Here is a 112412-nt window from a genome sequence, read left to right on the forward strand (position 1 = left end):
ACGACCCCGACCTCATCCACGGATGGCGGCAACTGCTCGACGTCCTCGTCCGCACGGGCCGTCACGAGGACGTCCGCGAGCTGCTGCTCCGGCATCGTGGCCTCCTGCTGCAGCCCCGCCTTGAGGCATGCTGCGCACTCGTCCGCCACGGCCCCGAGGACGACGGCGAGAAGCGGCTGCTGCTCCTTCGGGGCGCGGGGGAGGCGAGGCGCTCGGAGTACGGCCCGCACCTGCTGGCCCGGCTCGCGGCGGCCGCCTCGGTGACGGCCGACCGGGCACTCGCCGTCGAGCTGGCGACGGAGGCGGAACAGGCGGCACGGGAACATCCGTCGTACGACACCTGGCAGGTCACGAGGACCGACCTCGCCCGAGCGCTCATGCGGCTCGGCCGCCTCGACGAGGCCGAAGAGGTGTACCGGGCCGGCGGGGTGCCCGCGTCGCTGCGGGCCGATCTGGCCCTGGCCCACTCCCGGACCTCACCGGGGGCCACGCTGCGCCTGCTCGACGGCATCGACGACCGCGCCAGATGGCAGGACACGGACGGCCGGTCCCTGGAGAAGATCACCAACGCGGACCTGGCCAAGGCGTCGGCGGCCCTGGAGGACCTGCACCCCGACCGGGCCGCCGCTCTCCTTGAGCGGGCGGTCACTCGTGCCCAGGGCCGGGCCAACGCCGACAAACGATGGCAGGGGCTGATCGATGTGGTGGCGTTCGCCGCGCCCAAGCGCGCCGAGCGCGTCCTCGCCGACCTGGCGGAGGAACTGCGTACCGCGGAGGACTGGCCGCCCATGAGGCGCTATGGCCTGGCGCGGGCCCTGCTCCCGCTGGACCCGGGCCGCGCAGCGCGGCTCCTGGGCCGGGTTTCGCACGCGCACCGGGAGGAGTTCCGGTCGGTGGACCGGGTCGCCGTACTGGCCGTGACCGAGCCCGCCCTCGCCGCCGAAGCGGCGGAGCGCATGCTCGAAGACGACTCCATATCCTGGCTCATGGACGAACTGGCCGAGGCGCTCCTCGGTGATCCGAGGTGCCCCGGCGATCCGGCTCTGCGCCCGCTCGCCCGCCGCTGCGCCCGCGCGGCCCTCGCCGGAACCCACTGGGCCGAGGCCTTGCCGCCACTGGCCGAGCTGGAGCCGGAAGCGGTTCTGGCCGTCCACGAGCGCCTGCGCGAACTGGGCGCCTTGGAGCCGCGGTGACGCGGGCCCCCGCCCCTCAGGGCCGGTCGAGCCGCAGCCGCTCGGCCCTCGGCAGACCGGCCACGACCAGGTCGTACGAGTCCTCGACGAGCTCCCGGACGAACCGGTCCGGAAGGTCACCGTCCACGGTGACGGTGTTCCAGTGCCGCTTGTTCATGTGATAGCCGGGAACGATCAGGCCGGGATACTCCCCGCGCAGCCGCACCGCGTCGTCCGGGTCGCATTTCAGATTGACCGTCAGGGGCCGCGCACCCAGGTCGGTGAGGGCGAAGAGCTTGCCCAGGACCTTGAAGACCGAGGTCTCCGGGTTGAAGGGGAAGTCCTCGACGGTCGCGTTGAAGGACAGGCAGAAGGTGCGCAGTTCCTGCGGTGTCACTCGGACTCCTTGTCCCCCACCGAGGGCATGACGGGGCTCATCGGTTCCACCAGCACGGTCACGATCTTGTTCCGGCGGCCGGCCGCCGCCTCCGCCGTCAGACGCAGTTCACGGCCGTCGGGCAGCCCGACCCGCGACGACGCCCCGGCGATCGGGACCCGGCCCAGCGCCTTCGCCAGCAGTCCGCCGACGGTCTCCACGTCCTCGTCGTCGTACTCGTCGAGGCCGTACAGCTCACCCAGGTCGGTGATGTCCAGGCGGGCGGTGACGCGGTAGCGGTCCTCGCCCAGGTCCTCCACCGGCGGCAGCTCACGGTCGTACTCGTCGGTGATCTCACCGACGATCTCCTCCAGGATGTCCTCGATGGTGACGATGCCGGCGGTGCCGCCGTACTCGTCGATCACCACGGCGACGTGATTGCGCTCCTTCTGCATCTCGCGCAGCAGATCACCGGCGTTCTTGGTGTCGGGCACGAACACCGCGGGCCGCATCGCGGTCGACACCAGCTCGCTCTCCGCGTCCCGGGAGATGTGCGTCTTGCGGGCCAGGTCCTTCAGATACACCATTCCCACCACGTCGTCCTCGCTCTCCCCGACCACCGGGATACGCGAGAAACCGGAGCGCAGGGCCAGGGTGAGGGCCTGGCGGATGGTCTTGTACCGCTCGATGACGACGAGGTCGGTCCTCGGGACCATCACCTCCCGCACGAGCGTGTCGCCCAGCTCGAAGACCGAGTGCACCATACGGCGCTCCTCGTCCTCGATCAGCGACTCCTTCTCGGCGAGGTCGACCAGCGCGCGCAGCTCCGCCTCGGAGGCGAAGGGGCCGCGGCGGAAGCCCTTGCCGGGGGTGAGGGCGTTGCCGATGAGGATCAGCAGATACGGGACCGGGCCCATGATCCGCGCGAGCGGCAGCAGGACGTACGCCGCCGCGGTGGCCGTGTTCAGCGGATGCTGGCGGCCGATGGTGCGCGGGGAGACCCCGACGGCGACGTACGACACCAGCACCATGACCGCTATGGCGACCAGCAGGGCCTCGGTGGTGCTGTCGAACTCCCGCAGACAGGCGTAGGTGACCAGCGCGGCCGCCGCCATCTCGCAGGCCACGCGCACCAGCAGCGCCACGTTCAGATAGCGCGTCGGATCGGCGGCGACCAGCGCGAGCTTCTCGCTGCCGCGCCGCCCGCCGCGTACCGCCTCCTCGGCGCGGAAGCTGGAGACGCGCGCCAGGCCCGCCTCCGCGCAGGCGGCGAGCCAGGCCACGACCACGAGGGCGATCGCGCCGGCGACGAGGGGGAGGCTCATGACACGGTCGGGGCCGGCGACGGGCCCGTCAGGCCCTTCTCCGCACGCCAGCCGTCCACGATGGCGGCCTGCAGACCGAACATCTCGGCCTTCTCGTCGGGCTCCTCGTGGTCGTACCCGAGGAGATGCAGCACACCGTGGACGGTGAGCAGCTGGAGCTCCTCGTCCATGGTGTGCTGCGTGGGCGCCTCGGCCCCCTGCTTGGCGGCGACCTCCGGGCAGAGCACGATGTCGCCGAGCAGCCCCTGCGGCGGCTCGTCGTCGTCCTTCGACGGCGGGCGCAGCTCGTCCATCGGGAAGGACATGACATCGGTCGGCCCCGGCAGGTCCATCCACTGGACATGGAGCTGCTCCATGGCGTCGGCGTCCACGACGATCACCGAGAGCTCGGAGAGCGGGTGGATGCGCATCCGCGCGAGCGCGTAGCGGGCGATGTCGAGGATCGCCTGCTCATCGACCTCGGTGCCGGACTCGTTGTTGACGTCGATCGACATGGTGGTGCCGGTTCTCTACTTCCCCTTGTGCCCGGCCTTGCCGCGGCCCTTGTGTGTGCCGTTCTGGGTGCCGTGCTTGCTGTCGTACTTCTCGTACGCGTCGACGATACGGCCGACGAGCTTGTGCCGTACGACGTCGTGGGAGGACAGCATGGAGAAGTGGACGTCGTCCACGCCCTCCAGGATCTCCCGCACCTGCCGCAGACCGGACTTGGTGCCGTCCGGGAGGTCGACCTGGGTCACGTCACCGGTGATGACTATCTTCGAGTCGAATCCGAGACGGGTCAGGAACATCTTCATCTGCTCGGGGCTGGTGTTCTGGGCCTCGTCCAGGATGATGAAGGCGTCATTGAGCGTCCTACCGCGCATGTATGCCAGCGGCGCGACCTCGATCGTCCCGGCCGCCATGAGCCTGGGAATCGAGTCCGGGTCCAGCATGTCGTGCAGCGCGTCATACAACGGCCGCAGATACGGGTCGATCTTCTCGTACAGCGTCCCCGGCAGGAATCCCAGGCGCTCGCCGGCCTCGACCGCCGGGCGGGTCAGGATGATGCGGTTGACCTGCTTGGACTGCAGGGCCTGCACCGCCTTGGCCATGGCCAGGTAGGTCTTGCCGGTGCCGGCGGGGCCGATGCCGAAGACGATCGTGTGCTTGTCGATGGCGTCGACGTAGCGCTTCTGGTTGAGGGTCTTGGGGCGGATCGTGCGACCGCGGGAGGAGAGGATGTTCTGGGTGAGCACCTCGGCCGGGGTCTCCTCCGGTCCCTCCCCGTTCTCACTCGCTCTGAGCATGGCGATCGAGCGTTCCACCGCGTCCTCCGTCATCGGTTGCCCGGTGCGGAGCACCAGCATCATCTCGTCGAACAGGCGCTGTATGAGGGCGACTTCCGCGGAGTCGCCGACTGCGCTGATCTCATTGCCCCGGACGTGGATGTCGGTCGCCGGGAAGGCCGTCTCGATCACGCGCAGAAGGGAGTCGCCGGACCCCAGCACGGTCACCATGGGGTGCTGGGCGGGGACGGTGAACTGTGCTCTCGCCTGCCCCTGCGCGGGTGTGTGAGCTGTGGGTGTCTGAGTCATGGGCCGGCTCGTAGGCCTTGCTCGTCCTCCTCGATACGACTCGCCCGCCACGAGGGCGGCCTGGCGATTTCAAGGGTACGCCGGGGGACTGACATGCCCGTAGGCCTTTTCGACGGCGAGACATTACTGGAGCCGGGAGGCCCTGCCCGCCGGGGGTGACCGACTTCTCTCGCCCCCGCCGCCCCTACCCATTCCCGTCCCCTGGGGACCTGCGGCCCCCAGACCCCCGCTCCGGCCCTGAAGGGGCCTCGTCCTCAAACGCCGGACGGGCTGGAGGGCGCGGGGCGGCGTTGGGAGGTGGCGCCCCCTGCGGGTGGGGGTGGGCTCGTTCTCAATGCCGGATGGGCTGGTGGTGTGGGACGGCGCTGAGAGGTGGGCCCCTGCGGCGGGGGCGGGAAGTGGCCGGGGGAGCCAGCCCCAGGGCTTGCGGCTCCAGTGCCGGAGCTAGAGCCTCAGTCCCGGAGCTAGAGCCCCCGTCCCGGAGCTAGAGCCCCCGTCCCGGAGCCCAGAGCCCCCGCCCCGGAGCCCCGCTCCCGGAGCCAGAGCCCCGCTCCCGGAGCCAGAGCCCCGCTCCCGGAGCCAGAGCCCCACTCCCGGACCCAGAGGGGCGGGCTCCCTCGCGGGCCCCTCAGAAGCCCAGTCGGCGGAGTTGCTTCGGGTCGCGTTGCCAGTCCTTGGCGACCTTTACGTGCAGGTCCAGGAACACCGGCGTCCCCAGGAGCGCCTCGATGTGCTTGCGGCTCTTGATGCCGACCTCTTTCAGGCGCTTGCCCTTCGGGCCGATGATGATGCCCTTCTGGCTGGGGCGCTCGATGTAGACGAAGGCGTGGATGTCGAGGAGAGGCTTGTCGGCGGGCCGGTCCTCACGGGGAAGCATCTCCTCGACGACGACGGCGATGGAGTGCGGCAGCTCGTCGCGGACGCCCTCCAGCGCGGCCTCGCGGATCAGTTCCGCGATCATCACCTGCTCCGGCTCGTCGGTGAGATCACCCTCGGGGTAGAGCGCCGGACCCTCCGGCAGGAGCGGGACGATCAGGTCGGCCAGCAGGTCCACCTGCTTGTCGCCGACCGCCGAGACGGGGACGATCTCGGCCCACTCGAATCCGAGCTCCTTGCCGAGCTGGTCGATCGCGATGAGCTGCTCGGCGAGCGTCTTGCCGTCCACGAGGTCGGTCTTCGTGACGATCGCGATCTTTGGCGTCTTCTTGATGGACGCCAGTTCCTTCGCGATGAAGCGGTCACCCGGGCCCAGCTTCTCGTTCGCCGGAAGGCAGAAACCGATCACGTCGACCTCGGCCCAAGTCGTCCGTACGACGTCGTTGAGCCGCTGGCCGAGCAGCGTGCGCGGCTTGTGCAGCCCGGGGGTGTCGACCAGGATCAGCTGCGCGTCGGGCCGGTGCACGATGCCCCGCACCGTGTGCCGGGTCGTCTGCGGCTGGTTGGCGGTGATCGCCACCTTCTGCCCGACCAGTGCGTTCGTCAGGGTGGACTTGCCCGCGTTGGGACGGCCCACGAAGCAGGCGAAGCCGGCGCGGTGGGCGGCCTCGGCCGACTCCTCGGATGACTGGGTACGAACGCTCATGGCGCCCATTCTCCCTGATCCACAGAGCCCCGCCGCACACACGCCCGACCGCGCCCCGGTCATGGGCTTCCGGGCGAGCGAGGAGCAGGAGCACAAGGGCCTGGACCTTACGGTGCACGCCGAGAGCGCCTACGATCACGGGGTCCTGGGGCACGGTGCCCCGGTCGGCTCGTCCCTCTCCTCCTCCCTCTCCTCCCCCGTCCCCGCCGCCCAGAAGGTCAAGAAGCAGGCATGAAGCTCATCACCGCGATCGTCAAGCCCTACCGGCTCGACGAGGTCAAGACCGCTCTCCAGGAGATCGGCGTGCACGGTCTGACCGTGACCGAGGCCAGCGGCTACGGCCGTCAGCGCGGCCACACCGAGGTGTACCGGGGCGCGGAGTACCAGGTCGACCTGGTGCCCAAGGTCCGCATCGAGGTCGTCGTCGAGGACGAGGCGGCCGATGACGTCATGGACGCCGTGGTCAAGGCCGCCCGCACCGGCAAGATCGGTGACGGCAAGGTCTGGGCCCTGCCGGTCGAGACGGTCGTACGGGTGCGGACGGGCGAGCGCGGCCCCGACGCGCTGTAACAACGCCGGGTGCCGGGACCGCGCCTGCGTCAGCGCGTCACGCGCCTCAGTCGAACACGAACGGGCCCGGCGACTGCGGCTCTGTCGCCGTGCAGGTGATGGTGATGCCGAAGACGGTCATCTGCAGTGAGCCGCCGAAGGCCTCCAGGCTGTCACCGGAGGCGACGGTGCCGGGGAGCGGGCCGACCTGGACGGGGTCGCCGGCGGCCATCGCCGGGTTCTCCGTGGCGGTGAAGGTGGTGGTGCCGCCGCTCGCCTTCACCAGGGTGAGCGTCGAGGAGATCGAGTCCTCCCCGAGCGCGATCGGCGCGGTGATCGCGGAGGAGTTGACGGTGATGGTGGCGGACGTCCCGTCCTGTGTGGCGGTGAGCGTGGCCTCGCCGCCGCCGAAGCTGCCGCAGTCGGCGGTGATCGTCGCGGTGGCGGGGGTGACGGCGAGTGCGGCCGGCGCGAGCGCCAGACCGGTGACCGCGAGGGCCCCGGCCACCAGGGCCGCACCTGCTCCGATGCGCGTACGTCTCATGGGGAATCGTTCCCTTTCGGGGTGGGGGAATTCGGTGTGTGGGGGGTTGTCCGGCAGGTGGGTGCGAACACACTGCGCGGAGACCGAATCTGACGGTCCGTCGGAAACCGTCGGTTCCATTGATACGCGTGGGGCGAGGGTCGGCAAGGGTGATTTCCGGCCTCAACTACCGACGAGTCAACTACTGGCCGGTTCGGTACGGCGGTCAGGCCCCGCTGGGTGCCATGTCCTGGAGGCCCACCACACGCAGGAGCTGCAGCCGTTCGTAGGCCTGAGTGCCGGGGCGGGCGGAGTGGACGACCAGGAGGTGGTGGTGCTCGTGGCTGACCATGACCTCGCAGTCCAGCTCCAGCAGACCGACCAGGGGATGCAGGAAACGCTTGGTCGCCCGGTTGCGCTGGGACACCTCGTGCTCGTCCCAGAGGCGCGCGAACTCCTCGCTGGAGGCGCGCAGTTCGGCCACCAGCGCGGCCGGTTCCGGGTCGTCGGGGCGGGCCGCGGCCACCGCGCGCAGGGTGGAGACATGGGCGCGGGCGTGGGCCGCCAGATCCTCCTGGGGGAAGAGCGTGCGCGCGGCCGGGTCCAGGAAGAAGACCCGGACCAGATTGCGCTCGTGGCGCGGACGGGACATCACGTCTCCGACCAGCGCCCTGGCCATCGCGTTCTGCGCCAGCACCTCGCCGCAGTCGTTCACCACCTGCGCCGGTGTGTCGTGCAGCCGGTCCAGGATCAGCAGCAGCCCGGGGCGCACGTGCGCCGACGACGACTCGCGCCGCGGCGGCTGCTCGCCCGCCAGGTGGAACAGATGGTCCTGCTCGACGTCGGTCAGCCGCAGCGCGCGGCCCAGCGCGGTCAGCATCTGGCGGGACGGGCGCGGGCCGCGGGACTGTTCGAGGCGGGTGTAGTAGTCCACCGACATGCCCGCGAGCTGCGCCACCTCCTCGCGGCGCAGGCCCGGTGTGCGGCGCCGGGAGCCGGGCGTCAGGCCCACGTCCGACGGGGTCAGCCGGGCACGGCCGCGGCGCAGGAAGTCGGCGAGTTCGGCTCGGTTCACCCCTCCAGACTGCGGCAGCCCGCCCGGCTTATCCAGGGACTGCCGATCCCCTGATCAACGGGTCTCTCCCGCCCGCACCGGCCCCGTCCGAGGGTGGTCGGTGACGAGAGGAGCAGAACATGCTGACATTGGTGACGGGTACGACGGGACAGGTCGGCCGGCGCTTCGTGCCGAGGCTGCTGGCGCAGGCCCGGTCGGACATGGGGGTCCCCCCGCTCGAGCGAAGCCGAGAGCGGGGGAGGGTGCGGGTGCTGGTACGGGACCCGGCGCGGGGCGAGCCGTTCGCGGAACTGGGCGCCGAGGTCGTGGTCGGCGATCTGCGGGACGCCGACGTGCTCGGCAAGGCGGTCTCCGGGGTGGACGCGGTCGTGAACGTGGCGGCGTCCTTCCGAGGAGTGCCCGACGAGGAGGCGTGGGCGGTCAACCGGGACGCGGCCGTGGAGCTGGGCCGAGCCGCGCGGACGGCCGGTGTGCGGAGGTTCGTGCAGGTCAGCACCGGGCTGGTGTACGGCACCGGACGCGGCCGCCCGCTGACCGAGGACGACGAGACCCGGCCCGGCGGGGCGATGTGGGGCGCCTACCCCGAGTCCAAGGCGCAGGCCGAGCGGGAGCTGCTCGCGCTGGACGGCCTGGACGTACGCGTGGGCCGGCTGCCCTTCGTCTACGGCGAGGGCGACCCGCATCTCGCCCAGTCCCTGATGTGGGCCCGCGACTGGGCGGCGACCCAGCGCCTCCACATGGGCCACCACGTGGACGTCGCCCAGGGCCTGCTGCGCATCCTGCACGCGCCGGGCATCGCGGGCCGGATCTACAACATCGCCGACGACGCCCCCGTCACGGCGGTGGAGCTGCACCAGCTCAACGGGGTCGAGGTCCCGCAGGAGCTGTACACCCGCACCGACCCCGACCCGTGGGTCCAGATCACCTCCACCGAGCGGATCCGCCGGGAGCTGGGATACCGGCCGGTGTACCCGTCGGTCTACACGGCCCGGGACGCCGGGGCGCTCTAGCTGTACTCGGCCGGGAGGTTGGTGACACGCCCGCTACCGGTTGTTGATCATGGAGGGACCTCCGGGCGTAGTGGAGATTGCCGTCTTCACTCACCTCGGAGGTCCTGGTGGCCCACGCTAATGCCCGGCTGACCTTTCACGGCAGATGCCTGCTGGTGCGTCGCGTTGTCTTCGACCGGCGCCCGGTCGCGCACGTCGCCAAGGAACTGGGAGTCTCCCGGCAGTGTGCTCACCGCTGGGTCAATCGCTATCGGGTCGAGGGCTGGCCGGGGCTGCACGATCGCTCCAGCCGCCCCCGCACCTGCCCCACACGCACGCCGGCCGAGGTCGAGGAGCGTGTTCTTCAGGCCCGCCGACGCCTGCGCCGGGGACCCGAGCAGATCAGCGAGGCCACCGGGGTTCCGGCCCGGACCGTGACCCGGATCCTGCGCCGCCACCACATGCCGCCCCTGGCAGCCTGCGACCCGCTCACCGGGCAGGTCATCCGGGCGGTGCGCAAAAGCGCCGCACGCTACGAGTACAACCAGCCAGGCGGCCTGGTCCACGTGGACGTGAAGAAGCTCGGCAAAATCCCCGACGGCGGCGGCTGGCGCGCCCACGGCCGCAGCGAGGACGTCCGCGGCCGCGGCATCGGCTACGACTACGTGCACGCCGCCGTGGACGACCACTCCCGCCTGGCCTACGCCGAAATCCTGGCCGACGAGAAAGGCGTCACCTGCGCCGCGTTCCTCACCCGCGCGGCCGCGTTCTTCGCCGGCCACGGCATCGCCCGCATCGAGCGCGTGATGACCGACAACGCCCGCAACTACCGCACCTCCGGCTCCTTCCGCGACGCCTGCCAAACCCTGGGCGCACAGCAGAAGTTCACCCGGCCCCACTGCCCATGGACCAACGGCAAGGTCGAACGCTTCAACCGCACCCTGCAGGCCGAATGGGCCTACCACCAGGTCTTTGCCAGCAACACCGAACGCGCCGACGCACTCGCACCCTGGCTGCAGTTCTACAACACTGGCCGCCGACACACCGCGCTCGGCGGCCAGCCACCAATCAGCCGACTGTCACCAAAGTCATGACCGGGTACATCTAGCCCACCTCTCGGACTAGTCCACCCCCCGGATACGCCCGACCAGCACCGCCCCCGCCAGCCCGATCAAGGCGGCCACGGCGTACAGCATCCGGTAGCCGCCCAGGTGCGTCACGATCGGCGCGGCGAGGGCGGGTGCCGCGACCTGGGGCAGGGCGTTGGCCACGTTGATGACCCCGAGGTCCTTGCCCCGGTCCATCGCCTTCGGCAGGACGTCGGTCATCAGGGCGAAGTCGACCGACATGAACACCCCCAGGGCCACGCCCAGCAGCGCCGCCACGACGATCGCGCCGGTCCAGGTCTGCCAGGCGGCCAGCAGGGCGGTGGCCGCCGCCATCAGCACCCCGGACCACTTCACGAAGGGCTTGCGGCGGCCCACCCGGTCCGACCAGACGCCGCCCACCACGACCGTGGCCAGCAGCGCCGCGCTGTCCACCGCGGTGAGGATCAGCACGCCCTGCTCGGGGTCGTCGTGGTGCAGGCGGTCCCGCAGGTAGTACAGCAGGTACAGCAGCACCAGCGCGTTGCTGAGGTTGATCAGGAAGCGGGTCAGCCAGGCCCAGCCGAAGTCCGGGTAGCGGCGCGGGCTCAGCCAGAAGCCGCGTGCGAAGGACCGCCAGGACCACACCGGGCGGTCGGCGGCGCCCAGCCGCAGATCCCGGTACCGCAGGACGTACGGCAGCACCCCGGCCACGACGAACACCGCGCACGCCGCGTACCCCGCCGCGATCCCGCCCGCCGCCGTTGCCAGCCCCGTGCCGACGACCGCCCCGAGGATCTGCGCCGCCCCCAACCAGCCGCCCACGGCGCCCCGTTGGAGCCGCGGCACCCGGTCCGGCACCGCCGCCGTCACCGCCGCGAACGCCGCGTTCAGGGTCAGCTGGACCAGGCACCAGCCGACCGCCATCGCCCACAGCCCGCCCGCACCGGCGAGCAGCAGCAGCGACAGCGCGCCGCCCGCCGCCCCGGCCACGATCCACGGCGCACGGCGGCCCCAGCGGGCCGTGGTGCGGTCCGACAGCGCGCCGAAGAACGGGTTCGCCGCCAGCGACACGGCCGCGCCCACGCCGGTCACCCACGCCAGCAGCGTCTCCTTCGACATCCCGGTGCCGGGCGCGAAGTCCTCCGCCTGCTGGGCCAGCAGGATCTGCAGCGGGCCGTACCAGCCCACCCAGATCGCCACGTTGGCCAGCGACAGCGTGGCGGTCCAGCCCTCGCCGACCCGGGCCGTGGGCTCGGCGAGGGCCTCGGCCGTCATCCCTGTGCCCGGAGCACGTCCCGCAGCCAGCCGTAGGACGCCTTGGGGGTCCTGGCGAGCGTGTCGTAGTCCACGTGGACCAGGCCGAACCGGCGGGCATAGCCCTCGGCCCACTCGAAGTTGTCCAGCAGCGACCAGACGAAGTACCCGCGCACGTCCACGCCCGCCTCCACCGCCCGGTGCAGCGCGCGCAGGTGGCCGTCCAGGTAGGCGATCCGCTGCTGGTCGTCGACGCCCTCGTACGAGCAGCCGTTCTCGGTGATGACGATCGGCGGCAGCCGGTCGCCGTACCGCTCCCGGAAGCCGGTGAGGAGTTCCGTCAGGCCCTCGGGGACCACCGGCCAGCCGAAGTCGGTCGTCGGCACGTCCTCGATCTCCCTGACCGAGAAGGGCAGTTCGGCCGGCATGCGCACCCCGCCGAACTCGATCTCGGTGCCCTGCGGGGCGCCCACGCGGGTCGGGGCGTAGTAGTTGACGCCGTAGAAGTCGAGGGGTTCGGAGATGGCCTTCAGGTCCGTCTCGACGTCCTCGGGGGCTCCCGGCATCAACTCGCCGATGCCCTCCGGGTACCGGCCGAGCAGCACCGGGTCGGCGAACAGGCGGTTGAGGAGGACGTCGTAGAAGTCCGCCGCCTCCATGTCCGCCTGCTCCCGCGACGCCGGCCAGGTCGGGCCGTGCGAGTTGGCGATCCCGATGTCCGTCGCGCCGGCCGCGCGCAGTGCCCGTACGGCCAGGCCGTGGGCCAGCAGCTGGTGGTGGGCGACGGGCAGGGCGTCGAACAGCAGCCGCTTGCCCGGGGCGTGGGTGCCGAGGGCGTGGCCCAGCAGGGTGTGCTCGGCGGGCTCGTTGATGGTGATCCACTTCTGGACGCGGTCGCCCAGGCGCTCGGCGACCACGGACACGTGCTCGGCGAAACGGGCCGCCGTGTCCCGGTCCAGCCAGTCCAGCGCGACCGGCAGATCCCAGTGGAAGAGGGTCGGCACCGGCCGTACGCCCGCCGCGCACAGCTCGTCCACCAGACGGTCGTAGAAGTCCAGGCCCTTCGGCGCGTTCACGCGGGGCCACGAGATCGAGAAGCGGTACGCCCCCACGCCCAGGCCGGCCAGGAGCGCCACGTCCTCGCGGTAGCGGTGGTAGTGGTCGCAGGCCACCGCCGCCGTGGAGCCGTCCTTCACCGTTCCCGGCTCGGCGGTGAAGGTGTCCCACACGGACGGCTCACGCTCGTCCGCCGCTCCCTCGATCTGGTGGGCCGAGGTCGAGACGCCCCACAGGAAGCCGGCCGGGAACTGGGGTATCGGGTTCGTCGCCATGCGCCGGATCATCCGTACCGGCGGTAACGGAAGTCAACGGCCAGGCGTGAAGAACCGGTTACGCTCCTTCCTTGAGCACCCTGGAGATCAGCTTGCGCTGTTCGTCGGTGAGCCGGGGATCCGAGCAGTACACCGTCTTCTCGTCCACGGTGATCTGGTAGCTGAAGCCGTCCGGAACCCCGATCGGGGGCGTGCCCCGGCCGGACGCGACCGCGCGCTCGGCCAGGGTGTGCCAGTCCTGGGCGTCGGGCCGCCCCGAGGTGTCCACCTCGGCGTGCCGCTCGATGCCCGCGAATCCTCCCGTGCGCCGTACCAAAATACGCATGGGTCCCTGTCTAGTACGGACTTAGGAGATCCGCACCCCGACCTGCTCCCACGCCTTCGACACGGCCTGGAGTTCCTCGCCGCCGTCGCCGAAGCGCTCGCGCGCCGCCTTCGCGGTCAGCCCCGCGAAGTCCGTGAACATGGCCCGGTCCGACAGCTCGCCGCCGGTGAGCACGTCGTACCAGATCTGGCCCGCCTTCTCCCAGGCGTGGCCGCCGAGGGCGGTGGCGGCGAGGTAGAAGGCGTGGTTGGGGATGCCGGAGTTGATGTGCACGCCGCCGTTGTCGCGGCCGGTGCGGACGTACTCGTCCATCGTCGCGGGCTGCGGGTCCTTGCCGAGGACGTCGTCGTCGTACGCGCTGCCCGGCTCCTTCATGGAGCGCAGGGCCTTGCCGGAGACGCCGGGCGCGAGCAGTCCGGCGCCGATCAGCCAGTCGGCCTCGGCGGCGGTCTGGCCGAGCGTGTACTGCTTGATGAGGGCGCCGAAGACATCCGACATGGACTCGTTCAGCGCGCCGGGCTGGCCGTAGTAGGTGAGGTTGGCCGTGTACTGGGTGACGCCGTGGGTGAGCTCGTGGCCGATGACGTCGATCGGGATGGTGAAGTCGAGGAAGATCTCGCCGTCACCGTCGCCGAACACCATCTGCTCGCCGTTCCAGAAGGCGTTGTTGTAGTTCTCGTCGTAGTGGACGGTGGCGTCCAGCGGCAGGCCGTCGCCGTCGATGGAGTGGCGGGCGTAGGCCTTGAGGAACAGCTCGAAGGTGGCGCCGAGGCCGGCGTAGGCGCGGTTGACCGTGGCGTCCGGGCCGGGCTCGTCGCCCTCGCCGCGGACCTTCCTGCCGGGCAGGGCGGTGCCGTGCTCGGCGTCGTGGATGGTGCGCAGCGGCTGGTCCGACGGTGCCTTCGCCGTCGGGGCGGCCGCGAGGGCGAACTCGGCCGTGACACGGCGCCTGCCGCGCAGCTCGCTGTCGCGCATCAGGGTCCGGCGAGCCGGGCCGGAGAGTGCGGGGTCGTCGCTGCGGGCCAGCTTGTCGAGGACGTGTGGCGGTACGACGGTGCAGAAGACGGGCTCGAAGCCCCCGTTGGTCGTCATGTGCGGCACCATTGCACTGCGTGAGATGGCTGTCACTAGTCGCAACCATGATTGGTGAAATATGCGGACAGGGATCCGCACGCTCCGTGACGAAGTGGTATGGCGAAGTGGTATGGCGCACGTTTTGCCCCCTTCGTCCTCCGGGTCCCGCATACTGATACAGCGCCCCGCATCCGAAGAGCCTCGGCTAGCATGCTTCGCATCATGCGTTTCGGGCTGCTTCTTCTTAGCTGCCGCGGCGAGGGCCTGTAGTCCAGGTCGACTCCCTCCCCGCGGAGCTTCGCGTTGCGTCGTCGGCCGTCCTTTCGGACACCTTGAGGAGCCCCGCAATCATGGCGAACCGCCAGCAGCCCAGCACCATGCCGATCCATAAGTACGGCCGCTACGAGCAGGTCGACATCCCCGACCGGACCTGGCCGGACCAGCGCGTCACCACCGCCCCCCGCTGGCTCTCCACCGACCTGCGCGACGGCAACCAGGCCCTGATCGACCCCATGTCGCCCGAGCGCAAGCGCCGGATGTTCGACCAGCTGGTCAAGATGGGCTACAAGGAGATCGAGGTCGGCTTCCCGGCGTCGGGCCAGACCGACTTCGACTTCGTACGCTCCATCATCGAGGAGCCCGGGGCCATCCCCGACGACGTCACCATCTCCGTACTGACCCAGGCCCGCGAGGACCTGATCGAGCGCACGGTGGAGTCCCTGAAGGGCGCCAAGCGGGCGACCGTCCACCTGTACAACGCCACCGCGCCCGTCTTCCGCCGTGTCGTCTTCCGGGGCTCCAGGGACGACATCAAGCAGATCGCCGTGGACGGCACGCGTCTGGTGGTGGAGTACGCGGAGAAGCTGCTGGGCCCGGAGACCGAGTTCGGCTACCAGTACAGCCCCGAGATCTTCACCGACACCGAGCTGGACTTCGCGCTGGAGGTCTGCGAGGCGGTCATGGACGTCTGGCAGCCGGGTCCCGGCCGCGAGATCATCCTCAACCTGCCCGCCACGGTGGAGCGTTCGACGCCGTCGACCCACGCCGACCGCTTCGAGTGGATGGGCCGCAACCTCTCCCGCCGCGAGCACGTCTGCCTGTCGGTCCACCCGCACAACGACCGCGGTACGGCCGTCGCGGCGGCCGAGCTGGCGCTGATGGCCGGCGCCGACCGCATCGAGGGCTGTCTGTTCGGACAGGGCGAGCGCACCGGCAACGTCGACCTGGTCACCCTGGGCATGAACCTGTTCTCGCAGGGCGTCGACCCGCAGATCGACTTCTCCGACATCGACGAGATCCGCCGCGTGTGGGAGTACTGCAACCAGATGGAGGTCCACCCGCGCCACCCGTACGTGGGCGACCTGGTCTACACGTCCTTCTCCGGCTCCCACCAGGACGCCATCAAGAAGGGCTTCGACGCGATGGAGGCCGACGCGGCGGCGAAGGGCGTCACGGTCGACGACATCGAGTGGGCCGTGCCGTATCTGCCGATCGACCCGAAGGACGTCGGGCGGTCCTACGAGGCGGTCATCCGGGTCAACTCGCAGTCCGGCAAGGGCGGTATCGCGTACGTCCTGAAGAACGACCACAAGCTGGACCTGCCGCGCCGGATGCAGATCGAGTTCTCGAAGATCATCCAGGCGAAGACGGACGCCGAGGGCGGCGAGGTCACCGGCGGCGACATCTGGGCGGTCTTCCAGGACGAGTACCTGCCGAACCCCGAGAACCCCTGGGGGCGGATCCAGGTCAAGAACGGCCAGTCGACGACCGACACGGACGGCGTGGACACGCTGAAGGTGGAGGCCACCGTCGACGGCGTCGACACCGTGCTGGCCGGTACCGGCAACGGTCCGATCTCGGCCTTCTTCGACGCGCTGGCGAAGATCGACATCGATGCGCGGCTGCTGGACTACCAGGAGCACACGATGAGCGAGGGCGCGTCCGCGCAGGCCGCGTCGTACATCGAGTGCGCGATCGACGGCAAGGTGCTGTGGGGGATCGGCATCGACGCCAACACGACGCGGGCATCGCTGAAGGCGGTCGTGTCGGCGGTCAACCGGGCTGCTCGTTGATGGTGCGCTCTCGGCCGTAGGTCCACTGGGGAGTGGGTGGGTGCGGCGCCGTCGTGGTTGCTCGCGCAGTTCCCCGCGCCCCTTTAGGGCGATCGCGCGCCCGGCGTTCAGAGGCTCCGTCTGCCGTATCAGCGGCGGGCGGAGCCGTCCATTTCCGGCCATTGGTCTGTGCAGGTCACGGAAAGGTCTCGTCCGGGGTGCTGACTGCGCGTCCGGGATGTGGCTAACATCACGCAAGCGCGGCGATGTTGCCGCGGCGTTACGGAGGTGCGACGTGCTGCCAGGACGGGGACGAAACGGCCGTGCCGCCAGGCTTGCGCGCATTCTGGGCACCCGCACCGCTTGGTCGGCCGTGGGCGACGGGGAGTTCTTCTGCCCCGGCTGCGGAGGCGACCGCAACTACCAGCGGCTCACCGGGCATCGCCGCTTCACCCTGCTCGGCGTGCCCGTGCTGCCGCGCGGCGAGAGCGCGCCCGTCGTGGAGTGCGCGGCCTGCCGGCGTCACTTCGGCACCGACGCCCTCGACCATCCGACCACCACCCGCTTCTCCGCGATGCTCCGCGACGCCGTCCACACCGTCGCCCTCGCGGTGCTCGCGGCGGGCGGCACCTGCGCCCGTACGTCCCTGGAGACCGCCGCGGCCCTCGTGCGCGCCGCCGGCTTCGACGACTGCACGGAGGACCAGCTGAGCGCCCTGGTCGAGGCGCTGGCGGCCGACACCGGGCGGGTCTTCTCCGAGCCCTGCGGTGCCGGGCTGGCCATAGAGCTCCACGAGGCCCTGGACCCCCTCGCCCCGCACCTGGCCCCCGCCGGCCGCGAGTCGATCCTCCTCCAGGGCGCCCGCATCGCCCTGGCCGACGGCCCCTACACCCCCTCCGAACGGGACGCCCTGGCGACGGTCGGCGCCGCGCTCACCATCGGCACCGAGGACGTGACCCGACTGCTGGCCGCGGCGGCACGGACACCGTCGTAGCCCGGACTGCCATCCGTACGCCGCGACGACCAGCACGAGGACGCCGACGACGCCGATGACGTCGAGGACGAGCAGCCCGGCCGCCAGGGGGAGGGGACGGTCATGGGGCCCGTCCTTCCCGAAACGCAGGTCCCGGGCCTGAGTGCGGACGCTCAGGTCCCGCGCAGCCCTCCAGTACTCCCCAGGGAGTAATCGCGCCGTTCCGCCGCCCCCGGCAGTAGTCGTCAACTCGGCCTCCCGTCCGACGAAACCGCATCTCAGGGCCGGAAGTCTGGAACCGACCCAGACATCCGATCCGGAGGGGGGCCCGTCTCATGGGGGCCGCAAGGACAAGCACGCGACGACGGCGGGCCGTGCCCTGGCTCGTGCTCGCGCTGTGGATCGGGGTGCTCGCGCTCGCCTCGCCGTTCGCGTCGAAGCTCGGGGACGTCCAGCGCGACCGTGCCGTCGACTATCTGCCGGCGAGCGCCGACTCCACGCAGGTCGCGAAGATCCAGGACCGGCTGCCGGGCGGCGAGGCCACCGAGATGGTCGTCGTCTATCACCGGGACGGCGGACTGACCGCCCGGGACAGGGCGACCGCGGCCGAGCAGATCGAGCGGATCGCCGGCACGCACCGGCTCACCGATCAGCCGCGGGGCATCCCCTCCCAGGACGGGACCACCCTGATGTACCCGGTCGCCAGCACCGAGCCGGGACAGGACGAAGAGGCCCGAGACGCGCTCGTCAACGACGTGCGCGACATCGCGCGCGGCGGCGACGGGCTCGGCGTCGACGTCGGCGGTTCGGGTGCCCTCGCCACCGATGCGAGCGAGGTCTACAACTCCCTCGACGGACCGCTGCTCTACACCACCGCCGCTGTCGTCGCCCTGCTGCTGATCCTCATCTACCGCAGCCCGTTCCTCTGGCTGGTACCGCTCGCCGTCGCGGGCATGGCCGACTATCTGTCGATGGGCGTCGCCTACGGCCTCAACCAGGGGTTCGGGACGTCCGTTTCCGGCCAGAGCTCCGGGATCATGACCATCCTGGTGTTCGGGGCGGGGACCGACTACGCGCTGCTGCTCGTCTCCCGGTACCGCGAGGAGCTACGGCGCATCGAGCGGCCGTACGACGCCATGGTCGCCGCGCTCAAGGGCTGCGGGCCCGCCGTGCTCGCCTCCTCCGGCACCGTCGCCGCCGGACTGCTGTGCCTGCTCGCCGCCGACCTCAACTCCAGCCGCGGCATGGGCCCGCTCGGCACCGTAGGCGTACTGTGCGCGCTCGCCGCGATGCTGACGCTGCTGCCCGCGATCCTCGTACTGCTCGGCCGGCGTGTGTTCTGGCCGCTCGTGCCGCGCCACGGCAGCACGCCCAAGGCCCGCCGGTCCCTGTTCACGGCGATGGGCAGCTCCGCCGGACGCCGGCCCCTGACCGTCCTCGCGGGCGGCGCCGTCCTGCTCGGCGCGCTCGCGCTCGGCACCCTGAACCTGCCCGGCAGCCTCAAGCAGGAGGACTCCTTCACCAGCAAGCCCGACGCGGTCGCCGCCATGGAGACCCTCGCCAAGGCCTACCCCGAGCGCGGCACCCAGCCCATCAGCGTCATCACACCGAAGGAGCGGGCCGAGGCGACCCTCGCCTCGATCCGCGGCACCAGCGGCGTCGACAGCGCCCAGCAGGGCCGTACCGGAGACGGCTGGACCGAGATCTCCGTCCTCGCCACCGCACCGCCCCAGTCCGCCGGGGAGACCGCCACCATCGAGTCCCTGCGGGACAAGCTCGACGGCTCCTACGTCGGCGGGGCGAGCGCCCAGCAGCTCGACCTGAAGGACACCAACGCCCGCGACCGCATGGTCGTCGTGCCGATCGTGCTGCTGTCCGTGCTGCTGATCCTGATCGCCCTGCTGCGCTCGCTCGTCGCGCCCCTGATCCTGGTGGGGGCCGTGGTCGCGGTGTGGGGCGCGGCGCTCGGCATCGGCGGACTCGTGTTCGAGCCGCTCTTCGGCTACGAGGGCACCGACCCCGGGCTCGGACTGCTGTCCTTCGTGTTCCTGGTGGCCCTCGGCGTCGACTACGGCATCTTCCTGATGCACCGGATGCGCGAGGAGTGCCTCGGCGGCGCCGAACCGGCGACGGCCGCGCTCACCGCGCTGCGTACGACGGGCGGCGTCATCGCCTCCGCCGGGCTGGTCCTCGCCGCCACCTTCGCGGTGCTCACCAGCATGCCGCTGGTGCCGCTCGTGGAGCTGGGCTTCGTCATCGCGGTGGGCGTGCTGCTGGACACCTTCCTGGTGCGCACCTACCTGGTGACCAGCGCGAGCGTGGCGCTGCGCCGCAAGCTGTGGTGGCCGGGCGGGCTGTCCCGGGCGCCGCGGCCCCCGGTGCGGCAGGAACCCCAGCCGGAGCCGGTGTGAGCCTCCCACGCACCGTCAGGGCGCCCCTCCCCTCCCGGAGGGGCGCCCGCGTGGCGGAGGATGAGCCGGTGCAGTCGACGACGAGAGCGGCGGGCAGATCCCGCGTGGGCGAGCGGATCATGGCGGCGGTCAACCGCGACCCCCTGACCGCCCCGCACCGCACGCGCAACGACGCGGTGCTGGCCGTGGCGTGGGCCGCCCTCGCCACGGTCATGGCCCTGTTCGGCGACGAGGAGCTCCGGCCCGACGCGCTGGGCTGGACCCTGCTGCTCGCCGCGCATGTGCCCCTGGTGTGGCGGCGCAGCCGTCCGGTGCTCGTCCTGTTCGCGGTGATGGCCTGCATCACGCCGTACCACGCCCTGGACAACAACCACGCCGCCCCCATCCTCACGACCATGGTGGTGCTGTACACGGTCGCGGCGACCGGCACGGTGCGCCGCACGCTGCTCATCGGCGCCTCCGTCCTCGGCGTGACGCTGTTCCTCAACGCCCTCACCAACCCCGACGGGACCATCGAGCTGCTGCGGATCTCCGGCTGGGTCCTCGCGTTCCTCTTCTGCGGCATGGACGTCCGCTACTACCGCCAGTACGTCGCCGCCATAGTCGAACGCGCCGAGCGCGCCGAACGCACCCGCGAGGAGGAGGCCCGCCGCCGGGTCGCCGAGGAACGCCTGCGCATCGCCCGCGACCTGCACGACCTGCTCGCCCACAGCATCACCCTCATCGGCGTGCAGACGTCGGTGGCCGCGCACGTACTGGCCGCGGACCCCGAACGGCTGGACCGCGAGACCATGGCCAAGTCCCTCGACGACATCGCCGAGACCTGCCGCACGGCGCGCGGCGAACTGCGCACGACGCTGGACGTCCTGCGCGAACAGGGCGCGGTGGGCGAGGCGCGCGGCCCGCTGCCCGGCCTGGACGGGGTGCCCGACCTGGTGGCGGCGGCGCGGCTCGCCGGGGCGCGGGTGGCGTCGGCGGTACGGGTGCGGCAGGCGCCGCCCGCCGTGGGCGCGGCCGCGTACCGGATCGTGCAGGAGGCGCTGACGAACGTCGTCCGGCACGCCGGCCCCGAACCGGCCGTACGCCTCGCGCTGCACGAGGAGCGGGGTGCCCTGCACCTGTCGGTGACCAACGACGGCGGCTGCCCGGCCGGGGTATCGCCGAACCCCGGCCACGGCATCGTCGGCATGCGTGAGCGGGCCCGCAGCGTGGGTGGCACACTCGACGCCGGGCCGCGACGCGAGGGGGGTTTCGAGGTGAGGGCCGTACTGCCCACCGGAACGGAACGGGGAGGCGAGCGATGATCCGCGTGCTGCTCGCGGACGACCAGACGCTCGTGCGGGAGGCGTTCGCCATGCTGGTCGAGTCGGCCCCGGACATGGAGGTCGTCGGCCAGGCGGCCACCGGCCGGGAGGCCGCGGACCTGGCGCGCGGCGCCCGCGCCGACCTCGTGGTGATGGACATCCGCATGCCCGACCTGGACGGCATCGAGGCGACCCGGCTGATCGCGGCCGACGACGACCTGGCCGGGGTGCGGGTGCTGGTCCTCACCACCTACGACACCGACGAGAACATCGTGGACGCGCTGCGGGCCGGCGCCTCGGGCTTCCTGGTCAAGGACACCCGCCCGGCGGAACTGCTGGACGCGATCCGCACGGTGGCCGCGGGCGAGGCACTGCTGTCACCGGGGCCGACCGCACGGCTGATCGAGCGGTTCCTGCGCAGCCCCTGCGCGCCCATGGCCGACGGGCCCGAATGCCTGTCCGAACGTGAACGCGAAGTGCTGACGCTGGTCGCGCGCGGGCTCAACAACACGGAAGTGGCGGAGTCGTTGGGACTCAGCCCGCTCACGGCCAAGACCCACGTCAGCCGCATCATGGGCAAGCTGGGGGCGCGGGACCGGGCGCAGCTCGTCATCGTGGCGTATGAGTCAGGGATGGTGACACCGGGGAACCTGTGACGGACAGGTGAACGTCTGACCCTCCGTCAAGGGAGTTCGATGACCGCCCTGAGCCGCACACTCAGTCGTACGTCCCTAGTCACCGCAGTACTCCTGACCACACCGATCGCCTACGCGGGCGGCGCCTCGGCGGGCACCGCCTGCGCGTCCTCCGTCCCGTACGTCTCGGGCGAGGGCGGCTACGACACGTACCGCATCCCGGCGACGATCACGACCCCGCGCGGCACGGTGCTGGCCTTCGCCGAGGGCCGGCACGACGGCGCGGGCGACTCCGGCGACATCGATGTCGTCCTCAGACGGTCCCTCGACGGCGGCTGCACCTGGGGGCCGGTGACGGTGGTCGCCGAGGGGGACGGAGACACCCGGGGCAATCCGGCGCCGGTGGTGGATCCGGTCACCGGCGCGGTCGTACTCGTCACCTCCTACAACAGCGGGGAGGTGACGGAGGCACAGATCATGCGGGGGGAGGTGACGGCGGAGCAGAGCCGACGGGTGTTCGTCCAGCGCAGCGCGGACGACGGACGGCACTTCACGCCCCCGCGCGATGTCACGAGCGCGGTGAAGCCGCCGAACTGGCGCTGGTACGCGACGGGTCCCGGACACGCGGTCGCGCTCACCCGCGGCAGGCACGCGGGACGGCTGGTCGTGCCGTCCAACCACTCGGTGGCGCCGGCGGCGGGGTCGTCCGACACGGGGCGGGAGCCGAAGTACTACGGCGCGCACGCCATCTACAGCGACGACGGCGGGCGCACCTGGCGGACGGGCTTCGTGGACGACACCTACGACGGCTACAGCAACGCCAACGAATCCACCGCCGCCGAACTCCCCGACGGCAGGCTGTACTTCAACTCCCGCGACCAGCACGGCACGAGCGCGGGCAACCGCCTCGACAGCGTCTCCAGCGACGGCGGCGAGACCCTGGACCGCCCGTACACGGTCCAGCCCTCGCTGAACGACGTGCCGATAGTGGAGGGAAGCGTCCTCCAGCTCCCGGGCACCGGTGCGCCGCTGCTCTTCTCCGGCCCGTCCGTGCCCACGGCCCGTCAGTCGATGGCCGTGTGGGGCAGCACGGACGGCGGGGCGACCTTCACGAAGGCGCTGACGCTGTCTCAGCAGCGGGCGGCCTACTCCGACCTGGTGCCGCTCGGACGGCACACGGTCGGGATTCTGTACGAGACGGGGGTGACGGGGCCGTACGAGACGATCGAGTTCCGTCGGGTGCCAGTATGAGGACAACGGCCGGCTCGGCATGCTCATCGAGATCGAGCGCCCGCCCCGGGACGCGGCTGCCGCTGCGGGTGGCCGCGGTCAACTACCGCGCTTTCCGGGGCATGCTGATGAAATCGTCCATCTACTTCGAAGGCGCCGCCGACATCGCCGTGGGCAGTCACGAGTGAGGAGGCCGGGCGGACCTTCGGCGAACCACTCCGGAGCGTGGCCCGCACCACCGCGAATCGACGCGGGAGGCCGGCCATGAACACCCTGCTGCTGGTGAACGCGCTGTGCTTCCTCTTCGGCGCGACGATGTACATGGGCACCATGTGTGCCGGCGGTGCCTGGCCGGTATCACGCTGCTCACCTGGGTCGGGCAGGGGATCATCATCCCGGTCAACAAGCGGATCCGGGGCGGCCGGTTCGACGGCCAGGCCGGGCCCACCCCGCAGAACGGTGACGGCCGCGCCGGGCGGGTCCCGAGGCCGCTGACGACGACGCCTTACGGCGCTTCCGGGAAGGTAAGCCCCGGTGAGTTGCGGTGAGTTGCCAGAAGCCCGGTCATCTTCCGCGATGGCTGTTCAGCGCCCGCTTCCCCATCCGCTCCCAGAACAGCCTCAGTTCGGCGAGGTCCGTGCCCCGTTGCCAGCGCGCCTCGGGGCGCGCAAGGGATCGCCACCGCGACCGCGACAGCAGGGTCAACTGAGCCCGGCAGAAGGCCTCGGACAGCTCCGGGCGGTAGCCGTCCAGCCCCGAGGGAGGATAGGGACACAGCTCGAAGGCGCAGTCGTCGCGGCAATTGGAGCCGGCGTGAGCGGCGGCCGTACGCACGAGGGAGCGGCCCGGGGCGAGAGGGCGGCGGTCCTTGGTCAGGCACGGCGGCAGCTCCGGCCGTGCGGTGCGGTGCAGGCGCCGCAGCCGGTCCTTGGGCCAGTCGCCGCGGCCGGCGAGGTTGAGCAGCAGCATGGCGTCGGCGAGGAGCTGCTGGGCGCGCGGATGCAGGGTGCTCCAGCCGGTGGAGGGCGGAATCCACAGCTGGTGCTTGCGCACCTCCCCGCCCCCGGCCGGCTGGGAACCGACGTGCGCGGACACACCGGACTCGTCGATCCACAGGAACCGCTCGGGCCGACGGGTCATCAGGGTCCACACACAGAGCTCGGCGGCGGCCTCGACGAAGGGGTGCTGCGGCGCGCCGTCGGGGAGCGCGAGCCACTGACGTACCTGTGCCGCCGGGTCGAAGCCGTGATCCTCGGGGCCCGCGGCCGCACTCGCGCCGTCGGGCAGCTCCCACAGCGTCAGCGCGTGCAGCAGCGTGACGCGGGTGAACCAGAACCGGGAGCGTCTGAGCATGTCCCAGGCCTGTTCGCTGAGGTACTCGCGGGCCTGGGGACGGGCGTGCGGATGGCGGGCACGGCGGTTGGCCGCGTACTTGAAGCCCTGGGCGAGGGCGATCTCCAGGGTGAGGTCCAGGCCGGAGCCGTCGTCGTCCTCGTCGCAGGCCCTGATCCGCCGCACCCAGCTCTCCAGGATCTCGTACGGGGTGTCGTGGTGACGGCGGGTGGTGACGGAGCCCACGAGCAGGGGGATCAGCCAGGCGCACAGCACATTGTCCCGCCACTTGTGTTCCTCCTCCTCACGTTCCTCCTCCTCACGCCTGCGCAGCCGCGCGATGTCGTCCTGCGTGCCGTCGGGCCCATCGGCTCCGGGGTCGCCCTGCCGCGCGGCCTTGTCGTCCCACAGCTCCACCAGCCACTCCGGTCTGCGTCCCAGCGGCTGTTCACGGATGATCTGAGGGCCGCGCAGCCGTGGCTCGAGCACCTCGAAGGCGCTGTCGCCGCCCGAGCCGATCTCCTGCGCGATGGCGACCCGTACGTCGTGCGACGGCTCCATACGCCCGATCTCGAAGAGTTCCGCATACGCGGGCTGAAGGGACTGGCGGCGGGCGACGCTGCGCACGGCCTCACCGAAGCGGGAGACCAGCAGTGCCTTGGCCGCGCGGAGCGTGTGCGGGTCGCGCGCCCGCAGATCCGACCACGACGTCGTCAGTTCCATGGCGATACGGTGCTGCTGCGGGTCCGCGGCGACGCTGTCGATCTCCAGGGCGGCGGCGTACAGCTCGAGCGCCTTGGTGTGCAGGGTGCGGCCGAACACGTGCCGTGGATCGACCGCCTCCTCGGGGCGCCCGGCGTTCTGGTGGCCGTCGGCGCTCCGGTGGCCGGTGATGGCCGACTGCGCCCGGCCTGCCGCGCGCAGCAGGAGGTCCCGCGCCGCGGCCACCGGACACCAGGTGCGGTCGCCCGCGGGGGCGGCCGCGTGTGGGCAGGAGCCCTCCGGCGTACGGGAGTAGAGCACCAGGGCGATCAGCAGTTCGCGACCCGGGCTCGCCAGCGCCGCCGGGAAGTACGAGCCCTCCGTGGGCTCTTCGGGCATGCGCGGATGGATCACCGCGTTCATGAACCGGGCCCCCAGATGGGCCTGGATCACGCTGTGCTGGAACCGCACGCGGTCCCCGTCGAGTTCGACCAGGCCCATACGGGTGCCCCAGTGCGCGGCCAGGCGGATGTCCATCCGGCTTGCCTGGGCCCGCTTGGCCAGCTCCCGGAGGATCTCCGGGAAGCGGGAGCCTGCCGGATCGTGTTCGTGGACCACATCGGTGATACGGATCTCGGCCGCGTCGACGGCCAGCGCCGCGCACGCCAGCGCCGACAGGTAGTCCAGCATCACCCTGCGTTCGTCCCGGCCGAGCGGCAGCTGCGGGGAGAGGCGTCCGGCGACGAGGGCGCTCAGCCATGTGTCGAGCAGGTGCAGCCGCAACGCCGCCCGGTCGCCGCCGCGTGTCTCCACGCCCTCCTCGAACCGGCCGCTGAGGGCGCGTTCCAGGAGGCCCTCCTCGTGCAGGTCGCGCGCGACCTGCAGATAAGTCGGGGCCTCGGCGATCTCGGCCTTCTCCACGATCCAGTCGAGCCGCTGCCGGTCCTCCCAGGCGGTGCCGGAGGAGATGTAGGCCAGGGCCGCCTCCTCGCTGAGCGGTTCCAGATCGGTCAGCGAGGCGTCCAGGCCACGCAGCGCGTCGTGCGGGCGCGAGGTGATGATGAGCGGCAGGCGCTCGTCGTTGGCACGGCGGATCGCCAGCCGGATGACCGTGTCCCGCTCCTCCTCCTGGTTGTCCTCCGTCAGGGCGTCCTCGAGGCCGTCCGCCAGCACCACGATGCGGCCCTGCTGGCACAGCCGCTGCCACACCTTCTCCGCCTCGCTCTCGGATCGGATGTGCTCCTGCACCTCTCGCTTGAAGCGGTCGTACGCCAACTGCCGGAAGTCCAGATCGCTCCCCGCGGCGCGCAGCCGCAGCGGGACAGGCACCGCCTTGCGCTGTGCCAGCCGCTCCGTGAGAAGCACGAGCAGCGCGGTCTTGCCCGCACCGATGCCGCCGACCACCACATGGGCGCGACGGAACCGGCTGTCCCGCAGATCCTCCATGAGCACGTCGCACAACTGGTCCCGACCGACCACCCGCCCGAAGATGCCGCCCGCCGTCTCCACCAGATCGAGTGGTGCCTCCCGGGCCTTCCTGAGGTACGCCCCGCTCACCCGCCGGAAGCGGAAGAAGAGGTAGGTGAAGGTGGCCAGGGCCAGGGTGAGCAGGGGAGTGAGGACGCCGGACAGGATGCTGCAGGCCTGCCCGTCGTCCTTGCACTGGCTCTCCCACTCCTTGAGGAGCCAGTCCGCTTCGCCCACTGCGGCCGCGGCCACGCCGATCAGGAACAGCTCGGCGAGTGCGCCCAGCACGGTCAGGGCGAGGACCGGGTAGTACCAGCGGCTCTTGCGGACCCGCCAAGTGCGGGCCGGCTCGGAGCCCCGTCGGGTCAGTTGGGAGGTGGAGGTCCGGCGGAGGTTCACGTCACGTGAGGTTCCATGCGGAACTCCCGGGGATTCCCTCCCGGCCAGGGGTTTCGTCCTCTGCCGACCGGCTTTCACCCGTCCGGGCCAGCGAATCAGCGGACCGGAGGACGCCCGTCGGCCCGTCCGCTCACAGCAGTCCCGCCCCGGCCAGGAACTTCCCCACCCGCTCCACCTCCTCCGGCGACAACGGCACCTGAGGCTCCGCCGTCGCCGGACAGTCGATCACCCCCCGCAGACACAGCGCCGCCTTGAACGCCCCCAGCGCCGACGAACTGCCCCCCATCCGCCCGGGATCCCCCACCGTCACCATGCCGAACAGGGCACACAGGCGCTCCTGCTCCGCGCGAGCCGACTCCAGGTCCCCGGAGCGGTGCAGGTGGACGAGGCGGACGTACCCCGCTGGGTCGACGTTGGCGAGCCCCGGCACCGCCCCGTCCGCGCCGACCGCGAGCGCCGCGTCGACGATGAGCTCGGAGCCGGTCAGCACGCTGAAGCCCGTGAGCTCGGGCCGGTTGCGGACGCCCACGGCGACCTCGCGGAAGGCGGCGAGGTCACCGCTGGAGTCCTTCAGACCCGCCAGCGCGCCCTCGGCGGCGAGGTCGAGGACCACCTGGGCGGGGAGTTTGGTGTGGACGGAGGACGGGAGGTCGTACGCCACGACCGGCACCGGGGACGCCGCCGCGATCAGACGGTAGTGGCGGGCGATCTCGGCGGGGTGGGTGCGGGCGTAGAAGGGGGCGGTGGCGACGACCGCGTCCGCGCCCGCCTCCGTGACCTCCCGTACGTGGTCCAGGACCCTCGGCGTCGTCATGTCGATCACGCCCGCCAGCACGGGCAGCCGGCCGGCCACATGCCGTACCGCCGTCTCCACCACCAGCCGCCGCTGCCGGTCCGTCAGATACGCCACCTCCGACGTCGAGCCGAGCACGAACAGTCCGTGCACCCCGCCCTCCATCAGATGGTCGATCAGCCTGCGCAGCGACGGGACGTCCACCTCGCGGTCCGGTGTCAGGGGCGTGCAGACGGGTGGGACGACACCGGTGAGCGGGGTGGGGATCATGATCAAGGCTCCCTGGAACTGTGGCTCTGTCGTACGAGGTCGCGCGTCGCCTCGCCCTCCTCCACCGGATGGTGACACCTGTAACGGTGCCCGGCGCCCGACGCGGCCGAGAAGTCCGGCATCAGCTCCGCACATACCCCGTCCGCCTTCCAGCACCTGGTCCGGAAGGGGCACCCGCTCGGCGGTCGGGTCGCCGACGGGACCGGGCCGACCAGCGGGATCGGGTCGATGGGGTCCAGCAGGCCGGGGGTCGCGGAGAAGAGGGCGCGGGTGTACGGGTGCCGGGAGCCGTCGGTGACGTCGGCCGCCGGGGCTTCCTCGACGATCCGGCCCAGGTACATCGTGATCACGCGGTCGCTCATCCGGCGTACCGTCTGGATGTCGTGCGAGACGAAGACCAGGGCCAGGCCCAGCCGCTCCTTCAGATCGAGGAGGAGGTTCAGGATCTGGGCGCGCACCGACACGTCCAGCGCGCTCGTCGGCTCGTCCGCCACCACCAGGTCGGGGTCCAGCGCCAGTGCGCGGGCGATGGCGACGCGCTGACGCTGACCGCCCGACAGCTGGCCGGGCAACGCGTCGGTCAGGGCGCGGGGAAGGCCGACCAGGGACATCAACTCCCTCACCCTGTCCTCGCGTTCGCGCTTGGTGCCGCGTTCGTGCACGTCCAGCGGGTCCCGCAGTATCTGGCGGACCGGCAGGCGGCGGTTCAGCGCCGTCGACGGGTCCTGGAAGATCATGCCGGTGCCGGCGCCCACCGTCGTCCTGCGCTCGGCCGCGCTCATGGTCCACAGGTCCCGCCCCCGCAGGGCCACCGTCCCGGACGTCGGCCGCTGCACCCCGACCAGCACCTTCGCCAGCGTCGACTTCCCGCACCCGGACTCGCCGACCACGCCCACCGTCTCGCCGGGCGCGATGACGAGATCGGCGCCGGTCAGGGCGTACACCTTGTCCCGGGTGAACAGGCCGCCGCTGCGCGCCTTGTGCACGACGTGCGCGTCGGACACTTCCACCAGCGCGTTCACCGGACTCCCCCCACTGACCGGACTCACCGGACTCACCGAACTCAATTGACGACCCCGCTTTCCGAGCGATCCGTGGGCGCCAGGACGATCGCCGGGTGATGGCAGGCCGCCGTGTGGGTCGGTGTCCCGGCCAGGACGGGCGCCGTGGTCCGGCACACCTCGCTCGCCAGCGGGCAGCGGTCCGCGAAGCGGCAGCCCGCCGGGAAGTCCGCGGGGGAGGGGACCACGCCCTTGATCTGCGTCATCCGCTCCTGCGCCGACTCCAGCGACAGCACGCTGCCGAGCAGGCCGCGTGTGTAGTGGTGCGCCGGCGACTCCACCAGGTCGGCCGTCACGCCCGTCTCGACGATCTGGCCGCCGTACATCACGGCCACCCGGTCGGTGACGTCCGCGATCAGCGCGAGGTCGTGCGAGACCAGGATCAGGGCGAAGCCCAGCTCCTCCCGCAGCCTGAGCAGCAGCTCTATGATCTGCGCCTGCACGGTGACGTCCAGCGCGGTCGTCGGCTCGTCGGCGACGATCAGCTTCGGGTCGCGGGACAGGGCCATGGCGATCAGGACGCGCTGGCGCTGGCCGCCGGAGAGCTCGTGCGGGTAGCTGCGCAGGGTGCGTTCGGGGTCGAGGCCGACCATCGTCAGCAGTTCGTGCGGGGTACGGCGGCCGCCGCGGCGTACGACCTGCTTGAGCTGTGAGCGGATCGTCATCGCCGGGTTCAGGGACGACAGGGCGTCCTGGTAGATCATCGCCATCTCGTGGCCCAGCAGCTTGCGGCGCAGCCGCATCGGCTCACCCACCAACTGCCGCTGGTTGAAGCGGACATGGCCGCGCACCCGGGCGCCCTTCGGCTCCAGGCCCATCACCGCGAGCGCGGTCAGCGACTTGCCGCAGCCCGACTCGCCGACCAGGCCGAGGACCTCACCGGGCTGCATCTCGAAGCTGATGCCGTCGACGATGTCCACGCCGGCATGACGGCTCTCGAACCCGATCGCCAGGTTCTCCACGGCCAGCACCGGCTGCCGTCCCCCCGGGAGCGGCCGGGCCCTCGACCGCAGCCGCGCCGCCGCCTCCGTCAGGCCCGGGAGCTGCAGCACCTCGCCGCTGCCCGGCTCGGGGGCCTCCAGACGGTCGTGCTGGTCCTTGACGTCGACCTCGCGCGCCGACGGTGCCGCCCACGCGTCCGACACGCCCTCGGAGAGGATGTTCAGGGACAGCACGGTCACCAGCATCAGCAGGCCGGGGAAGACCGTCGCCCACCAGCCCCCGGTCAGCACCATGTTCTTGCCGTCGGCGATGACACTGCCCCAGGAGGGGTCGGGCGGCCGGACGCCGGCGCCGATGAAGGACAGCGACGCCTCGAAGACGATCGCCTCCGCCACCTGGACCGTGCAGAACACCAGCACCGGCGCCGCGCAGTTGATGGCCACGTGCCTCAGCACGATATGAGGGGTCCGAGCGCCGATGACCCGTTCCGCCGTGACGTAGTCCTCGCCGTACTGATCGAGGACGTTGGCCCGTACGACCCGTGCCACCGGCGGTGTGAACAGGAACGCGATCGCGCAGATCAGGACCGTGATGCCGCCGCCGAAGACCGCCACGAGCACGGCGGCCAGCGCGATGCCCGGGAACGCCATCACGATGTCCAGGCAGCGCATCAGCGTCTCGTCGACCGCCTTGCGCGAGGTCGCCGCGAGGGCGCCGATCAGGGCGCCGACGACGAGCGCGAGACCGGTCGCGCCGAGGCCGATGGCCAGCGACCAGCGGGCGCCGTACATCAGCCGGCTGAGGATGTCCCGGCCGAGGCTGTCCTGGCCCATCCAGTGCTCGGCGGACGGATGTCCGGTGCCGTCCACGGGCGGCTGCTGGTCGAGCGGGTCGTGCGGGGCGAGGACCGGGGCGAACAGGGCCATCAGGACCACGACGGCCAGGAAGCAGACGGCCACCTTCGACAGCGTCGGCAGCTTGCGCCAGCCGCGCAGGCGGATGCCGGGCCGGGACAGCGCCTCGGCCAGGCGCTTGCGGTTGAACGTCACGTCGCCTCCCGCAGTCGCGGGTTGACCAGCAGATACAGGATGTCGATGACGAGGTTGACGACGACGAAGCCGATCGCCGTGGTGAGGACGACGCCCTGGACGACCGCCGGGTCACCGTTCTTCACCGCCTCGATCATCAGCTTCCCCATCCCGGGCAGGGAGAAGATCGTCTCGATGACGACCGCGCCGCCGAGGAGATAGCCGACGCGCAGACCGAGGACGGTGAGCGGGTTGATGAGGGCGTTGCGCAGGACGTTCCGGCCGACGACCACCCGCGGCGGCAGGCCACTGCCGATCGCCGTACGCACGTAGTCCTTGTCCAGCTCCTCCACCACCGAGGTGCGCACGATGCGGGTCAGCTGCGCCGCCACCGGCAGCGACAGCGCGAAGGCCGGCAGGGTCATCGTCCTGAGCCAGCCGGTGAAGGAGTCGGCCGGGTTGATGTAGCCGCCGGTCGGGAACCAGCCGAGGTCGACGGCGAGGTACTGGATCATCAGCAGCGCCAGCCAGAAGCCGGGGGCCGCGACCCCGGTGAGGGAGACGACGCGGATGATCTGGTCGGGCAGGCGGTCGCGGTAGATGGCGGCCGTCACGCCGCCGATCAGCGACAGGACGACCGCGATGCCGAGCCCCAGGAAGGTGAGCTGGAGGGTGAGCGGCAGCGCGGTGGTGACCTGGTCGACGACCGGCGCCCGGGTCAGGGCGCTGATGCCCATGTCCCCGTGGAGCAGATCGCCGACGAAGGCGACGTAGCGGACGGGCAGGGGATCCAGCAGGCCGTTCTGCTCGCGGAAGTCGTGCAGCTGCTGGGGCGTGGGGTTGGCGCCCTGGAAGAACGCGGACGCCGGGTCGACGTCCGAGAACCGCATGACCAGGAACACGAACAGCACGATGCCGAGCATCAGCGGCACGAGCAGGGCGATGCGACGGGCCAGGATCCGGAGGACGGTGACCACGTGAGGACTCCTAGGCCCACTTGGCCTGGAGGAGGTTGATGCCGGGATACGGCTGTGCCCTTATACCGGTGAGCTGCTGGGGGTTCCAGGCCGTCATCAGCTCGTTGTGGACGACCGGGTAGAGCACCGCCTGCTCGGCGACGACGTCGATGTAGTCCTGGACCATCGTCTTCTTCTTGTCGGTGTCCGGCTCCCGGGTCGCCCGGTCCATGTCCTTGAAGAGCGCCTTGGCGACGGAGTTGTCGGCCCACCGCGTGTACTGCATCCACAGGTTCTCGGGACCGTAGTTGTAATGCATGATCAGGTCCGCGTCGAGGCCGAACTGGTTGGGGTTCGAGGCCGCGGCGACGACCTGGTAGTCCTGCTTCTGGTCCATCTTGGTGAAGACGGCCGTCGTCTCCTGCGGGGAGAGGGTGGTCCGCACGCCGATGGCGTCCCAGGACGCCTTGATGGTCGGCAGACAGTCCACGATCCAGCTCACGTTGACGGCCAGGATCTCGATCTTCAGCCCGCTGACCCCGGCCTCCTTCAGCAGCGCCTTCGCCTTGTCGGGGTCGTAGTCGTAGACGGTCTTGGCGCGCCGGTAGCTGGGGTTGGACTCGTTCAGGAAGGACGACGACGCCTTGCCGTGCCCCTTGAGGGCGACCTCGATCATCTTGCCGGTGTCGATGGCGTAGTGCAGCGCCTGGCGCACGCGGACGTCGTCGAAGGGCTTGTGCTTGGTGTTGAACATCAGGAACAGGTTGTTCATCCCGGCGCCGCCCGCCACCGTCAGCCCGCCGCTCTCCAGCTGCCCGATGTTGGCGTACGGGATGTTGTCGGCGATCTGCGCGCCCGCGCTGGCGCCCGAGATCCTGGCCACGCGCGGCGCCGCGTCCACGATCGTCAGCCAGTTCATCTTCTTGAAGGCGGGCTTGCGCGGGCCGTTGTAGTCGGGATACGCCTCGAAGGTGGTGTTGGACTTCGGGTGGTGCGCGGTCTGCCGGTACGGCCCCGAGCCGATCGCCTTGCCCTTGATGGCGTCGTCCCAGCCGCCCGGCTGGGAGAAGACATGCTTCGGCATGATCTTGGCGAGGGTGAGCCGCGAAAGCCCGTCCGGGAAGGGGAACTTGAGCACCAGCTCGACGTTCTGCGCGTCGATCTTGCGCACTTCCTTCAGCCAGCTCGCGAAGAACCCTTTGGCGAGGGTCTGGGTCTTCGGGTCGAGGATCCGGTCGAAGACGAAGACGACATCGTCGGCCGTGACGGGCTTGCCGTCATGGAACTTGGCGCCCGCGCGCAGGGTGAACTTCCAGGACGTGGCGTTGGGGTCGGCCGGCACCTGGGTGGCGAGGGCGGCGTAGGGCTCGCGGGAGATCGGATCGGTGTCGAGGAGCCCCTCGTAGATGTGGTTGTTGGCGGCCATGCAGAAGGCGGACGCCGTCTGGGTGGGGTCCCAGCTGCCGTCGTTGCCGTAGCCGATCACCGCGGTGAGCGTCCGGTTCTGGCCGCCGCCCCCGCCGGTCTCGTTCGTGGACTGGGGCCCCGACGAACAGGCCGACAGCGACGCGGAGACGGCGGTGGCCGCGCCCAGCGCGCCGGTGTACTTCAGGAACGACCGGCGGTGCAGCGCCGGCACGTCGTGGGTCACGTCGCGCACGGGTCCTCCAGCGGATGGGTGGGTGCTCCGGCCATGGGTTCGTGCTCTGCTCCGGCGAGGAGATACGACGTCCTACGTCCTCCCGGTCAGCGCGACCATAGGTGGGGCGATGAGGGGGGTCAAGGGATCTCACACGAATGGCGCATCTGCCACAGGTCGGACCAATGGCGCTGTGAAATGGCGTGAGTTGACCCATCGTCAGGGGCGTATCCGGCGGACATGGGACGTGGGACGTCCGGGTGCGCGTACCATGCGCCGCATGCCCGGGCAGCCCAGGAACAGTCGTACGTCCGAGGAGTCCAGGAACAGCCGGATCCAGCGCCAGGTCATGCAACTGATCATCGACCGCAGGCTCCGGGCCGGCGCGCTCCTGCCCACCGAGGCCGAGCTGATGGAGGACCTCGGTGTCAGCCGCAACTCCGTGCGCGAGGCGCTCAAGGCGCTGCAGGCCCTCGACATCGTGGAGATCCGGCACGGCTACGGCACCTATGTCGGCGAGGCGTCCCTCACCCCCCTGATCGACGGCCTGACCTTTCGCACCCTGGCCCGGCACGACCATGACGACTCCGCGGCGCTGGCGGAGATCCTCCAGGTGCGCGAGGTGCTGGAGGAGGGGCTGATCCGGCGGGTGGCGGCGACGGTGACGGAGGCCGAGCTGGACCGGCTGGAGGCGGTCGTGTCGCGGATGGAGGCGGCGGGGCGGGCGGGGCGGGCCTTTCCCGACCTGGACCGCGCATTCCACGAGCTGCTGTACGCCTCGCTGGGCAACGACCTCGTGCCGCAGCTTCTGGCCGCCTTCTGGACGGTCTTCCGTCGCGTCAACGGCGCCCGCGGCCGCCCCGACGACCCCTCACCCGAACTCACCGCCCGCTGGCACCGGGACATCGTCACGGCCCTGCGCACCGGGGACGTCGAGGGTGCGCAGCAAGCGATGGCGGTCCATTTCCGGGGGATCGAGGCACGGGCACGACGACTCGGCTGACGGCGGTGCCCTGAAGGGGCCCTGTCCTCAAACGCCGGAGTTCGGCCGCTCGACCGCCTATTCTTGCGAACGCTCGAACTTCTGATCTAGCGATGCCGGAAGGAAACCGTGTGAGCGGGAACTTAGTGCGGGGATTCGCGGTGGCCTCTGCCACTGCGGTCACCACTGTCGGCGCCGTCGCGGGAGCTGCCCAGAGCAGCACCGGCCAGTCGGTGAACGACACCGAAGCGACAGCGAGCGACTCGACCCTCCTCGCGGACCTACCCGCGGGGCAGCAAGCTCAGGTGCCGTCGGCCTCCCTGACCCAGCAGGCCGACTCGCAGGCCGTCGCCGCGGACAACACCGCAAGGAAGACCGCGGCGGAGGAGGCCCGCAAGCAGGCCGCGAAGGACGCGATCGCCAAGCAGGAGGCGGCGGCCGAGCAGCAGGCCCTCAAGGAGGCCAAGGAGCGCGAGGAGGCGCGGCAGAAAGCCGGTCGATCGTCGACAGGCTCCTCGGCGACGGACATCTCCAGCCCCTCGACGCAGTCCTCGTACACCGCTGCCCAGGTCCAGGCCATCGCGCGGCAGATAGTGCCCGGCGATCAGTTCCAGTGCTTCAGCAACATCGTGCAGCACGAGTCCGGCTGGAATCACAAGGCGGTCAACCCCTCTTCCGGGGCCTACGGTCTCGTACAGGCCTATCCCGGCTCCAAGATGTCGTCTGCCGGAGCCGACTGGCGGACCAATCCGGCCACGCAGATCAAGTGGGGCCTGAACTACATGAACGACCGCTATGGCAGTCCCTGCGACGCCTGGGCGTTCTGGCAGGCCAACGGCTCCTACTGAGCCGACGTCCAGAGTCCGGCGTTTGAGGACCCGGGTCGGTGACGGTGGTCAGGAATCGAGAAGCGGTGGCCCGGTGGCACGGCTAGCGTGACGGGCATGGACATCAGCATTCACGCCAGCTTCCTTCCGCACGACGACCCGGACGCCTCCCTGGCCTTCTACCGCGACGCCCTCGGCTTCGAGGTCCGTACCGACGTCGGACAGGGCAAGATGCGCTGGATCACGGTCGGCCCCGTCGGCCAGCCCGGCACGTCCATCCTGCTCGCCCCGCCCACCGCCGACCCCGGCATCACCGACGACGAGCGCCGCGTCATCGCCGAGATGATGGCCAAGGGCACCTACGGCTGGATCCTGCTGGCCACCGGCGATGTCGACGACACCTTCGAGAAGGTGCAGGCCAGCGGCGCCGAGGTCGTCCAGGAACCCACCGACCAGCCGTACGGCATCCGCGACTGCGCCTTCCGCGACCCCGCGGGCAACATGGTCCGTATCCAGGAGCGGGGCTGAGCCGAGCACCCGACCGACAAGACCGGCAGCGTTCCCGACCGATCCGCAATGGAGACCACACGATGACCGAGCCGCACGTTGCCGACAGCCACGACCTGATCCGCGTGCACGGCGCCCGCGAGAACAACCTCAAGGACGTCAGCATCGAGATCCCGAAACGCCGGCTGACGGTGTTCACCGGTGTGTCCGGATCGGGCAAGAGCTCGCTCGTCTTCGACACCATCGCCGCCGAGTCGCAGCGGCTGATCAACGAGACCTACAGCGCGTTCCTCCAGGGCTTCATGCCGAATCTCGCGCGGCCCGAGGTGGACGTACTGGACGGCCTGACCACCGCGATCACCGTCGACCAGCAGCGCATGGGCTCCGACCCCCGCTCCACCGTCGGCACCGCCACCGACGCCAACGCGATGCTGCGCATCCTCTTCAGCCGGCTCGGCGAGCCGCACATCGGACCGCCCGCCGCGTACTCCTTCAACGTCGCCTCGGTCTCCGCGAGCGGCGGCCTCACCGTGGACCGTGGTGCCGACAAGACCAAGACCGAGAAGGTCACCTTCAGCCGCACCGGTGGCATGTGCACGCACTGCGAGGGGCGGGGGCGGGTCTCCGACATCGACCTCGCCCAGCTCTTCGACGACTCGAAGTCGCTGTCCGAGGATCCGTTCACCATCCCCACCTACACGGGGGACGGGTGGGTCGTGCGGGTCATCGCCGAGTCCGGGTTCTTCGACAAGGACAAGCCGATCCGGGACTACAGCAAGAAGGAGCGGCACGACTTCCTCTACCGCGAGCCCACCAAGGTGAAGATCAACGGGGTCAACCTCACCTATGAGGGACTGATCCCCAAGCTCCAGAAGACCTTCCTGTCCAAGGACCGCGAGTCGATGCAGCCGCACATACGGGCCTTCGTGGACCGCGCGGTCACCTTCGCCGAGTGTCCCGAGTGCGACGGCACCCGGCTCAGCGAGCTGGCCCGCTCCTCGAAGATCGGCAAGATCAACATCGCGGACGCCTGCAAGATGGAGATCCGCGACCTGGCCGAATGGGTCCGCGCGCTCGACGAGCCGTCGGTCGCGCCGCTGCTCGCCAAGCTTCAGCACTCCCTCGACTCGTTCGTGGAGATCGGGCTCGGCTATCTCTCCCTCGACCGGGCCTCCGGCACGCTCTCCGGCGGTGAGGCGCAGCGCACCAAGATGATCCGCCACCTCGGCTCCTCGCTCACGGACGTGACGTACGTCTTCGACGAGCCCACCATCGGTCTGCACCCGCACGACATCCAGCGCATGAACAACCTGCTGCTGCGGCTGCGCGACAAGGGCAACACCGTGCTGGTGGTGGAGCACAAGCCGGAGACGATCGCCATCGCCGACCATGTGGTGGACCTCGGCCCGGGCGCGGGCACGGCGGGCGGCACCGTCTGCTTCGAGGGCACCCTCGACGGGCTGCGGGCGAGCGACACCGTCACCGGACGCCACCTCGACGACCGGGCCACGCTCAAGGACACCGTCCGCAAGGCGACCGGGCAGCTGGAGATCCGCGGCGCCACCGCCAACAACCTCCAGGGCGTCGACGTCGACATCCCGCTCGGTGTGCTGTGCGTCGTCACCGGCGTCGCCGGCTCCGGCAAGAGCTCGCTCGTCCACGGCTCGATCCCGGCGCCGGAGGGTGTCGTCTCGGTCGACCAGACCCCGATCCGCGGCTCGCGGCGCAGCAACCCGGCGACGTACACCGGACTGCTCGAGCCGATCCGCAAGGCGTTCGCCAAGGCCAACGGCGTCAAGCCGGCCCTGTTCAGCCCCAACTCCGCGGGCGCCTGCCCCACCTGCAACGGCGCCGGGGTCGTCTACACCGATCTGGCGATCATGCAGAGCGTCGCCACCACCTGCGAGGACTGCGAGGGCAAGCGGTTCGACGCGTCGGTGCTGGAGTACCACCTCGGCGGGCGGGACATCAGCGAGGTGCTCGCGATGTCGGTGGCCGAGGCGGAGGAGTTCTTCCGCGCGGGCGAGGCGCGCATCCCGGCCGCGCACAAGATCGTCGAGCGGATGGCGGACGTCGGACTCGGCTACCTCACCCTGGGCCAGCCGCTGACCACGCTGTCCGGCGGTGAGCGCCAGCGGCTGAAGCTGGCCGTGCACATGGCCGACAAGGGCGGTGTCTACGTCCTCGACGAGCCGACGACGGGTCTGCACCTCGCCGACGTCGAGCAGCTGCTCGGCCTGCTGGACCGGCTGGTCGACTCCGGCAAGTCGGTCATCGTCATCGAGCACCACCAGGCCGTCATGGCGCACGCCGACTGGATCATCGACCTCGGGCCCGGCGCCGGTCACGACGGCGGCCGGATCGTGTTCGAGGGCACCCCCGCCGACCTCGTCGCCGAGCGCTCCACCCTCACCGGTGAGCACCTCGCGGCCTACGTCGGCGGCTGACGGCGATGTGCCTCGCCTCCGCACCGGTGATGGCCCTCCTCTCGTCCCGCTCCCGTCAGACGCGGGAGTGGACGAGGTGGGAGGGGCTTGGGGAAGATGCGGGTGTGCGATCCAGCCACTCCACGCCCGAGGAACAGCGCCTGCGCACGCTCGTCGCGCTGCGTCGCGTCCGTGACCGGATGGACCGGGAGTACGCGCAGCCGCTGGACGTCGAGGCGCTCGCCCGGGGCGTGCACATGTCGGCCGGGCACCTCAGCCGCGAGTTCCGGGCCGCCTACGGCGAGTCGCCCTACGGCTACCTGATGACACGGCGCATCGAGCGCGCGATGGCGCTGCTGCGCCGGGGCGACCTCAGCGTCACCGAGGTGTGCTTCACGGTGGGCTGTTCCTCACTGGGCACCTTCAGCACCCGGTTCACGGAGCTGGTCGGCATGTCGCCGAGTGCCTACCGGCGCCAGGAGGCGGACGCGACGGAAGGGATGCCGTCGTGTGTGGCGAAGCAGGTGACCAGACCGCTCAGGAACCGCCCGGCGCCGTTCAGCCTGGCGGCCGCGGTCAACGGAGCGGTGCCGGTCACCGAGCCCCGGCGGTAGCGGGCTACGGCAGGGTTCGCTGGTAGTACTTGTCCTCGTCGGAGTCGTACACCAGCTTGCCGCCGGCGTCGTAGCCCTTGACGTGGGGCGCCAGGGTGACCTGCTCGTTGAGCACGCCGGACGCCACGAACCGGCCTCGGTCGAGGACCGCCTCGGCGCTGGAGTCGCCGTAGGAGACCGTCACCTTGGCCACCGACTCCCTGACGATGCCGATCACGCCCCAGCGGAACGGCAGCTTCCAGTTGCCTCGGTCCAGGAACGACTGCTGGTAGAGCTTGCCGCTGTTGGGGTCGACGAACACCGGCCCCTCGTCCGGGATGGCGTCGGTGTCGTCGCCGAAGCCGGTGACGCCCTGGGTCTCGCCGTCCTTGATGTTGCACAGCAGATGGATCCGCTGCGGCTGCTCCCGCGTCGCGACGACGTACATGCCGTCGCCGGGCGTGTTGGAGTCGCCGGTGCTGCGCATCGCCAGCAGGATCCGGTAGTCGCCCGGTGCGCCCGGGTCCGTCTCGCCCCGGGTGAGCCCCGACCGTTGGAAGGCCAGACAGCTCTCCAGGCCCTCCGCCGCCTGCTCGAAGGTGATCCCGTCCAGCAACTGCCCCGCCGTGGCCGGCCGCCCGGGCCCGCTCGGGGTCGGGGACGGCGTCGGGGTCGGCGTCGGCGAGGCGCTCCGCGAGGCGCCCGCCGTGGGCTTCGGGGACGTCGCCGGGCCGGCCCCCGGACCCCCGCCGCTCAGCGCGTACGCCCCGACCGGCATCGCCGCCAGCGTCACCAGCGCCGCCCCCGCCGCGGCCACCCGGCGCCGCCGCTCGACCACGCCCCGCCGCCGGATCGCCGGATACGGCGCCGGAGACGGCCGGATCGTGTACGCGTCCTCGGCGAGCAGCTCGCGCAGCCGCTCCTCGAAGTCCCGCTCGCCGTCGGCTTCCCGCCGCCGCTCGTCGTCGTTCACCTGCTGCCTCCCTGCCCGGACGACGTCATCCGGGACAGCCCCGGAAACGCACGCAACTTCGCCAGCCCCTTCGACGCCTGGCTCTTGACCGTGCCGACGGAGCAGCCGAGCACATCGGCGACCTCCGCCTCCGACAGGTCCTCCCAGTAGCGCATGACGACCACCGCCCGCTGCTTGGGCGGCAGTCGGGCCAGCGCCCGGAGCAGCGCACCGCGCTCGTCCACGCCCGCGTAGCCCGCGTCGCGCCCCGCCTGCTCGGGCGGTGCGGCCGTCAGCGCTTCGGGGACCCGCCGCTTGCGGAACCGGTCGCTGTTGCAGCTCACCAGCATCCGCCGGACGTACGCCTCCGGGTTGTCGGCACGCGCCACCCGCCGCCATGAGCGGTACGCCTTCGCCAGCGCCGTCTGCGTCAGGTCCTCGGCGTGGTGCGCGTCGCCGGTGAGGAGATACGCGGTCCGCACCAGATGGGACCATCGCGCCCTGACGAACTCCTGGAACTGGGCCTCTTGTTCGGCCTGCATCAAGCACCCTCCCTCGCCCTCCAGACCGCCGATGCGGGCGAATCGGTTGCCCGGCCCACGCGACTCGTTTCGAATGGGTGCGTGGACGGCGACGAGCGGTGGAACGAGAGCGAGGCGGGAGCGCGCGGCCCGCACCGCCCCCGGAGGCCCCTCGGCCTCGCACTGGATCCGCTGGCCCGACTTCCGTCTCCCGGCCGACCGCGAGGCCGCCCGCGCCGCTCTTGCCGAGGCGTGGAAGCGGGCCACCGCCATGGGGGTCCCCCCGGGCTCGAGCGAAGCCGAGAGCTTGGGGGAGTGTGGAGATCGCGTGCGGCGGCGGTCGGGGGCGTACGGGGACGGCGCTGGCGTGTCTGGCGGTGCTGGACGGCGTGCCGGCCGAGGACGCCGTGGACTTCGTACGGCGGAACTACGACCGGCACGCCGTGGAGACGCCGTGGCAGCGCGGGTATGTGCGGCGGTTCAGGTGAGCGTTTCCGCCAGGAACTCGGTGGCCTTCACGATCAGGGCGTGGTCGTAGTCGGCGTCCTGCTCGGGCCGTGTCGTCTGGACCGCCAGGACGAGCGGCGTGCCGTCCTCGGTCCAGGCGATGCCCACGTCGTTGTTGGCGCCGTAGGAGCCGCCGCCGGTCTTGTCGGCGATCGCCCAGGTCGGGGGCAGGGCCGCGCGGAAGCGGTTGACGCTGGTGGTGTTGTTCAGCAGCCAGTGGGTGAGGAGGTCCCGGTCGGGTCGGTTCAGGGTGTTGCCGAGGACCAGACGGGCGTAGGTGCGGCCGATCGCGCGCGGGCTCGTGGTGTCCGTGACGCGCCACGGCTCCGCCGAGTTGAGCTCGGTCTCCCAGCGGTCGAGGCGGGTCACCGGGTCGCCGAGCGAGCGGGCGAAGCGGGTGATGGCGGTGGGGCCGCCGAGCTCGCGCAGCAGGAGGTTGCCCGCCGTGTTGTCGCTGAACCGGATAGCCACGTCGGCGAGTTCGCCGACGGTCATGCCGGTCGCCAGATTCTGCTCGGTCTTGTCGGAGTTGGCCACCAGGTCGGCCGCCGTGTAGTGGATCCGCTTGGCGAGCACCTCGCCGTCCCGGTCCAGGTCGCGCAGCACCGCCGCGGCGGCCAGCGGCTTGAACAGCGAGCAGATCGGGAAGCGCTCGTCGGCGCGATGGGCGACGGTCTGCTTCGTACGGACGTTGTACGCGAACACGCCCAGACGGGCGCCGTGCTGCCGCTCCAGTTCACGGAGGCGGTCGGTGGTGGCGTGGGCGGGGGCGCCGGTGAGGAGCGCTGCGGCGGTGGCGGTACCTGCGGTGAGCAGGGTGCGTCGGCCTAAGATCTCGGTCTCCTTCGCTCGGATTTCGACTGGTGGATTTCGTCTGACGGGTGATGACGATCTCTGCAGTGATCGACGCCGTACGGCATTCCTTGGTTGCAGTGCCGTAGACCATCGGCCGACGGCGCGGCGCGCGGATGCTCGCCACAGTGGCCGTATGGAGAACACCAAGGGGATCAGCCGGGCACGTTTTCTCGCGGGGGCGGCGGCCGTCGGACTGGCGGGGGCGGTGCTGCCCGCGGGGCAGGCGGGGGCGACCGGGGGAGGGCGAGGGCTGCGGCACCGGGGCGTCGTCTACACCGTCGGCGCGGGGGAGACGCCCGGCACCGCGTGGAGCGCGGCCCGGATGCGCCGGGACATCCGCGTCATCCGCGACGAGCTGCACGCCGACACGGTCGACGTCACCGGCGACGGCGTCGACCGCCTCACCGCCACCGCCGCCGAGGCCGCCGAACGCGGGCTGCACGTCTGGCTCCAGCCGACCCTCGGGGACGTGCCGGAGCGGGAGATCCTGGACTCGATCGCCGAGTGCGGCCGGTTCGCGGAGCGGCTGCGCCGGCAGGGCGCGAGTGTCGACTTCAGCGTGGGCTGCGAGTTCTGGCTGTTCGTGCCGGGGATCGTCCCGGGCGAGACGGTCCTGGACCGCGTCGAGAACCTCCAGAAGGGCACCGTCGACGAGGCGAGGATGCAGCGCCGCCTGGCTCGCTTCACCGCGAAGGCGGCGGCGGTCGGCCGCGACGTCTTCCACGGCCGCCTCAGCTACGCCGCCGCCCAGGACGAGGAGTTCGAGCCGGTCGACTGGAACCTCTTCGACGTCGTGGGCATCGACTACTACTCGTACCATCGTCAACAGGCCGACTACATCCGTGAGTTGCGCCGCTATCAGCGTTGGGGCAAGCCTCTGGCCATCACCGAGTTCGGCACCTGCGCCTACGTCGGCGCCCCCGAGACGGCCGGCATGGGCTGGAACATCGTCGACTACACGAAGGAGCCCAACGAGATCAAGGGCGACCCGGTGCGCAGCGAGCGCACCCAGGCCGCCTACCTGATCGATCTCGTGGAGGTGTTCGAGTCGATGGGCCTCTACGCGGCGATGGCCTTCGAGTTCGTCACCCCGGACGCCCCGCACCGCCCCGACAACCCCCGCTACGACCTGGACCTGGCGAGCTACGCCATCACCAAGCCGATCAAGGACCGGCCGGACGACCCGGCGTCGGACTGGCACTGGGAGCCGAAGGAGGCGTTCCACGCGCTGGCCCGGCGGTACCGCAGGTGCGCTCAGTCGCAGTAGAGGTCCCGGGCCGGCCGCTGCCCGGTCGCCAGGAACCGGGAGACGGTCGCGTCCCCGCAGGCGTTGCCGTTGGCCAGATAGGAGTCGTGCCCCGTGGAGTTCACGGTGACCATGACCGCCCGCCTGCCGAGGGCGTCGCGCAGCTTGCGGGCGCTACTCGGCGGGGTGGCCACGTCCCGTTCGTTCTGGACGAGCAGGATGTTGGACGGGCCGCGGTCGGTGACCCGCAGCGGCGCCTCCTTCGGCTGCCACGGCCAGACGGCGCACGGCAGCGCGTTCCTCGGCATGCCCGCGGTGAGCGGGTACTTCGCCCGGCTCTCGGCGACCTCCTTCTGGTACACGGCGGCCGACCCGGGCCAGGCGGCGTCGTTGCAGACGGTGGCGGAACCGACCGCGAGGTAGCCCTGCAGCGCGGCCTCCGGCGGGCTCTGCGGCACGGGCGGCACCGTGCCCCGCTGAGCGGCCAGCATCAGCTCGGCCAGGGCCGGGTAGTCGTCGGGGTCGTAGAGGCTGTTCAGCATGGTGTGGCGCAGCACGTTGCCGTTCAGCTCCGCCGGGTTGGCGCCGGGCCAGGGGATCGGCTCGCGGTCCAGTCGGGCGGCGAGGCGCAGGAACAGGCGGCGCACCTCGGCGGCGGTGCCGGCCACCCGGTCCGGATTGCCGGGCGCCGACGCCCACTTGGCGAACTCGGGGAAGTTGTCCTCGACGCTCTCCTCGAACGCCTGGAGCCAGGCGCGCTGGGCCCGCACGGGGTCGGGGTTCTGGTTGCTGTCCAGCACGATGCGGTCGGTGCGGTGCGGGAACAGCTCGCTGTAGGCGGCGCCGACATAGGTGCCGTAGGAGACGGCCCAGGCGGACAGCCTGCGCTCTCCGAGGGCGGCTCGGACGCTGTCGATGTCGCGGGCGTTGTTCTTGGTGCTGATGTGCTTCATCAGCTCACCGCCGTTGCGCGCGCAGGCTTCCGCGATGCGCCGGTTGGCGGCCATGGTCCCGGCGACGGATCCGTCCGGGGCGGGCCAGGGGCGCTGTGTCGTGACGCCGAGTTCACTGCGGTCGACCTCGCAACTCACCGGAGCCGAGGGGGCGTTGCCCCGTGGGGCGACCCCGATCAGGTCATAGGCGTCCCGCACCTCCTGAGGCAGCTTCTGCCCCTTGCCCGAGGGGTCGTCGAGGCTCGACCCGCCGGGCCCGCCGGCGATCAGCAGCAGCGCGCCCCGCCGGGCGGACGGCTTCTCGCTGGGGATACGGGAGACGGCGAGGTCGATCCTCGGGCCGCCGGGGTCGGCGTAGTCCATCGGCACGGACACGGTCGTGCACCGCTGGCGCGGATCGAGCCCGTCGCCCTCGCACTCGGCCCACTTCAGCGGGGCGGGCGCGCCGGAGGCGGACGCGGTGAGCGGGGTGACGAGTCCGAAGACGACTCCGGAGGCGGCGGCGATCAGGGCGGCACTCTTCGTGATCTGATGCATGCACAGCAGCCTGACGGACCGTGACGCAGCGCCACATCCAGACAACTCCCTTATCTTTCCTGGGGTTTACCCCCCAGGCGACCCTAGGGTGACACCCGCCCTAGGCCAGCCCCAGCACCATGATGAGCCGGTCCTCCCCGGGGCCGAGATAGTTCCGGCGCACGCCTCCCTCGGCGGCGAACCCCAGGGACCGGTACAGCATGATCGCCGCGGCGTTCTCCGGCTCGACGGTCAGCCGCACCTCATGCACCCGCTTCCGGCGCAGTTCCCGCAGCACCTCCAGCATCAGCCGCTTGCCCAGCCCCCGCCCTCGCCGGTCGGCGCTGACGGCCAGGCTCAGCACCCAGCACACATAGCCGTCCGAGGTGGTCACGAACAGGACATAGCCGTGCAGGCACTCGCCGTCGTCGAGGACGAGGATCCGGTCGCCGTGCACGTCGAGGTGCTGGCGCAGCACGAAGTACGGGTACGGATCGTCCGGGAAGACCTCCCTGTCCACGCGGAGCAGCTCGGGCAGGTCCGTGTCCGTGACGCCCCTCATGGTCAGTGGGCGATCGTCGCTGTCGGCGAAGAACGCCTGGTCGGAGCGGCCACCCAGAACAGGGAAACGTTCCTCCGGCACAGCCATCAACTGCCCCCCATGTGATGGAATGGACGCCCATCTTGAGCAGGGCAATCCGGTGGTTCAAGAGTGCGAGGCGCTTATGCCTCGACGCGCTCCCAGTGCGCCTTCCTTCTTTGGTACCGTGACAGGATGACCCAGAGATCGTCGGGGGGCGTCCAGTTGAAGAACGCAGAGGTAAGCTGGGCGGCGTTCGACCCGATCGCCTACGTCGAGCACAACTACCGCGACTTACAGGCGGAGGACGCGGAGATCCTGCACATGGTGCGGGATCATTTCGGCGATCATTTCCAGAAGCAGGGCGGTGGCCCCGTTTCCGGTATCGACGTCGGCGCCGGTGCCAATCTCTATCCCGCACTCGCCATGCTGCCGTGGTGCGAGGAGATCACCCTCTTCGAGCGCTCGCCCTCGAACGTCGACTACCTCAGAAGTCAGGTCGACTCCTACGACCGCAACTGGGACCAGTTCTGGCACGCCCTGTGCGAGCACGACGCCTACAACTCCCTTGGTGTGGACCCGCGGGAGAGGTTCGGCAAGGTCGTCTCCGTCGAGCAGGGCGACCTCTTCGACCTCGCGCGGTACGAGCGGCGGTGGTCCATGGGGACCATGTTCTTCGTCGCCGAGTCGATGACCACGTCCCATCAGGAGTTCCGGCTCGGCGTCGAGCGCTTCATGCGCGCTCTGGCCCCCGGAGCTCCCTTTGCGGCGGCCTTCATGGAACATTCGAAGGGCTATCACGCGGGTGAGCATTTCTTCCCGGCATGTGACGTGGGAGAATCCGAGGTCCGTGCGAGTCTCGAGACGTTCGTGGGTGACGTCAAGGTGCAGCGGCTCGAATCCGAGGCCGAAGTACGCGACGGATATTCCGGAATGATCGTCGCCTACGGCTGGCGCAGTAATTCGGACTCGATCGTTCCGATCGACTGATCAGTGAATTTTCACAGCGATTCACGGTGAATCTTCACAACTGAAGAGGGATATTCCTCGACCGATGGCAGTGCGGCCTGTGTGAGGGGCATGGGATGCAGATCAAGCCACGCCAGCATCTGCTGGACATCTGGCAGGGAATCGCCCGCCACTCTTTCGACGGGGGAGAGTGGGAGTGGGGCGAATGGGGCGGAGAGAGCAGTGTGGCCGACGCCGAGCGGCTGCTCTGCCTGCTGTACCCGGCGACCGAGATCCCCGCGTTCCGGCTCGACGATCCCGACACCACCCAGGAGGACGTCCAACAGGCCCTGAAGAAGGCGGGCGGTCGGCTGGACCTCCCGGTCAACATCGTCACGGCCGCGAGCGAGTTCATGCGCCGGCACACCGACGACAAGAGGCCCACCTTCTACGGGGGTTCCTACTTCGGCTCGGCCGACCCGACCAGGGAGCTCACCGAGGAACAGCGCCAGGTCGGCGTGGTCGACTCCTTCTCCATGTCGATCACCCTGTGCCTGGCCATCCTCGGCTTCCTCAAGGTCTACGAGACCCGGACCCGGCGCACCGACGTCCAGGAGACCATCGCCGAACTGCGCCAGGCCACCAGCAACCGGCTCACCGCCGCCATGGTGAGCCTGCTGCGCTCCTTCGTCGTCAACGTCTTCGACACCGACGCCCCCCAGGGCCGTACCCTCACCGAACTCCTCGGCCAGGGGCGGATGTCGCAGCGGCAGGTGCTGAACAAGTTCCAGAACCGCTTCCGCGCGCTGCGCGCGGCGCTGGTCGAGAGCGTCTTCCTCGGCATCGACGTCCAGGAAGGCCTCAAGGACGAGAGCCAGCTCTTCGAGTGCGGCTGGGCATGGAGCGCGGTGCAGGGCTCCCCCGAGGTCGAGACCAGCGAACCCATCGGGCCGCAGCCCGACGGCATCGCCAAGGACGTGCCGTACCTGTACTTCACGGTGGTCGCCCTCGACGGTATCCAGGACCTGTTCTCCGACCGCACCCTCACCCTCGGCCTGCTCAACACCGAACAGCAAAGGCTCGCCGAGGCGCTGCGACTGCGGTGGGAGCTGACCCAGCAGTACTGGTCCCGCATCGCCCGCTTCGACGACGAGCGCTGGCCCCTGGAGGACATTCCCTGGCGTACGACGGGACAGCGGCTGGAGTCCGAGTACTTCTCCCTCTCCGTCGCCGCCATCCTCGTGCACGACCTGATGCGCCGCCGGGCCACCGACGACGACCTGACCCGCACCGTCGGCATCATGGAGCGCCTCGCCGAGCGCGGCCGCATCACCAGCCGCATGACCCAGGACGACCCGATGGTGCACCAGCTGCACAACGTCGGCGTCGCCCTGCCGTTGCAGGGCAGCGAGCGGCTCGGCCCGCCCATGACCTGGTCCATGACCGACTTCTCCGCCCAGCTGCTGAAGCGCACCGTCCAGCTGTGCACCCTCTCGCGCAACCTCGCCTCGCACGACCGGCTGCTCAGACTGGCCGAGGACATCTTCGACCACATGTGGCGCCGGCGCATCCGCGACGGCGAGGGCGTCGGACTGTGGGACAACGTCCACGCCGCCTACCCCGAGGCGGAGATCCACAAGCGGCGCGTCCCGGTGTCGTGGAGCATCACCGAGCGGGTCACCGAGGTGATGGTCCAGGCCCACGACATGTACCGCCAGCCACCGATCCGCAGCCTCGAACTGACCGAACTGGCAAGGGCGTTGCTCAGCGAGTCCGCCCACCTCCTGGGCAACGAACAGATGGAACCCGCGCCCTCCGGCGACGGCCGGCACGGGATGCAGCTCAGAAACATCGAGGTCAAGTTGCGCCGCGCCCGCAGCCTCGTGGACGAACAGCCGGGTACGGCCTACGCGTTGACGCTCGACGTGCTGGGACAGCTCGACTCGCTCGCCCGCGCCCGCGAAGCCGCGGACCGGGGAGTGTGAGCCGTGCTGATCTTCGCCGCCTCCGACAAAGGGGGCACGGGCCGCTCCGTCACGAGCGCCAACCTCGCCTACCACCGGGCGATGGCCGGGGACGACGTCTGCTACCTGGACTTCGACTTCGGCTCACCCACCGCGGCGGCCGTCTTCGACGTCGCCGACGCCCGCCAGGAGACCGAGGACCGCGGACTGCACGCCTACCTCATAGGCGAGGTCAGCGAACCGGCGCGGATCGACGTCTGGTCCGAGACCGAGCACCAGGTGCTGCGCTTCCCGCCGCCCGGCAGCGGCCGGCTGGTGCTGATGCCCGGCGACGTCAGCGGCGGCGAGTTCGCCATCAGCGGCGACAACCTGCGCCGCTGCGTCGATCTGCTGATGACGCTCTACTACGAGTTCGACCTGGTCGTCGTCGACCTCAGCGCCGGCCGCTCCTACGCCGTCGACATGGTCCTGGAGGCCACCGCACGGCCCGAGATGCGCGAGGTCACGGCCCGCTGGCTGGTCTTCCACCGCTGGACCCGCCAGCATGTCGCCGCCGCCGCGAGCCTGGTCTTCGGCAAGCGCGGCATCGTCGCCGGCGGGGCCGAGCGCGGCCATGACGCGGAGGAGCTGCGGAACGCGATCCGCTTCGTACGGGCCGCCGTACCCGACCCGGAGTCACCGCTGTGGTCCCAGGTCTCGCCCACCCAGTCGGCGTGGATGCGCAAGACCGACGGCGACCTCAAGCAGCTCGCCTCCACGCACGGCATCGGCTACAGCCAGGTCCTCGGCTCCGTACCGCTCGAACCGGTCCTGCAGTGGCGTGAGCAGCTCATCACCGACGAGGACGTGCTGGACAGCCAGATCGCCAACCAGGAGACCTGGCAGGCGCTGAGCCAGCTCGCCGGACGGCTCACCGACGACAAGTACTGGGAGCAGGCGTGAGCGAAGCCGTGTTCCAGGAGACCACCGCTCAGCCGCGTACCCAGTCCGTGCCGCTGGCCCATCTCTCGCTGGAGCTCGGCCACCTCTACATGGAGGACTTCGAGGCGGGCCCCAAGCGGCTGGGCGAGCACTTCGCGGAGGTACGGGCCTGGGTGGACGCCGTGAACGCCTCCGCGGCCCGCCGCAGCGGGCGCCCCCGCGTCAGCACCTGCTTCCTCATCGACGACTACTTCACCCGCTTCTCCACCCCGGCCGAGCTGATCCCGATGGTGCTCAAGGAGGCGGAGAAGGCCGGACTGGTCATCGACTACCTGGCCCGCGAGTCGGGCTGCGCGGTCGCGGACCGCATCGAACTCGCGGAATCCGTCATGCACCGCCTGGTCGAGTCACCGCCACCGGGCAGCTACGGCTCCCGCCCGCCCGTCAGCCAGACCGGCTGGCTCGCCAACGGCCAGCGCACGCCCTCGACGTCCCGCAGCGCCCTCGGCGAGGTCAAGGGCTGGGAGTCGCCCCAGGAGACCGCAGCCCGCAACCACTCCATCTTCATGGACGTGGAGCTGTGGTCCGAGAAGGACGGACGGCGCCTGTGGTCCTGCCCGTTCCTGGCCGCCGTATGGCAACTGGCCAGGCTCGGCCTGTTACGGCACCTCGGCGAGCCCGTGCTGGTGCCGAAGCAGTGGGACGGCGAGGACTTCCCGCACGAGTGGGACCGGCTGCCACCGCTGATCAAGCTCACCGACACCAAGGCCGCCTTCAGCGCCTACCGCACGTGCAGCCTGGTGCCGAACCGCTTCATCGCCGTCGAGGACGCCGTACGGCTCATCCTCGACCAGATAGACGTCGACGCCGGAGCCCTGAAGCAGGTCGCCGAGCGGTCCGCGGGCGAGGGGATGCCGGTGCCGGCGGCCGTCGCACAGCGCGCCACCTACGTCTTCTACGAGGAGCCCGCGGACTCCTCCGAGGCCGAGGGGACCTGAGATGACGGCGGCCCACGGACAACCGGCGCGTTCGGTCCTCGCCTGCGGCGAGGTGCGCACCTGTCTGCTGCCGTCCTTCCAGGCGCTGGACGCCCGGGCCGCCGCCCAGGTGCTCAGGCTGCGGGCCGACGAACCCGTCCGGGTCTCCGAACGGCCCTCCCTGCACGCCCTGTCCCCCGAGATCCTGACCGGAGTGGACTGCCGGCTGCCCGCCGCCAACGGCTCCAGGGTCAGGGCCGTCGGTACGGTGGTGGCGCGCGCGGCGCTGACCGAGGGCCGGCTGCTGCAGTCGACGGCGTACTTCAGCCTCCCCGCAGCCGGCCCCGACACGCGCCGCCCCTGGGGCCAGTACCTCGTGCGCCCCGGCCTGGTGGAGCCCTTCGGCAAGCTGCCCCAACAGGCCACGGCGGAGGGCGTGCTGCGCGGGGCGCGGCGCGGTGAGCTCGACCTCGGGATGATCGCCGAGGGCCTGCTGGCCGGGCTCCGGCGCCATGCGCTGCTGGATCGCCGGGTGCCCTTCAAGTCCAGCCCCACCAGGCTGCGCTGGGTGGCTCGGCGCACCTTTGACGGCGAGCGGGCGGCGCTGGTGAACTTCACGCTGGCCGAGGGCGGCCTGCGCACCATGGAGCTACGGCTGCCCGAGCACATCCCGGCCGCCGCGGCGGCGGGCCTGTGCGAGGATCTCGCCCTGCACGACTGGCTTTTGACGACCGTTCAGCACATGCTTGACAACAGCAGGCTCGGTGCGGCGGACGGGCCTTCCGTGGTCGAGGCGCTGCATCCGGTCGTCGTACATCTGCTGCATCTGTGGATGCCACGCGCGCACGTGGACCCCGCGCTGGGGCACCTGTGGGACGTGCTGGAAGACAAACCCGGCTTCTCCCGCCAGTGGGAGAACCTGAGCCGGCGCATCAGAGACCGACTCGCCCTCCAGGCCGTGGCGACGCCGCACCAGGCGCTCAGCGACGCGCGTTGAGGGGCGGCAACCGAATTCCATACCCGACGGGGGACACGACATGAGCGGAGCGTCATTAGGAGCGGGGAACCACGGGGCGGCCGTACCGCAGGTTCAGAACTCGCGCAGTGCGAAGGTCTTCCTCAGAGTGCTGGTGGCGGGCCTGGCCGGCGCGGCGACCTTCGTCCTCAGCGGTCTGCTGAACCAGGAGGACGACAACCTGTGGGAGTGGACGATGTCCATCGTCCTCGGCTGTGCGGTGCTGATCGTGCAGTACCTCGTGGCCTTCGGGGAACGGTTCGAGAAGGTCGACCGGCGCTTCAACGAGATCCTCGCCGCGACCACGCTGTTCAGCCAGGTCGACGGCTCCGTGCTGCGCTCCGACGAGGTGACCCGGCTGGTCCTCGGCTACACCAAGGTCCGTGAGTCGGGCGGCGACATCGCACAGGCCTTCGCCGAGAAGGAACTGGGCCGCCTCGCCAAGATGATGGAAGGGCTCGGCAGCGGCAGCGCGGACTGCCCCGGCGAGAACCACGAGTGGCTGATCGACATCACCGACTGCGTCAAGATGACCCTCGACGCCACCAGCACCTCGGTGGACCGGGAGTTCTGGACCAGCGGGCCCGCCGAGCGGTACCTCGCCGCGCAGGAGAAGGCGATCAAGCGGCGGGGCGTGGAGATCCGGCGGCTGTTCGTCGTACGGGACGCGAACGAGGTCACGCCGGAACTGGAAGCACTGTGCGAGAGCCATCGCCGGCGGGGCATCGAGGCGCGGATCGCGGTGCGGTCACCCGAGTCCAACCCCAAGGTGAACGACTTCATCATCTTCGACGGCGAGCTGTGCTACGAGACCCAGCCGGACCTCGAGTCCAACCCCGACGGGACCCTGCTGAGGGCCGAGCCGGAGCATGTCGAGGACCGCGTCACCCAGTTCACGGAACTGTGGGCGGAGACTTCAGAGACGGCGTGAGGGGGGTATCGACGCCGGGCCGTAGCGGGCGGCCGGGGCGCCTCACCGGCGGCGGCCGGCCGGCCCAGTTCGCGCAGGTTGGTGCCGAGTCCGGCGAGGGCGGCGGCGTGGCCGTGCCGGTCGCCGATGTCCGCGCACAGCCGCTCGGCCTGCCGGAAGTAGTCCTGGGCCTCGGCGTACCGGTCCTGTTCGAAGCGCAACTGCCCCAGTCCGATGAGCAACAGTGTCTCGCCGGAGCGGTCCTCGGCGCGGCGGGCGGCGGCGAGGGCCGCGTCGTGGCTGCGCCACCAGGCGCCCGCGCCGTCCACGAGGGCGTCGGCGGGCCCCAGTAACCGGTACTCCAGTCCCGCGCTAGCGGTCGATGAGGGTGCCAATGAACTCCGTCCAGGCGGGGGCGGGGATGAGGAGTACGGGGCTGTCCGAGGCGAGTTTGGAGTCTCGGACGGGGATGATGCCGGGGACTTCGTCGGCTACCTCGACGCAGTTGCCTCCGTTGCCGTCGCTGTACGTGCTCTTGCGCCAGCTCGCGTTGTTCAGGTCGTACTCGCGCATCGTCTGAAGTCCTCCGCCGCCGACTCGATCAGGGCCAGGGACGCCTCCGGCGACAGCGCGGCGGCCCTGAGCAGATCGTATGCCGCGTACGCGCGCTTCACCACAGCCGGATCGTCCAGCAGATTCCCCGAATACACGGCTTCTGTATAGGCCGTTGGCGGAGCGTCATCGAACTCCATGAGTCGCAGGTCCCCGGTCATGAGGGCGTACGCCCCAGCCGCGTACGGCAACACCTGGACCAGCACCGTTCGCTCCCGTGCCATCGCCGCCACGCGCTCCAGTTGCTCCGCCATCACCGCCGGGCCGCCCACCGGGATGCGGAGCACGTTCTCGTGCAGCACGACCCAGTACACGGGCCGTGTAGCGTCCTTGAGGATGTGCTGCCGCTCCAGTCGGCCGGATACCTTGTCGTTGATGTACTCGTCCGTCGCGAACGCGTTCATCGCCAGCGTTACCGCACGCGCGTACCCCGCCGTCTGCAACAAGCCCGGCACCAGCGCGGGCGCGAACTCGCAGATCTTCGTCGCCAGCCGCTCCAGCTCCGCCGCCTTGGCGAAGTAGTCCGCGTACCGCTTGTCGCTGATGAGCCGCTTCCAGAGCCGCTCGAAAAAACCGTCGGTTTGTAGCACCTCGTCAATCCGCTGGGCGACATCCAATTGCGGCTTTCGAATTGCCTGTTCGAACTGGCCGATATAGCCCCCGGACACGAAGACCCGCGCCCCCAGTTCCACTTGTGTGAGCCCCGCGTTCTCCCGGCGCCGCTTCAGCTCACTTCCGAAGAACTCCCAGGCCGCCATCCGTGAACCGTTGGCCATAACCAACCCCCTTACCCTGCCCCGCACTTGTAGAGCACAGACTCCTGCCGAGTGTAGACATCGCAGGTCACCATGGAGATGGAAAGCGTAAAACCCAAAATGGAGGGGAGTCAGGTGACGGCACGACACTCGGCGCGCTGCGTCGAAGAAGCGGAGGAAGCAGTGAAGGAATTGCGGGCGGCACTGGAGAAGGCAGGAATTACGCTTCCGACACTCCGGATCGATCCGGCGAGTCTTGCGCGTGAGGCTCCTTGCCCGCTCGTCGAATTGGGTCGTTGCTCCGTCGAGGCCGCGCAGCGCCTCGCGGCGGTGTTGCGATGAAGCCACCGATCGGCGCCTATGTGGTCGACACTCGTTCGGGTCGGATCGGTGTCGTGATGGGGCATGAGGGGCCGTATGTGCAGCTGAGGCCGTACGGCGGCGGCAAGGAGTGGGACGCCGAGCCGGCGACCGTACGCACGGCCACGCCCGCCGAGCGGCTGCGCGCGGCGACGGCGTACGCGAACGCACGGAGCCGGGGTGAGGTTCCTTGAGGTGAGGGCGGGCGCATAGGGTGCGGCGGCATGGCTTTGTTCAGATGGAAGAGGCGCGGCCCGAAGGCGGCCCGTCGCTACCCCGTGCCGCTCACCACGCACCAGCTGTGGATGGTGTCGCTGAGCGCGCCGGTGAGCCGGGACAAGGGCGCCTCGCGGACGACGCTGTACCCGTACGCACGGATCGACGACGACAGCGCCCGGCGCTGGTTGGCCGACCAGTGGGAGATCACCTCGCGTGAGCAGCTCGTCGACCGGCTCGACGAGCTGTCCCGCAGTGGCTACCGGGCGCGGGCGTACCGGCTCACGGGCGTCGCGCCGCTCGCCTGGGACGCCGCGCTGTACGTCGACATCGCCCGCCGGGGCTTCGGCTGCGGGCTGATCGGCGAGGGCGACGCCTGGACCGCGCTGAAGAACATCGTGCCGGCGGTGGCGCGGACGTACAGCTCGTGGCAGGAGTACGCCGACCACTATCTGCTCGGGCGGCAGGTGTGGCGGGAGGGGCTGCGGGGGTCGGAGGACTCCGAGCTCCCGGCCTCGCAGGCGGTCGCCGACGCGCATCTGCGCGCGCTGCTGGACACGGAGAATCGTTCCAGCCCGTGGAACCAGGCCCCCTGGGACACCATCAGCCACCCCGACCGCACCCGCTGACTCCCGCCGTACGCGACAATGAAGCCATGAGTCTGTTCCGCGACGACGGCATCGTGCTGCGCACCCAGAAGCTCGGGGAAGCGGACCGGATCATCACGCTGCTCACCCGGGGGCACGGCAGGGTCCGGGCCGTGGCTCGGGGTGTGCGGCGTACCAAGTCCAAGTTCGGTGCTCGGCTCGAGCCGTTCTCGCATGTCGACGTGCAGTTCTTCGCGCGGGGCAGTGAGCTGGTGGGGCGTGGGCTGCCGCTGTGCACGCAGAGCGAGACCATCGCTCCGTACGGCGGCGGGATCGTCAGCGACTACGCCCGCTACACCGCCGGGACGGCCATGCTGGAGACGGCGGAACGGTTCACGGACCACGAGGGCGAGCCGGCCGTCCAGCAGTATCTGCTGCTGGTCGGGGCCCTGCGCACGCTTTCGCGTGGCGAGCATGCGCCCCACCTCGTTCTCGACGCGTTTCTGCTGCGCTCGCTCGCCGTCAACGGCTACGCCCCGACCTTCAGCGACTGTGCGAAGTGCGGCATGCCAGGACCGAACCGCTTCTTCTCGGTCGCCTCCGGGGGCTCGGTCTGTGCCGACTGCAGGGTGCCCGGTAGCGTCGTACCGTCGCCGCAGGCCCTGGAACTGCTCGGTGCGCTGCTGACGGGAGACTGGGAGACGGCGGACGCCTGCGAGTCGCGGTACGTCCGCGAGGGCAACGGGCTGGTGTCGGCCTATCTGCACTGGCATCTGGAGCGCGGGCTGCGCTCGCTTCGGTACGTGGAAAAGTAAGGGAGACGAGAAGCACATGGCCGTGAGTGGGTTCCTGGGGCGTCGGCGCCGCGAGTACAGGGCGCCGGAGCCACACCCGTCCGGTGCCCGCGCGCCGAAACTCCCCGGCGAGCTGGTCCCCAACCATGTGGCGATCGTCATGGACGGGAACGGCCGCTGGGCGAAGGAGCGCGGGCTGCCGCGCACCGAGGGGCACAAGGTGGGCGCCGAGCGGGTGCTGGACGTCCTCCAGGGCGCGATCGAGATGGGCGTGGGCGCGATCTCGCTGTACGCCTTCTCCACCGAGAACTGGAAGCGCTCGCCCGACGAGGTGCGCTTCCTGATGAACTTCAACCGCGACTTCATCCGCAAGACCCGCGACCAGCTCGACGAGCTGGGGGTCCGGGTGCGGTGGGTCGGGCGGATGCCCAAGCTGTGGAAGTCGGTCGCCAAGGAGCTGCAGGTCGCTCAGGAGCAGACCAAGGGGAATGACCGGCTGACGCTGTATTTCTGCATGAACTACGGCGGGCGTGCCGAGATCGCGGATGCCGCGCAGGCCCTCGCCGAGGATGTGAAGGCCGGGCGGCTCGACCCGTCCAAGGTGACCGAGAAGACCTTCGCGAAGTACCTGTACTACCCGGACATGCCGGACGTGGACCTGTTCCTGCGGCCCAGTGGGGAACAGCGGACGTCCAACTACCTTCTCTGGCAGAGCGCTTACGCCGAGATGGTCTTCCAGGACGTGCTGTGGCCGGACTTCGACCGGCGTGACCTGTGGCGGGCGTGCATGGAGTTCGCCTCCCGCGACCGGCGGTTCGGGGGCGCGATCCCGAACGAGGAGCTGCTCGCCATGGAGGGCCGCTCCGAGGAGAGCTGAGCGGAGCAGAGCTGCCGACCGGACACACGGGAACGGCCCCGCCCACCGAAGTGGAGCGGGGCCGTCCGCGGTTCCGGGCGACCTAGTGGTCGTTGAGGAACGTGTAGTCCTTGCACTCGCCGTCAGGAGCACGGCAGAACTTGAAGCCGATCTTCGTGTTCTCCGGCAGGTTGTAGACGCCGCCCATGCTCGCCCTGCGGGTCTTCTTGTTGCCCTCGCCGCCGACGGTGAACGAGTAGCGCGGATTGCCGCTCGGGCTGCCGATGTACACGTTCATCGTGACACCGCGGCCGTCGGCGTCATTGTCCTTGATCGTGACGACGTCACCGTACTCGTTGAACCAGCCGACGCCGCTCCAGTCGACGCCAGGCACGTTCCCCCAGGCGTCCCCCGTGTGCATGGTGTGGTCGGCGGCCACCGCCGAGTTGGCGACGGTCAGCACGAGTGCGGCGCTTGCGGCGGTCACGCCGGCTATGCGTCCCAGTCTCAAGTTGTCTCCCCTGTTGTTCACTGTGTCCCCTGTGGTCGCAGGAGACACAGTGATTATAGGAAAAACATGATCCTGATTGAGTAAATGGGAGCTCAAATCTCGCCAACTGGCCAGATGCCGCTAGTCGTTGGCGGCCGCGCACTCCGCGCAGGTGCCGAAGATCTCCACCGTGTGCGCCACGTTCACATAGCCGTGCTCGGAGGCGATGGCGTCCGCCCACTTCTCCACGGCCGGGCCCTCGACCTCGACCGCCTTGCCGCAGACACGGCACACGAGGTGGTGGTGGTGCTCGCCGGTCGAGCAGCGGCGGTAGACCGACTCGCCGTCGGAGGTGCGCAGGACGTCGACCTCGCCGGCGTCGGCGAGGGACTGCAGGGTGCGATAGACCGTGGTGAGGCCGACCGAATCGCCCTTGTGCTTGAGCATGTCGTGGAGCTCCTGCGCGCTGCGGAACTCGTCGACCTCGTCCAGGGCCGCCGCCACAGCGGCCCGCTGCCGCGTCGCGCGGCCCTTCACGGGCGGTCCAGCGGTCGTCACCGGTTTGCCTCCTCACGTCTGCGCCTTGCCGGGCCATTGTGCCAGCCCGTGCTGAGAGCGGTCAGACGCTCACCTTCCCGTCCGGCTCCCGTCCGGCCGGAATCGCGCACTCCGCCGGGTCGCCGGAGGGCTGCGCCGCCGCCAGGGCGGCGGCCCGGCGCCGGGCCAGCGGGGTGGCCAGCGCGGTCAGCGCGATGAACGCGCCGATGGTCAGCAGCACGATCGTCGCGCCGGGCGGCACGTCCTGGTAGTACGAGGTCACGGTGCCGCCGATGGTCACCGTCACACCGATCGCGACGGCGACCGCGAACGTCGCGGCGAAGCTGCGGGTCAGCTGCTGGGCCGCCGCCACCGGCACCACCATCAGCGCGCTCACCAGCAACAGCCCGACCACGCGCATCGCGACCGTCACCGTGACCGCGGCCGTGATCGCCGTCAGCAGGTTCAGGGCGCGCACCGGCAGGCCCGTGACCCGCGCGAACTCCTCGTCCTGGCTCACCGCGAACATCTGGCGGCGCAGGCTAAGAGTGACCAGCATCACGAAGGCGGCGAGCAGACAGATCGCCGTCACGTCCTCGGGCGACACCGTCGACAGCGACCCGAACAGGTACGACGTCAGGTTCGCGTTGGAGCCGCCCGGCGCGAGGTTGATCAGCATCACGCCGCCCGCCATACCGCCGTAGAAGAGCATCGCGAGGGCGAGGTCGCCGCGCATCCTGCCGTACCAGCGGATCAGCTCCATGGCGACCGCGCCGAGGACGGAGACCAGCGTCGCCATCCACACCGGGGACCAGGACAGCAGGAAGCCCAGGCCGACGCCGGTCATCGCGACATGGCCGATTCCGTCGCCCATCAGGGCCTGGCGGCGCTGGACGAGGTAGATGCCGACGGCGGGGGCGGTGATGCCGACCAGGACGGCGGCGAGCAGCGCCCGCTGCATGAAGTCGTAGTTCAGGATGTCCATCAGCTCAGCAGCCCCGTCCGGATCGGTTCGGCGTCGTGAGCCGCGTGCGGGTGTACGTGGTCGTGGCCGGGCAGCGCGTGCTGGCCGACCGCCTTCGGGGGCGGGCCGTCGTGCAGGACGCAGCCGTCGCGCAGGACGACCGCCCGGTCGATCAAGGGCTCCAGCGGCCCGAGTTCATGCAGCACCAGCAGGACCGTCGCACCGCCTGCGACCTGCTCCCTGAGCGTGTGCGCGAGCACCTCCTGGCTGGCCAGGTCGACGCCCGCCATCGGCTCGTCCATGATCAGCAGCTCGGGCTCGGGGGCCAGCGCGCGGGCGATCAGCACGCGCTGGTGCTGGCCGCCGGACAGGGCGTTGACCGAGTCCTTCACCCGGGCCGCCATGCCGACCAGCTCCAGGGCGTGCTGTACGGCCGCGTGGTCGGCCTTGCGGAAGACGCCGAAGCGGGTGCGGGACAGTCGGCCCGAGGAGACGACCTCGCCGACCGTGGCGGGAACGCCGCCGGCGGCCGTCGTGCGCTGCGGGACGTAACCCACCCGCGCCCAGTCGCGGAACCGGGCCCGCGGGGTGCCGAACAGCTCGATCTCACCGGCGCTGAGGGGCACTTGGCCGATGACGCTGCGCACGGCCGTCGACTTGCCCGAGCCGTTGGCGCCGAGCAGCGCGACGACCTCACCGCGGCGCACGGTGAGGTCGATGCCGCGCAGGACGGGGCGCGAGCCCAGCTCGGCGCGGACGCCGCGCAGCGATATGACGGGCTCGGTCATGCCGTCCTCCACAGAGTCGATCACTTGGCTCCCAGGGCCGTCTTCAGGGACGCGAGGTTGGCCCGCATGACCGCGAAGTAGTCGTCGCCCTTGGACTTGTCGGTGATGCCCTCGAGCGGGTCGAGGACGTCCGTCTTCAGGCCCGCGTCGTCGGCGAGGGTCTTCGCGGTCTTGTCGGACACCAGTGTCTCGTAGAAGACCGTGGTGACGCCGTCGGCCTTGGCCTCCTCCTGGAGTTCCTTGATCCGGGCGGGGCTGGGCTCGCTCTCCGGGTCGAGGCCGGAGATGGCCTCCTGGGTCAGGCCGTAGCGCTCGGCGAGGTAGGTGAAGGCGGCGTGGTTGGTGAAGAAGACCTTGCTCTTGGTGTTCTTGAGCCCGTCCGCGAACTCGGTGTCGAGGTCGCCGAGCTTCTCGACCAGCGCGTCGGTGTTCTTCTTGTAGTCGGCCGCGTGGTCGGGGTCCGCCTTCTCGAAGGCCGCGCCGACACCCTTGGCGACCTCGGCGTACTTCACCGGGTCCAGCCAGATGTGGGGATCGCGGGCGTGCTCCTCCTCGGAGCCTTCGGAGCCCTCGGAGCCCTCGGAGTGCGCCTCCTCGCCCTCGTGCCCGTGGCCGTCCTCGACGGCGCCGTGGTCCTCCAGCTCGGTCAGCGTGGCGGCGTCGATCTTCGTCTTGAGGCCGGCCTGGCCGATCGCCTCGTCGACGGAGGGCTGGAGACCCTTGAGGTAGAGCGCGGCGTCGGAGTCCTCGAGCTGGGCCCGCTGCTGAGCGCTGATCTCCAGGTCGTGCGGCTCCTGGCCGGGCTGGGTGAGGCTGGTGACCTTCACATGGCCGCCGCCGATCTGCTCGGCGAGGAAGGCCATGGGGTAGAACGACGCGACGACGTCGAACTTGTCCGTGTTGCCCGCGGCGGCGCTGTCGGAGGAGCAGGCGGAGAGGGTGCCGACGCCGAGGGCGGCGGCGGCCGCGAGGGCGATCCCGGATATGTGCTGTCGTCGTACGTTCATGACAGTCATTTTCAGCCGTAGTGGAAACCATTGTCAACAAGCGTGAGCGGCCGTCCACAGAGCGCTACCGATTTGGTTGAGGGGGAGCCCCCGCCGGTACCCTGAAGCATTCCGCTGTGAAGCGCCTCGCTTCGTCGCCCGTCGTCGTAATGAAGAGAGCACCGTGGCCGCCGACAAGATCGACACCATCGTCAGCCTGAGCAAGCGCCGTGGCTTCGTATTCCCCTGCAGTGAGATCTACGGCGGCCAGCGCGCCGCCTGGGACTACGGGCCGCTGGGTGTCGAACTCAAGGAGAATCTGAAGCGCCAGTGGTGGCGCTACATGGTGACGTCGCGCGAGGACGTGGTCGGTATCGACTCGTCCGTGATCCTGGCGCCCGAGGTGTGGGTCGCCTCCGGCCATGTCGCCACCTTCACCGACCCGCTGACCGAGTGCACCTCCTGCCACAAGCGGTTCCGCGCGGACCACCTCGAGGAGGCCTACGAGGCCAAGAAGGGCCACCTCCCGGAGAACGGTCTCGCGGACGTCAACTGCCCGAACTGCGGCAACAAGGGCCAGTTCACCGAGCCCAAGCAGTTCTCGGGCCTGCTGTCCACCCACCTCGGCCCGACCCAGGACAGCGGCTCCATCGCGTATCTCCGCCCCGAGACCGCCCAGGGCATCTTCACCAACTTCGGTCAGGTGCAGACCACCTCGCGCCGCAAGCCGCCGTTCGGCATCGCCCAGATGGGCAAGTCGTTCCGCAACGAGATCACGCCGGGCAACTTCATCTTCCGCACCCGTGAGTTCGAGCAGATGGAGATGGAGTTCTTCGTCAAGCCGGGCGAGGACGAGAAGTGGCACGAGTACTGGATGGAGCAGCGCTGGAACTGGTACACGGGCCTGGGTCTCCGTGAGGAGAACATGCGCTGGTACGAGCACCCCAAGGAGAAGCTCTCCCACTACTCCAAGCGCACCGCCGACATCGAGTACCGCTTCCAGTTCGGCGGCAACGAGTGGGGCGAGCTGGAGGGTGTCGCCAACCGCACGGACTACGACCTCGGCGCGCACTCCAAGGCCTCCGGCCAGGACCTCTCCTACTTCGACCAGGAGGCCGGCGAGCGCTGGACGCCGTTCGTCATCGAGCCGGCGGCCGGTGTCGGCCGCGCGATGCTGGCGTTCCTGCTCGACGCCTACGTCGAGGACGAGGCGCCCAACGCCAAGGGCAAGATGGAGAAGCGCACGGTGCTGCGCCTCGACCACCGCCTGGCCCCGGTGAAGGTCGCGGTGCTCCCGCTCTCCCGCAACCCCGAGCTGTCCCCGAAGGCCAAGGGCCTCGCCCAGGCGCTGCGCCAGAACTGGAACATCGAGTTCGACGACGCCGGCGCCATCGGCCGCCGCTACCGCCGCCAGGACGAGATCGGTACGCCGTACTGCGTGACGGTCGACTTCGACACGCTGGACGACAACGCGGTGACGGTTCGGGAGCGGGACACCATGAAGCAGGAGCGGGTGTCTCTCGACCAGATCGAGGGGTACCTGGCCGGGCGTCTGATCGGCTGCTGACGCCGCGTTTCGCGTGGTGGCCCTCGATACAGGCATCGCATTGGCCCTGTAACGGGGACCGCCACGCCGACAGGCTGGCCCGCATGAGCATCGCGTTCCTGCTGACCACCCTCGTCGTGGTCGCCACCCCCGGCACCGGCGTCGTCTACACCCTGGCCGCAGGTCTCTCCCGCGGCCGTCGCGCGAGTGTCGTGGCCGCCTTCGGGTGCACGCTCGGGATCGTGCCGCACATGCTGGCCACGATCACCGGCGTCGCCGCGCTGCTGCACGCCAGCGCGACCGCCTTCCAGATCCTGAAGTACGCCGGTGTCGCCTACCTGCTGTACATGGCCTGGGCGACGCTCAGGGACAAGGAGGGCATCGCGGTCGACGAGCGGGCCGCGCCGCTCTCCTCAGGGCGGGTGATCATGCGCGGGGTGCTGATCAACATCCTCAACCCGAAGCTGACGGTGTTCTTCCTCGCCTTTCTCCCGCAGTTCGTGGACCCGGGCGAGGCGAACGCGCTGCCGCGCATGCTGGCGCTCAGCGGGGTGTTCATGGCGGTGACGTTCGTGGTCTTCGCGGCGTACGGGGTGCTCGCCGCGTCCGTGCGCAGCCATGTCACCTCCCGGCCCCGGGTGATGACATGGCTGCGGCGGACCTTCGCGGGATCGTTCGTGGCGCTGGGGGCGAAGCTGGCGGTCACTGCCCGGTAGCACGTCCGCGGTGGCGGCGGCGTTGCAGGTGGATCAGCAGTGGGCGGCTGCCGGACAGGCTCAGTTGCTGTACGTGGACGGGGGACAGGCCGACGGCCAGGGCGTCGGCGAGGCCGTGTGCCTCGGGGAGCAGCACGATCGCGCGGCCGTCCGCGGTGAGGACCCGGGCGAGTTCGTGCCACCAGCGCTCAGGGTGCCCGACGAGGCGGCCGCCCGCGTCGACCTGTTCGCCCCAGGGCGGGTTGCACAGCACGCGGTCGACGCTGCGGTTGTCGAGGGGGAGGGCGCCGGCGTCGCCGCGCCGGATGGTGACCGGCAGCGGGCCCGCGTTCTGGCGTGCCGCCCGGCGCGCGGCCGGGTCGAGGTCGAAGCCGAGCAGTGTGGTGCCCGGCGCCGTGTGATGGGCCTCGATCAGCAGCGTCCCCGCGCCGCAGCACGGGTCCAGCACCCGCTGTCCCGGCCGCAGTTCGGCCGCCTGGGCCATGGCGGCGGCGACCGGTGGGTGCAGGGTGCCCGGGATCGTCGCGCTCTTGTAGCCGCGCCGGTGCGCCGGGCGCCGTCCCAGGCGCAGCAGCAGGGTGGCGTGGGTGCCGTCCAGCGTCAGCCGCCAGCCGCTGTGGCCGGGCGGGGGCGGCTCGCCGTGCCGGCGTGAGTGGTACGGCACCCCGGTGCGCTCGGCCAGGACCCGGCCGACGGTGTCCTCGATGTCGTACCGGTTGTATGTCCTGCGTCCCAGGAAGGACGCCGAGATCTCGATGCCGTCGCCGAAGCCCCGGCGTTCTCGCGCCAGGTCTTCGAGATCGACCGCACGCGCCATCTCGGCCAGGGCGGGCAGGTCGGTCTTGTGCGGGCCGATGTCGGGCCGGCGGGCCGCCGACACGAAGACGTCGTCGGCGGTCCGCAGCAAGGGGGTGTCGTCGTCGGTGCGGAACGCCACCTCGCGGTGGCCGATCCGGTCGATGGTCGCGGAACCGGTCCGCAGAATCTCGGTGCCGAGTGCGGGCTCCAGCCCGCGGACGCACCGAGCCACCAAGGACACGCGCGATGAGCGCATGATGAGTCTTCTCCCACGTCGCAGCCCGGGACGGCGAACTGGTGGAGACCGTCCCGCATCGTCGGCGCCGGGTGATCCGCGTCGTGCCGACGGAGCGACTAGCGCAGGTGGAAGAAGTACGTCATCGTCATGATCATCATGGTGCGAAAAAGCGTACCAGGGGGCCGGTTCTCCGTGAGAGCCTTCGCCATGGCCATCATTCACCGCACCACACTCAAGCCGACCAAGCTGGAACTGCTCACCTCGTGGCTGCCCACCCGCCCCTGGTACGCCGGTGGCGGTGAACCCCGCCTGGAGAAGTCCGGCGGCTTCCGGCTGGACGACCCCGAGGGCGAGGTCGGGATCGAGTTCATGGTGACCACGGATGTGTCGGGCCCCGAGCCGGTCAGCTATTTCGTCCCGCTCACCTATCGCGGCGCCCCGCTCGACGGCGCGGAGCACGCCCTCGTCGGGACCGCGGAGCACGGGGTGCTGGGCCCTCGCTGGGCCTACGACGGCTGCCACGACCCGGTGCTGGTCGCCCAGTTGTGGGCCCTGGTCGAGGGGAGGGCCCGGGCCCAGGCGCAGAGCCTCACCGACACCGAGGACCGCGAGGTCACCCGCTCCTGCACCGGCCCGGGACTCACGGCGACGGAGGACAGGGCCCTCGTCGCGGACGACGCCGAGGGCACCCGGCTGACCGCCACGGACGGCACGACCCTCCGGCTGCACCGGGCCCTGCGCCCCGCCCCGCAGGCCACGGCGCTGCTCCCCGAGGGAGCCACCGGCCATATCGGCGGCGCCTGGCAACTGCCGGACGGCCCCCGCGTCCACGGGCTGTTCGCCGCCCTGTACGCCGGCGGGCGCGACTAGGCGGTACCGGGGGCAGAAGCCGGCGACGGGATCGCCGAAGAGCTCCCTGTCCGGGGCCGTTCCCGCCCAGTCCGGGGCCGGTGGGCCGGAGGATGTGGCGGCCCTCGACGCGGATGCCGGCCCTTCGGCCGTGACCTCGATGTGGGGCACCGCGATCCAGACCCCTTCGTTCAGCTCCGGCCGCATGGTGGCGCCGAGACGCACACGGGCGCCACGTCTCCGACCCAGGAGTCGTCGCTCGTGTGCGGCAGCCGCCGCGCGGCGCACCAGGCGAGGCCGGCGCGGACAAGTATGGAATAACAGATATTGAAATCTGTCATTCGTTAGGGCATGGTGGAGGCATGACGATGCGAACCCGCACCCTCGGAACCACCGGCCCCCACGTCTCCGCCCTCGGTCTCGGCTGCATGGGCATGTCCGCGCTGTACGGCGTCGCGGACCGGGCCGAGTCGATCGCCACCCTGCACGCCGCCCTCGACGCGGGCGTGACCCTGCTCGACACCGGCGACTTCTACGGCATGGGCCACAACGAGATGCTGATCGGCGAGGCCCTGCGCGCCGCCCCCACCGAGCTGCGCGAGAACGCCCTGGTCAGCGTGAAGTTCGGTGCGCTGCGGGGCCCGGACGGCGGCTGGTCCGGAAGCGACGGCCGCCCGGCCGCCGTGAAGAACTTCGCCGCCTACTCCCTCCAGCGCCTCGGCGTAGACCACATCGACGTCTACCGGCTCGCCCGGCTCGACCCCGACGTACCGATCGAGGAGACGGTCGGCGCGATCTCGGAACTGATCGAGAAGGGATACGTCCGCCACATCGGCCTCAGTGAGGTCGGCGCCGAGACCATCCGCCGGGCCGCCGCCACCGCTCCCATCGCCGACCTGCAGATCGAGTACTCCCTGATCTCCCGCGGCATCGAGGAGTCGGTCCTGCCGACCACCCGTGAGCTGGGCATCTCCATCACCGCCTACGGCGTGCTCTCCCGCGGTCTGATCTCCGGCCACTTCACCCGCGACCGGCAGCTCGCCGCCGACGACTTCCGGGCGATCTCACCGCGCTTCCAGGGCGAGAACCTCCGGCACAACCTGGACCTCGTCGAGGCACTGCGGAAGATCGCCGAGCGGAAGGGCGTCTCCGTCGCCCAGATCGCCATCGCCTGGGTGCTCTCCCGGGGCGAGGACATCGTGCCGCTCGTCGGCGCCCGCACCCGCGAGCGGCTCACCGAGTCGCTGGGCGCGCTGGACGTCACACTGGACGCGGCCGACCTCGCGGCGATCGAGGAGGCGGTGCCGGCGGACGCGGCCGCGGGCGACCGCTACCCGGCCGCACAGATGTCCCACCTCGGCAGCAGGTAGCGGCCGGGCCGCCAGGTACCGTCTGACCCATGGCACCGACCCCCGAGACCCTGACCGCCGAGCGCATCCTCGAAGCCACCGAGGAGGTGCTGCGCCGGCACGGCCCGGCCAAGGCCACCGTGGTCGACGTGGCCCGGGTGCTCGGCGTCAGCCACGGCAGCGTCTACCGGCACTTCCGGACGAAGGCGGCGCTGCGGGAGGCGGTGACGAAGCGGTGGCTGGACCGCAGCTCCGCGGCCCTCTCCGGGATCGCCGCCGCCGAGGACCGCGATCCACAGGCCCGGCTGCGCGACTGGCTCACGGCCCTGTTCGAGGCCAAGCGGCACAAGGCGGGCGACGACCCCGAGCTGTTCGCGACGTACACGGTGCTGACCGGCGAGAGCGGCACCGTGGTCGGCGAACACATCGCCGACCTGACCGCGCAGCTCACCCGGATCGTCCAGGCCGGCGTCGACGCCGGCACCTTCCGCGCCGAGGACCCGGCGACCACCGCCCGCGCCCTCTTCCAGGCCACGGGCCGCTTCCACGACCCCGGCTACGCGCAGGAGTGGAAACGGCCCGGGGTGGAGGAGGAGTTCGAGGCCGTGGTGGAGTTGCTGATGCGGGGTCTGCGGGCGGACTAGCCGTCACCAGGCTCCTGCGTACCGACCGCCGGTGCGCCCCCGTGTCTCAGCCCCGACTACGGGTTGCCCGCCTCCGCCCCCTCCGTCGGGTCCACCGTCGCCTGGTGCGCCTCCGCCAGATGTTCCTCCGCCTTCAGCCACGGCAGGAACTGCGCGCTCTTGCGCCAGCCGCAGGTGTCGCATCTGATCGTGCGCTGCGCCCCTTTGCGCTGCACCCGCACGACGTGCTCCCGGCCGTGTTGGTCCCAGCGGCTCACCTTGCTCGTGTTGATCTCCAGCATGACGCCTCCAGCGTCCGAGGACATCGAGTCCGTTTGCGCAGCAAGGAGTGTGCAGCAAGACCAACATCAACAGGGGGTGCGGCCCCGTGAGTTGACCAACCTGTGGCCACACCCTCACAAGTCGCTCAGCCGACGGTCCGCGGCAGCCGCAGGCTGAGCAGCCCTGTCAGCGCCACACCGGCCAGCTGGACCAACAGTGTTGTGACCAGGGCGTCCCGCATGCCCGCCCCCGGGACCAGGGAGAGGAACAGCGTGCCCAGGGTCGCCACACCCAGCGCCAGCGCCGACTGCTGGGTCGTGATCATCACCCCGCTGCCCACCCCCGCCCGCGCCGGCGGCACCTCGGACAGCACGATCCGGAAGATGACGGGCAGTTGCAGGGCCTGGCCCGCGCCGGCGATCGCCGCGCCGGGGAGCAGTTCGAGCAGACCGAGATCCGGCCAGGAGCGCCAGGCGGTCAAGGCGATCACGCCCACGCCCACCGCCTGGATCGCCGCACCGGCGGTCACGACGCGGGTGCCATGGCGAGCCACCAGCCGCGGACCGGCCAGCGAGACGAAGAAGAACGCCACCGCCATCGGCACCAGCGCCAGCCCCGCCCCGACCGGACCGAGCCCCGCCCCCTGCTGCAACGCCACCGCGATCACGAACATGAAACCGCTGAAGCCGATCGAGAACGGCACGATCATCACCAGACCCCGCCGCAGCGACACCAGCTCGAACAGGCTCGGCGGCACCAGCGGCGTACGGCCCGCGCGGTCCGCCCTGCGCTCCACCGCGTAGAACGCCGCCGCCACGAACGGGAACGCCGCCAGCGACAGCCACGTCCACAGCGGCCACCCCGCCGCCCGGCCCTCGGTGAGCGGGGCCAGCAGCGTCAGCAGGGCGGCGGCCAGCAGGACCGTGCCGGGGCCGTCGACCGGTTCCGGGTGCTGGGAGCGGGTCTCCGGGACGGCGCGGGCGGCCAGGAAGAGGCCGACGAGGACGACGGGCACGTTCACCAGGAACACCGAGCGCCAGCCGGTGCCCCAGATGTCGGCCGCGACCAGGACGCCGCCGAGGATCTGCCCGGCCACCATCGACAGGCCGGCCGTGGCGCCGTACAGCCCCATCGCCTTCGCCCGCCGCTGACCGGCCGTCGCCGCCTGAATGGTCGCGAGCACCTGCGGCAGCATCGCCGCCGACGCCGCGCCCTGCGCGACCCGCGCCGCGACGAGCGTCCACGCGCTGGGCGCGAGCCCGCACGCCAGCGAGGTCAGTCCGAACGCCGCCATGCCGCCCAGGAAGAGCCGCCGTCGGCCGAACAGGTCCCCGAGCCGTCCGCCGAGGACCAGCAGCACGGCGTACGCCAGCCCATAGCCCGCGACGACCAGTTCGAGCACGGACTCGCTCGCCGCGAGGTCGTGGCCGATGGTGGGCAGGGCCACGTTGACGATGAAGAAGTCGATGAGCGGAAGTGCCGCCGCGAGCAGCACCGTGAACAGTCCGAGGCCGCCCAGCGAGGGTGCCGCCGCGTCGGTCCGGACCTTGTGCGCAGTGATGGTTTCGGTCACGGTTACGAGCCTGCGAGCCCCGCCAGGGTGGTACCAGAGTGTTCTTATCCTGGTAGCGGAACCACCTGGAAACAGGTTCCGGACGACGGCAGGCTGGAGGAATGACCACCATGGCCGAGGACACGGCGACACAGACCCCCCGCTCCACGGCGGCGTCGGCGATCCGCCGCCACGAACTCGCCGCCTTCCTGCGCCACCGCCGCGAACACCTCACCCCCGAGCAGGTCGGCCTGCCCCGCGGCCGCCGGCGCCGCACACCCGGCCTGCGCCGCGAGGAGGTCGCCCAGCTCTCGGCGGTCGGCGTCACCTGGTACACCTGGCTCGAGCAGGCCCGCGACATCCAGGTCTCCGTGCAGGTCCTCGACGCCCTCGCCCGCACCCTGATGCTCGACCCCAGCGAGCGCTCCCACCTCTTCCAGCTGGCCGGCGCCGTGGACCCGACCCCGGCGACGACCTGCCCGTCGGTGACCCCGGTGATGCGGGCCGTACTGGAGCAACTGGAGCCGTACCCGGCCTGTCTGCAGAACAGCAGGTACGACATCCTCGCCCACAACCGCACCTACGGCCTGCTCCTGTGCGACCTGGAGACGGTGCCGCCCGAGGACCGCAACTGCATGATCCTCTCCTACACCAACCAGGAGTGGCAGTCCTCGATCGTGCACCTCGGCGAGACCCAGCGCCTCATGGCCGCCCGCTTCCGCGCCGCGATGGCCGGCCATCTCGGAGAGCCCGCCTGGAAGATGCTCCTCAAGCGCCTGCGCACCGAGTCCCACGAGTTCCGCGAGGCATGGGACCGCCACGAGGTGGTGGCCCACCGCAGCAAGCGGAAGGAATTCATCAACCGGCACGTGGGACGGCTGGTGCTCGACCACACGGACCTGTGGCTGAGCCCGGAGTCGGGGCCGAGGATGGTGACGTATGTGCCGGCGGACGGGGAGTCGGGAGAGCGCCTCAAGAGGCTGCACGAGATATCGCTGGCGAGGGCAACCCCCTGAGGGGCGCGGGGAACTGCGCGATCAACCCCCACCGGCCGGCAGCCGCCAGACTACGCGACAACCCGAGACGCCTCGCGAACCTCCGCCGACTCCAGCCTCTCAGCCGTACGTTCAGCAGTGCGCCGTGCCCACGGACCGCTGGTCACCACACCCACCACGAGCACCATGAGCGCACACCCGGTGATGATCCAATAGCCCACCCCCGCAGCCAACACCGCACCGACCACCGCAACACCCAGGGTCTGCCCCAACTGACGGCTGGTGGAGGCGACGGCGGCCGCGACACCGGCCTGCGCACGCGGCATCCCGGACACCGCCGTATTCGTGATCGGCGCGTTGACGAACCCGAACCCCACGCCGAACAGCGCGTACCCGATGATCAGCGTGACGTTCGACGTCTCGGCGTCGAAGAGCGCGAACAGGGCCGCGCTGGCCGTCATCGCCGTGCCCGCGACCAGCAACGGCAGCCGCGGCCCCCGGCTGCCGACCAGCCGCCCGGACAACGGCGCGCACAGGAGGGTCGGCGCCGCCATCGGCAGCATCCACAGGCCCGCGTGCAGCGCGTCCAGCCCGCGCACGTTCTGCAGATACAGCGTCGACAGGAACAGGAACCCGCCCAGCCCCGCGAACGCCCCGATCGCGATCACCGTCGCCCCGCTGAACGGCGCCGACCGGAAGAACCGCAGGTCGATCAGGGGCTCGGCACGGCGTGGCTCGTACCAGAGGAGGCCCAGCAGGGCAGCCGGCGCGAGCGCGGCGAACGGCAGCACCGACGCGAACCCGGCGTTCGGCGCCTCGATGATCGCGTACGTCAATGAGCCGAACAGCGCGATCACCAGGAGCTGGCCGACCGGGTCGAGGCGGCGGGCCTTGGGGGCGCGGGACTCGGGGACGAAGCGCAGGGTGAGCAGAAGGGCGGCCAGGCCCACCGGCAGATTGACCCAGAAGATCGCGCGCCAGCCCACCGAGTCCACGAGCAGGCCCCCGATCATCGGCCCCGCGGCCATCGAGATGCCGACGACCCCGCCCCAGACGCCTATCGCCCGCGCCCGCTCGCGCGGGTCCGTGAAGGTGTTGGTGATGATCGACATCGCGACCGGGTTGAGCATCGAGCCGCCCACCGCCTGCACCATCCGGAAGACGATCAGCGATTCGAGACTCGGTGCGGCGGAGCACAGGGCCGAGCCGATGGTGAACAGGACCAGGCCGGTCATGAAGACGCGTTTGCGGCCGATCCGGTCGGCGGTGGAGCCGGCCAGCATCAGCAGGGAGGCCAGGACGAGGGTGTACGCGTCGATCGTCCACTGCAGGCCCGAGGTACTGGCGCCGAGGTCGCGCTGCATGGCGGGCAGGGAGACATTGAGAGCCGTGGTGTCGAGGCTCACGATCAGCAGGCTCATACAGCAGATCGCGAGGACCAGCACCCGGCGACGTGCGCTGAGCTCGGGCATCCTTGAATAGTACGCCTAACTAATGAATTTCGCCGCACCCTGTTCAGTGCGTGAGAATGGGGGAATGCCCATGACCGTCCCGCCCGTCGCCGAGCCCCTGCGGATCGGCCCGCACCCCGTCCGGCCGCCCGTCGTCCTGGCCCCCATGGCCGGGATCACCAACGCGCCCTTCCGCACCCTGTGCCGGGAGTTCAGCGGCGGCAAGGGGCTGTTCGTCAGCGAGATGATCACGACCCGGGCGCTGGTCGAGCGCAACGAGAAGACCATGCAGCTCATCCACTTCGACGCGACGGAGAAGCCGCGCTCGATCCAGCTGTACGGCGTCGACCCGGCCACCGTAGGCAAGGCCGTCCGCATGATCGCGGAGGAGGGGCTGGCCGATCACATCGACCTGAACTTCGGGTGCCCGGTGCCGAAGGTGACCCGCAAGGGCGGCGGCTCCGCGCTGCCGTACAAGCGGAATCTGCTGCGGGCGATCCTGCGGGAGGCCGTGAGCGGGGCGGGCGATCTGCCGGTCACGATGAAGATGCGCAAGGGCATCGACGACGATCACATCACCTACCTCGACGCCGGGCGGATCGCCGTCGAGGAGGGCGTGACGGCCATCGCGCTGCACGGCCGTACCGCCGCCCAGCACTACGGGGGCACGGCCGACTGGGACGCCATCGCGCGGCTGAAGGAGCACGTGCCGGAGATCCCCGTGCTCGGCAACGGCGACATCTGGTCGGCCGAGGACGCGGTGCGGATGGTGCGGGAGACCGGGTGCGACGGGGTCGTCGTCGGGCGGGGGTGCCTGGGGCGGCCGTGGCTGTTCTCGGATCTGGTCGCGGCCTTCGAGGGGCGGGATCAGGCCCGTGCCGGAGGCACTGATGGATGCGGCGCGCGGCCTGCCCTGCGCGAGGTCGCCGACGTCATGGTGCGCCACGCGACCCTGCTCGGCGAGTGGATCGGGGACGAGGCGCGCGGTGTCATCGACTTCCGCAAGCATGTCGCCTGGTATCTGAAGGGCTTCGCGGTCGGGTCCGAGATGCGCAAGCGGCTCGCCGTCACCTCCTCGCTGGCCGAACTCCGGTCCGGGCTGGACGAGCTGGACCTGGACCAGCCGTGGCCCGCCGGCGCCGGCGGGCCCCGCGGCCGTACGTCCGGCAACAACCGGGTGGTGCTGCCGGACGGCTGGCTGAAGGACCCGTACGACTGCGCGGGCGTGAGCGAGGACGCGGAGCTGGACACCTCCGGCGGCTGATCAGTCCTTCGAGGGGTGCGGGGTCGAGCCGTACGCCGTCAGGAAGCGGTCCCGGAAGGAACTCATCTTCCACACGGGGGCCTTGGCGGCGGGCTGGAGGCCGTCCGTCCAGTTCCAGTCGGCGATCTTGTCCAGCACCTTCGGGTCCTTGGCGACGATCGAGATCGGGACGTCCCGGCTGGCCCTGGTGCCGCTGACCCGGGACATCGGCTGGTGGTCGCCCAGGAAGACGAGGACGGTGTCGTCCGTGCCGTAGCGCTCCAGCCACTGGGTGAGGCTGGTGACGGAGTACGAGATCGACTTGCCGTACTCCTGCTTGGAGCGGGTGGAGTCGGAGATGATGTCCGACGGTTTCGTGCCGGACTTCTCGATGCCCTTGAAGACCGAGCCGTCGCCCAGGTTGTCCCAGCCGACCATCTTCGGGAGCGGCGCCCAGGGCTGGTGACTGGAGGTCAGGATGATCTCCGCCATCAGCGGCTTGTCGCGCTTCTTGCCGTGCACCTGACGCTGGAAGGCCTCCAGGGCGTACTGGTCGGGCATCGTCGACCAGCTGAACTTCGGCCCCTTGTAGCCCAGTTGGAAGGCGTTGTAGACCTTGTCGAGGCCGTAGTACTCCTGCTCCGGCCAGCCCTTCTGCACGCCTGGCATCACCCCGACCGTGTCCCAGTCGCCGGTCTTCTTGAAGACCTTGGTGAGGCTCAGATGGTCGCTGGCCATGACGGTGCGGTAGCGCTGCTGGTTGTCGATCCACAGGCCGGAGAGGGTCGAGGAGTGGCCGAGCCAGCTGCTGCCGCCGAAGGTCGCCGATGTCAGCCAGCCGCTCCTGGCGTGGTAGCCGGCCTTCGTGAGGGCCGCGTTGCTCGTGTCGAGGGTGCTCGTGACGCCGGGTGCGATCTCGGGGTCCTCGAGCGCGCTGCGGCCGTAGCTCTCGATGAACGTGAAGATGACGTCCTTGCCGCGCAGGTCGGGGACCAGCTCGGCGGGCGGGGTGCCGCCGAAGGTGTCGGCCTTCGCGTCCTTCGCGAACTGCGCCTCGTCGCGCAGGGTGTCCATCGCCCGGGCCGCGTGCACCTTGACCACGCCGGCGGTGTGGTCCGCGGCGAACGGCACACCGGCAATCTGGAGGCCGAACGCCGTGCAGGTGATCCAGACGGTGCCGGCGATCAGGGTGCCCCTGGACGCGTCCGCCTTGTGACGGGCCAGCACGTTCGCGACGCGGACGGTGGCCAGCGCGACGAGGGCCGTCAGGAGTACGGCGAGGACGATGACGCCGATGGTGAGCAGGACGGTGGTCGTGCCGCCGAGGGAGTCCTTCATGTACGACTGGGCGTCGTCGAGGAGTTCCCAGTCCAGGACGATGTTGAAGTGCCGGCCCAGGTATTCGTTGTATCCCATGTCCAGCACGTTGAGGACGGTGAGGGCGCCCAGGGCCGCGCCCGTGGTCGCCGCGGCGATGATGCGGGGGCGGCGGGGGAGGCTCAGAAGGACGGCGGCACCGATGACGGCCTCCGCGGGGAGGCGTACGAACTCTCGGAGTCTGAGGTTGCCGAGGGTGTTCGGCATCTGCAGGCAGACGTATATGAGGGCGGCGGCGAGGAGGGTGAGGGCCCAGCGGAGGTAGGGGCGGCGGGGCGGATACGGGGGGTTGTCGGCCTCGGCCTCGGTCTCGCCTTCGGCCGAGTCGTTCCCACCCGCACCACCCGTTTCGCTTTCGTCGTCGGGTGCCGGCTCGTCGTTGGGACCGGGGAGTTGGCGTTGGCGCGTGAAGACAGGCACCCGAAGGTCCTTCCGTGCGAGGCCCCTGTTGGAGTGGTGTGGCGGGCCACGCTGGGGAGGCTGAGGGCCCGCCATTTCCTCCTACGGCCCCACCTCGGCCGATGTTCAGCCACCACGCCCCACAGCTCGGCAAACGCTCGGCAAACGCCAGGCCAACGGACCCGCGGCCGCCGACGGCGAGGACGCGGCACAGGGGCCACCCGCACCCGACGACGATGGCCGCACGGGCGGTGCGGGTGGGAACGACATCCGGCCGAAGGCGAAGCCGAGGCCGCAGAACCCGCGCACCCCGGAGGGCTACGCCCCGCCCACCGCCGTCAGCAGCGCCAACGGCGCCGCCGCCGAGCGGGATTCGCGGACGCAGGCGTGCGGGTACGGCACCGGCTCCGCGTGCGTGTCGCGGCCGTAGCCCGCCAGCACCTCCGGCAGCCGGTGCCCGGTCGTCGTCGCCGCGTCGACCAGCGCGTGGGCCACCGTACGGGCTTCGTCGTGCAGGCCGTAGCGGGCCAGCCCCAGGGTGATCAGCGCGTTGTCGTGCGGCCAGACCGAGCCGCGGTGATAGGAGAGGGGGTGATACGCCGGTTGGCCCGAGGCCAGCGTGCGCACGCCCCAGCCCGAGAAGAAGTCGGGCTCCAACAACCGGCGGCCCACCAGCTCGCCGTACTCCTTGTCCAGCAGTCCGGACCAGAGCAGGTGCCCGGCGTCCGAGGCCAGCGCGTCCACCTGGCCGCCCGCGCCGTCCAGCGCCAGCGCCGGGAAGGAGTGCTCCGCCATCCAGAAGTCCCGCTGGAAGCGGTCCCGGAGGTCGCCGGCCGCCTGCTCCAGGAGCGCGGCGTACGTCGCGTCCTGCCACACCGTGCGCGCCAGCCAGGCCGTGCGGCGCAGGGCGTCGTAGGCGTACCCCTGGGCGCCCGCCGCCATGACCGGGCCGGCGGGGCGGGTGCCGTCGGAGGAGCAGATGGCGCCGGGGGAGTCCTTCCAGTTCTGGTTGGCCAGGCCGCCCTGGTCGGCGCGGTAGACCAGATAGCCGCGGGTGGTGAGGCCGCCGTGGTCCAGCATCCAGGCGATCGCCGCTCGGGCGTGGGGCTCCAGGCGGCGGGCGAGCGCGGTGTCGGCCGTCTGCTCCACGTACGCGCCCAGGAGGATCAGGAACAGCGGCGTCGCGTCCACCGAGCCGTAGTAACGGCCGTACGGCACCTGGCCGAAGTGCGCCAGTTCGCCGTGCCGTACCTCGTGCACGATCTTGCCGGGCTGACAGACCGCGTCGACGCCGGTCCGCGTCGCCTGGGTCGCGGCCAGCGCCGCGAGGGTGGCCGCGGCCGGCCGGGGGCGGTAGGGGAGGGCGAAGAGCGAGGTGAGCAGGGCGTCGCGGCCCAGCAGGGTCAGGAACCAGGGGGCGCCCCCCGCGGGGACGCGCAGTTCCTCGCCGTCGGGCCCCTTCGCCGGGACCTCGAGCGTGGCCAGGTCGGCCAGGCCGCGGGCACAGGCGGCGGCCAGCTCGGGCCAGCCCGTCGGGAAGGCCACGCCCTCCACGAACTCGCCCTCCAGGGAGAGGAGTTGGGCGGACAGGGCGGCGGGGGAGCGGGGGACGCGCAGGGCTCGTTTGTCGCCGTGCGGGCGGGCCATCACCCGCAGGGTCAGCTCCGCCGTGCTGTGCGGTTCGAGGTCGAGGGCCCAGACCAGGCGGCGGGCGCCGGTTCCGGTCTCCTCCACGGCGTCGGGGACGGGGTCGGCCGTCACCGTCGTCACCGAGCGCCATTCGCCTCGCTGGTAGGCGAACTCCACGCCGTGTTCCAGGACTTGGCGGGATCGGGTGGCGCCGGTCTTGGCGTAGGTGCGGTGGTCGGAGCGCAGCTCGAACTGGTCGGTGAAGTCGGCGTCCGCGGTGAGCGCGAGACGGATCGTCGTCGGCACCGGGCGGTTGCTGGTGACCCGGAGGGATTCGACGAACGAGCCGTCTCCCACGGCCTGTTCACGGAAGAGCGTGTACGCGGGCGGCTCGTCGCGTCCGCCGCGCGGGACCAGCACACACCGTGCCGTGTCGCCGTCGGCCACGGGGGAGAGCGTCTCGGGCACCGCCCCGTCCACGGTGAGCTGCCAGCGGCTCAGATGCCGGGCGTCCCGTACGAACAACCCTTCCGGAGAGCCGGCGGCCCGTACGCCGCTGATGTCCCCGCCGTCGCCCACGGCGGCGAACGTTCCCCCGTACACGAGCAGATGATGACGGTCCGTCATCCCCGGCTCCCTCCCTTGGTGTCCCTGGGCTTCTCGAAGTCGTGCAGCAGATCGAGCGTGAGCGCGGCCGTCCAGCCGAAGCCGGTGGCCCCGCAGGCCTCGCCGGTGTACGGATCGACGTACTCGGCGAAGTCGGAGGCGGCGGCGAGGTCGAGCATCGCCGCGCGCAGGGCGTCGGCCCGGTTGCGCTCGCCGTGGGTGCGCAGGCCGCGCTCCAGCAGCCAGTTGGTGTTGAACCAGGCCGGGCCCCGCCAGTAGCGGTGCGGGTCGAAGGCCTCGCCCAGCAGGTCGTACGACGGGGCGAGGCGGGTCGTGGCGCCGAGGCCGAAGTGCGGGCCGTGTGCCGTGCGGACCAGGGCGGTGGCGATGTCGCGCGGCAGGGTGGGGAGGAGTAGGGGGATCAGGCCCGCGACGCTGCGTTCGGCGATGAGCCTGCCCGACCGCACGTCATGGCAGAGGAACATCTCCCTCGCCGGGTCCCACATCCGGTCGATCAGCGCCGCCGTCAGGCGTTCGGCGCGCGCGTGCCGGGCCGTGCCCGTCGCGCCCAGTTCCGTCGCGATCCCGGCCAGCGCGTGCTCGGAGGCGATCAGCAGGGCGTTGAACGCCGGGTCCTCGACCGCGAACTGGCCCGGGCCGTCCACGTATCCCCGGTCCCGGTACTCCGTCGCGAGGCGCACATACCGCCCGTAGTCCAGATCCGTCGGCCGGTCCTCGGGTGCGCCGTGTGCGAGGTCGGCGCGGCGGAAGGAGCGGGCCGGGGCGGGCGTGACCCGGCTCAGGGGCGCGTCCCAGCAGGGGCTGTTGTCCATGCCCTGTTCCCAGGGGTGCACGACGGACGCGAGGCCGGCGCCGCCGAGGTCGCGGCGGTGCAGCAGATAGCGGTGCCAGGCGGCCAGGCGGGGATACATCCGGGCGAGGAAGCCGCGCGCCCGGGACAGGCCCGGGTCGGCGCGGTGCACCAGCCAGGCGGCCAGCGCGTGCACCGGTGGCTGCACGATGCCGGAGGTCTGTACGGTGCGCGGGGCGCCGGTGGTGCGCCCGGCGGTCGAGGAGCGCCAGAAGTCGGGGCTCGGGAAGTAGGCGTCGAGCGGCACGGAGGGGTTGAAGACGATGTGCGGGATCCGCCCGTCGCCCCACTGGGCGTCCAGCAGCGTCTCCAGTTCGGTCTGCGCCCGTAACGGCGAGAGGTGCCGCAGGCCGATCGCGATGAACGCCGAGTCCCAGGACCACTGGTGCGGGTACAGGCCGCGGGAGGGGACCGTCGACGCTCCGGTCCAGTTGGCCTCCAGCACCTTGGCGGCTCTGACGTGCGGCGAGTCGGCCGTGGGCGGTGGATCGTATGCGATGTCACGGTCCGTGGGACGGGCGGTGAGTTGGGCAGTGCGATCCACTCGGGGCTCCCCGAAAGACGTCCGGCCGACCGGTTCGGTCAGCGCCACCATAGAGTTACGTCTAGTTAACACGCAAAACCCAATATGTAATGCAAGCTTGAGAAACACAAGGGGGTGTGCATGAGCGCACGGGGCCAGGCGAGCGCCGGGGAACTCCTCGAACTGGTGCGGAGCGGACGGGCCGTCACACGCGGAGCACTTCAGCAGGCGACCGGGCTGTCCCGTGCCACCGTCGGCCAGCGCCTGGACCGGCTCTTCCGCGCCGGCTGGCTGCGCGAGGGGGCCGGCGGTCCCGTGGACTCCCCGCTGGGCGGGCGCCCCGCCATCACCCTGGAGTTCGACGACACCCACGCCGTGGTCCTCGCCGCCGACCTGGAGACCCGGCACGCCCGTGCCGCCGTACTGTCGCTGACCGGCGAGATCCTCGCCGAGCACAGCGGCACGCTGGTCGTCGAGGACGGGCCGCAGGCGGTGCTGGGCGAGCTGGCGCACTGGTTCGCCGAGCTGCTGGAGAAGGCCGGACGGCAGGCCGGGGAGGTGTGCGGCATCGGGCTCGCGGTGCCGGGGCCGGTGGACAGCGAGACCGGCCGGGTCGTCCAGCCGCCGATCATGCCGGGCTGGGACGGCTACGACATAAGAGGGCGGCTGGCCAGGGCCTTCGGCGAGCAGACGGGCGCCGGACCGGTGCCGGTCCTCGTCGACAACGACGCCAATCTCATGGCGTACGGCGAACAGCGCACGGGATATCCGCGGTGCTCGGCCTTCGTACTGGTCAAGGTGTCGACCGGGATCGGCGCCGGGGTCGTGGTGGACGGCTCGGTGTTCCGCGGGATCGACGGCGGCGCGGGCGACATCGGGCACATCCGGGTGGGCGCCGACGCGCAGTGCCGGTGTGGTTCGTACGGCTGCCTGGCCGCCGTCGCCAGCGGCGGTGCGGTGGCCCGGCGGCTGGCCGAGACCGGCGTGCCGGCGGCCTCCGGCTCGGATGTGCGGGACCTGCTGGCGTCGGGGCATCCGGGGGCGGCCGCGCTGGCACGGGAGGCCGGGCGGCAGGTCGGGGATGTGCTGGCGACCGTGGTGACGCTGCTCAACCCCGGGGTGCTGATGATCGCCGGGGATCTGGCCGGGACGCCGTTCCTCACCGGCGTACGGGAGCTGCTGTACCAGCGGGCGCTGCCGCGCTCCACCGCTCATCTGGACGTGGTGACCTCGAAGCTGGGGGAGCGGGCCGGGCTGATCGGGGCCGGGGCGCTGGTCGTGGAGCATCTCTACGCGCCCGAGCGGGTGGAGGAGCGGCTGCTCGGGATGGGCGTATGACGGGCGTGTTTCCGTTTTGCGCCGCGTCCGCATGGTGAAATCCGGGCGGCTGTGGGAGCGTGATTCTCGCCACCCTTGATAAGGGTTGCGCTCAGATGAGCGGATCTTGAGCGACTGCACTTCTCCAAGGGGTGGCACTCCGTGCCACCCCTTGATCGTTCATCGATCGAAATCAGACGTGCGGTAAGGGCGCTCATCTGAGCGAAATTCCGCACCCGTGGGCACGCTTGCGTTCAAGAAGTGAAAACATCCGCCCGTCACGGCTTGCCAAGCTTTGACTTTCGATCCACTGGCGGACGGGTGGTTACAGGCGCATGACGCGTGAGTAGACGTACCCAGGCGCCTTCGATCTGGGTATGTTCCTCGCCGTCAGGGCAGCCACCACGTCCTCGAGGGAGTCGAGACCGTGTCGGAAAACAAAGAACCCCACGTAGCGAAGTTCGTTTACGACTTCACCGAGGGAAACAAGGACCTCAAGGACCTCCTGGGTGGCAAGGGAGCCAACCTCGCCGAGATGACCAACCTGGGGCTCCCTGTTCCCCCGGGCTTCACGATCACGACGGAAGCCTGCAAGGTCTACCTCGACAGCGGCGAGGAGCCCGCGGCACTGCGTGACGAGGTGAGTGCGCACCTCGACGCCCTCGAATCCCGCATGGGCAAGAAGCTCGGTCAGCCCGACAACCCGCTGCTGGTCTCGGTCCGCTCCGGCGCGAAGTTCTCCATGCCCGGCATGATGGACACGGTCCTCAACATCGGACTCTCCGACAAGTCCGTGAAGGGCCTCGCCGACCAGGCCGGCGACGAGCGGTTCGCGTGGGACTCCTACCGACGCCTCATCCAGATGTTCGGCAAGACCGTCCTCGGCGTCGACGGCGACCTCTTCGAAGAGGCCCTCGACAAGGCCAAGGACGCCAAGAAGGTCACGGTCGACACCGACCTGGAGGCCGCCGACCTGAAGAAACTGGTCACCGCCTTCAAGAAGATCGTCAAGAAGGAGGCGGGCCGGGACTTCCCGCAGGACCCGCGCGAGCAGATGGACCTCGCCATCAAGGCGGTCTTCGACTCCTGGAACGGCGACCGGGCCAAGCTCTACCGCCGCCAGGAGCGCATCCCCGGCGACCTGGGCACGGCCGTGAACGTCTGCTCGATGGTCTTCGGCAACCTGGGCCCCGACTCCGGCACGGGCGTCGCCTTCACCCGTGACCCCGCCTCGGGCCACCAGGGCGTCTATGGCGACTACCTCCAGAACGCCCAGGGCGAGGACGTGGTCGCGGGCATCCGCAACACCGTGCCGCTCGCGGAGCTGGAGTCGATCGACAAGAAGTCGTACGACCAGCTCATGCAGATCATGGAGACCCTGGAGAACCACTACAAGGACCTCTGCGACATCGAGTTCACCATCGAGCGCGGTCAGCTGTGGATGCTCCAGACCCGGGTCGGCAAGCGCACGGCGGGCGCGGCCTTCCGTATCGCGACCCAGCTCGTCGACCAGGGCCTGATCGACGAGGCGGAGGCGCTCCAGCGCGTCAACGGCGCCCAGCTCGCGCAGCTGATGTTCCCGAAGTTCGACGACGAGGCGAAGGTCGAGCAGGTCGGCCGGGGCATCGCGGCCTCGCCCGGCGCGGCGGTCGGCAAGGCGGTCTTCGACTCGTACACGGCCGTGAAGTGGTCGCGCTCGGGCGAGAAGGTCATCCTGGTCCGCCGTGAGACCAACCCCGACGACCTCGACGGCATGATCGCGGCGGAAGGCATCCTGACCTCCCGCGGCGGCAAGACGTCCCACGCGGCCGTGGTCGCGCGCGGCATGGGCAAGACGTGCGTGTGCGGCGCGGAGGAGCTGGAGGTCGACACCAAGCGGCGCCGGATGACGGTCCCCGGCGGACACGTGGTGGAGGAAGGCGACGTCATCTCGATCGACGGCTCGTCCGGCAAGGTCTACCTGGGCGAGGTCCCGGTGGTCCCGTCCCCCGTCGTGGAGTACTTCGAGGGCCGGATGCACGCGGGCGCCCAGGACGCCGACGAACTGGTCGAGGCCGTGCACCGCATCATGGCCTTCGCCGACCGCAAGCGCCGCCTGCGGGTGCGCGCCAACGCGGACAACGCCGAGGACGCGCTGCGCGCCCGTCGTTTCGGCGCGCAGGGCATCGGTCTGTGCCGCACCGAGCACATGTTCCTCGGCGACCGCCGTGAGCTGGTCGAGCGGCTGATCCTGGCCGACACGGAGGCCGAGCGCGAGGAGAGCCTGAAGGCGCTGCTGCCGCTCCAGAAGAAGGACTTCGTCGAGCTGTTCTCGGCGATGGACGGCCTCCCGGTGACGATCCGTCTCCTCGACCCGCCGCTGCACGAGTTCCTGCCCGACATCACGGAGCTGTCGGTGCGTGTCGCGTTGGCGGAGTCCCGCCAGGAGCCGCACGAGAACGAACTGCGCCTGCTCCAGGCGGTGCACCGGCTGCACGAGCAGAACCCGATGCTGGGTCTGAGGGGTGTGCGTTTGGGTCTTGTGATCCCGGGCCTGTTCACGATGCAGGTCCGCGCGATCGCGGAAGCGGCCGCCGAGCGCAAGAACGCCAAGGGCGACCCGCGCGCCGAGATCATGATCCCGCTCGTCGGCACCGTCCAGGAGCTGGAGATCGTCCGCGAGGAGGCCGACCAGGTCATCGCGGAGGTCGAGGCGCGGACCGGCGCGAAGCTGAAGCTGTCGATCGGCACGATGATCGAACTGCCGCGCGCCGCGCTGACGGCAGGTCAGATCGCGGAAGCGGCGGAGTTCTTCTCCTTCGGCACGAACGACCTCACCCAGACGGTGTGGGGCTTCAGCCGGGACGACGTGGAGGCCTCGTTCTTCACGGCGTACCTGGAGAAGGGCATCTTCGGCGTCAGCCCGTTCGAGACGATCGACAAGGACGGCGTGGGTTCGTTGGTCGCAGCGGCGGCGAAGGCGGGCCGGGAGACCCGCCCCGACCTGAAGCTCGGCGTCTGCGGCGAGCACGGCGGCGACCCCGAGTCGGTCCACTTCTTCCACGAGGTCGGCCTCGACTACGTCTCCTGCTCGCCGTTCCGGATCCCGGTGGCCCGACTGGAGGCCGGCCGGGCCGCGACCCAGTCGGAGGGCAGCGACCACCGCTAGGCCTGACGGCCACGAACAGGTTCGACGGCCACGAACAGGCCCAACGGCCACGAAGACCCCGGAGCCGCCGCCCGTCCCCGACCCTCAAGACCGATGGGCGGCGGCTCCGGATCACCAAGGAGGGCGGCATCCTGTGCGGGGGTGCCGCCCTCTCGTGCATTGTCTGCAGAGACTGTCAAGCTAAGTCGCTGACCAGGCTGGATGACGTTTGCTGGCGTTGGTTGTCGTTGAACCCGCCTGACGCCGTCGTGCCCTCGTTGTGCCCTCCGGGCGCGGCTGAGGCTGCGGATCACTGCAGACGGGTTGCTGCTATGGACGCTCTCCACCTTGCTCGCCGCGTCCAGGCAGCAGGTACACCCAAGCCATGACAGAGACGGCGGAGCGTGGTTCGACTGACGACTTCCACCGTATGAACGGCCACCTCTGGCAGGTCTACCAACTGGCCCGCTCGAAGGGCTCCGTCACCAGGGTCGTTCGGGACCAACTCGCCGCATTGAACGATGCTTTGAAGACTGACTACTCGCGCCGATCTGACGCTCTGTGCGAGGCAGCTGGAGATCTCTTCCAGCTCGCCGGGGAACTGGCCTTCGACGGCAATCGGTACACAGAAGCGGCAGCCGCCTACACCGTTGCGGCCTCGGCCAGCAATAATGCGCGCGCTTTTGACCTCTGGGCCTGTGCGCTGGTCCGGCATGCGTACGTGGACGTGTACGAGAAGCGGTTCAATGAGGCCGCGAGCGTGCTTGAAGCTGCGCGGAGGATCGCAGTGCGTGGCGACAGTTCCCTGTCAACGCGGCACTGGGTCGCTTCGGTACAGGCTGAGGCCTATGCCGGCCTACGGGACTTCGACGAGTGTGAGCGCGCGCTCGACGAGGCCCAACGCGTCGATGATCTGACAGGCCCCATCCACAACGGTGGATGGCTGCGCTTCGACGGATCGCGCCTCGCCGAGGAGCGTGGCGCCCGGTACCTCCAACTCGGACGCCTCGACCTGGCGGAATCAACACTCCAGAGTGCGCTCAATTCGGAAGCACTGTCCAAGGGCATGTCCTTCCGGCGTCGCGGTGCCGTCCTGACAGACCTCGCGGCGATCGGAGCGAAGCGCCGAGACGTCGAGCAGGCCGTGACCTATGCCCGCGAGGCACTCCGACTGGCTCAGCAGTCAGGCTCCGGATACGTCGCCCGTAGACTCCAAGCGCTGCAAGTGGAGCTCGGTTTGCTGGGCCGGGATCGCCGTGTGACGGAACTGGGCGCCGAGATCGGCGTCTTGTGCTCGACCTGACGAGAGGGGTAGGCATGCCGCAGACCGAGGGTGCTCGGCTGTTCCGGGAAACGTGGATCGCGGGGGTGCGCAAGCACTTCCCCGGCGAGCCGAAGCCGAGCTACGTGACACCTTGGGAGGACACGCCTCAGTGGGAGCGTGAGGCTGCGGGTGCCGTGTTCGCACAGGTTCGCCAGTTCCTCGACCTGAGCGGAGGCCACGCGGCACGACTCACGCGTGAGCAGAAGGGCCGCTTCGTCGCGACCTGTTGGACGGCTCAGATGTACAAGCACTTCGAGGACCCGAAGCCGGGCTACGTCGCCGACTGGCCGGACCTGCCGGACTGGCAGAAGGAAACGGACTCCGACATCTTCGAGGCCATTGAGGAAGCCGTCTGAGCGCTCGGGCTCGCCCGCCGAGTGCTCGCAACTACCCCCGCGCAGCCGGGCCCGTACACGACCGAACCCAGAATGCGTTCACCGGAACGGTGGGCCAGAACATGTAGTCGACGGCATAGCCGTACGGGCCGAGAATGCGTACCCACCCGTCCAGCGAGTACATCCACCGCACCGACCATATCGACTGAGCCGGTCCCGCCCGCACCAGGCCTTCGGACGAGCCGGTTCGGGCGGCCGATCCCGTCCCGGGTGGCGGCGTTCGGGCGTGCGTCGGCGGCGTGCTGCGGCACCGCGGTCAGGGGAGCCGCCCTTCCCGCAGGCACACGACGGTTCCGGTGCGGGCGGCGGTGTGCAGGGCGGTGAGCGTCGGCAGGTGTGCCGTCAGGGGTGTGGTCTCCAACTCGGGCAGGGAGAAGAGGCCGTTCTGGTCGTGCTCGGGGCTGTGCCTGACCGTCTGCCCGGCTGCGAGGGTGCCGCCGTGGAAGAAGAAGTCGATCACCGGGCCCGTTCCCTTCACGTCGGCTCGGTGGTCGTAGCCGAGGAACCGAAGAGGCTGGTCGAGGACGATGCCGGTCTCCTCGTACAGTTCTCGGCGTGCGGCTGTCGGCGGGTCCTCCCCGTGGTCGAGCATTCCGCCCGGCAGCCACCAGGTCCCGGCACTCGGCTGGCCCTCGGCGTAGCGCAGCAGCAGGATGCGGCCCTCGGGGTCCAGGAGCAGCACGCAGGACGCGGCGATGGCCTGCGGAAGGGTTCTGATCCACTCCTCGCGCGGCAGCACCGGCTCCATGTCAGGCCTCCCGGGCGGTGTGAGCGGCGTCGCCGAACCGGATCGTGGTCTGCCACGCGGTCGTGTCCACGTCGGTGTCCCTCCTTCGGGTGGGCGAGGCGGGGTGAGTCGCCCACCCGAAGGAACGCGGCGTGGCGCAGATGGTCACCGGCAGGGCATCAGCGGGGGGCGCGACGCCTGCGCACCGCCAGCAGCACCCCACCGCCGGCGAGCAGGGCAGCCGCCCCGCCGGCCGCGATGTACGGCGTGCTGTCGTCGCCACCGGTCGCGGCCAGGTCGGTGCCGTCCTGCCCCGTCCCGTCGCCGGACGTCGCCTCGTCGGACGTCGCCTCGTCGGACGTCCCATCGTCGGACGTCGTGCCGTCCCCGGCGCCGGACCCCGCCCCCTGGTCCTCCGCCGGCACGAAGTCCGCGGGCGGCTTGTCGCAGCCGATGCCGTCCTTGTCGCGGTCCAGGTGGGAGCCGTAATGCTCGTCGCCCGCACGGATGTTGGCGTACCCGTTGGCATACGCCTCGGTGCAGTTCTCGAACGGGTGGTTCCCGTCGTGCGCTGCGGCCACCGACGGCAAGGCGGCGAGGGCCAGCGCGGCGACGGCGATGGCGCCGGGCTTGCGGAGCAGGTTCACGGAGCGTCCTTCCAAGTTCGTGGTGATATCGGCGCTCATGATCGGGAATCTTCGATCGGCCGGATATGAGGTGACGAACGTAGTAAGGAGCTGTAGTTGCGGGGGAGTTATGAAGGACCTGTGATGCGAACGTGACGTGACCGGAAGGTAGCTCTCCGTGTGGAGCTTGCCCTTCCGGTCCCGTTGCGCTCAGCCCACGAGTGGTGGGCGCTCCGCGTACTCGTCGTAACCGCCGGGCCGGGGGCGGGTGTCCAGGTAGAACCACTCGGCGTCCGGACCGGGAGCCGGGGACGGAGGTGCCGCCGGAGGCTCGGGCGCCGCGACGACAGGTGGCTCCGGCTTGGCGGGCCCCGGCATCAGCAGTTCCACCCGCAGCCCCAGTCCTCGTTGCTGCGCCGTGAACTCCTCCACCTGGTTCCGGCAGGCGTGGTCAAGATGGGTCACGCCGGTCAGGTCCAGGCGGATGCGCGGCTTGCCCGCGGATGCCGCCGACTCCAGTGCCTCGATGACCTGCGGGAGCCGTAGGAACGTCGCGTTGCCGGCCATGACCACCTTCGCGGTGTCGTCCTCGACGTGCTGCCGGATCACCGTCCGCGACATGCGCAGGGCTGCCAGCACGATCCCGGCCGCGAGGCCGATGAGGACGCCCTCCAGCAGTGCCGTCGCCACGATGACCAGCGTCGTCACCGTCATGACGACGAACTCGCCCCGGTCCTGGCGCCACAGCTTGGGGAACTCCTCCGGCGCGAACAGCTTCCAGCCGCTGTGCACCAGCACGCCCGCGAGCACCGAGATCGGGATCAGGGCCAGGACCTGCGGCAGCAGCAGCGCGAAGGCCAGCAGCCACAGGCCGTGCAGGGTGCGGGAGATACGCGTCTTGGCGCCGGCCTGGACGTTCGCCGAGCTGCGGGCCACGACCGCCGTGATCGGCAGCGCGCCGAGGATGCCCGCGACCGTGTTGCCGGCGCCCTGGGCTATGAGCTCGGTGTTGTAGCGGGTGCGCGGTCCGCTGTGCATACGGTCCACGGCGGCCGCGGTGAACAGGCTCTCCGCCGACGCGATCACCGTGAAGGTGAGGATGGACGTGAGGATCGCGGCGTCCGCCAGCCCAGAGAACTCCGCTGCCCCCGGCACCCGCACCGACTCCAGCAGATTGCCGACCTGGAGCGTCTTGACGTCCACGCCGGGCAGCGCGGCGACCGCGATGCCGATGCCGACGGCCACCAGCGCGGCGGGGATCCGCTTCGCCGGGCCCGGCACCTTCTTCCACAGGAAGCTCAACATGATCGTCGCGATGCCGAGCAGTGTGGCGATCATCGCCTGGGGGTTGGTCAGGATGTCGGCGAACAGGCCCGGGATGCCCGCCATGTTCTCGATCGGGGTGCCGGGGGCCTTGGCGTCGGCCATCGGGTACGCCTGGCTGAACATCAGCGGCAGACCGATGCCCGCCAGCATGCCCTGGACCACGGCGAGGGAGATCGCCTGGAACATCCGGCCGAGGCGTACGACCCCGAGGACGATCTGCAGGATGCCCGAGAACAGCACGATCACGCCGAGCGTCGCCACCCCGTGCTCCAGCACCGTCTCCGCGACCAGCGCGGCGAGCCCGGCGGCCGGCCCGCTGACCTGGAGCGTGCTGCCCCGCACCGCGCCGACGACCAGGCCGCCGATCACCCCGGAGATGATCCCGAGCTCGGCGGGGACACCGGAGGCCACGGCCACCCCGATGCACAGCGGCAGGGCGACCAGGAAGACGACCAGGGAGGCGGTGATCTCGTTGGCGAGGTCGGGCCGCGTCCTTTCGCCCTTCAGCCGCCCCGCGTCCTTGGGCTTCTCCGCGTTCCCGCCCCGCGCCACCTTCTCCGCGTTCCCGCCCCGCGCCACCTGCTCCGCGCCCCCGCCCCACGGCACGCTCACCTTCGTGCGGGTACGGCCCCGCGCATGCGCCCCGCTCATCCGGCGTGCACCCGGAACCGCCCGTCGCCCTCCAGCTCATGCACCTGCCCGGTGTCGACCTCGTAGTACCAGCCGTGCAGCCGCAGCCGCCCGCCGTCCTGCCGCTGCCGTACGACCGGATAAGTCCGCAGTACGGAGAGCTGGTTGACGACATTGCCCTGGGCCACGTCGGGCAGCGACGGGTCGTCGGAGGCGGTGGTGAGGACCGGCGTCAGTTCGGGGCGGGCCAGTCCGAGCCAGGCGTCCACGCCGGGCAGCGCGGACAGGTCGTCGCCGGACTTCAGCGCGCCCATCGCGCCGCAGTGTGAGTGACCGCACACGACGATGTCCTGAACCCCGAGCACCTCCAGTGCGTACTCGATGGTGGCCGCCTCCCCGGACGCGCCAGGGCTGCCGTACGGCGGCACGATATTGCCCGCGTTGCGCAGCTCGAATATCTCTCCGGGGCGTGCGCCGGTAATCAGGGCGGGTATGACCCGGGAGTCCGAGCAGGTAATGAAAAGCGCCTCGGGATATTGCCCCTCGGCCAGTTTCCGGTATTCGCCGCTCTCGAAATCGACCCTGCGCCTGAACGATCGGGCCCGGTCCAGCAGTGCCTTCAACGATGCCTCCTCGGCTGGGAGTTCGACCTGTTCACAGGACCGTAGACGAGCCGAGACCAGAGGAAGGTTAAGTAAAGACCAGAGCGCGTCCAGTAATTGGACATTCTTTGTCGCAATGCCCGGCAAGCGCTTGTCTCTTGTAGCGTGTGGACGTCAGGGCAGAGAATGTGAATTCACGGAGAGACAGGACGCATGGGCATACGAGTGCTGCTCATCGAGGACGACGAGACGATCGCCGAACCCCTTGCCGAGGGGCTGGGGCACTTCGGGCTGACGGTGGATCACGTGACCACCGGGCGGGAGGGGTTGAGAAGTCCGTACGGTGATGTCGTCCTGCTCGACCTCGGGTTGCCGGACATGGACGGCATCGACGTGTGCCGCGGCATCCGGCAGGTCTCGGACGTGCCGGTCATCATCCTGAGTGCGCGGGGTGAGGAGGCCGACCGGGTGCTGGGGCTGGAGCTCGGCGCCGACGACTATCTGGCGAAGCCCTTCAGTATGCGGGAGCTGGTGGCACGGGTGCGGGCCGTGACCCGGCGGACGCAGCGCACGGAGGCGGTGGCGGAGCCGGTAGCGGAGCCGGTGGGTGCGACACCGTCGCCGTCGCCGTCGTACGAAGCTGCCACGCCGGCCGTGTCGTACGAGGTCGCGCCGCCCCAGTCGTACGACGAACCCGCGCCCCACCCCTCGTACCCTCCGCAACCCTCGCCCGCCCCCGGCCCCTTGGTCGTGGACCGCCGCACCCGGCAGGTCTGGATCGGCGAGATCCCGGTCACCCTCACGCCCAAGGAGTTCGAGCTGCTGGCGCTGCTGGCCGAGGACCCCGGGGCGGTCTACTCACGGCAGCAGATCCTGGACCGGGTGTGGGACCCGCACTACGAGGGCCCGACCAAGACGCTGGACGTCCATGTCGCCTCGCTGCGGCGGAAGTTGGGCGACCCGGCGTGGATCCAGACGCTGCGTGGGGTCGGCTTCCGGCTGGCGGTGCGGACCGAGCCGGGCGGGCAGCGGGTGTCCTCGCCGTGACCCGCCGGCTGCTGCTGAGTTACCTCAGTCTCGCGGCGCTGGTGCTGGCGTGCCTGGAGATTCCGCTGGGGTTCGTGTACTCGCGCAGTGAGCGGATGCGGGTGGTGAGCGCGGCGAAGGACGAGGCCGAGTCGGTCGCCGCGTACGCCTCGCTGTCGCTCAGCACCGGCCGCGCCGAGCGGGAGCTGCCGGGCCGGGTGGCGCACTGCGCCGAGCGGATCGGCGGGAAGGTGGTGGTCGTGGACGCCTCAGGCGCGCTGCTGGCCACCTCGCATCCGCTGGCCGCCGTGATGTCGGCCGACCTCGGCTCCCGCCCCGGTATCGCGGCCGCCCTGCGCGGCACGTCCACCGTGGACGTACGGACGTCGACGATCGGCGGGGTCGAGTACCTGTCGGTCGCCGGGCCGGTCCGCAGCGGTTCGCGGCTGCAGGGCGCCGTATGGCTGACGCTGCCGACCCGCACGGTGCACGAACGCGTCCATCACATCTGGCTGTTGCTGTGCCTCGGCGGGCTCGGGGTGCTCGCCGCGGTCGCCGTGGTGGGGTTCGCCATCGCCCGCTGGACCGGGCGGCCGATCCGTGAACTGGAGCGTGCCACCCACGAGTTGGCGGAGGGCGGCCGGGCCACGCCGGTGACGATGACGAAGGGCCCGCCGGAGGTGCGCCGGCTGGCCACCGCCTTCAACCGTACGGCGGCCCGGCTCGCCCATCTCCTCGCCGCCCAGCGCGCGTTCGCCGGCGAGGCCTCGCACCAGCTGAAGACACCGCTCGCGGCGCTGCGGCTGCGCCTGGAGAACCTGGAGCCGAACGTCGCCGACCGGGGCCTGGGCAGCCTCGCCGCCGCCGTGACCGAGACGGACCGGCTCTCGCGGATGGTGGAGGGGCTGCTGGCGATGGCCCGTCTGGAGGAGGACTCCGCGACGCCCACCCCGGTCGACGTGGGCGCGGTCTGCGCGGAGCGGCACCGCACCTGGCTGCCGCTGTTCGAGCGGCAGCAGGTCGGGCTTGTGCTGTTCGCGGGCAGCGTGGGGCCGGTGCTCGCGGTGCCGGGCGGGGTCGAGCAGATCGTGGACAACCTGCTCTCCAACGCCCTGCGCGCCTCGCCGCCCGACAGCACCGTGACCATCGAGCTGCGGCTCCATGTGCCGGTCCGCCGCGCCCTGCGCGACGCCCGCCCCGCCTGGGTCGATCTGCACATCACCGACGAGGGCCCCGGCATGACCCCGGAGCAGCGCGCCCGCGCCTTCGACCGCTTCTGGCGCGCGCCGGGCGCCCCCAAGGGCGGTACGGGACTGGGCCTGTCGCTGGTCCAGCGGCTCGCGCACGCCAGCGGCGGCGAGGCGAGTCTGCACGCCGCGAGCGCGGGCGGCCTGGACGTGGTGGTCCGGCTGCCGTCGGCGGAACCGCCGCGCGAGGGGCACGGTCCGGGCCAGGACCGGGCCGGACAGCGCAAGCGGGTGGTGCCGGCGCTGCGCGCCTGACCGCCCACGGGCAACTCCCGGCCACGCCGCCGGACGGCCATCAACTGGCCACGGCCCGTCCACCCGGCTCCCTTAGGTTCCATGCCGCCCCCCGGTGCACCACCCTTGGCACCACCCCTGGCACCTCTCTTGGCACCACTCTTGGCACGACCCCGTCGTCGACCGGCGGCGGGGCGGTACGACACCTCTTGGAGTGAGAGTGGAACGTCGTAGCCTCCTGCGTGCGGCCGCCCTCGGCGGCTCCGCCGCCGTCTTCGGCGGAACCCTGTGGCGCGGCGCCGCCCACGCGGCCCCGGCCCAGCCCGGCACCGGCCCCTACGGGCCGCTGGGCTCCCCCGATGCCAACCGCATCAGACTCCCCGCCGGCTTCACCAGCCGCGTCATCGCCCGCTCCGGCCGAACCGTCTCCGGCACGTCGTACACCTGGCACAACGCCCCCGACGGCGGCGCCTGTTACGCGGACGGGTCGGGCTGGATCTATGTCTCCAACTCCGAGATCAACCCCTCCGGCGGCGCCAGCGCGGTGAAGTTCTCGGCGACCGGCGCGATCACGGGGGCGTACCGCATCCTGTCGGGCACCCGGCAGAACTGCGCGGGCGGCAGGACCCCGTGGAACACCTGGCTGTCCTGCGAGGAGGTGTCCCTGGGCTACGTCTACGAGACCGACCCCTGGGGCACGAACGCGGCGGTGCGCCGTGCCGCGATGGGCCGCTTCAAGCACGAGGCGGCGGCCGCCGACCCGGTGCGCAAGGTGATCTACCTGACCGAGGACGAGTCCAACGGCCGCTTCTACCGCTTCGTCCCGACGACCTGGGGCGACCTGTCCGCCGGCACGCTCCAGGTGCTGGTCGCGGGCAGCGCCACCAGCGGTTCATACAGCTGGGCGAACGTCCCCGACCCCGACGGCTCCCCGACCGCCACCCGCTCCCAGGTCTCCGGCTCCAAGTCCTTCAATGGCGGCGAGGGCTGCTACTACGCCGACGACACGGTGTGGTTCACGACCAAGGGCGACAACCGCGTCTGGCAGCTCAACCTCACCAACAGCACCTACGAGCTGGCCTACGACGACTCCCTCGTCACCTCCGGCACGGCCCCCCTCACCGGCGTCGACAACATCACCGGCACCTCCTCCGGCGACCTGTTCGTCGCGGAGGACGGCGGCAACATGGAGATCTGCGTGATCACGCCGGACGACGTCATCGCCCCGTTCCTGCGGATCGACGGCCAATCGGGCTCGGAGATCACCGGCCCGGCGTTCTCACCGGACGGCAGCCGGCTGTACTTCTCCAGCCAGCGGGGCACCAGCGGCAGTTCGTCGGGCGGCATCACGTACGAGGTGACGGGCCCCTTCCGCGCATAGCGATTACGAAACAGACACACATCCTCCACAACTGGTAGCCGGGTATTACGGTCATCCCCTCACGCAACACCAGTGGGGGGATGACATGACCAATCCGTACACAACAGCACCCAAGTGGGCCCGCAAGCGCTACGTACTCCCCGCGCTCGCCCTGGCCTTCTTCCTGGGCATCGGCGCCGGCGGCGCGTCCGGCGAGGACTCGAAGAACACCGAGGCGAAGCCCACGACGGCAGCACCGCAGCCCACCGTCACGGTCACGGCGACGACGACGGCACCGGCGGAGAAGCCCGAACCGGCGCCGACGGTGACGGTGACAGCGACGGCCACGAAGACGGTCAGGGTCACCGCCACACCCGCCGCGGACAGCGGCTCCGACTCCCTCTCCGACGACGGCGACTCCTCCGGCAGCAGCGTCTACTACGGCAACTGCGCCGCCGCCCGAGCCGCCGGCGCCGCACCGGTACGCACGGGCGACCCCGGCTACGGCCGCCACCTCGACCGCGACGGGGACGGCGTGGGCTGCGAGTGACGCCCTGTCTCACCGGCCCGCGGCGTGGCCGTGGGCCCGCCCGCCGCGATCCCGGTCGCCGCGGGCGGGCGATTCACCGGTCCGGGCTCACTTCACATCGACGAAGTCGGCCGAGCCGGTCGTGGCCAGGGTGAGGCTCGTGGTCGCGAAGTCGTAGCGGTACGCGCCGTCCGCCGTCGCCGGCACGGTGGCCGTGGCCCAGCCGTTGCGGTCGGTCTTGATCTTCTGCAGCGTGACGAAGGCGCCGCTCGTGCCCTTGCGGTACTGGAGCAGCACCTGGTGCCCGATGAGGGGCACGTTCGTGCGCGTCTCCCAGCTGGCGACGGTCATCCGGGCCTTGACCGTGAGGTCCTTGCCCTTCTTCACCGGCTGCGGGGTGGCGACGGTCTGGGACATGTAGGTCTGGCGCTTGATGCGTGCGAGGTAGGCGCCTTCCCCGCGGGTGACGTTGCCGTCGCCGTCGGTGGCCACGGGGCTGATGGTCCAGACACCGGCAAGGGCGTTGCTGCGGAGGTTGACGTTCGGGTCGGCGGTCACGAGGGCCTCGCAGAAGGAGGTGGTCTCGTTCATCTTCACGCAGTGGCTGGACCCGACCATGACCCCGTCCGCGTTCGCCCGGTCCTCGCCGTGCCACAGCTCGTACGACACACTCTGGACGCCGGACGGGTCGCTGACCGTGGCGGAGACCGAGAACACCCTCTTTCGCGCGGCCTCGACACCCACGGTGTAGTCGCGGTCGTGGTTGACATCGATGTTCCAGAACGTCGTGCCCGAGTCGTCCTGGTCGGCCCCGGCGGCCGGCACGGCGAGAGCGTTCACGGCCAGCACGGCGCTGAAGGCGGCGGCGGTGGCGATAGCTGCAGTGGCGCGTCTGCGCATGGTGTGGTTTCCCCACGCTCGATGGAATGGCGGTGACTTCACCCGCGTCAGACAAGGGCGACTTCAGGGGGGTTGTGCACCCTGGCCGCCCGGCCCAACTCTTAATCCCGCCGTCGCCTTGAGTTGGCGGAATCATGGGTCACCGCACACCTCCCACGCGCCCGGACTGGCCCCCCACCCCGTTTCGGCGCAAGGTGATGAGGTACCCCGGTTTTGACCCGCCCCGAAGACCCGTCGCCCCCCGAAGGAGCACCGCATGTCCGGCTGGACCGTGCACGACATCCCCGATCAGAGGGGCCGTCTCGCCGTCGTCACCGGGGCCAACAGCGGGCTCGGCTACGTCACGGCGCGGGAGCTGGCGCGGAAGGGTGCCCGGGTGGTGCTCGCGTGTCGGAGTGAGGTGCGGGGTGGGGTCGCGCGGGATCGGATCGGCAGCGAAGTGCCCGACGCGCGGGTCGAGTTGAGGCGGCTGGAGCTGGGAGATATCGGCTCGGTGCGTGAGTTCGCCGCGGCGCTGCCGTACGACCGTCTCGATCTGCTCGTCAACAACGCCGGGGTGATGGCGTTGCCGTACGGCACGACGGTGGACGGGTTCGAGACGCAGTTCGGCGTCAACCATCTCGGGCACTTCGCGCTCACCGGTCTGCTGCTGCCCGCACTGCTCGACACCCCGGGCGCACGCGTGGTGACCGTCTCCAGCCCCATGCACGCGATGTCCAACGTCGACCTCACCGACCTCAACAGCGAACACCGGTACCGGCGTTGGGTCGCCTATGCCCGGTCCAAGACCGCCAACCTGCTGTTCACGCACGAGCTGGCGCGCAGGGTCGACGCGCAGGGGGCGGACGTGGTGGCCGCCGCCGCGCATCCCGGGTACGCGGACACCAACCTTCAGGCCGCTGGACCGCGCATGGCGGGGCGCCGGGGCAGCGAGTGGCTCCTGCGCTTCGGCAATCGGGTCTTCGCCCAGTCCGCCGAGGCCGGTGCCCTGCCCACCCTGTACGCCGCGACCGCGCCCGGCGTCCGGCCCGACTCCTTCACCGGCCCGTCCTTCGCCATGTGGCGCGGGTCGCCCGCACCGTCCTGGCGGGCGCCCTGGACCGTCAGCGACCGGGCGGGCGAGCTGCTCTGGGAGGCGTCGGAGCGGCTGACGGGGGTGACGTACGACGCCCTGAAGGTGTGAAGACTCAAGGCCTCAAGGCCTCAAGGCCTCAATGCCTCAAGGCCTCAAGGTCTCAAGACCTCAGGCCGTCGCGCCGCTGTCCACCACCAGGTCCGTGCCCACCACCGACGAGGCGTCGTCCGAGGCCAGGTAGAGGACCGCCGCGGCCACCTCGTCCGTCGTCGAGACGCGGCCGAGGGGGAGGGTGGCCCGGGCGCGGTCGGCGCGGTCCGTCTCCTGCTCGCCGGGGCGCAGCGACATGGGGGTGTCCACGGCGCCGGGGCTGACCGCGTTGATGCGGACGCCGTCGCGGATGTGGTCCAGGGCCGCGCCCCTGGTGAGGATCGAGACCGCGGCCTTGGTGGCGGCGTAGGCGGCGGCGCCGGGGTGGCGGGTGTGGGCGCCGAAGGTGGAGGCGATGTTGACGATCGCGCCGCCGGCCGGCTGCGACCGCATCTGGCGGATCTCGGCCCGGAGGGCCAGGAACACGCCGGTGAGGTTGATGTCGAGCTGGTCGCGCCAGTCCGCCTCCGACAACTCGGCCAGCGGCTGCCCGCCGCGGAACACGCCCGCGTTGTTGACCGCCACATCGAGCGAGCCGAAGCGGTCCACCGCGGCGGCCACCGCCGCCCGGACGTCGTCGGCCCGCGAGACGTCGGCGGTCACCGCGAGCGCCTTGCCGCCGGCCTCCTCGACCAGCCGGACGGTCTGCGCCAGCGGCTCCGGCCGGCGTCCGGCGACGACGACCTGGGCGCGCTCCGCGGCGAACGCGCGGGCGATGCCACGGCCGATCCCGGAGCCCCCGCCGGTGACGAGGACGGTCCTGTCGGTGAAGCGGGTGCGGTGTGCTGCGGTGGTCATGATCTCCCTGCTCTCCCCTGCTCTCCGCTGTTTCTTGACCGATCGGTTCAGTATGCGGGCCGGAAAAACGCCCTTCCGATGAAGGGCGTTTCAGTCGAGCAGCGCCAGTGCCTGCTCCGCCGCGTCCCGGACGCGGGCCGGGTCCGACAGTGCCTTGCCCGCGACCCTGAGCCCCTGCAGCAGGACCAGCAGCATGCGGGCGAGGGCGAGCGGGTCGCGGTCGGCCGGCAGTTCGCCCTGGGCCTGGGCCCGTATCAGCGCCGAGTGCAGCACCGTCTCCAGTTGGTCCCAGTTGCGCTCCACGTGCCGGGCCACGGTCGCGTCGTGCGGGGCCAGTTCGGCCGCCGCGTTGGTGACCATGCAGCCGTTCAGGCGCAGCCGCTCGTCGGCGGCCTCGGTCGCGTACCGGCGTACGACCGCCCGAACGGCCGGCAGTGCGGGCCCCGGCTGGGACAGCTCCCGCACGATCGGCGGGAGCCCTGTCCGGTCGTAGCGCTCCAGTGCCTTCAGATACAGCTCGTGCTTGTTGCCGAAGGTCGCGTACAGGCTCGCCCGCCCGACGCCGAGGTGCTCGACGAGGTCGGACATCGACGTCGCCTCGTAGCCGCGCCGCCAGAACAGCTCAAGGGCTGCCTGGAGCGCGGCCTCGGGATCGAACTCCTTGGTCCTGGCCACGGAAGGCAGCCTAGGTTCATCCAGAACGATCGGTCAAGAAAGCTCTTGCGTCGGTCGGGAATCCGACTACGAGCACCGCACCTCGTACGTCGCGATGCGCACCGTCTCGTCGTCCAGGCACTGCCCGGTCTCCAGGTCGAAGCGCTGCTTCAGCAGGGGCGAGGCGACGAACGGCCGTCCCTGGTGGGAGCCGATCAGACCGCGGGAGAGGACCGCGGCGCCGCCGAACGGATCGCGGTTGTCCACCGCGTACAGCTTCCCGGCGCGGTCACGGAAGAGGGCGGCCTGGCGGCCGTCGGGCAGCAGGGCCGCCACGCCCCGGCCGGGGAGCAGCCGGGTCAGTTCGCAGACCGCGAACCAGCCGTCCTCGAGCTGCAGCTCGATCTTGAGGTCGGTCGTCTCGGGTGCCAGGGTCATCGCTGGGCGCTTCCTTCCAGGGGGCGGTGGCCGATGGTCAGCAGCGGCAGGTCGGGCTTGATCTGCTCGCGCTCGGGGACGAAGCCGACGACCGGGTCGGGGGTGTCGGGGGCGTTGACGAAGGACACGAACCGGGCGAGCTTCTCGGGGTCGTTGATGGTCGTCGCCCACTCGTCGGCGTAGTTCGACACGTGCGCGGCCATCAGGGACTCCAGCTCCTCGCAGATGCCGAGGGAGTCCTCCACGACGACGTCACGGACGTGGTCCAGGCCGCCGGGGATCCGCTCCAGCCAGGTGGAGGTGCGCTCCAGGCGGTCGGCGGTGCGGATGTAGAACATCAGGAACCGGTCGATCAGGCGGACCAGTTCGGCGTCGGAGAGGTCCTGCGCCAGCAGGTCCGCGTGGCGCGGGGTGGCGCCGCCGTTGCCGCCGACGTAGAGGTTCCAGCCGTTGGCGGTGGCGATCACGCCGAAGTCCTTCGACTGGGCCTCCGCGCACTCGCGCTGGCAGCCGGAGACGGCCGACTTCAGCTTGTGCGGCGAGCGCAGGCCCCGGTAGCGCAGCTCCAGGTCGATCGCCATGCGGACCGAGTCCTGCACGCCGTAGCGGCACCAGGTCTGGCCCACGCAGGACTTCACCGTGCGCAGCGCCTTGCCGTAGGCGTGGCCGGACTCGAAGCCGGCGTCCACCAACCTGGCCCAGATCAACGGCAGTTGCTCGACCCGCGCGCCGAACATGTCGATGCGCTGGCCGCCGGTGATCTTCGTGTAGAGGCCGAAGTCGCGGGCGATCTCGCCGATCACGATCAGGCCCTCGGGGGTGATCTCACCGCCGGGGATGCGCGGGACGACCGAGTACGAGCCGTTCTTCTGGAGGTTGGCCAGGAAGTGGTCGTTGGAGTCCTGCAGAGCGGCCTGCTCGCCCTCCAGGACATAGCCGCTCACGCCGATCGTCGGGGCGAGGGAGGCGATGATCGAGCCGACCGCCGGCTTGCAGATCTCGCAGCCGTCGCCGCCCCGGGCGCCGTCACGGCCGTAGCGGTCGAGCAGGTCCTGGTAGGTGTTGATGCGCAGGGCGAGGACGATCTCGTACAGCTCCTCGCGGGTCTGCGAGAAGCAGCCGCACAGGCCCTTGTCGACCTCGACGCCGGACGCCTCCAGCTCGGCGGTGACCAGCTGGCCGAGGACCTTGACGCAACTGCCGCAGGTCGTACCGGCCTTGGTGCACTTCTTCACCTCGGGCACGGTGGTGCACTGGTGGTCGGTGACCGCCTCGCGGATCGTGCCCTTGCGGACGTTGTTGCAGGAGCAGATGATCGCGTCGTCCGGCAGCGCGGCCGGGCCGAGCTGGGCGGGCGCCCCGGCGCCGGCCGGCAGCACCAGCGACTCCGGCGAGACCGGCGGGACCGAGCCGGTGAACGCCTTCAGCGTGCCGTACGCCTCCGCGTCGCCGACCAGGATGCCGCCGAGCAGTGTGCCGTCGCGGCCGATGACCAGCTTCTTGTACAGGCCGGCGCGGGAGTCGGAGTACACCACGTCCAGGCAGTCCTCGGCGGTGCCGTGCGCGTCGCCGAAGGACGCCACGTCCACGCCGAGCAGCTTGAGCTTGGTGGACAGGTCGGCGCCGACGAAGGAGGACTCGTCGGAGGCGATCGTCGCCGCCGCCGTCTCGGCCTGCTCGTAGCCGGGGGCCACCAGGCCGTACACCCGGCCGTCCGCCGCCAGGGCGCACTCGCCGATCGCGAAGACGTGCGGGTCGGCGACCGTACGGCACTGCTCGTCGACCGTGATGCCGCCGCGCTCGCCGACCGTCAGACCGCAGTCGCGGGCCAGCTGGTCGCGGGGGCGGACACCGGCGCTGAACACCACCATGTCGGTGGCGAGTTCGGAGCCGTCGGACAGCTTCATGCCGGTGACGGCGCCCTCGCCGTCCACGACGATCTCCTGCGTGCCCACGCCCGTGTGCACGCTCAGGCCCATGCCCTCGATGGTGCGCAGCAGCGCCGCGCCACCGCCCTCGTCGACCTGCACCGGCATCAGCCGGGGCGCGAACTCCACGATGTGCGCGTCGAGTCCGAGGCCCTTGAGCGCGCCCGCCGCCTCCAGGCCGAGCAGACCGCCGCCGACGACGGCACCGGTGGTGGCCCTGCTCTTCGCGTACTCCTCGATCGCCAGCAGGTCCTCGATCGTGCGGTAGACGAAGCAGCCGGTGGCGTCCTTGTTCGGGACCGGCGGCACGAAGGGGTAGGAGCCGGTGGCGAGGACGAGGGTGTCGTACTCGAAGACCTCGCCGGACCGGGCGGTGACCTTCCTCGCCTCGCGGTCGACGGAGACGGCCGGGTCGCCGACGTACAGCTCGATGCCGTGCGTGTCGATGAACTCCATGTCGGTCATGGAGAGGTCCTCAGGGGTCTTCCCCGAGAAGTACGAGGTGAGCGCCACGCGGTCGTACGCCGGACGCGGCTCCTCGCACAGCACGACCACGCGGTGCGTGGCGGTCAGGCCGCGCTCGGCGAGCGCCTCCAAGAAGCGCTGGCCGACCATGCCGTGGCCGACGAGCACGATCGTGGGGGTGGCCTCCGTGGCCTCCGGGGTGGCGGTCATCAGGAGCCTCCATCGTTGGTGAGCAGGTGGAGCAGAGGGCCGTCGTCGGGGAGCGGCTCTGCTCCCTCCCAGGCGCGGGCGAGCGCGCCGACGGTGCCGAGTTCGCCGACGAGGACCCCGCCGACCAGGCGGTCGTCGCGGACGACGACCTTGCGGTAGGTGCCGCGGGTGGCGTCGGTGAGCTGCACGACGTCGTCGCCGGGCCGGGCCTCGGTCTCGCCGAACGCGGCGAGGTCGAAGAAGCCCTCGCCGGCCAGCGTCAGCCGGGTCAGCGCCCGGGTGCCGGTGTAGCGGGCGGTGCCGTCGCCGGCCAGCGACTCGGCGAGGACGTCGGCCTGTTCGAGCGCGGGCGCGGCCAGCCCGTACACCGTGCCGTCGTGCTGTGCGCAGTCGCCGATGGCCCGGATGTGCGGGTCGGACGTACGGAGCTCGTCGTCGACGACGATCCCCTTGCGCACGTCCAGTCCCGCGGTCTGTGCGAGGCCCACGCGCGGGTGGACCCCGCAGGCCAGGACCACGAGGTCGGCGTCGAGGGCGTAGCCGTCGGACATCTCGACCGAGCGGACGGCGCCGCCGACGCAGCGCACGTCCCGCACCCGGCACTCGGTGTGGATCTCGACGCCGAGGTCCTTCAGATGCCGCTGTACGAGCTTGGAGGCGCTCGGGTCGAGCTGGCGCTCCATGAGCCGCTCGCCCTGCTGGGCGAGCACGACCTGCGCACCGCGCAGCGCGAGGGCACGGGCCGCGGAGACCCCGAGGAGCCCGCCGCCGATCACGACCGCCCGCGCACCCGGCCGGACCGCCTTGGACAGCCCCAGGCAGTCGTCCATGGTCCGGAAGGCGTGGACGCCCTCCGGCAGCACATGGTCGGGCGTGAACAGGCCGCGCAGCGGCGGCAGCACCGGGTTGGAGCCGGTGGCCAGGACGAGGGTGTCGTACGCGATCTCCGCACCGTCCGCGAGATGTACGGCTCGCATCTCGCGGTCGATGCCGGTGACCCGGCCGCGCGTGAGCTGCGCGGGCTCCGGCAGGGCGATCACGTCGGGGCTGTACCGTCCGGCCAGCACCTCGGCGAGCAGCACCCGGTTGTACGGGCGGTGCTCCTCGTCGCCGACGAGCGTCACGGACGTGCCGAGCTCGCCGAGCCGCCGGGCGAGTCGTACGCCCGCGAGGCCGGCGCCGATCACCACCACACGCGTATTCGAGGTCATGGCATCGAGCGTGCGGTGCCGGTGTTTCCCGACCGCATCACGTCTGTTTCCCACGGGGAACGCTGCCCTCAGCGGGGGCTGGAGGGCGGTGTGAGGGTTCGGAGGGGGCGGCGGGGGCGGGCTGTGAGGTCGGAAGGGGAAAGACGGGGTGCGGGTAACCGAACCCCCCGCTTCCGTGCAGCCGCCATCGTCTACGACCGGGAGCGGCGGGATGATGGAGACGTTCGGTTTGGGCAGCTCACACACAGGCGGGTCGTGCCGATGAACCTGGGCTGGCCGCTGCGGGCCGGGTCGGACTACTCCGACGCGTGGGGCGGGCCCACCTTCGCGGGGCAGGGGCGTTTCACGCGATCGTCGGCGGGGCCGGGTGGGTAAGCGTCGGCTGAGCTACAGCCACAGTTGGCCAGTCCGTCCCCGTGGCAATGCCGTCGGGGGCGCGGATCAGGGACCGGCTGCGCATGGAGGCGGCCGATGAGAAAGACCTGCACCTGGTGGGCGAGTACCTGGGACGCCACCAGCGTGCCGACCTGGCTGAGCGGGTCCGGCTTGGTCAGGTCGCTGCGAGGGACACACGACGGGCGGAGCGGAAGAAGAGGCTGACTGCGGTTTTCTCCTCCCGCTGGGCCGGGGCGATGACCCGGGCGAGCGAGGACCAGTACCAGCTGTCGATGCGCTGCTTGTACGAGGAGCGAGCGGGGCTGCGCCGGGCCATCCGCACCATCGCGGGGCGCCTGGCAGTCCCCTGCGGTATGCGGTCCAAAGACCGAGTGCGTGGCTACACCGACCAGAACGAACGGGTCCAGAAACAGCGCCGGATGCACGTGCTGAAGGCCCGCCTCGCCATTGTGGAGCATAAGATCGCCGCCGGGCGGCCGTCCATCGTGGCTGGAGGCCGCCGCCTGGCCAGACGGCGGCACAACCTGGCCGACGCGCGGATCACTGAGGCCCAGTGGCGGGAGCAGTGGCACGCCGAGCGGCTGTTCCTCACCGCAGACGGCGAGTCCGGCGCCCCGCACGGCAACTACACCATCACCGTCGCTCCCGAAGACGGCATGGTGACCCTGGTACTGCCCGAACCCTTGCGGCACCTGGCCAACGCGCCCCGGGGTCGATACCGGCTCTCCTGTCCTGTGCGGTTCTCCCACCGCCGCGAGGAGTGGCTCGACCGCATCACTGCGCACCGGGCCGTGCGCTACGACATCACTTGCGACCCGGTCCGAGGCCGTTGGTACCTGGACGCAAGCTGGACCGCCGACACAATCCCTCCGCCCACCGAACCGATCACTGTCCCGCTCGATTTGGCTGGCCCCACCAGCACTCGGGACGGCCGCCTGCGCGCCGCGATCAGTGACCTGATCACTGTCGCCCGCGAGCACGACTGCGCCGCAATCGCCATCGAAAACCTCGGCTTCACCGACGCCCGTCAAGTCGGGCGGGAGGCCCTGGGCCGGGGCAGGCGTGGGAAGACGTTCCGGCGAACAGTTGCGGGGATTCCCACCGCCCGCTTCCGCGAACGACTGCGTGGCATGGCGTATCACGCGGGGTTGGTCGTGGTCGCGGTCGATCCGGCCTACACCAGCCGCTGGGGTGCACAGCACTGGACCACGCCCCTGCAGGAGCAGGTGAGGAAGACCACGGTCACCCGGCATCATGGTGCCGCGGTGGCCATCGGCAGGCGTGCCCTCGGATTCGGGATCCGGCGTCGGCCAGGTGTGACCGTCCGCCACCGGAGGATGGCGGCGCGGAGAGCTACCGGCCAGGCCGTATCCCTGCCGCGGGCGTGCGGGACCGCGAGCCCACTCAGGACAGCGGGCACGCCCACCCGGGGCGGCAAGACCCGACCGTGCCGAGGTGACCGACTCGCGCTGTTCCCAGGCCCTCAAGACCGTTCGGAGGGCCACCGGACCACACGTCCGGATCATGGCGAGTTGGCCAGCAGTGGCTGACAACCCTAGGAATGGTGCTGGCCGTCCTCAGATATCTGGAGGGCACGCGCGCGTGACCGGGCCCGGACCGGCCGAGAGGGCCCGTGTCACCAGGGCCGTGTGGCGGTAGGCGCGTTCGGCGGCGGCGATGACGCGGGACTGGAGCGCCGGGTCGGTCAGGGTCTCGTCCAGCCGGGCGGTGAGGCGGGCCCAGCGGTCGCGGTCGCCGCTGCCGTAGTAGGCGACGCCTTCGGCGCCCAGTCCGTAGGCGGCGCGGACGAGGGGGCGCAGGGACCGGGCGCCGAGTGTGGAGCCCTCCAGGACGTAGAGGAAGCCGAGCAGTTGGGGCGGGTCCGCCGCCGAGGTCCGCCTTATCTCGTCCGCGAACGCGTGCGTGGCCTCGGCCGCCAGGGCCGCTGGTACGGCCCCGGACGCGGTGAAGTGGCGCAGGTCGGCGTCGAGGAGGGGGACCTTGACGAAATCCGGTGACCACACGCGAGCGATCTCCGGGCAAGTGGCGTGGGACAGTTCGGCCAGCTCGGTCTCCAGGGCCTCCCACACGTCTCGGAAGGCGGCGAGCTGGCCGACGTAGCGGGGGAGGGGGAGCGTTCCGTCGCGCAGGGCGAGGGCGAAGTCGGAGGACTCCAGGGCGTCGTGCCACGCCCGGGTGGCCGCCCGCAGCCGCCCGGCCGCCGTGGCCGTCACCCGCCGCTCCGCCGCCGGAGCGTCTCGTGCAGCCGGTCGATGAGATGGCCCTTGCGGTCGATCGTCACATCGAAGTAGGCCGCGCTGCGGGGCGACCGGCACACACCGTGCACGGCCTCCTTCGCCGACCGCTTCAACTCGACGGCCCGGGCGGACAGTTCGAGGAGGACGTCCGGCAGGTTCGGGTGGTGGAGGACGTACGACCGCAGCCGCGCGCCCGTGAGATCGCCCGTGAGGCCGCCCGGGTCGGCCGGCCGCGGCCCGGAGCCGAGCAGCTCCAGGAACACCCGGTTGCTCAGCCCGTCGAAGTCCTCGTGGGTGTTGGCGCCGCCCAGCTCCGGCACCACGTCGGTCAGATCGTTGAAGAGCTGGCTCGCCAGCCCGAGCCGGCGCATCGCCTCGTCCAGGGCGTGCCGCTCCTCCTCGACGACCCGCAGACCGGCCAGGGCGGCGTCCAGCGGCATCCGGAACAGGGTGCCGGTCTTGCGCTCGGCGACCGACTCCCAGAAGCGCACCCGTGCCTCGCGCGAAGCGGCCAGCAGCTCGGCGCGAGTCCGCGCCGACCTCGTCGCCAGGTCCAGGGCCTGCCCCGTGAAGCCGAGGCCGACGCTGCGCACCAGGCTGTCCGCCACGGCCGGGTCCGCCACCTGCCGCAGCGCCTCCATGATCAGCCAGCAGCCGGTGTTGAGAGCGACCGGCACCCCATGGGTGACGTGCAGCGCGGGCTCGCCGTAGCGGACGTGGCTGTCGTCCTGGATGTCGTCGAGCACCACCGCGGCCTTCAGCAGAACCCGCACGGCCACCGCCACCCGCCGCACCACGGCCAGGTCGGCGGAGGCGTCCTCGTCGCCCGACTCTCCCGGGAATCCCCGGTAGTTGCGGTACGCCCAGTACACCATCGACGGCCGCAGCGGCGCCGCACCGCCGGGCGCCCCCGCGGCCGGCGCCAGCGCCTGCTGGCCCACCTTGGAGCCGAGGGCGTCGGCGACCGGGGTGAGGAGAGCGCGGTGCAGGGCGGTGGCTTGCGCCGATTCCCCGCCCGGGGGCAGCGAGCCCAGGAACGCGCGCAGGTCGTCCTCCAGCAGCGCGGCGTCACGGCGCACCACGCCGTCCACCCGCGTCGCGCCCAGGCCCGCACCCATGCTCGGATGGTGGATGCCGAAACGAAGTCGGTCAAGATCGCTTTTCCGTCACTCATGCGTGGACATCCTGGCATTTGGCCGGTTCCCGAACCTCAGATGCCGCTCATATACGTGGACGGTGCATGCACCCTCTGCCTAGGGTCGCGATCATGCCCGACATATCCCTGACCGCGATCGCCGTGCTGTGCCTCGCGGCCCTGGCGGCCGGCTGGATCGACGCCGTGGTCGGCGGCGGTGGCCTCCTGCTGCTCCCGGCCCTGCTGCTCGGCCTCCCGGCGAACACCCCGGCCGCGTACGCCCTCGGCACCAACAAGGCGGTCGCGATCGTCGGCACGTCGGGCGCGGCGGTGACGTACGCCCGCAAGGCCCCCGTGGACGTACGCCTCGCCGTGCGCATCGGTCTCGCGGCCCTCGCGGGTTCCTCCGGCGGCGCCTTCTTCGCGGCCGGAATGAGCACCGAGGTGCTCAAGCCCGTGATCATGGTGGTGCTGCTCGGCGTCGCCGCCTTCGTCATCCTGCGCCCCGCCTTCGGCACGGCCCCGGCGACGGGCCCCGCCTCGCCGCGCCGGGTCCTCGCCGCGATCGGCCTCGCGGGCCTCGGCATCGGCTTCTACGACGGTCTGATCGGCCCCGGCACCGGCACGTTCCTCGTCCTCGCCCTCACCGCCGTACTCCACCTCGACCTCGTCACCGCCTCCGCGACCGCGAAGATCGTGAACTGCTGCACCAACGCCGGGGCGCTGGCCACCTTCGCCTGGCAGGGCACGGTCCTGTGGCAACTGGCCGTGGTGATGGCCGTGTTCAATCTGGCGGGCGGCACGCTGGGGGCGCGCACGGCGCTGAAGAAGGGCAGCGGTTTCGTGCGGGCCGTGCTGCTGACGGTGGTGTTCGGGCTGGTGGCGAAGCTGGCGTACGAGCAGTGGGTGGCCTAGGCGGGCCGGCCGCCCCGCATCCGCCGCAGATCCAGCAGCTCAACCGCCCCTGTCGTGTCCTCGTCCCCGTGCCCCTCGGCCAGCCACCGCTCCAGCAAAGCCATGTACGGCGTCAGCAGCTCCGCGCTCAGGCCCTGCTCCTCGGCGGTGGCCAGCAGGGTGGCGTTGCCCGCGACCTGCATGGCGAGGGAGGAGACGACATCCCTGCCGTAGTCGCCGCTCTGCAGCTGTTCGGCGGCCCCGAACGCGGCGGGCGCCATCGCACCGAGCCACGACACCAGCAGCGGCGCGAAGTCCTTCGGCGCGACGTCCTCGCCGCGGATCAGCGCGAAGGCGTGCAGGACGCCCGCGAACATGCCGCTCATCGCGCTCAGCAACGCCACGTCGTGCAGCGCCGCGAAGCCCGGGTCCGCACCGACGTACCGGGTGCCGGCCGGGACGGCGAGGGTGTCGCCGTGCTCCTCGAAGAGAGCGGGCGAGCCGCTGTAGAGGACATACGCCCCCGACCGCGCGTCCCCGATCATCGGCGGTACGGCCATGATCCCGGCGTCCAGGAAACGGGCGCCGCGCGCCTCGGCCCAGGCGGCACGGGCGCGGCCCTGGGCCGGTGTGCCGGTCGTGAGGTTCACCAGGTCACGGCCCGACAGGTCGGCGCCTTCGAGGGCGTCGCCGACCGAGGCGTCGTCGAGCAGACAGACGACGACCAGCCGGCTCGCGGCCACCGCGTCGGCGGCGCTCGCGGCGACGGTCGCGCCGTCGGCGGCCAGGGGCTCGGCCCGGGCGGGGGTGCGGTTCCAGACGGTGACCGGGTGGCCGGCGGCGAGCCAGGCGCGGGCGAGGGCGGTGCCCATGGTGCCGGTGCCGAGGAGGGAGAGAGGGGTTCGGGAGGCACGGGAGGCACGGGAGCCGATCGGGTTGTCAGTCATGGCGTTTAGGCTCGTCGCAGGGGAACGGCCCGCTCAAGTACGTACTTCGGAGTGGGTGGTTACCGCCGGGAAAGGGTCCAGGCAGGGGAGGGGCGGCATGGCGGTCGGACGACGGCCGGGGGCGTACATCTGTGGGATCGACGCGGCGATGGACGTGGTGGGCGGCAAGTGGAAGGTGCTCGTCCTGTGGGCGCTGAACGAGCGTCCGTGCCGCTTCGGGGAGCTGCGCCGGGAGCTGACGGGCGTGACGGAGAAGGTGCTCGCCGCACAGCTGCGGGAGCTGGAGGCCGACGGCATCGTCCACCGGGAGGCGTACGACGAGGTGCCCCCGCGGGTGGAGTACTCCCTGACGCCGCTCGGCGTGACGCTCAACGCGGCGCTGGCTCCGCTGGGGGCGTGGGGCCGGCAGAACATCCTCGAAGACCGTGCGCGGGGGTCAGCGACCGCTGCTGCCGACCAGATGAGCGAAGACCACCACATTGCCCCGATACCCGGTCGTCCGTGAGTAACCCCCGCCGCAGGTGATCACCCGCAGCTCGGGGCGCGCCGCCGCGCCGTACACCTTCTCGTCGGGGAACGCCTTCGCGTCGTACACCTCGATCGCGTCGACCGAGAACCGGGCCGTGCCGCCGTCGCGCCTGTCCACCTCGATCGTGCTGCCCTTGCGCAGGGCGCCGAGGCGGTAGAAGACGGCGGGCCCGTCGGCGTTGTCGACATGGCCGGCGACGATAGCGGTGCCCGTCTCGCCGGGCGTGGTCCCGGCCTCGTACCACCCGGCGAGGTTCTTCCGCTCGGCCGGCGGCACATCGAGGCTGCCCGCCTTCGTCAGCCCCAGGCCCATCAGGGGCGCGTCGACCTGGATCGAGGGTATGCGGATGCGGTCGGGAGGCGAGGGCGGCAGCGCGTCGGTGCCCACGGTGCGGGGCCGGCCGGTCTCCCGCGCGCCGGCCTGCGAGGGCGACGGCTGCGGCGGGGCGGGCGTCCCGGCGCCGCTGCTCAGCAGCCAGGCGCCGGAGCAGAGGGAGAGGAGGGTGACGGCGGCTATGGCGGCGTCACCGGCACTCCTTCGACTGCGCACGCGAGCCTCCCGTGACTCTCCTGGGGCCACCCGTTCCCCCTCCGGGCCGCGAGGGGCGTCGGACCCGGAGGGGGAGGGGACGTGCGGTACCGGCGGACGGACAGCGGAGGGTGTCCGTCAGATCCCGTCGCCTCTCGCCCGGCGATGCAGGAGCCAGGTACCGCCCGCGGCGGCGACGGCGAGAGCCGCCACGCCGGCCGCGGTCTGCACGGGATCGCGGCCGTCCGGGCCGCCGACCCCCGTCTTCACACTTCCTCGCGGATGCACCTGCCCGCGCGTCGCCGTCAGCGTGACCACCAGGTCCCCCGTCACCCGCCGGCCGCCCTCGGCACAGGTCGCGACGATCTCGTACGTCCCCGGCTGCGCACTCGGCGGCACGCGGAACTTCCCGGCCGCCTGCTCGTCGCCACTGCCGGCCGCCATCGTGAAGTCCCCGGCGCCCACCGCACTGGCGTCGCCCGCCGCGGCCCCGTTGCGGCACGCGTCCGTGCGCACCGTGACCTCCCCGCCCGGCACGACCGAGGCCGGCCCCAGCTTCAGACCGCCGCCTTCGGCGCCGTACGCGGGCGCGACGACGGTCCCCACGGCGCCGACGGCCAGCGCGGTCCCGGTCAGCAGTCGGGCGGTACGTCGCATCGAAGCTCCTCCGCACTCAACGGGCCACGGCCCGCGACACCCCCATGTGCCGCTGCGTCGGCCGTGCCCCTGCCCTTCCGAGGTAAAGGGGAGCGGGGCGGGTGCGCTTCCCGAGAGAGCGCCGGAAACGGCTGAACGGAGCTTGGGAGGGAGGGGCGGAATCGCCGACGGACCAGTGTTTCAGCAGGTCACCGCAGCAGTGCGAGGGCGCTGCGGAGGAGAATAGGTTGGGCGGGGCACCGGGGTGTGAACGGGTGACGGCCGAGGCCCGGTAGTCGGGGTCGGCTGGGTGGTCGGGGAGTGGGGAGCCGGGGTCGGCCGGGCAGTCGGGCAGTCGGGATTAGTTCGGCAGACGGGGTCAGCTGGGCGGGTCGGGCGGTCGGGGGCAGGCGGGCATCCGGGATCAGCCAGCCGGGAGCCGGGAGCCGGGAGCCGGGAGCCGGGCAGCCGGGGCTAGCCGGGAGGCGGGTAGCCGGGGCCAGCCGGGTAGTCGGGGCCAGCCCGGAGCCAGGCAGGCAGGAGCAGACAGGCGGTCGGGAGTAGTCGGGCGGTCGGGATCAGTTGGGGGATCGTGGTCCGTCCAGTCGTTGGTCTCGGCTGTGCGGCTCGTCCGGTTGCCACTCCGCCAGTACCTCGCTCACCGCACGCCTTCCCACCCCCGCCAGTACCGGATTCGTGCCGTTCCCGCAGACGTCGCCGTAGTAGTGCTCGGCCATCAGCCCGAAGCAGAACGCCCACCCCCGCCCCCGCGCCCACGTCGCGTCGTCGACGTCGGCCGCCGCGCGGAAGACCTCGCGGGCTTCGGCGTCGAAGACCGCCCAGGCCGCGATGGTGTCGGCGGCGGGGTCGCCGACGCCGAGGCCGCCGAAGTCGATGACCGCGGTGAGGTGGCCGGAAGAGGTCAGCAGATTGCCCGGCAGGAGGTCGCCGTGGAGCCAGACGGGGGCGGCGGTCCACTGGGGGAGGCCGAGGGTGTGCTCCCAGAGCGCGGTCGCGGCCGGCGCGTCCAGCGTGCCGGCGGCGGCCAGCTCCCGGATCGCGGTGCGGACGTCGTCGTCGCTCTCGCCGACCGGGCCGCCCCGCCAGGACGGCGGGCCGCCGACCGCGTCCACCTTCCGCAGCGCCGCCACGAAGCGTCCCAACCGCTCGGCGGCTCCGCGTAGTTCGGTGATCGGCGCGTCGTGGGCGTTCTCGCCGTCCAGCCAGTCGTACACACCCCAGGGAAGTCCATAACCGGCGGCCGGTTCTCCCTTCGCCAGCGGTGTGGGGATGGCGAGGGGGAGGTGCGGGGCCAGCCGCGGCAGCCAGCGGTGCTCGGTGTCGACCTGGCGGGCCCCGCCGGGGAGCCGCGGCAGCCGTACGACCATGTCGTCGCCCAGCCGGTACATGGCGTTGTCGGTCCCGGCGGAGGCGACCCGCACCACCGGCAGCCCGGCCCACCGCGGAAACTGCTCCGCGACCAGCCGGGCGACCAGTTCCTCGTCGATGTCCATCTCATCGGCGTGCATCTTCGTGGGCGACGACATACGGCTCCGTCCGTGACGGGTGGGAGTGGCGTTGAGCCAGCCAGCACCCTAGGAGCGCGGCGAGCCCCACGGCCAGCCGATTACGGCTTCGCGGAACCCTGCAGCCGCCACCACCGCCCGGTCGCGCAACCGTCAGTCCACGTTCACCGCGCTCCACGCCGCGGCCACCGCCGCGGACTCCGCGCTCCCGGCCCCGTACAGATCCCGCGCCGCGTTCAGCGTCGCCGTCCGCGCCCCCGCGTACTTCGTCGAGGACGTCATGTAGACGGTCAGCGCCCGGTACCAGATCTTGCCGAGCTTGTCCCGGCCGATGCCCTGCACCGAAGAGCCGTCGCAGGTGGGCGAGTTGTAGCTGACGCCGTTGATCGTCTTCGCGCCGCTGCCCTCGGCGAGCAGATAGGCGAAGTGGTTCCCGATCCCCGACGAGTAGTGCACGTCGAGCTGCGACGTCGACGTGCTCCAGCAGTCGACCGAGACCCCGTCCCTGGACGGCTTGTCCATGTACCGCAGAGCACTCCGCCCGAGCCCCGACCGGACGACCTTCTCGCCGATCAGATAGTCCCCCGGATCCGAGGAGTTGGCCGCGTGGAACTCCACCAGCGTCCCGAAGATGTCGGACGTCGCCTCGTTCAGCCCACCGGACTCGCCCGAGTACGTCAGCGCCGCCGTCTTCGACGTCACGCCGTGCGTCATCTCGTGCCCGGCGACGTCCAGCGACACCAGCGGACCGAGCTGCTCGCCGTCACCGTCGCCGTACGTCATGCAGAAGCAGGTGTCGTCCCAGAAGGCGTTGTTGTAGTCGTTGCCGTAGTGCACCCGGTTGAACGACCCCTTGCCGTCACCCGCGATGCCGTCGCGGCCGTGGACGTCCCTGTAGTAGTCCCACGTCATGTCCGTGCCGTACTGCGCGTCCACCGCGGCCGTCGAGCGGTCGGCCGTCGTGCCGCTGCCCCAGTGGTTGTCGGCGTCGGTGAAGACCGTGGACGGGGCGCGGTCGAGACAGATCGTCAGGATGCACAGGTCGGTCCTGTTCGCCGCGTCACCCGTGTACGTGCCGCCGCGCGTCGCGTCCTTGAGCTGGTACGTCGACCCCGAGGCCGTCGTGCGAAGCGGTACCGTCCCCGCGTACAGCGACCTGCCGTCCCCGGACGCCGTCTCGATGCTGTCCCACGCGTCGATCTGCGCGCCCGTGCGGGCGTCCGTCAGCACGGTCCGGGCGACCGGATTGCCGAGCGAGTCCTGCGCGACGGCATTGGTCCGCCAGGCCAGCCTCGGTGTGCCGTGCAGGGCGTCGACGACCAGCTCGGGCTTGGCCGTCAGCCGCTTCAGGGTCTCGCCGAGGTTGACGGCCCGCAGCGCGTTCGCCGCGAGGTCGGCCGCCCTGGGCGCCGGGACCTCGGGTGTCACGCTCGACAGCGAGATCGGGCTCCGCACAGCGCGCGAGGCGCCGCGATACGTACCGTCCTCGGCCAGGTGGAGGACGAAGTCTCCGCCGATGACGGGGAGTTGGCGATAGGTGCGGTCGTAGCGGACGTGCTGCGCGCCGTCCGCGTCCACGACCACGTCCCGAACGCGGGTGCGCTGCGCGTCGGTCAGCCCCAGACTCCCCGCGAGGTCCGCGAGGACCGACGCCGCGTTGTCGATCGCGGTGGCCCGGCTCGGCCGGTCGTCCGCGCCGGCGGTGGGGGAGAGGGCGGTGGCCAGCAGGGTCGCGGCGGCGACGGCGGTGCCCGCCGTGGCGAGACGGGAACCTCGGATGTGCGGCCGTATTCGGCTCATCGGTCTCCTTGAACAGGACGGCTCAGCGAGTGACCAAGATTCAAGGGGGCGTGCACATGCCATGACCAGGGGGAATACGTGCAGGTGTGTGAGGGGAGAGAATCGTTTCCGTGACCCTCTCTCCTCGACTCCCGTTCTTCGTCTACGGCACGCTCCGCCCCGGCGAGCCCAACCACGACCACTTCCTGCGCGGCCGCACCCTCACCGAGGAACCGGCACGGCTCGAAGGGGCGGTGCTGTACGACGGTCCGGGCTACCCGTACGCCGTCGAGGACGCGAGCCTCGGCGGCACGGTGTACGGCGACCTGGTCACCGCCCGCCCCGAGCAGTACCCCGCGCTCCTGTCCGCCCTCGACCGCCTGGAGGAGTACGCCCCGGGCGACCCGCGCAACCTCTACGAGCGCCTCGCCCGCAAGGTGCTGCGCACCGCCGACGGAACAGCCGTACCGGCATGGGTGTACGTCGCCGCCCCCACCGTCGCCGCCCGCCTACGCGCGAAGGGCAGGCTCATCGAGAGCGGCGACTGGGCGACGCGGGCCGGGTGAACTCCGGGGTGACCGCGTCCAACAGGGCCAGTCCAACAGGGCCAGTCCAACAGGGCTCGTCCAACAGGGCCCGTCCGGCTACGACTTCACCGCTTCCACCCGCACCGCGCACGCCTTGAACTCCGGCATCCGCGACGTCGGGTCCAGCGCCGGGTTGGTCAGGGTGTTCGCGCGGCCCTCGCCCGGCCAGTGGAACGGCATGAAGACGGTGTCCGGGCGGATGCCGGTCGTGATGCGGGCCGGCGCCACCGCCCGGCCCCGGCGCGAGACCACGGCCACCGGGTCGCCCTCGGCCGCCCCGAGCCGGGCCGCGAGCCGTGGGTGCAGCTCGACGAACGGGCCCGGCGCGGCGGCGTTCAGCTCGTCGACACGGCGGGTCTGGGCGCCGGACTGGTACTGCGCCACGACCCGCCCCGTCGTCAGCAGGACCGGGTACTCGTCGTCGGGTTCCTCGGCGACCGCCCGGTGCGTGACGGGGGCGAACCTCGCGCGTCCGTCGGGCGTGGCGAACCGGTCGAGGAAGAGGCGGGGGGTGCCGGGGTGTACGGCGGTGGCGGTGGCCTCGTCGTCCTGCGCGGGGTCGTCGGCCCCCGCGGTCGCGTCCAGCGAGGCGTCCTCACAGTCCTCGGCGTCGTCCGGGGCGGCCACCCCGGGACACGGCCAGAACACCCCGTTCTCCTCCGCCAGCCTCCGGTACGTGATCCCCGAGTAGTCGGCCGGCCCGCCCGCGCTCGCCCGCCGCAGCTCCTCGAAGACCTCCTCGGGGTCGGTCGGGAAGCTCTTCTCCAGGCCCTTCCCGCCGCCCAGCCGCGCCGCCAGCTCGTGCATGACCTCCAGGTCGCTGCGGACGCCCTCCGGCGGGGTGACCGCGCGGCGGCGCAGCAGCACCCGGCCCTCCAGGCTGGTCGTCGTGCCCGTCTCCTCCGCCCACTGGGTGACCGGCAGGACGACGTCCGCGAGGGCCGCCGTCTCCGACAGCACGACGTCGCACACGGCGAGGAAGTCGAGGGACTTGAACCGCTCCTCGATGTGCGCGGCACGCGGCGCCGACACCACCGGGTTGGAGCCCATGAGCAGCAGTGACCTGATGTCCGTGCCCAGCGCGTCCAGCAGCTCGTACGCGCTGCGTCCCGGCCCGGGCAGGCTGTCCGGGTCCACGCCCCACACCTGGGCCACGTGCCGCCGCGCCGCCGGGTCGTCCAGCTTGCGGTAGCCGGGCAACTGGTCGGCCTTCTGGCCGTGTTCGCGCCCGCCCTGTCCGTTGCCCTGCCCGGTGAGGCAGCCGTAGCCGGACAGCGGCCGGCCCGCCCGTCCCGTCGCCAGGCACAGGTTGATCCACGCGCCCACGGTGTCCGTGCCCTTGGACTGCTGCTCGGGCCCGCGCGCGGTCAGCACCATCGCGTGCTCGGGCTCGCAGAACAGCCGTACGGCCTCGCGCAGTTGGGGCACGGACACCCCGGTGATCCGCTCCACGTACTCCGGCCAGTGCGCCATCGCGGCGGCCCGCGCGTCCTCCCAGCCGGCCGTGCGCTCCTGGATGTACTCCTCGTCCACCCGCCCCTCGGCGACGACCAGGTGCAGCAGGCCCAGGGCGAGGGCCAGATCGGTCCCGGGCCGGGGCATCAGGTGCAGGTCCGCGTGCTCGGCGGTCCTGGTGCGGCGCGGGTCGACGACGATGAGGGTGCCGCCGTTCTCCTTCAGTTCGTTGAAGAAGCGCAGCGACGGCGGCATCGTCTCCGCCGGGTTGGAGCCGACGAGGATGACACAGCCCGTCTTCGGGATGTCCTCCAGCGGGAACGGCAGTCCCCGGTCCAGGCCGAACGCCTTGATCCCGGCCGCGGCCGCCGACGACATGCAGAAGCGGCCGTTGTAGTCGATCTGCGAGGTGCCGAGCACGATCCGCGCGAACTTGCCGAGGCTGTACGCCTTCTCGTTCGTCAGACCGCCGCCGCCGAAGACCCCGCACGCGTCCGGGCCATGTTCCGTACGCGTGCGGCCGAGGCCCTCGGCGATCCGGTCCAGCGCCTCGTCCCAGGTGGCGGGCACGAGCGTGCCGCCCGACCGCACCAACGGCGAGGTGAGGCGGACGCCCGACGCCAGCACCGCGGGAGCCGTACGGCCCTTGCCGCACAGCGCTCCCCGGTTCACCGGGAAGTCCGGGCGCTCGACCACCGCGACACCCCCGTCCTGCGAGGGCGTGAGGTTCATTCCGCACTGCAGGGCGCAGTACGGGCAGTGCGTGGGCGTCACGGAGTTCGGCATACCGTCCAGCGTGAGTCGGGCGTGTTACGTGCGCG

General features: G+C 71.0%; 102 protein-coding genes and 3 pseudogenes (1 of these 105 only partly in view). 50 read left to right on the plus strand and 55 right to left on the minus strand.

Going from position 1 to position 112412, the window contains the following annotated elements; translation table 11 throughout:
- Positions 1-1193 carry the end of a trypsin-like peptidase domain-containing protein gene (locus IM697_RS08540; RefSeq protein WP_194046197.1) on the plus strand. 2647 nt of this gene lie to the left of the window's left edge, so only the last 1193 of its 3840 coding nucleotides appear in the window; its start codon lies beyond the left edge, outside the window; it ends in the stop codon at positions 1191-1193.
- A gap of 16 nt (positions 1194-1209) precedes the next feature.
- On the opposite strand, the gene IM697_RS08545 is transcribed toward IM697_RS08540, so the two are convergent.
- The 5 genes from IM697_RS08545 to era form a co-directional block, all read right to left on the minus strand.
- The gene (locus IM697_RS08545) at positions 1210-1569 is read right to left on the minus strand and encodes an MmcQ/YjbR family DNA-binding protein (protein WP_194046198.1); all 360 of its coding nucleotides are present in this window, start codon (positions 1567-1569) and stop codon (positions 1210-1212) included.
- Positions 1566-2873, minus strand: coding sequence for a hemolysin family protein (locus IM697_RS08550; protein WP_194046199.1), 1308 nt, complete (start codon positions 2871-2873; stop codon positions 1566-1568). The genes IM697_RS08545 and IM697_RS08550 overlap by 4 nt, the downstream gene beginning before the upstream one ends.
- Complete coding sequence (gene ybeY, locus IM697_RS08555; protein ID WP_194046200.1) at positions 2870-3367, minus strand: rRNA maturation RNase YbeY; 498 nt, start codon at positions 3365-3367, stop codon at positions 2870-2872. Before ybeY ends, IM697_RS08550 begins: the two co-directional genes overlap by 4 nt.
- A 15-nt stretch (positions 3368-3382) precedes the next feature.
- On the minus strand, positions 3383-4447 hold the full coding sequence (locus tag IM697_RS08560) for a PhoH family protein (RefSeq protein ID WP_194046201.1): 1065 nt from the start codon (positions 4445-4447) through the stop codon (positions 3383-3385).
- Positions 4448-5075: 628 nt separating this feature from the next.
- On the minus strand, positions 5076-6038 hold the full coding sequence (gene era / locus IM697_RS08565) for a GTPase Era (protein ID WP_194046202.1): 963 nt from the start codon (positions 6036-6038) through the stop codon (positions 5076-5078).
- Positions 6039-6090: 52 nt separating this feature from the next.
- On the opposite strand from era, the pseudogene IM697_RS08570 reads away from it, so the two are divergent.
- Both IM697_RS08570 and IM697_RS08575 read left to right on the plus strand, forming a co-directional pair.
- Positions 6091-6264, plus strand: a pseudogene (locus IM697_RS08570) (ammonium transporter); the annotation flags it as partial.
- Positions 6261-6599 (plus strand): P-II family nitrogen regulator, encoded by a 339-nt coding sequence (locus IM697_RS08575; RefSeq protein WP_194046204.1) that lies wholly within the window; start codon positions 6261-6263, stop codon positions 6597-6599. The pseudogene IM697_RS08570 and the gene IM697_RS08575, both read left to right, overlap by 4 nt.
- 46 nt (positions 6600-6645) lie before the next feature.
- Here IM697_RS08575 and IM697_RS08580 read toward each other — a convergent pair whose 3' ends face one another.
- Together IM697_RS08580 and IM697_RS08585 are read right to left on the minus strand one after the other, a co-directional pair.
- Positions 6646-7122: a hypothetical protein gene (locus tag IM697_RS08580; protein WP_194046206.1), complete on the minus strand. Its 477-nt coding sequence runs from the start codon at positions 7120-7122 to the stop codon at positions 6646-6648.
- A 205-nt stretch (positions 7123-7327) separates the two neighbouring features.
- A complete protein-coding gene (locus IM697_RS08585; RefSeq protein WP_194046208.1) occupies positions 7328-8176 on the minus strand; it encodes a helix-turn-helix transcriptional regulator in 849 nt (282 codons plus the stop codon).
- Positions 8177-8295: 119 nt separating this feature from the next.
- Here IM697_RS08585 and IM697_RS08590 point away from each other — a divergent pair, with 119 nt between their 5' ends.
- Both IM697_RS08590 and IM697_RS08595 read left to right on the plus strand, forming a co-directional pair.
- Positions 8296-9186, plus strand: coding sequence for an NAD-dependent epimerase/dehydratase family protein (locus IM697_RS08590; RefSeq protein ID WP_194046210.1), 891 nt, complete (start codon positions 8296-8298; stop codon positions 9184-9186).
- Between the two features lie 107 nt (positions 9187-9293).
- Positions 9294-10259, plus strand: a complete 966-nt coding sequence (locus IM697_RS08595) for an IS481 family transposase (RefSeq protein WP_194049558.1) — start codon at positions 9294-9296, stop codon at positions 10257-10259.
- A gap of 27 nt (positions 10260-10286) precedes the next feature.
- Here the strand turns inward: IM697_RS08595 and IM697_RS08600 are convergent, their stop codons facing one another.
- From IM697_RS08600 to IM697_RS08615, 4 genes are read right to left on the minus strand one after another with little or no spacing between them, the layout of a single operon-like run.
- On the minus strand, positions 10287-11528 hold the full coding sequence (locus IM697_RS08600) for an MFS transporter (RefSeq protein ID WP_194046212.1): 1242 nt from the start codon (positions 11526-11528) through the stop codon (positions 10287-10289).
- Positions 11525-12850: a GH1 family beta-glucosidase gene (locus IM697_RS08605; RefSeq protein ID WP_407699614.1), complete on the minus strand. Its 1326-nt coding sequence runs from the start codon at positions 12848-12850 to the stop codon at positions 11525-11527. Before IM697_RS08605 ends, IM697_RS08600 begins: the two co-directional genes overlap by 4 nt.
- A 46-nt stretch (positions 12851-12896) precedes the next feature.
- Positions 12897-13163: a protealysin inhibitor emfourin gene (locus tag IM697_RS08610; protein ID WP_194046217.1), complete on the minus strand. Its 267-nt coding sequence runs from the start codon at positions 13161-13163 to the stop codon at positions 12897-12899.
- A 21-nt stretch (positions 13164-13184) separates the two neighbouring features.
- Complete coding sequence (locus IM697_RS08615; protein WP_194046219.1) at positions 13185-14255, minus strand: M4 family metallopeptidase; 1071 nt, start codon at positions 14253-14255, stop codon at positions 13185-13187.
- Between the two features lie 332 nt (positions 14256-14587).
- On the opposite strand from IM697_RS08615, the gene leuA reads away from it, so the two are divergent.
- The 7 genes from leuA (at position 14588) to IM697_RS08650 (ending at position 23029) form a co-directional block, all read left to right on the plus strand.
- The gene (gene leuA / locus IM697_RS08620) at positions 14588-16309 is read left to right on the plus strand and encodes a 2-isopropylmalate synthase (RefSeq protein WP_194046221.1); all 1722 of its coding nucleotides are present in this window, start codon (positions 14588-14590) and stop codon (positions 16307-16309) included.
- Between the two features lie 274 nt (positions 16310-16583).
- Positions 16584-17282, plus strand: a complete 699-nt coding sequence (locus tag IM697_RS08625; protein ID WP_194046223.1) for a TerB family tellurite resistance protein — start codon at positions 16584-16586, stop codon at positions 17280-17282.
- Between the two features lie 314 nt (positions 17283-17596).
- Positions 17597-19672, plus strand: coding sequence for an MMPL family transporter (locus IM697_RS08630; protein WP_194046225.1), 2076 nt, complete (start codon positions 17597-17599; stop codon positions 19670-19672).
- A 119-nt stretch (positions 19673-19791) separates the two neighbouring features.
- Entirely contained in the window at positions 19792-20976 is a 1185-nt protein-coding gene (locus IM697_RS08635; protein ID WP_194049641.1) for a sensor histidine kinase, read from the plus strand.
- Positions 20973-21632, plus strand: coding sequence for a response regulator transcription factor (locus tag IM697_RS08640; protein ID WP_194046227.1), 660 nt, complete (start codon positions 20973-20975; stop codon positions 21630-21632). The genes IM697_RS08635 and IM697_RS08640 overlap by 4 nt, the downstream gene beginning before the upstream one ends.
- A 39-nt stretch (positions 21633-21671) precedes the next feature.
- Positions 21672-22862, plus strand: a complete 1191-nt coding sequence (locus tag IM697_RS08645; RefSeq protein WP_194046229.1) for a sialidase family protein — start codon at positions 21672-21674, stop codon at positions 22860-22862.
- Entirely contained in the window at positions 22859-23029 is a 171-nt protein-coding gene (locus IM697_RS08650; protein ID WP_194046231.1) for a hypothetical protein, read from the plus strand. The genes IM697_RS08645 and IM697_RS08650 overlap by 4 nt, the downstream gene beginning before the upstream one ends.
- A 376-nt stretch (positions 23030-23405) precedes the next feature.
- Here the strand turns inward: IM697_RS08650 and IM697_RS08655 are convergent, their stop codons facing one another.
- From IM697_RS08655 to IM697_RS08680, 6 genes are all read right to left on the minus strand, one after another.
- Entirely contained in the window at positions 23406-26741 is a 3336-nt protein-coding gene (locus IM697_RS08655) for an NACHT domain-containing protein (protein WP_194046233.1), read from the minus strand.
- Positions 26742-26871: 130 nt separating this feature from the next.
- Positions 26872-27807: a dihydrodipicolinate synthase family protein gene (locus IM697_RS08660; RefSeq protein ID WP_194049642.1), complete on the minus strand. Its 936-nt coding sequence runs from the start codon at positions 27805-27807 to the stop codon at positions 26872-26874.
- A complete protein-coding gene (locus IM697_RS08665; RefSeq protein WP_194046236.1) occupies positions 27807-28826 on the minus strand; it encodes an oligopeptide/dipeptide ABC transporter ATP-binding protein in 1020 nt (339 codons plus the stop codon). The genes IM697_RS08660 and IM697_RS08665 overlap by 1 nt, the downstream gene beginning before the upstream one ends.
- Before the next feature lie 41 nt (positions 28827-28867).
- Positions 28868-30856, minus strand: a complete 1989-nt coding sequence (locus IM697_RS08670) for a dipeptide/oligopeptide/nickel ABC transporter permease/ATP-binding protein (protein ID WP_194046238.1) — start codon at positions 30854-30856, stop codon at positions 28868-28870.
- Entirely contained in the window at positions 30853-31812 is a 960-nt protein-coding gene (locus tag IM697_RS08675) for an ABC transporter permease (RefSeq protein WP_194046240.1), read from the minus strand. The genes IM697_RS08670 and IM697_RS08675 overlap by 4 nt, the downstream gene beginning before the upstream one ends.
- Before the next feature lie 10 nt (positions 31813-31822).
- Complete coding sequence (locus IM697_RS08680) at positions 31823-33451, minus strand: ABC transporter substrate-binding protein (protein ID WP_194046242.1); 1629 nt, start codon at positions 33449-33451, stop codon at positions 31823-31825.
- Between the two features lie 259 nt (positions 33452-33710).
- Here IM697_RS08680 and IM697_RS08685 point away from each other — a divergent pair, with 259 nt between their 5' ends.
- From IM697_RS08685 to IM697_RS08705, 5 genes are all read left to right on the plus strand, one after another.
- Complete coding sequence (locus IM697_RS08685) at positions 33711-34433, plus strand: FadR/GntR family transcriptional regulator (protein WP_194046244.1); 723 nt, start codon at positions 33711-33713, stop codon at positions 34431-34433.
- A gap of 110 nt (positions 34434-34543) precedes the next feature.
- A complete protein-coding gene (locus IM697_RS08690) occupies positions 34544-35260 on the plus strand; it encodes an aggregation-promoting factor C-terminal-like domain-containing protein (protein WP_228044572.1) in 717 nt (238 codons plus the stop codon).
- A 96-nt stretch (positions 35261-35356) separates the two neighbouring features.
- Positions 35357-35767 carry a VOC family protein gene (locus IM697_RS08695; protein ID WP_194046248.1) on the plus strand — a complete coding sequence of 137 codons (411 nt, stop codon included), beginning with the start codon at positions 35357-35359 and terminating at the stop codon, positions 35765-35767.
- Positions 35768-35829: 62 nt separating this feature from the next.
- Positions 35830-38193 carry an ATP-binding cassette domain-containing protein gene (locus IM697_RS08700; RefSeq protein ID WP_194046250.1) on the plus strand — a complete coding sequence of 788 codons (2364 nt, stop codon included), beginning with the start codon at positions 35830-35832 and terminating at the stop codon, positions 38191-38193.
- Positions 38194-38372: 179 nt separating this feature from the next.
- On the plus strand, positions 38373-38786 hold the full coding sequence (locus IM697_RS08705) for a helix-turn-helix transcriptional regulator (protein WP_228044902.1): 414 nt from the start codon (positions 38373-38375) through the stop codon (positions 38784-38786).
- Between the two features lie 4 nt (positions 38787-38790).
- Here the strand turns inward: IM697_RS08705 and IM697_RS08710 are convergent, their stop codons facing one another.
- Together IM697_RS08710 and IM697_RS08715 are read right to left on the minus strand one after the other, a co-directional pair.
- Entirely contained in the window at positions 38791-39738 is a 948-nt protein-coding gene (locus IM697_RS08710) for a hypothetical protein (RefSeq protein ID WP_194046254.1), read from the minus strand.
- Positions 39735-40259, minus strand: coding sequence for a SigE family RNA polymerase sigma factor (locus IM697_RS08715; RefSeq protein WP_194046256.1), 525 nt, complete (start codon positions 40257-40259; stop codon positions 39735-39737). The genes IM697_RS08710 and IM697_RS08715 overlap by 4 nt, the downstream gene beginning before the upstream one ends.
- A 139-nt stretch (positions 40260-40398) precedes the next feature.
- Between IM697_RS08715 and IM697_RS08720 the strand changes: the two are divergent.
- Positions 40399-40726, plus strand: a pseudogene (locus IM697_RS08720) (phosphatase domain-containing protein); the annotation flags it as partial.
- Here IM697_RS08720 and bla read toward each other — a convergent pair.
- Positions 40719-41600 (minus strand): class A beta-lactamase, encoded by an 882-nt coding sequence (gene bla / locus IM697_RS08725; protein ID WP_194049643.1) that lies wholly within the window; start codon positions 41598-41600, stop codon positions 40719-40721. The pseudogene IM697_RS08720 and the gene bla overlap by 8 nt on opposite strands.
- 133 nt (positions 41601-41733) lie before the next feature.
- On the opposite strand from bla, the gene IM697_RS08730 reads away from it, so the two are divergent.
- Positions 41734-42867 carry an abortive phage infection protein gene (locus tag IM697_RS08730; RefSeq protein WP_194046259.1) on the plus strand — a complete coding sequence of 378 codons (1134 nt, stop codon included), beginning with the start codon at positions 41734-41736 and terminating at the stop codon, positions 42865-42867.
- Here IM697_RS08730 and IM697_RS08735 read toward each other — a convergent pair.
- Together IM697_RS08735 and IM697_RS08740 are read right to left on the minus strand one after the other, a co-directional pair.
- Complete coding sequence (locus IM697_RS08735) at positions 42855-44336, minus strand: alpha/beta hydrolase (protein ID WP_194046261.1); 1482 nt, start codon at positions 44334-44336, stop codon at positions 42855-42857. The two genes, IM697_RS08730 and IM697_RS08735, sit on opposite strands and share 13 nt — an antisense overlap.
- A 100-nt stretch (positions 44337-44436) precedes the next feature.
- Entirely contained in the window at positions 44437-44964 is a 528-nt protein-coding gene (locus tag IM697_RS08740) for a GNAT family N-acetyltransferase (RefSeq protein ID WP_194046263.1), read from the minus strand.
- 126 nt (positions 44965-45090) lie between these two features.
- On the opposite strand from IM697_RS08740, the gene IM697_RS08745 reads away from it, so the two are divergent.
- The 6 genes from IM697_RS08745 to IM697_RS08770 all read left to right on the plus strand — a co-directional run bounded on the left by IM697_RS08745 (position 45091) and on the right by IM697_RS08770 (position 51651).
- A complete protein-coding gene (locus IM697_RS08745) occupies positions 45091-45885 on the plus strand; it encodes an SCO2525 family SAM-dependent methyltransferase (RefSeq protein WP_194046265.1) in 795 nt (264 codons plus the stop codon).
- 95 nt (positions 45886-45980) lie between these two features.
- On the plus strand, positions 45981-47828 hold the full coding sequence (locus IM697_RS08750; protein WP_194046266.1) for an SCO2524 family protein: 1848 nt from the start codon (positions 45981-45983) through the stop codon (positions 47826-47828).
- Positions 47829-47831: 3 nt separating this feature from the next.
- Positions 47832-48749 carry an SCO2523 family variant P-loop protein gene (locus IM697_RS08755; RefSeq protein ID WP_194046267.1) on the plus strand — a complete coding sequence of 306 codons (918 nt, stop codon included), beginning with the start codon at positions 47832-47834 and terminating at the stop codon, positions 48747-48749.
- Complete coding sequence (locus IM697_RS08760) at positions 48746-49726, plus strand: SCO2522 family protein (RefSeq protein ID WP_194046268.1); 981 nt, start codon at positions 48746-48748, stop codon at positions 49724-49726. Before IM697_RS08755 ends, IM697_RS08760 begins: the two co-directional genes overlap by 4 nt.
- Before the next feature lies 1 nt (position 49727).
- Positions 49728-50702 (plus strand): SCO2521 family protein, encoded by a 975-nt coding sequence (locus IM697_RS08765; RefSeq protein ID WP_194046269.1) that lies wholly within the window; start codon positions 49728-49730, stop codon positions 50700-50702.
- A 40-nt stretch (positions 50703-50742) separates the two neighbouring features.
- Entirely contained in the window at positions 50743-51651 is a 909-nt protein-coding gene (locus tag IM697_RS08770) for a DUF6879 family protein (protein WP_194046270.1), read from the plus strand.
- 107 nt (positions 51652-51758) lie between these two features.
- On the opposite strand, the pseudogene IM697_RS45825 reads toward IM697_RS08770, so the two are convergent.
- The 3 genes and pseudogenes from IM697_RS45825 to IM697_RS08785 all read right to left on the minus strand — a co-directional run.
- Positions 51759-51959: pseudogene (locus IM697_RS45825) on the minus strand (hypothetical protein); the annotation flags it as partial.
- A 43-nt stretch (positions 51960-52002) separates the two neighbouring features.
- Positions 52003-52203, minus strand: a complete 201-nt coding sequence (locus IM697_RS08780) for a DUF397 domain-containing protein (RefSeq protein ID WP_194046272.1) — start codon at positions 52201-52203, stop codon at positions 52003-52005.
- Positions 52185-53018 carry a helix-turn-helix domain-containing protein gene (locus tag IM697_RS08785; RefSeq protein ID WP_194046274.1) on the minus strand — a complete coding sequence of 278 codons (834 nt, stop codon included), beginning with the start codon at positions 53016-53018 and terminating at the stop codon, positions 52185-52187. The genes IM697_RS08780 and IM697_RS08785 overlap by 19 nt, the downstream gene beginning before the upstream one ends.
- Positions 53019-53090: 72 nt before the next feature.
- On the opposite strand from IM697_RS08785, the gene IM697_RS08790 reads away from it, so the two are divergent.
- Genes IM697_RS08790 through IM697_RS08810 form a run of 5 tightly spaced genes read left to right on the plus strand, consistent with a single transcriptional unit; the run spans position 53091 to position 55831 of the window.
- Entirely contained in the window at positions 53091-53339 is a 249-nt protein-coding gene (locus IM697_RS08790) for a hypothetical protein (protein ID WP_407699615.1), read from the plus strand.
- Positions 53336-53551: a hypothetical protein gene (locus IM697_RS08795; protein ID WP_194046276.1), complete on the plus strand. Its 216-nt coding sequence runs from the start codon at positions 53336-53338 to the stop codon at positions 53549-53551. The genes IM697_RS08790 and IM697_RS08795 overlap by 4 nt, the downstream gene beginning before the upstream one ends.
- Positions 53552-53581: 30 nt before the next feature.
- Entirely contained in the window at positions 53582-54202 is a 621-nt protein-coding gene (locus IM697_RS08800; protein WP_194046278.1) for a DUF1266 domain-containing protein, read from the plus strand.
- Positions 54203-54228: 26 nt separating this feature from the next.
- Positions 54229-54975, plus strand: coding sequence for a DNA repair protein RecO (gene recO / locus IM697_RS08805; RefSeq protein WP_194046280.1), 747 nt, complete (start codon positions 54229-54231; stop codon positions 54973-54975).
- Between the two features lie 16 nt (positions 54976-54991).
- A complete protein-coding gene (locus IM697_RS08810) occupies positions 54992-55831 on the plus strand; it encodes an isoprenyl transferase (protein ID WP_194046282.1) in 840 nt (279 codons plus the stop codon).
- 82 nt (positions 55832-55913) lie between these two features.
- Here IM697_RS08810 and IM697_RS08815 read toward each other — a convergent pair whose 3' ends face one another.
- The 5 genes from IM697_RS08815 to IM697_RS08835 all read right to left on the minus strand — a co-directional run bounded on the left by IM697_RS08815 (position 55914) and on the right by IM697_RS08835 (position 59596).
- Entirely contained in the window at positions 55914-56297 is a 384-nt protein-coding gene (locus IM697_RS08815) for a hypothetical protein (protein WP_194046284.1), read from the minus strand.
- A 144-nt stretch (positions 56298-56441) separates the two neighbouring features.
- Entirely contained in the window at positions 56442-56858 is a 417-nt protein-coding gene (locus tag IM697_RS08820; protein ID WP_194046286.1) for a Fur family transcriptional regulator, read from the minus strand.
- 61 nt (positions 56859-56919) lie between these two features.
- On the minus strand, positions 56920-57822 hold the full coding sequence (locus IM697_RS08825) for a metal ABC transporter permease (protein ID WP_194046288.1): 903 nt from the start codon (positions 57820-57822) through the stop codon (positions 56920-56922).
- On the minus strand, positions 57822-58589 hold the full coding sequence (locus IM697_RS08830) for a metal ABC transporter ATP-binding protein (RefSeq protein WP_194046290.1): 768 nt from the start codon (positions 58587-58589) through the stop codon (positions 57822-57824). Before IM697_RS08830 ends, IM697_RS08825 begins: the two co-directional genes overlap by 1 nt.
- Positions 58590-58609: 20 nt before the next feature.
- Positions 58610-59596 carry a metal ABC transporter solute-binding protein, Zn/Mn family gene (locus IM697_RS08835; protein WP_194046292.1) on the minus strand — a complete coding sequence of 329 codons (987 nt, stop codon included), beginning with the start codon at positions 59594-59596 and terminating at the stop codon, positions 58610-58612.
- 163 nt (positions 59597-59759) lie between these two features.
- On the opposite strand from IM697_RS08835, the gene IM697_RS08840 reads away from it, so the two are divergent.
- The gene (locus IM697_RS08840) at positions 59760-61142 is read left to right on the plus strand and encodes a glycine--tRNA ligase (RefSeq protein WP_194046294.1); all 1383 of its coding nucleotides are present in this window, start codon (positions 59760-59762) and stop codon (positions 61140-61142) included.
- 83 nt (positions 61143-61225) lie between these two features.
- Positions 61226-61837: a LysE family translocator gene (locus IM697_RS08845; RefSeq protein WP_194046295.1), complete on the plus strand. Its 612-nt coding sequence runs from the start codon at positions 61226-61228 to the stop codon at positions 61835-61837.
- On the opposite strand, the gene IM697_RS08850 is transcribed toward IM697_RS08845, so the two are convergent.
- On the minus strand, positions 61824-62891 hold the full coding sequence (locus IM697_RS08850; RefSeq protein ID WP_194046296.1) for a methyltransferase domain-containing protein: 1068 nt from the start codon (positions 62889-62891) through the stop codon (positions 61824-61826). The two genes, IM697_RS08845 and IM697_RS08850, sit on opposite strands and share 14 nt — an antisense overlap.
- Before the next feature lie 189 nt (positions 62892-63080).
- Between IM697_RS08850 and IM697_RS08855 the strand changes: the two genes are divergently transcribed.
- From IM697_RS08855 to IM697_RS08865, 3 genes are all read left to right on the plus strand, one after another.
- Positions 63081-63743, plus strand: a complete 663-nt coding sequence (locus IM697_RS08855) for a maltokinase N-terminal cap-like domain-containing protein (RefSeq protein WP_194046297.1) — start codon at positions 63081-63083, stop codon at positions 63741-63743.
- A gap of 341 nt (positions 63744-64084) precedes the next feature.
- Positions 64085-65092, plus strand: coding sequence for an aldo/keto reductase (locus tag IM697_RS08860; RefSeq protein WP_194046298.1), 1008 nt, complete (start codon positions 64085-64087; stop codon positions 65090-65092).
- A 29-nt stretch (positions 65093-65121) separates the two neighbouring features.
- Positions 65122-65715 carry a TetR/AcrR family transcriptional regulator gene (locus tag IM697_RS08865; RefSeq protein WP_194046299.1) on the plus strand — a complete coding sequence of 198 codons (594 nt, stop codon included), beginning with the start codon at positions 65122-65124 and terminating at the stop codon, positions 65713-65715.
- Between the two features lie 56 nt (positions 65716-65771).
- Here the strand turns inward: IM697_RS08865 and IM697_RS08870 are convergent, their stop codons facing one another.
- Positions 65772-65996 carry a hypothetical protein gene (locus tag IM697_RS08870; protein ID WP_194046300.1) on the minus strand — a complete coding sequence of 75 codons (225 nt, stop codon included), beginning with the start codon at positions 65994-65996 and terminating at the stop codon, positions 65772-65774.
- A gap of 125 nt (positions 65997-66121) precedes the next feature.
- Complete coding sequence (locus IM697_RS08875) at positions 66122-67549, minus strand: MFS transporter (protein ID WP_194046301.1); 1428 nt, start codon at positions 67547-67549, stop codon at positions 66122-66124.
- Between the two features lie 101 nt (positions 67550-67650).
- Here IM697_RS08875 and IM697_RS08880 point away from each other — a divergent pair, with 101 nt between their 5' ends.
- A complete protein-coding gene (locus tag IM697_RS08880) occupies positions 67651-68544 on the plus strand; it encodes a helix-turn-helix transcriptional regulator (RefSeq protein ID WP_194046302.1) in 894 nt (297 codons plus the stop codon).
- A 50-nt stretch (positions 68545-68594) separates the two neighbouring features.
- Here IM697_RS08880 and IM697_RS08885 read toward each other — a convergent pair whose 3' ends face one another.
- Positions 68595-69995, minus strand: coding sequence for an MFS transporter (locus tag IM697_RS08885; protein WP_194046304.1), 1401 nt, complete (start codon positions 69993-69995; stop codon positions 68595-68597).
- A 70-nt stretch (positions 69996-70065) separates the two neighbouring features.
- Here IM697_RS08885 and dusB point away from each other — a divergent pair, with 70 nt between their 5' ends.
- Positions 70066-71238 carry a tRNA dihydrouridine synthase DusB gene (gene dusB, locus IM697_RS08890; RefSeq protein WP_228044574.1) on the plus strand — a complete coding sequence of 391 codons (1173 nt, stop codon included), beginning with the start codon at positions 70066-70068 and terminating at the stop codon, positions 71236-71238.
- Here the strand turns inward: dusB and IM697_RS08895 are convergent, their stop codons facing one another.
- From IM697_RS08895 to IM697_RS08905, 3 genes are all read right to left on the minus strand, one after another.
- A complete protein-coding gene (locus IM697_RS08895; RefSeq protein ID WP_194046309.1) occupies positions 71239-73014 on the minus strand; it encodes an alkaline phosphatase family protein in 1776 nt (591 codons plus the stop codon).
- A 297-nt stretch (positions 73015-73311) separates the two neighbouring features.
- Positions 73312-75249, minus strand: a complete 1938-nt coding sequence (locus tag IM697_RS08900; protein WP_194046311.1) for an amylo-alpha-1,6-glucosidase — start codon at positions 75247-75249, stop codon at positions 73312-73314.
- Entirely contained in the window at positions 75246-76643 is a 1398-nt protein-coding gene (locus IM697_RS08905; RefSeq protein WP_194046313.1) for an MGH1-like glycoside hydrolase domain-containing protein, read from the minus strand. The genes IM697_RS08900 and IM697_RS08905 overlap by 4 nt, the downstream gene beginning before the upstream one ends.
- A gap of 120 nt (positions 76644-76763) precedes the next feature.
- On the opposite strand from IM697_RS08905, the gene IM697_RS08910 reads away from it, so the two are divergent.
- The 4 genes from IM697_RS08910 to IM697_RS08925 all read left to right on the plus strand — a co-directional run bounded on the left by IM697_RS08910 (position 76764) and on the right by IM697_RS08925 (position 82746).
- Positions 76764-77960 carry an ROK family transcriptional regulator gene (locus tag IM697_RS08910; RefSeq protein ID WP_194046315.1) on the plus strand — a complete coding sequence of 399 codons (1197 nt, stop codon included), beginning with the start codon at positions 76764-76766 and terminating at the stop codon, positions 77958-77960.
- Positions 77961-78366: 406 nt separating this feature from the next.
- Positions 78367-81087, plus strand: coding sequence for a pyruvate, phosphate dikinase (ppdK, locus tag IM697_RS08915; protein WP_194046317.1), 2721 nt, complete (start codon positions 78367-78369; stop codon positions 81085-81087).
- A 364-nt stretch (positions 81088-81451) separates the two neighbouring features.
- Positions 81452-82369, plus strand: coding sequence for an NsdA family TPR-like regulatory protein (locus IM697_RS08920; protein ID WP_194046319.1), 918 nt, complete (start codon positions 81452-81454; stop codon positions 82367-82369).
- Between the two features lie 14 nt (positions 82370-82383).
- Positions 82384-82746 (plus strand): hypothetical protein, encoded by a 363-nt coding sequence (locus IM697_RS08925; protein WP_194046321.1) that lies wholly within the window; start codon positions 82384-82386, stop codon positions 82744-82746.
- A gap of 295 nt (positions 82747-83041) precedes the next feature.
- On the opposite strand, the gene IM697_RS08930 is transcribed toward IM697_RS08925, so the two are convergent.
- The 4 genes from IM697_RS08930 to IM697_RS08945 form a co-directional block, all read right to left on the minus strand.
- Positions 83042-83533 carry an NUDIX hydrolase gene (locus IM697_RS08930; RefSeq protein WP_194046323.1) on the minus strand — a complete coding sequence of 164 codons (492 nt, stop codon included), beginning with the start codon at positions 83531-83533 and terminating at the stop codon, positions 83042-83044.
- Positions 83534-83691: 158 nt separating this feature from the next.
- Positions 83692-84159 carry an excalibur calcium-binding domain-containing protein gene (locus IM697_RS08935; RefSeq protein WP_228044576.1) on the minus strand — a complete coding sequence of 156 codons (468 nt, stop codon included), beginning with the start codon at positions 84157-84159 and terminating at the stop codon, positions 83692-83694.
- Between the two features lie 189 nt (positions 84160-84348).
- Positions 84349-86115, minus strand: a complete 1767-nt coding sequence (locus tag IM697_RS08940) for a SulP family inorganic anion transporter (protein ID WP_194046325.1) — start codon at positions 86113-86115, stop codon at positions 84349-84351.
- Positions 86112-86717, minus strand: coding sequence for a carbonic anhydrase (locus tag IM697_RS08945; RefSeq protein WP_194046326.1), 606 nt, complete (start codon positions 86715-86717; stop codon positions 86112-86114). The genes IM697_RS08940 and IM697_RS08945 overlap by 4 nt, the downstream gene beginning before the upstream one ends.
- Positions 86718-86909: 192 nt before the next feature.
- Between IM697_RS08945 and IM697_RS08950 the strand changes: the two genes are divergently transcribed.
- The 4 genes from IM697_RS08950 to IM697_RS08965 all read left to right on the plus strand — a co-directional run bounded on the left by IM697_RS08950 (position 86910) and on the right by IM697_RS08965 (position 91113).
- Positions 86910-87743 (plus strand): response regulator transcription factor, encoded by an 834-nt coding sequence (locus IM697_RS08950; RefSeq protein WP_194046327.1) that lies wholly within the window; start codon positions 86910-86912, stop codon positions 87741-87743.
- Positions 87740-89224 (plus strand): sensor histidine kinase, encoded by a 1485-nt coding sequence (locus IM697_RS08955; protein ID WP_194046328.1) that lies wholly within the window; start codon positions 87740-87742, stop codon positions 89222-89224. Before IM697_RS08950 ends, IM697_RS08955 begins: the two co-directional genes overlap by 4 nt.
- Positions 89225-89423: 199 nt before the next feature.
- Positions 89424-90584 carry an alkaline phosphatase PhoX gene (locus IM697_RS08960; protein WP_194046329.1) on the plus strand — a complete coding sequence of 387 codons (1161 nt, stop codon included), beginning with the start codon at positions 89424-89426 and terminating at the stop codon, positions 90582-90584.
- An 85-nt stretch (positions 90585-90669) separates the two neighbouring features.
- Entirely contained in the window at positions 90670-91113 is a 444-nt protein-coding gene (locus IM697_RS08965; RefSeq protein ID WP_194046330.1) for an excalibur calcium-binding domain-containing protein, read from the plus strand.
- Positions 91114-91200: 87 nt separating this feature from the next.
- Here the strand turns inward: IM697_RS08965 and IM697_RS08970 are convergent, their stop codons facing one another.
- On the minus strand, positions 91201-91992 hold the full coding sequence (locus IM697_RS08970; RefSeq protein WP_194046332.1) for a hypothetical protein: 792 nt from the start codon (positions 91990-91992) through the stop codon (positions 91201-91203).
- A 256-nt stretch (positions 91993-92248) separates the two neighbouring features.
- Here IM697_RS08970 and IM697_RS08975 point away from each other — a divergent pair, with 256 nt between their 5' ends.
- The gene (locus tag IM697_RS08975) at positions 92249-93175 is read left to right on the plus strand and encodes an oxidoreductase (RefSeq protein WP_194046334.1); all 927 of its coding nucleotides are present in this window, start codon (positions 92249-92251) and stop codon (positions 93173-93175) included.
- A 60-nt stretch (positions 93176-93235) separates the two neighbouring features.
- On the opposite strand, the gene IM697_RS08980 is transcribed toward IM697_RS08975, so the two are convergent.
- From IM697_RS08980 to IM697_RS09000, 5 genes are all read right to left on the minus strand, one after another.
- Positions 93236-94015 carry an SDR family NAD(P)-dependent oxidoreductase gene (locus IM697_RS08980; RefSeq protein WP_194046336.1) on the minus strand — a complete coding sequence of 260 codons (780 nt, stop codon included), beginning with the start codon at positions 94013-94015 and terminating at the stop codon, positions 93236-93238.
- 90 nt (positions 94016-94105) lie between these two features.
- Positions 94106-94690, minus strand: a complete 585-nt coding sequence (locus tag IM697_RS08985; protein ID WP_194046337.1) for a TetR/AcrR family transcriptional regulator — start codon at positions 94688-94690, stop codon at positions 94106-94108.
- 66 nt (positions 94691-94756) lie between these two features.
- A complete protein-coding gene (gene nirD / locus IM697_RS08990) occupies positions 94757-95107 on the minus strand; it encodes a nitrite reductase small subunit NirD (protein ID WP_194046338.1) in 351 nt (116 codons plus the stop codon).
- Positions 95104-97710, minus strand: a complete 2607-nt coding sequence (nirB, locus tag IM697_RS08995) for a nitrite reductase large subunit NirB (protein ID WP_194046339.1) — start codon at positions 97708-97710, stop codon at positions 95104-95106. The genes nirD and nirB overlap by 4 nt, the downstream gene beginning before the upstream one ends.
- Positions 97710-98921, minus strand: a complete 1212-nt coding sequence (locus tag IM697_RS09000) for an NAD(P)/FAD-dependent oxidoreductase (RefSeq protein WP_194046340.1) — start codon at positions 98919-98921, stop codon at positions 97710-97712. The genes nirB and IM697_RS09000 overlap by 1 nt, the downstream gene beginning before the upstream one ends.
- Before the next feature lie 458 nt (positions 98922-99379).
- Here IM697_RS09000 and IM697_RS09005 point away from each other — a divergent pair, with 458 nt between their 5' ends.
- Complete coding sequence (locus tag IM697_RS09005) at positions 99380-100867, plus strand: hypothetical protein (RefSeq protein WP_228044578.1); 1488 nt, start codon at positions 99380-99382, stop codon at positions 100865-100867.
- Positions 100868-100894: 27 nt separating this feature from the next.
- Here the strand turns inward: IM697_RS09005 and IM697_RS09010 are convergent, their stop codons facing one another.
- Both IM697_RS09010 and IM697_RS09015 read right to left on the minus strand, forming a co-directional pair.
- A complete protein-coding gene (locus IM697_RS09010) occupies positions 100895-101551 on the minus strand; it encodes a biliverdin-producing heme oxygenase (RefSeq protein WP_194046341.1) in 657 nt (218 codons plus the stop codon).
- Positions 101548-102693: a polyprenyl synthetase family protein gene (locus IM697_RS09015; protein WP_194046342.1), complete on the minus strand. Its 1146-nt coding sequence runs from the start codon at positions 102691-102693 to the stop codon at positions 101548-101550. The genes IM697_RS09010 and IM697_RS09015 overlap by 4 nt, the downstream gene beginning before the upstream one ends.
- A gap of 149 nt (positions 102694-102842) precedes the next feature.
- Here IM697_RS09015 and IM697_RS09020 point away from each other — a divergent pair, with 149 nt between their 5' ends.
- Positions 102843-103625: a sulfite exporter TauE/SafE family protein gene (locus IM697_RS09020; protein WP_194046343.1), complete on the plus strand. Its 783-nt coding sequence runs from the start codon at positions 102843-102845 to the stop codon at positions 103623-103625.
- On the opposite strand, the gene IM697_RS09025 is transcribed toward IM697_RS09020, so the two are convergent.
- Positions 103622-104551, minus strand: coding sequence for an NAD(P)-dependent oxidoreductase (locus tag IM697_RS09025; RefSeq protein WP_194046344.1), 930 nt, complete (start codon positions 104549-104551; stop codon positions 103622-103624). The two genes, IM697_RS09020 and IM697_RS09025, sit on opposite strands and share 4 nt — an antisense overlap.
- 97 nt (positions 104552-104648) lie before the next feature.
- On the opposite strand from IM697_RS09025, the gene IM697_RS09030 reads away from it, so the two are divergent.
- On the plus strand, positions 104649-105056 hold the full coding sequence (locus IM697_RS09030; protein WP_194046345.1) for a winged helix-turn-helix transcriptional regulator: 408 nt from the start codon (positions 104649-104651) through the stop codon (positions 105054-105056).
- Here IM697_RS09030 and IM697_RS09035 read toward each other — a convergent pair.
- From IM697_RS09035 to IM697_RS09050, 4 genes are all read right to left on the minus strand, one after another.
- The gene (locus tag IM697_RS09035) at positions 104988-105629 is read right to left on the minus strand and encodes a class F sortase (RefSeq protein WP_194046347.1); all 642 of its coding nucleotides are present in this window, start codon (positions 105627-105629) and stop codon (positions 104988-104990) included. The genes IM697_RS09030 and IM697_RS09035 overlap by 69 nt on opposite strands.
- Positions 105630-105746: 117 nt before the next feature.
- Entirely contained in the window at positions 105747-106265 is a 519-nt protein-coding gene (locus IM697_RS09040) for a hypothetical protein (protein WP_194046349.1), read from the minus strand.
- A 557-nt stretch (positions 106266-106822) separates the two neighbouring features.
- Positions 106823-107791 carry an aminoglycoside phosphotransferase family protein gene (locus IM697_RS09045; RefSeq protein WP_194046351.1) on the minus strand — a complete coding sequence of 323 codons (969 nt, stop codon included), beginning with the start codon at positions 107789-107791 and terminating at the stop codon, positions 106823-106825.
- 132 nt (positions 107792-107923) lie between these two features.
- Positions 107924-109570, minus strand: coding sequence for a M4 family metallopeptidase (locus IM697_RS09050; RefSeq protein WP_194046353.1), 1647 nt, complete (start codon positions 109568-109570; stop codon positions 107924-107926).
- Positions 109571-109680: 110 nt separating this feature from the next.
- Here IM697_RS09050 and IM697_RS09055 point away from each other — a divergent pair, with 110 nt between their 5' ends.
- Positions 109681-110115 carry a gamma-glutamylcyclotransferase family protein gene (locus tag IM697_RS09055; protein WP_194046355.1) on the plus strand — a complete coding sequence of 145 codons (435 nt, stop codon included), beginning with the start codon at positions 109681-109683 and terminating at the stop codon, positions 110113-110115.
- A 78-nt stretch (positions 110116-110193) separates the two neighbouring features.
- On the opposite strand, the gene IM697_RS09060 is transcribed toward IM697_RS09055, so the two are convergent.
- Positions 110194-112377, minus strand: coding sequence for a molybdopterin oxidoreductase family protein (locus IM697_RS09060; protein WP_194046357.1), 2184 nt, complete (start codon positions 112375-112377; stop codon positions 110194-110196).
- Between the last annotated feature and the right edge of the window lie 35 nt (positions 112378-112412).

This window comes from Streptomyces ferrugineus, from assembly GCF_015160855.1.
In the GTDB taxonomy this organism is placed as follows: Bacteria; Actinomycetota; Actinomycetes; order Streptomycetales; family Streptomycetaceae; genus Streptomyces; species Streptomyces ferrugineus.

Excerpts from the sequence above, each read along its gene's own strand:
- IM697_RS08640 (WP_194046227.1), top strand. The coding sequence starts at position 20,973 with ATGATCCGCGTGCTGCTCGCGGACGACCAGACGCTCGTGCGGGAGGCG.
- IM697_RS09040 (WP_194046349.1), bottom strand. The coding sequence starts at position 106,265 with ATGCGACGTACCGCCCGACTGCTGACCGGGACCGCGCTGGCCGTCGGC.
- IM697_RS09015 (WP_194046342.1), bottom strand. The coding sequence starts at position 102,693 with ATGGGTGCGGGCCTGGGCGCGACGCGGGTGGACGGCGTGGTGCGCCGT.
- IM697_RS08705 (WP_228044902.1), top strand. The coding sequence starts at position 38,373 with ATGGACCGGGAGTACGCGCAGCCGCTGGACGTCGAGGCGCTCGCCCGG.
- IM697_RS09025 (WP_194046344.1), bottom strand. The coding sequence starts at position 104,551 with ATGACTGACAACCCGATCGGCTCCCGTGCCTCCCGTGCCTCCCGAACC.
- IM697_RS09005 (WP_228044578.1), top strand. The coding sequence starts at position 99,380 with ATGGAGGCGGCCGATGAGAAAGACCTGCACCTGGTGGGCGAGTACCTG.
- IM697_RS08980 (WP_194046336.1), bottom strand. The coding sequence starts at position 94,015 with ATGACCACCGCAGCACACCGCACCCGCTTCACCGACAGGACCGTCCTC.
- IM697_RS08880 (WP_194046302.1), top strand. The coding sequence starts at position 67,651 with ATGACCACCATGGCCGAGGACACGGCGACACAGACCCCCCGCTCCACG.
- IM697_RS08750 (WP_194046266.1), top strand. The coding sequence starts at position 45,981 with ATGCAGATCAAGCCACGCCAGCATCTGCTGGACATCTGGCAGGGAATC.
- IM697_RS08615 (WP_194046219.1), bottom strand. The coding sequence starts at position 14,255 with ATGACGACCAACGGGGGCTTCGAGCCCGTCTTCTGCACCGTCGTACCG.
- IM697_RS08850 (WP_194046296.1), bottom strand. The coding sequence starts at position 62,891 with ATGCGCTCATCGCGCGTGTCCTTGGTGGCTCGGTGCGTCCGCGGGCTG.
- nirB (WP_194046339.1), bottom strand. The coding sequence starts at position 97,710 with ATGACCGCCACCCCGGAGGCCACGGAGGCCACCCCCACGATCGTGCTC.
- IM697_RS08700 (WP_194046250.1), top strand. The coding sequence starts at position 35,830 with ATGACCGAGCCGCACGTTGCCGACAGCCACGACCTGATCCGCGTGCAC.
- IM697_RS08765 (WP_194046269.1), top strand. The coding sequence starts at position 49,728 with ATGACGGCGGCCCACGGACAACCGGCGCGTTCGGTCCTCGCCTGCGGC.
- IM697_RS08810 (WP_194046282.1), top strand. The coding sequence starts at position 54,992 with ATGGCCGTGAGTGGGTTCCTGGGGCGTCGGCGCCGCGAGTACAGGGCG.
- IM697_RS08715 (WP_194046256.1), bottom strand. The coding sequence starts at position 40,259 with ATGCAGGCCGAACAAGAGGCCCAGTTCCAGGAGTTCGTCAGGGCGCGA.
- IM697_RS08845 (WP_194046295.1), top strand. The coding sequence starts at position 61,226 with ATGAGCATCGCGTTCCTGCTGACCACCCTCGTCGTGGTCGCCACCCCC.
- IM697_RS08635 (WP_194049641.1), top strand. The coding sequence starts at position 19,792 with ATGGCGGCGGTCAACCGCGACCCCCTGACCGCCCCGCACCGCACGCGC.
- IM697_RS08920 (WP_194046319.1), top strand. The coding sequence starts at position 81,452 with ATGACAGAGACGGCGGAGCGTGGTTCGACTGACGACTTCCACCGTATG.
- IM697_RS08795 (WP_194046276.1), top strand. The coding sequence starts at position 53,336 with ATGAAGCCACCGATCGGCGCCTATGTGGTCGACACTCGTTCGGGTCGG.
- IM697_RS08735 (WP_194046261.1), bottom strand. The coding sequence starts at position 44,336 with ATGCATCAGATCACGAAGAGTGCCGCCCTGATCGCCGCCGCCTCCGGA.
- IM697_RS09045 (WP_194046351.1), bottom strand. The coding sequence starts at position 107,791 with ATGTCGTCGCCCACGAAGATGCACGCCGATGAGATGGACATCGACGAG.
- recO (WP_194046280.1), top strand. The coding sequence starts at position 54,229 with ATGAGTCTGTTCCGCGACGACGGCATCGTGCTGCGCACCCAGAAGCTC.
- IM697_RS09050 (WP_194046353.1), bottom strand. The coding sequence starts at position 109,570 with ATGAGCCGAATACGGCCGCACATCCGAGGTTCCCGTCTCGCCACGGCG.
- era (WP_194046202.1), bottom strand. The coding sequence starts at position 6,038 with ATGGGCGCCATGAGCGTTCGTACCCAGTCATCCGAGGAGTCGGCCGAG.
- IM697_RS08785 (WP_194046274.1), bottom strand. The coding sequence starts at position 53,018 with ATGGCCAACGGTTCACGGATGGCGGCCTGGGAGTTCTTCGGAAGTGAG.
- IM697_RS08730 (WP_194046259.1), top strand. The coding sequence starts at position 41,734 with ATGGAGAACACCAAGGGGATCAGCCGGGCACGTTTTCTCGCGGGGGCG.
- IM697_RS08860 (WP_194046298.1), top strand. The coding sequence starts at position 64,085 with ATGACGATGCGAACCCGCACCCTCGGAACCACCGGCCCCCACGTCTCC.
- IM697_RS08855 (WP_194046297.1), top strand. The coding sequence starts at position 63,081 with ATGGCCATCATTCACCGCACCACACTCAAGCCGACCAAGCTGGAACTG.
- IM697_RS08740 (WP_194046263.1), bottom strand. The coding sequence starts at position 44,964 with ATGGCTGTGCCGGAGGAACGTTTCCCTGTTCTGGGTGGCCGCTCCGAC.
- IM697_RS08605 (WP_407699614.1), bottom strand. The coding sequence starts at position 12,850 with ATGATCCGGCGCATGGCGACGAACCCGATACCCCAGTTCCCGGCCGGC.
- IM697_RS08970 (WP_194046332.1), bottom strand. The coding sequence starts at position 91,992 with ATGCGCAGACGCGCCACTGCAGCTATCGCCACCGCCGCCGCCTTCAGC.
- ybeY (WP_194046200.1), bottom strand. The coding sequence starts at position 3,367 with ATGTCGATCGACGTCAACAACGAGTCCGGCACCGAGGTCGATGAGCAG.
- IM697_RS08780 (WP_194046272.1), bottom strand. The coding sequence starts at position 52,203 with ATGCGCGAGTACGACCTGAACAACGCGAGCTGGCGCAAGAGCACGTAC.
- IM697_RS09020 (WP_194046343.1), top strand. The coding sequence starts at position 102,843 with ATGCCCGACATATCCCTGACCGCGATCGCCGTGCTGTGCCTCGCGGCC.
- IM697_RS08925 (WP_194046321.1), top strand. The coding sequence starts at position 82,384 with ATGCCGCAGACCGAGGGTGCTCGGCTGTTCCGGGAAACGTGGATCGCG.
- IM697_RS09030 (WP_194046345.1), top strand. The coding sequence starts at position 104,649 with ATGGCGGTCGGACGACGGCCGGGGGCGTACATCTGTGGGATCGACGCG.
- IM697_RS08790 (WP_407699615.1), top strand. The coding sequence starts at position 53,091 with ATGGAGATGGAAAGCGTAAAACCCAAAATGGAGGGGAGTCAGGTGACG.
- IM697_RS08870 (WP_194046300.1), bottom strand. The coding sequence starts at position 65,996 with ATGCTGGAGATCAACACGAGCAAGGTGAGCCGCTGGGACCAACACGGC.
- IM697_RS08865 (WP_194046299.1), top strand. The coding sequence starts at position 65,122 with ATGGCACCGACCCCCGAGACCCTGACCGCCGAGCGCATCCTCGAAGCC.
- IM697_RS08695 (WP_194046248.1), top strand. The coding sequence starts at position 35,357 with ATGGACATCAGCATTCACGCCAGCTTCCTTCCGCACGACGACCCGGAC.
- IM697_RS08685 (WP_194046244.1), top strand. The coding sequence starts at position 33,711 with ATGCCCGGGCAGCCCAGGAACAGTCGTACGTCCGAGGAGTCCAGGAAC.
- IM697_RS08950 (WP_194046327.1), top strand. The coding sequence starts at position 86,910 with ATGGGCATACGAGTGCTGCTCATCGAGGACGACGAGACGATCGCCGAA.
- IM697_RS08560 (WP_194046201.1), bottom strand. The coding sequence starts at position 4,447 with ATGACTCAGACACCCACAGCTCACACACCCGCGCAGGGGCAGGCGAGA.
- IM697_RS08645 (WP_194046229.1), top strand. The coding sequence starts at position 21,672 with ATGACCGCCCTGAGCCGCACACTCAGTCGTACGTCCCTAGTCACCGCA.
- IM697_RS08600 (WP_194046212.1), bottom strand. The coding sequence starts at position 11,528 with ATGACGGCCGAGGCCCTCGCCGAGCCCACGGCCCGGGTCGGCGAGGGC.
- dusB (WP_228044574.1), top strand. The coding sequence starts at position 70,066 with ATGACCGTCCCGCCCGTCGCCGAGCCCCTGCGGATCGGCCCGCACCCC.
- IM697_RS08550 (WP_194046199.1), bottom strand. The coding sequence starts at position 2,873 with ATGAGCCTCCCCCTCGTCGCCGGCGCGATCGCCCTCGTGGTCGTGGCC.
- IM697_RS08835 (WP_194046292.1), bottom strand. The coding sequence starts at position 59,596 with ATGAACGTACGACGACAGCACATATCCGGGATCGCCCTCGCGGCCGCC.
- IM697_RS08975 (WP_194046334.1), top strand. The coding sequence starts at position 92,249 with ATGTCCGGCTGGACCGTGCACGACATCCCCGATCAGAGGGGCCGTCTC.
- IM697_RS08575 (WP_194046204.1), top strand. The coding sequence starts at position 6,261 with ATGAAGCTCATCACCGCGATCGTCAAGCCCTACCGGCTCGACGAGGTC.
- IM697_RS08965 (WP_194046330.1), top strand. The coding sequence starts at position 90,670 with ATGACCAATCCGTACACAACAGCACCCAAGTGGGCCCGCAAGCGCTAC.
- IM697_RS08650 (WP_194046231.1), top strand. The coding sequence starts at position 22,859 with ATGAGGACAACGGCCGGCTCGGCATGCTCATCGAGATCGAGCGCCCGC.
- IM697_RS08580 (WP_194046206.1), bottom strand. The coding sequence starts at position 7,122 with ATGAGACGTACGCGCATCGGAGCAGGTGCGGCCCTGGTGGCCGGGGCC.
- IM697_RS08800 (WP_194046278.1), top strand. The coding sequence starts at position 53,582 with ATGGCTTTGTTCAGATGGAAGAGGCGCGGCCCGAAGGCGGCCCGTCGC.
- IM697_RS08830 (WP_194046290.1), bottom strand. The coding sequence starts at position 58,589 with ATGACCGAGCCCGTCATATCGCTGCGCGGCGTCCGCGCCGAGCTGGGC.
- IM697_RS08910 (WP_194046315.1), top strand. The coding sequence starts at position 76,764 with ATGAGCGCACGGGGCCAGGCGAGCGCCGGGGAACTCCTCGAACTGGTG.
- IM697_RS08885 (WP_194046304.1), bottom strand. The coding sequence starts at position 69,995 with ATGCCCGAGCTCAGCGCACGTCGCCGGGTGCTGGTCCTCGCGATCTGC.
- IM697_RS08590 (WP_194046210.1), top strand. The coding sequence starts at position 8,296 with ATGCTGACATTGGTGACGGGTACGACGGGACAGGTCGGCCGGCGCTTC.
- IM697_RS08610 (WP_194046217.1), bottom strand. The coding sequence starts at position 13,163 with ATGCGTATTTTGGTACGGCGCACGGGAGGATTCGCGGGCATCGAGCGG.
- IM697_RS09060 (WP_194046357.1), bottom strand. The coding sequence starts at position 112,377 with ATGCCGAACTCCGTGACGCCCACGCACTGCCCGTACTGCGCCCTGCAG.
- IM697_RS08745 (WP_194046265.1), top strand. The coding sequence starts at position 45,091 with ATGACCCAGAGATCGTCGGGGGGCGTCCAGTTGAAGAACGCAGAGGTA.
- IM697_RS08940 (WP_194046325.1), bottom strand. The coding sequence starts at position 86,115 with ATGAGCGGGGCGCATGCGCGGGGCCGTACCCGCACGAAGGTGAGCGTG.
- nirD (WP_194046338.1), bottom strand. The coding sequence starts at position 95,107 with ATGACCCTGGCACCCGAGACGACCGACCTCAAGATCGAGCTGCAGCTC.
- IM697_RS08630 (WP_194046225.1), top strand. The coding sequence starts at position 17,597 with ATGGGGGCCGCAAGGACAAGCACGCGACGACGGCGGGCCGTGCCCTGG.
- IM697_RS08825 (WP_194046288.1), bottom strand. The coding sequence starts at position 57,822 with ATGGACATCCTGAACTACGACTTCATGCAGCGGGCGCTGCTCGCCGCC.
- leuA (WP_194046221.1), top strand. The coding sequence starts at position 14,588 with ATGGCGAACCGCCAGCAGCCCAGCACCATGCCGATCCATAAGTACGGC.
- IM697_RS08770 (WP_194046270.1), top strand. The coding sequence starts at position 50,743 with ATGAGCGGAGCGTCATTAGGAGCGGGGAACCACGGGGCGGCCGTACCG.
- IM697_RS08930 (WP_194046323.1), bottom strand. The coding sequence starts at position 83,533 with ATGGAGCCGGTGCTGCCGCGCGAGGAGTGGATCAGAACCCTTCCGCAG.
- IM697_RS08900 (WP_194046311.1), bottom strand. The coding sequence starts at position 75,249 with ATGACGGACCGTCATCATCTGCTCGTGTACGGGGGAACGTTCGCCGCC.
- IM697_RS09000 (WP_194046340.1), bottom strand. The coding sequence starts at position 98,921 with ATGACCTCGAATACGCGTGTGGTGGTGATCGGCGCCGGCCTCGCGGGC.